Origin of the sequence: Pseudomonas tructae (genome assembly GCF_004214895.1) — a bacterium.
Classification (GTDB): domain Bacteria; phylum Pseudomonadota; class Gammaproteobacteria; order Pseudomonadales; family Pseudomonadaceae; genus Aquipseudomonas; species Aquipseudomonas tructae.
Genome location: NZ_CP035952.1, coordinates 3,546,392 through 3,654,596, shown reverse-complemented (window position 1 = coordinate 3,654,596; position 108,205 = coordinate 3,546,392). Strand labels below are relative to the sequence as shown.

124 protein-coding genes, 2 tRNA genes and 5 pseudogenes (2 of these 131 cut by a window edge) are annotated in these 108,205 nt (G+C 60.6%); 80 read left to right on the top strand and 51 right to left on the bottom strand.

From position 1 onward, the window contains the following. From EXN22_RS16560 to EXN22_RS16550, 3 genes are all read right to left on the bottom strand, one after another. Nucleotides 1-1,625: the 5' portion of a TonB-dependent siderophore receptor gene (locus EXN22_RS16560; protein WP_130265082.1), read on the bottom strand. Its footprint begins 802 nt before the window's first position; the window shows 1,625 of its 2,427 coding nt (coding positions 1-1,625); it begins with the start codon at nt 1,623-1,625; its stop codon lies off the left edge, out of view. Between the two features lie 151 nt (nt 1,626-1,776). Further along, complete coding sequence (locus EXN22_RS16555; RefSeq protein WP_233281643.1) at nt 1,777-2,802, bottom strand: FecR family protein; 1,026 nt, start codon at nt 2,800-2,802, stop codon at nt 1,777-1,779. Continuing rightward, a complete protein-coding gene (locus tag EXN22_RS16550; RefSeq protein ID WP_130265081.1) occupies nt 2,799-3,317 on the bottom strand; it encodes a sigma-70 family RNA polymerase sigma factor in 519 nt (172 codons plus the stop codon). Before EXN22_RS16550 ends, EXN22_RS16555 begins: the two co-directional genes overlap by 4 nt. A gap of 105 nt (nt 3,318-3,422) precedes the next feature. On the opposite strand from EXN22_RS16550, the pseudogene EXN22_RS26410 reads away from it, so the two are divergent. The 6 genes and pseudogenes from EXN22_RS26410 to EXN22_RS16520 form a co-directional block, all read left to right on the top strand. Further along, nucleotides 3,423-3,604 (top strand): annotated as a pseudogene (locus EXN22_RS26410) (DUF6632 domain-containing protein); the annotation flags it as partial. A gap of 197 nt (nt 3,605-3,801) precedes the next feature. Then, nucleotides 3,802-4,845 (top strand): hypothetical protein, encoded by a 1,044-nt coding sequence (locus EXN22_RS16540; RefSeq protein WP_233281642.1) that lies wholly within the window; start codon nt 3,802-3,804, stop codon nt 4,843-4,845. A gap of 2 nt (nt 4,846-4,847) precedes the next feature. Continuing rightward, nucleotides 4,848-5,480: a DUF2997 domain-containing protein gene (locus tag EXN22_RS16535; RefSeq protein ID WP_130265080.1), complete on the top strand. Its 633-nt coding sequence runs from the start codon at nt 4,848-4,850 to the stop codon at nt 5,478-5,480. Beyond that, on the top strand, nt 5,481-6,002 hold the full coding sequence (locus EXN22_RS16530) for a 4Fe-4S single cluster domain-containing protein (protein WP_130265079.1): 522 nt from the start codon (nt 5,481-5,483) through the stop codon (nt 6,000-6,002). A 27-nt stretch (nt 6,003-6,029) separates the two neighbouring features. After that, entirely contained in the window at nt 6,030-7,640 is a 1,611-nt protein-coding gene (locus tag EXN22_RS16525) for an AAA family ATPase (protein ID WP_130265078.1), read from the top strand. A gap of 493 nt (nt 7,641-8,133) precedes the next feature. Beyond that, complete coding sequence (locus tag EXN22_RS16520; protein WP_130265077.1) at nt 8,134-9,294, top strand: HPP family protein; 1,161 nt, start codon at nt 8,134-8,136, stop codon at nt 9,292-9,294. Here the strand turns inward: EXN22_RS16520 and EXN22_RS16515 are convergent. Further along, nucleotides 9,268-10,131 (bottom strand): LysR family transcriptional regulator, encoded by an 864-nt coding sequence (locus tag EXN22_RS16515; RefSeq protein WP_130265076.1) that lies wholly within the window; start codon nt 10,129-10,131, stop codon nt 9,268-9,270. The genes EXN22_RS16520 and EXN22_RS16515 overlap by 27 nt on opposite strands. 69 nt (nt 10,132-10,200) lie before the next feature. After that, nucleotides 10,201-10,302 (bottom strand): annotated as a pseudogene (locus tag EXN22_RS16510) (Lrp/AsnC family transcriptional regulator); the annotation flags it as partial. On the opposite strand from EXN22_RS16510, the pseudogene EXN22_RS16505 reads away from it, so the two are divergent. Beyond that, nucleotides 10,285-10,518 (top strand): annotated as a pseudogene (locus EXN22_RS16505) (amino acid transporter); the annotation flags it as partial. The pseudogenes EXN22_RS16510 and EXN22_RS16505 overlap by 18 nt on opposite strands. 52 nt (nt 10,519-10,570) lie before the next feature. Here EXN22_RS16505 and EXN22_RS16500 read toward each other — a convergent pair. From EXN22_RS16500 to EXN22_RS16490, 3 genes are all read right to left on the bottom strand, one after another. After that, the gene (locus EXN22_RS16500; protein WP_130265075.1) at nt 10,571-11,401 is read right to left on the bottom strand and encodes a nitrilase family protein; all 831 of its coding nucleotides are present in this window, start codon (nt 11,399-11,401) and stop codon (nt 10,571-10,573) included. Beyond that, nucleotides 11,398-12,831: a purine-cytosine permease family protein gene (locus tag EXN22_RS16495; protein ID WP_130265074.1), complete on the bottom strand. Its 1,434-nt coding sequence runs from the start codon at nt 12,829-12,831 to the stop codon at nt 11,398-11,400. The genes EXN22_RS16500 and EXN22_RS16495 overlap by 4 nt, the downstream gene beginning before the upstream one ends. A gap of 238 nt (nt 12,832-13,069) precedes the next feature. Continuing rightward, a complete protein-coding gene (locus EXN22_RS16490; protein ID WP_130265073.1) occupies nt 13,070-14,557 on the bottom strand; it encodes an aldehyde dehydrogenase family protein in 1,488 nt (495 codons plus the stop codon). Between the two features lie 158 nt (nt 14,558-14,715). Between EXN22_RS16490 and EXN22_RS16485 the strand changes: the two genes are divergently transcribed. From EXN22_RS16485 to EXN22_RS16465, 5 genes are all read left to right on the top strand, one after another. Then, entirely contained in the window at nt 14,716-15,660 is a 945-nt protein-coding gene (locus EXN22_RS16485; RefSeq protein WP_130265072.1) for a LysR family transcriptional regulator, read from the top strand. Nucleotides 15,661-15,745: 85 nt separating this feature from the next. Further along, nucleotides 15,746-17,158 carry a DOPA decarboxylase gene (locus EXN22_RS16480; protein WP_130265071.1) on the top strand — a complete coding sequence of 471 codons (1,413 nt, stop codon included), beginning with the start codon at nt 15,746-15,748 and terminating at the stop codon, nt 17,156-17,158. A 215-nt stretch (nt 17,159-17,373) separates the two neighbouring features. Continuing rightward, on the top strand, nt 17,374-18,543 hold the full coding sequence (locus EXN22_RS16475; protein WP_130265070.1) for a p-hydroxyphenylacetate 3-hydroxylase oxygenase component: 1,170 nt from the start codon (nt 17,374-17,376) through the stop codon (nt 18,541-18,543). Between the two features lie 58 nt (nt 18,544-18,601). Further along, nucleotides 18,602-19,543, top strand: a complete 942-nt coding sequence (locus EXN22_RS16470; RefSeq protein WP_130265069.1) for a p-hydroxyphenylacetate 3-hydroxylase reductase component — start codon at nt 18,602-18,604, stop codon at nt 19,541-19,543. A 97-nt stretch (nt 19,544-19,640) separates the two neighbouring features. Continuing rightward, nucleotides 19,641-21,734: a TonB-dependent siderophore receptor gene (locus tag EXN22_RS16465; protein WP_177414025.1), complete on the top strand. Its 2,094-nt coding sequence runs from the start codon at nt 19,641-19,643 to the stop codon at nt 21,732-21,734. On the opposite strand, the gene EXN22_RS16460 is transcribed toward EXN22_RS16465, so the two are convergent. Beyond that, nucleotides 21,712-22,113 (bottom strand): GFA family protein, encoded by a 402-nt coding sequence (locus EXN22_RS16460; protein ID WP_130265068.1) that lies wholly within the window; start codon nt 22,111-22,113, stop codon nt 21,712-21,714. The two genes, EXN22_RS16465 and EXN22_RS16460, sit on opposite strands and share 23 nt — an antisense overlap. Before the next feature lie 102 nt (nt 22,114-22,215). Between EXN22_RS16460 and EXN22_RS16455 the strand changes: the two genes are divergently transcribed. Continuing rightward, nucleotides 22,216-23,040 carry a class I SAM-dependent methyltransferase gene (locus EXN22_RS16455; RefSeq protein WP_130265067.1) on the top strand — a complete coding sequence of 275 codons (825 nt, stop codon included), beginning with the start codon at nt 22,216-22,218 and terminating at the stop codon, nt 23,038-23,040. Nucleotides 23,041-23,110: 70 nt separating this feature from the next. Here EXN22_RS16455 and EXN22_RS16450 read toward each other — a convergent pair whose 3' ends face one another. Continuing rightward, nucleotides 23,111-25,030 (bottom strand): DNA topoisomerase III, encoded by a 1,920-nt coding sequence (locus EXN22_RS16450; RefSeq protein WP_130265066.1) that lies wholly within the window; start codon nt 25,028-25,030, stop codon nt 23,111-23,113. A 251-nt stretch (nt 25,031-25,281) separates the two neighbouring features. Here EXN22_RS16450 and EXN22_RS16445 point away from each other — a divergent pair, with 251 nt between their 5' ends. After that, nucleotides 25,282-27,132 (top strand): polyurethane esterase, encoded by a 1,851-nt coding sequence (locus EXN22_RS16445; protein WP_130265065.1) that lies wholly within the window; start codon nt 25,282-25,284, stop codon nt 27,130-27,132. Nucleotides 27,133-27,197: 65 nt separating this feature from the next. Here EXN22_RS16445 and EXN22_RS16440 read toward each other — a convergent pair whose 3' ends face one another. Together EXN22_RS16440 and alkB are read right to left on the bottom strand one after the other, a co-directional pair. Further along, a complete protein-coding gene (locus tag EXN22_RS16440) occupies nt 27,198-28,475 on the bottom strand; it encodes a bifunctional O-acetylhomoserine aminocarboxypropyltransferase/cysteine synthase (RefSeq protein ID WP_130265064.1) in 1,278 nt (425 codons plus the stop codon). Between the two features lie 122 nt (nt 28,476-28,597). Next, nucleotides 28,598-29,254, bottom strand: a complete 657-nt coding sequence (alkB, locus tag EXN22_RS16435) for a DNA oxidative demethylase AlkB (protein WP_130265063.1) — start codon at nt 29,252-29,254, stop codon at nt 28,598-28,600. A gap of 310 nt (nt 29,255-29,564) precedes the next feature. Here alkB and EXN22_RS16430 point away from each other — a divergent pair. Beyond that, nucleotides 29,565-29,638 (top strand) — tRNA-Cys (locus tag EXN22_RS16430). Nucleotides 29,639-29,776: 138 nt separating this feature from the next. Then, nucleotides 29,777-30,754, top strand: coding sequence for a tyrosine-type recombinase/integrase (locus tag EXN22_RS16425; protein ID WP_130265062.1), 978 nt, complete (start codon nt 29,777-29,779; stop codon nt 30,752-30,754). Here EXN22_RS16425 and EXN22_RS16420 read toward each other — a convergent pair. From EXN22_RS16420 to EXN22_RS16370, 11 genes are all read right to left on the bottom strand, one after another. Next, nucleotides 30,751-30,996, bottom strand: coding sequence for a hypothetical protein (locus tag EXN22_RS16420; protein ID WP_130265061.1), 246 nt, complete (start codon nt 30,994-30,996; stop codon nt 30,751-30,753). The genes EXN22_RS16425 and EXN22_RS16420 overlap by 4 nt on opposite strands. Nucleotides 30,997-31,052: 56 nt before the next feature. Beyond that, a complete protein-coding gene (locus EXN22_RS16415; protein ID WP_130265060.1) occupies nt 31,053-31,364 on the bottom strand; it encodes a hypothetical protein in 312 nt (103 codons plus the stop codon). A 61-nt stretch (nt 31,365-31,425) separates the two neighbouring features. Continuing rightward, a complete protein-coding gene (locus tag EXN22_RS16410) occupies nt 31,426-31,809 on the bottom strand; it encodes a DUF2591 domain-containing protein (protein WP_130265059.1) in 384 nt (127 codons plus the stop codon). Continuing rightward, nucleotides 31,806-32,318, bottom strand: coding sequence for a hypothetical protein (locus EXN22_RS16405; RefSeq protein WP_130265058.1), 513 nt, complete (start codon nt 32,316-32,318; stop codon nt 31,806-31,808). The genes EXN22_RS16410 and EXN22_RS16405 overlap by 4 nt, the downstream gene beginning before the upstream one ends. Continuing rightward, entirely contained in the window at nt 32,315-32,530 is a 216-nt protein-coding gene (locus EXN22_RS16400; RefSeq protein WP_130266842.1) for a hypothetical protein, read from the bottom strand. The genes EXN22_RS16405 and EXN22_RS16400 overlap by 4 nt, the downstream gene beginning before the upstream one ends. A 155-nt stretch (nt 32,531-32,685) precedes the next feature. Further along, the gene (locus tag EXN22_RS16395) at nt 32,686-33,348 is read right to left on the bottom strand and encodes a hypothetical protein (RefSeq protein WP_130265057.1); all 663 of its coding nucleotides are present in this window, start codon (nt 33,346-33,348) and stop codon (nt 32,686-32,688) included. Continuing rightward, the gene (locus EXN22_RS16390) at nt 33,335-33,730 is read right to left on the bottom strand and encodes a hypothetical protein (RefSeq protein ID WP_130265056.1); all 396 of its coding nucleotides are present in this window, start codon (nt 33,728-33,730) and stop codon (nt 33,335-33,337) included. Before EXN22_RS16390 ends, EXN22_RS16395 begins: the two co-directional genes overlap by 14 nt. A gap of 10 nt (nt 33,731-33,740) precedes the next feature. After that, on the bottom strand, nt 33,741-34,895 hold the full coding sequence (locus EXN22_RS16385) for an RNA-directed DNA polymerase (RefSeq protein ID WP_130265055.1): 1,155 nt from the start codon (nt 34,893-34,895) through the stop codon (nt 33,741-33,743). A gap of 202 nt (nt 34,896-35,097) precedes the next feature. Continuing rightward, entirely contained in the window at nt 35,098-35,454 is a 357-nt protein-coding gene (locus EXN22_RS16380) for a four helix bundle protein (protein ID WP_130265054.1), read from the bottom strand. Nucleotides 35,455-35,508: 54 nt separating this feature from the next. Then, complete coding sequence (locus EXN22_RS16375; RefSeq protein WP_130265053.1) at nt 35,509-36,123, bottom strand: DUF1566 domain-containing protein; 615 nt, start codon at nt 36,121-36,123, stop codon at nt 35,509-35,511. Between the two features lie 65 nt (nt 36,124-36,188). Beyond that, the gene (locus EXN22_RS16370; RefSeq protein WP_130265052.1) at nt 36,189-36,794 is read right to left on the bottom strand and encodes a DUF1566 domain-containing protein; all 606 of its coding nucleotides are present in this window, start codon (nt 36,792-36,794) and stop codon (nt 36,189-36,191) included. 12 nt (nt 36,795-36,806) lie between these two features. Between EXN22_RS16370 and EXN22_RS26200 the strand changes: the two genes are divergently transcribed. Continuing rightward, on the top strand, nt 36,807-37,031 hold the full coding sequence (locus tag EXN22_RS26200) for a hypothetical protein (protein WP_165392223.1): 225 nt from the start codon (nt 36,807-36,809) through the stop codon (nt 37,029-37,031). Here the strand turns inward: EXN22_RS26200 and EXN22_RS16360 are convergent. The 9 genes from EXN22_RS16360 to EXN22_RS16320 form a co-directional block, all read right to left on the bottom strand. Next, the gene (locus EXN22_RS16360; protein WP_130265050.1) at nt 37,010-37,882 is read right to left on the bottom strand and encodes a recombinase RecT; all 873 of its coding nucleotides are present in this window, start codon (nt 37,880-37,882) and stop codon (nt 37,010-37,012) included. The genes EXN22_RS26200 and EXN22_RS16360 overlap by 22 nt on opposite strands. Next, nucleotides 37,879-38,691, bottom strand: a complete 813-nt coding sequence (locus tag EXN22_RS16355; protein ID WP_130265049.1) for a PD-(D/E)XK nuclease-like domain-containing protein — start codon at nt 38,689-38,691, stop codon at nt 37,879-37,881. The genes EXN22_RS16360 and EXN22_RS16355 overlap by 4 nt, the downstream gene beginning before the upstream one ends. Beyond that, nucleotides 38,688-39,035 carry a hypothetical protein gene (locus EXN22_RS16350; RefSeq protein WP_130265048.1) on the bottom strand — a complete coding sequence of 116 codons (348 nt, stop codon included), beginning with the start codon at nt 39,033-39,035 and terminating at the stop codon, nt 38,688-38,690. Before EXN22_RS16350 ends, EXN22_RS16355 begins: the two co-directional genes overlap by 4 nt. A gap of 118 nt (nt 39,036-39,153) precedes the next feature. Beyond that, nucleotides 39,154-39,414 (bottom strand): hypothetical protein, encoded by a 261-nt coding sequence (locus EXN22_RS16345; protein ID WP_130265047.1) that lies wholly within the window; start codon nt 39,412-39,414, stop codon nt 39,154-39,156. A 139-nt stretch (nt 39,415-39,553) separates the two neighbouring features. Continuing rightward, nucleotides 39,554-39,778: a hypothetical protein gene (locus EXN22_RS16340; RefSeq protein WP_130265046.1), complete on the bottom strand. Its 225-nt coding sequence runs from the start codon at nt 39,776-39,778 to the stop codon at nt 39,554-39,556. Then, nucleotides 39,775-40,062 carry a hypothetical protein gene (locus EXN22_RS16335; protein WP_130265045.1) on the bottom strand — a complete coding sequence of 96 codons (288 nt, stop codon included), beginning with the start codon at nt 40,060-40,062 and terminating at the stop codon, nt 39,775-39,777. The genes EXN22_RS16340 and EXN22_RS16335 overlap by 4 nt, the downstream gene beginning before the upstream one ends. Before the next feature lie 68 nt (nt 40,063-40,130). Beyond that, entirely contained in the window at nt 40,131-40,316 is a 186-nt protein-coding gene (locus EXN22_RS16330; RefSeq protein ID WP_130265044.1) for a hypothetical protein, read from the bottom strand. Nucleotides 40,317-40,630: 314 nt separating this feature from the next. Continuing rightward, nucleotides 40,631-41,068, bottom strand: coding sequence for a hypothetical protein (locus tag EXN22_RS16325; RefSeq protein WP_130265043.1), 438 nt, complete (start codon nt 41,066-41,068; stop codon nt 40,631-40,633). Between the two features lie 13 nt (nt 41,069-41,081). Beyond that, nucleotides 41,082-41,807, bottom strand: coding sequence for a helix-turn-helix domain-containing protein (locus EXN22_RS16320; RefSeq protein WP_130265042.1), 726 nt, complete (start codon nt 41,805-41,807; stop codon nt 41,082-41,084). A gap of 116 nt (nt 41,808-41,923) precedes the next feature. On the opposite strand from EXN22_RS16320, the gene EXN22_RS16315 reads away from it, so the two are divergent. The 30 genes from EXN22_RS16315 to EXN22_RS16175 all read left to right on the top strand — a co-directional run bounded on the left by EXN22_RS16315 (nt 41,924) and on the right by EXN22_RS16175 (nt 66,212). Further along, nucleotides 41,924-42,163 (top strand): helix-turn-helix domain-containing protein, encoded by a 240-nt coding sequence (locus EXN22_RS16315; protein WP_130265041.1) that lies wholly within the window; start codon nt 41,924-41,926, stop codon nt 42,161-42,163. Between the two features lie 2 nt (nt 42,164-42,165). Beyond that, complete coding sequence (locus tag EXN22_RS16310; protein WP_130265040.1) at nt 42,166-42,474, top strand: CII family transcriptional regulator; 309 nt, start codon at nt 42,166-42,168, stop codon at nt 42,472-42,474. Between the two features lie 4 nt (nt 42,475-42,478). Continuing rightward, nucleotides 42,479-43,471: a DnaT-like ssDNA-binding domain-containing protein gene (locus EXN22_RS16305; RefSeq protein WP_130265039.1), complete on the top strand. Its 993-nt coding sequence runs from the start codon at nt 42,479-42,481 to the stop codon at nt 43,469-43,471. A gap of 148 nt (nt 43,472-43,619) precedes the next feature. Then, complete coding sequence (locus tag EXN22_RS26405; protein WP_233281641.1) at nt 43,620-43,988, top strand: hypothetical protein; 369 nt, start codon at nt 43,620-43,622, stop codon at nt 43,986-43,988. Beyond that, nucleotides 43,985-44,158, top strand: a complete 174-nt coding sequence (locus EXN22_RS26195; protein ID WP_165392222.1) for a hypothetical protein — start codon at nt 43,985-43,987, stop codon at nt 44,156-44,158. The genes EXN22_RS26405 and EXN22_RS26195 overlap by 4 nt, the downstream gene beginning before the upstream one ends. Further along, nucleotides 44,151-44,594: a RusA family crossover junction endodeoxyribonuclease gene (locus EXN22_RS16295; RefSeq protein ID WP_130265037.1), complete on the top strand. Its 444-nt coding sequence runs from the start codon at nt 44,151-44,153 to the stop codon at nt 44,592-44,594. Before EXN22_RS26195 ends, EXN22_RS16295 begins: the two co-directional genes overlap by 8 nt. A gap of 596 nt (nt 44,595-45,190) precedes the next feature. After that, entirely contained in the window at nt 45,191-46,075 is an 885-nt protein-coding gene (locus tag EXN22_RS16290) for a hypothetical protein (protein WP_130265036.1), read from the top strand. 160 nt (nt 46,076-46,235) lie between these two features. Beyond that, on the top strand, nt 46,236-46,571 hold the full coding sequence (locus EXN22_RS16285; protein WP_130265035.1) for a phage holin, lambda family: 336 nt from the start codon (nt 46,236-46,238) through the stop codon (nt 46,569-46,571). Further along, nucleotides 46,568-46,990, top strand: coding sequence for a structural protein (locus EXN22_RS16280; protein ID WP_130265034.1), 423 nt, complete (start codon nt 46,568-46,570; stop codon nt 46,988-46,990). Before EXN22_RS16285 ends, EXN22_RS16280 begins: the two co-directional genes overlap by 4 nt. Beyond that, complete coding sequence (locus EXN22_RS16275) at nt 46,987-47,214, top strand: hypothetical protein (protein WP_130265033.1); 228 nt, start codon at nt 46,987-46,989, stop codon at nt 47,212-47,214. The genes EXN22_RS16280 and EXN22_RS16275 overlap by 4 nt, the downstream gene beginning before the upstream one ends. Nucleotides 47,215-47,240: 26 nt before the next feature. Continuing rightward, nucleotides 47,241-47,621, top strand: a complete 381-nt coding sequence (locus EXN22_RS16270; RefSeq protein ID WP_130265032.1) for a Gp49 family protein — start codon at nt 47,241-47,243, stop codon at nt 47,619-47,621. 4 nt (nt 47,622-47,625) lie between these two features. Next, entirely contained in the window at nt 47,626-48,102 is a 477-nt protein-coding gene (locus EXN22_RS16265) for a DUF2514 family protein (RefSeq protein WP_130265031.1), read from the top strand. Next, a complete protein-coding gene (locus EXN22_RS16260) occupies nt 48,099-48,293 on the top strand; it encodes a hypothetical protein (protein ID WP_130265030.1) in 195 nt (64 codons plus the stop codon). Before EXN22_RS16265 ends, EXN22_RS16260 begins: the two co-directional genes overlap by 4 nt. A 5-nt stretch (nt 48,294-48,298) precedes the next feature. Continuing rightward, nucleotides 48,299-48,805 (top strand): terminase small subunit, encoded by a 507-nt coding sequence (locus EXN22_RS16255; RefSeq protein ID WP_130265029.1) that lies wholly within the window; start codon nt 48,299-48,301, stop codon nt 48,803-48,805. Next, nucleotides 48,759-50,222, top strand: a complete 1,464-nt coding sequence (locus EXN22_RS16250) for a phage terminase large subunit family protein (protein ID WP_130265028.1) — start codon at nt 48,759-48,761, stop codon at nt 50,220-50,222. The genes EXN22_RS16255 and EXN22_RS16250 overlap by 47 nt, the downstream gene beginning before the upstream one ends. Nucleotides 50,223-50,233: 11 nt before the next feature. Further along, nucleotides 50,234-50,530 (top strand): hypothetical protein, encoded by a 297-nt coding sequence (locus tag EXN22_RS16245; protein ID WP_130265027.1) that lies wholly within the window; start codon nt 50,234-50,236, stop codon nt 50,528-50,530. 2 nt (nt 50,531-50,532) lie between these two features. Further along, complete coding sequence (locus tag EXN22_RS16240) at nt 50,533-52,221, top strand: portal protein (RefSeq protein ID WP_130265026.1); 1,689 nt, start codon at nt 50,533-50,535, stop codon at nt 52,219-52,221. Beyond that, nucleotides 52,222-52,527 (top strand): Bbp19 family protein, encoded by a 306-nt coding sequence (locus EXN22_RS16235; RefSeq protein WP_130265025.1) that lies wholly within the window; start codon nt 52,222-52,224, stop codon nt 52,525-52,527. After that, the gene (locus EXN22_RS16230) at nt 52,524-52,886 is read left to right on the top strand and encodes a crAss001_48 related protein (RefSeq protein ID WP_130265024.1); all 363 of its coding nucleotides are present in this window, start codon (nt 52,524-52,526) and stop codon (nt 52,884-52,886) included. Before EXN22_RS16235 ends, EXN22_RS16230 begins: the two co-directional genes overlap by 4 nt. Then, on the top strand, nt 52,883-53,614 hold the full coding sequence (locus tag EXN22_RS16225; protein WP_130265023.1) for a peptidase: 732 nt from the start codon (nt 52,883-52,885) through the stop codon (nt 53,612-53,614). Before EXN22_RS16230 ends, EXN22_RS16225 begins: the two co-directional genes overlap by 4 nt. Before the next feature lie 12 nt (nt 53,615-53,626). Continuing rightward, nucleotides 53,627-54,631: a major capsid protein gene (locus tag EXN22_RS16220; protein WP_130265022.1), complete on the top strand. Its 1,005-nt coding sequence runs from the start codon at nt 53,627-53,629 to the stop codon at nt 54,629-54,631. Nucleotides 54,632-54,641: 10 nt separating this feature from the next. Continuing rightward, a complete protein-coding gene (locus tag EXN22_RS16215; RefSeq protein ID WP_130265021.1) occupies nt 54,642-55,100 on the top strand; it encodes a Bbp16 family capsid cement protein in 459 nt (152 codons plus the stop codon). Nucleotides 55,101-55,111: 11 nt separating this feature from the next. After that, complete coding sequence (locus EXN22_RS16210; protein ID WP_130265020.1) at nt 55,112-55,492, top strand: hypothetical protein; 381 nt, start codon at nt 55,112-55,114, stop codon at nt 55,490-55,492. A 55-nt stretch (nt 55,493-55,547) separates the two neighbouring features. Next, nucleotides 55,548-56,183 carry a hypothetical protein gene (locus EXN22_RS16205; RefSeq protein ID WP_130265019.1) on the top strand — a complete coding sequence of 212 codons (636 nt, stop codon included), beginning with the start codon at nt 55,548-55,550 and terminating at the stop codon, nt 56,181-56,183. 38 nt (nt 56,184-56,221) lie between these two features. Further along, entirely contained in the window at nt 56,222-58,504 is a 2,283-nt protein-coding gene (locus tag EXN22_RS16200; protein WP_233281640.1) for a hypothetical protein, read from the top strand. After that, nucleotides 58,485-58,982: a hypothetical protein gene (locus tag EXN22_RS16195; protein ID WP_233281639.1), complete on the top strand. Its 498-nt coding sequence runs from the start codon at nt 58,485-58,487 to the stop codon at nt 58,980-58,982. The genes EXN22_RS16200 and EXN22_RS16195 overlap by 20 nt, the downstream gene beginning before the upstream one ends. Further along, a complete protein-coding gene (locus EXN22_RS16190; RefSeq protein ID WP_130265017.1) occupies nt 58,970-59,443 on the top strand; it encodes a virion core protein, T7 gp14 family in 474 nt (157 codons plus the stop codon). The genes EXN22_RS16195 and EXN22_RS16190 overlap by 13 nt, the downstream gene beginning before the upstream one ends. A 3-nt stretch (nt 59,444-59,446) precedes the next feature. Then, nucleotides 59,447-61,873, top strand: coding sequence for a hypothetical protein (locus tag EXN22_RS16185; RefSeq protein ID WP_130265016.1), 2,427 nt, complete (start codon nt 59,447-59,449; stop codon nt 61,871-61,873). After that, the gene (locus tag EXN22_RS26400) at nt 61,870-63,624 is read left to right on the top strand and encodes a hypothetical protein (RefSeq protein WP_233281638.1); all 1,755 of its coding nucleotides are present in this window, start codon (nt 61,870-61,872) and stop codon (nt 63,622-63,624) included. Before EXN22_RS16185 ends, EXN22_RS26400 begins: the two co-directional genes overlap by 4 nt. After that, nucleotides 63,624-66,212, top strand: a complete 2,589-nt coding sequence (locus EXN22_RS16175; protein WP_130265015.1) for a hypothetical protein — start codon at nt 63,624-63,626, stop codon at nt 66,210-66,212. Before EXN22_RS26400 ends, EXN22_RS16175 begins: the two co-directional genes overlap by 1 nt. Before the next feature lie 323 nt (nt 66,213-66,535). Here EXN22_RS16175 and EXN22_RS16170 read toward each other — a convergent pair whose 3' ends face one another. Then, nucleotides 66,536-66,808, bottom strand: coding sequence for an Arc family DNA-binding protein (locus EXN22_RS16170; protein ID WP_130265014.1), 273 nt, complete (start codon nt 66,806-66,808; stop codon nt 66,536-66,538). Nucleotides 66,809-66,903: 95 nt separating this feature from the next. On the opposite strand from EXN22_RS16170, the gene EXN22_RS16165 reads away from it, so the two are divergent. The 7 genes from EXN22_RS16165 (at nt 66,904) to EXN22_RS16135 (ending at nt 72,511) form a co-directional block, all read left to right on the top strand. Further along, nucleotides 66,904-67,050, top strand: a complete 147-nt coding sequence (locus EXN22_RS16165; protein WP_130265013.1) for an Arc family DNA-binding protein — start codon at nt 66,904-66,906, stop codon at nt 67,048-67,050. Nucleotides 67,051-67,121: 71 nt separating this feature from the next. Next, the gene (locus EXN22_RS16160) at nt 67,122-67,994 is read left to right on the top strand and encodes a BRO-N domain-containing protein (RefSeq protein ID WP_130265012.1); all 873 of its coding nucleotides are present in this window, start codon (nt 67,122-67,124) and stop codon (nt 67,992-67,994) included. A 65-nt stretch (nt 67,995-68,059) separates the two neighbouring features. Further along, nucleotides 68,060-68,566, top strand: a complete 507-nt coding sequence (locus EXN22_RS16155) for a KilA-N domain-containing protein (RefSeq protein ID WP_130265011.1) — start codon at nt 68,060-68,062, stop codon at nt 68,564-68,566. Nucleotides 68,567-68,648: 82 nt separating this feature from the next. Next, nucleotides 68,649-68,945 carry a hypothetical protein gene (locus tag EXN22_RS16150; RefSeq protein WP_130265010.1) on the top strand — a complete coding sequence of 99 codons (297 nt, stop codon included), beginning with the start codon at nt 68,649-68,651 and terminating at the stop codon, nt 68,943-68,945. Beyond that, on the top strand, nt 68,942-69,328 hold the full coding sequence (locus EXN22_RS16145) for a hypothetical protein (RefSeq protein ID WP_130265009.1): 387 nt from the start codon (nt 68,942-68,944) through the stop codon (nt 69,326-69,328). The genes EXN22_RS16150 and EXN22_RS16145 overlap by 4 nt, the downstream gene beginning before the upstream one ends. Further along, nucleotides 69,325-70,350, top strand: a complete 1,026-nt coding sequence (locus EXN22_RS16140; RefSeq protein ID WP_130265008.1) for a hypothetical protein — start codon at nt 69,325-69,327, stop codon at nt 70,348-70,350. The genes EXN22_RS16145 and EXN22_RS16140 overlap by 4 nt, the downstream gene beginning before the upstream one ends. A 64-nt stretch (nt 70,351-70,414) precedes the next feature. Further along, nucleotides 70,415-72,511 (top strand): SGNH/GDSL hydrolase family protein, encoded by a 2,097-nt coding sequence (locus tag EXN22_RS16135; protein ID WP_130265007.1) that lies wholly within the window; start codon nt 70,415-70,417, stop codon nt 72,509-72,511. A gap of 421 nt (nt 72,512-72,932) precedes the next feature. Here the strand turns inward: EXN22_RS16135 and EXN22_RS26800 are convergent. Further along, nucleotides 72,933-73,160 (bottom strand): annotated as a pseudogene (locus EXN22_RS26800) (integrase); the annotation flags it as partial. Nucleotides 73,161-73,393: 233 nt separating this feature from the next. On the opposite strand from EXN22_RS26800, the gene EXN22_RS26190 reads away from it, so the two are divergent. The 6 genes and pseudogenes from EXN22_RS26190 to EXN22_RS16100 all read left to right on the top strand — a co-directional run bounded on the left by EXN22_RS26190 (nt 73,394) and on the right by EXN22_RS16100 (nt 78,146). Next, nucleotides 73,394-73,546: a hypothetical protein gene (locus tag EXN22_RS26190; RefSeq protein WP_165392221.1), complete on the top strand. Its 153-nt coding sequence runs from the start codon at nt 73,394-73,396 to the stop codon at nt 73,544-73,546. A gap of 80 nt (nt 73,547-73,626) precedes the next feature. Continuing rightward, nucleotides 73,627-73,789, top strand: a pseudogene (locus EXN22_RS16120) (DUF4113 domain-containing protein); the annotation flags it as partial. Nucleotides 73,790-73,910: 121 nt separating this feature from the next. Further along, nucleotides 73,911-75,707 (top strand): hypothetical protein, encoded by a 1,797-nt coding sequence (locus EXN22_RS16115; protein WP_130265006.1) that lies wholly within the window; start codon nt 73,911-73,913, stop codon nt 75,705-75,707. Nucleotides 75,708-76,494: 787 nt separating this feature from the next. Then, nucleotides 76,495-76,692, top strand: coding sequence for a hypothetical protein (locus EXN22_RS16110; protein ID WP_130265005.1), 198 nt, complete (start codon nt 76,495-76,497; stop codon nt 76,690-76,692). A gap of 336 nt (nt 76,693-77,028) precedes the next feature. Further along, nucleotides 77,029-77,589, top strand: coding sequence for a cysteine hydrolase family protein (locus EXN22_RS16105; RefSeq protein ID WP_130265004.1), 561 nt, complete (start codon nt 77,029-77,031; stop codon nt 77,587-77,589). A 152-nt stretch (nt 77,590-77,741) separates the two neighbouring features. Further along, nucleotides 77,742-78,146: a hypothetical protein gene (locus tag EXN22_RS16100; protein WP_130265003.1), complete on the top strand. Its 405-nt coding sequence runs from the start codon at nt 77,742-77,744 to the stop codon at nt 78,144-78,146. A gap of 93 nt (nt 78,147-78,239) precedes the next feature. Here EXN22_RS16100 and EXN22_RS16095 read toward each other — a convergent pair whose 3' ends face one another. The 4 genes from EXN22_RS16095 to EXN22_RS16080 all read right to left on the bottom strand — a co-directional run bounded on the left by EXN22_RS16095 (nt 78,240) and on the right by EXN22_RS16080 (nt 82,756). Beyond that, nucleotides 78,240-80,741: a TonB-dependent siderophore receptor gene (locus EXN22_RS16095; RefSeq protein WP_130265002.1), complete on the bottom strand. Its 2,502-nt coding sequence runs from the start codon at nt 80,739-80,741 to the stop codon at nt 78,240-78,242. Between the two features lie 87 nt (nt 80,742-80,828). Continuing rightward, a complete protein-coding gene (locus tag EXN22_RS16090; RefSeq protein WP_407691975.1) occupies nt 80,829-81,776 on the bottom strand; it encodes a FecR domain-containing protein in 948 nt (315 codons plus the stop codon). Between the two features lie 2 nt (nt 81,777-81,778). Beyond that, nucleotides 81,779-82,297 (bottom strand): sigma-70 family RNA polymerase sigma factor, encoded by a 519-nt coding sequence (locus EXN22_RS16085; protein WP_130265000.1) that lies wholly within the window; start codon nt 82,295-82,297, stop codon nt 81,779-81,781. Nucleotides 82,298-82,402: 105 nt separating this feature from the next. Next, nucleotides 82,403-82,756, bottom strand: coding sequence for a hypothetical protein (locus EXN22_RS16080; protein WP_130264999.1), 354 nt, complete (start codon nt 82,754-82,756; stop codon nt 82,403-82,405). Between the two features lie 918 nt (nt 82,757-83,674). Here EXN22_RS16080 and EXN22_RS26280 point away from each other — a divergent pair. Further along, nucleotides 83,675-84,526, top strand: coding sequence for a phage tail protein (locus EXN22_RS26280; RefSeq protein ID WP_218567650.1), 852 nt, complete (start codon nt 83,675-83,677; stop codon nt 84,524-84,526). Nucleotides 84,527-84,572: 46 nt separating this feature from the next. On the opposite strand, the gene EXN22_RS16065 is transcribed toward EXN22_RS26280, so the two are convergent. Then, nucleotides 84,573-85,121 (bottom strand): GNAT family N-acetyltransferase, encoded by a 549-nt coding sequence (locus tag EXN22_RS16065; RefSeq protein ID WP_130264997.1) that lies wholly within the window; start codon nt 85,119-85,121, stop codon nt 84,573-84,575. 153 nt (nt 85,122-85,274) lie between these two features. Here EXN22_RS16065 and EXN22_RS16060 point away from each other — a divergent pair, with 153 nt between their 5' ends. The 8 genes from EXN22_RS16060 (at nt 85,275) to EXN22_RS16025 (ending at nt 90,355) form a co-directional block, all read left to right on the top strand. Beyond that, complete coding sequence (locus EXN22_RS16060) at nt 85,275-86,117, top strand: helix-turn-helix transcriptional regulator (RefSeq protein WP_130264996.1); 843 nt, start codon at nt 85,275-85,277, stop codon at nt 86,115-86,117. Between the two features lie 89 nt (nt 86,118-86,206). Beyond that, the gene (locus tag EXN22_RS16055; protein ID WP_325053291.1) at nt 86,207-86,479 is read left to right on the top strand and encodes a hypothetical protein; all 273 of its coding nucleotides are present in this window, start codon (nt 86,207-86,209) and stop codon (nt 86,477-86,479) included. Between the two features lie 36 nt (nt 86,480-86,515). Further along, entirely contained in the window at nt 86,516-86,956 is a 441-nt protein-coding gene (locus tag EXN22_RS16050; protein ID WP_130264995.1) for a GNAT family N-acetyltransferase, read from the top strand. 115 nt (nt 86,957-87,071) lie between these two features. Then, complete coding sequence (locus EXN22_RS16045; protein WP_165392220.1) at nt 87,072-87,395, top strand: I78 family peptidase inhibitor; 324 nt, start codon at nt 87,072-87,074, stop codon at nt 87,393-87,395. A 76-nt stretch (nt 87,396-87,471) separates the two neighbouring features. Beyond that, nucleotides 87,472-87,684, top strand: coding sequence for a YceK/YidQ family lipoprotein (locus EXN22_RS16040; protein ID WP_130264993.1), 213 nt, complete (start codon nt 87,472-87,474; stop codon nt 87,682-87,684). Between the two features lie 180 nt (nt 87,685-87,864). After that, nucleotides 87,865-89,445, top strand: coding sequence for a sensor domain-containing diguanylate cyclase (locus EXN22_RS16035; protein WP_130264992.1), 1,581 nt, complete (start codon nt 87,865-87,867; stop codon nt 89,443-89,445). A gap of 162 nt (nt 89,446-89,607) precedes the next feature. Then, entirely contained in the window at nt 89,608-89,895 is a 288-nt protein-coding gene (locus tag EXN22_RS16030) for a hypothetical protein (protein WP_130264991.1), read from the top strand. A gap of 199 nt (nt 89,896-90,094) precedes the next feature. Next, on the top strand, nt 90,095-90,355 hold the full coding sequence (locus tag EXN22_RS16025) for a hypothetical protein (protein ID WP_233281637.1): 261 nt from the start codon (nt 90,095-90,097) through the stop codon (nt 90,353-90,355). On the opposite strand, the gene EXN22_RS16020 is transcribed toward EXN22_RS16025, so the two are convergent. Continuing rightward, nucleotides 90,319-90,984 carry an SOS response-associated peptidase family protein gene (locus tag EXN22_RS16020; RefSeq protein WP_130264990.1) on the bottom strand — a complete coding sequence of 222 codons (666 nt, stop codon included), beginning with the start codon at nt 90,982-90,984 and terminating at the stop codon, nt 90,319-90,321. The genes EXN22_RS16025 and EXN22_RS16020 overlap by 37 nt on opposite strands. A gap of 95 nt (nt 90,985-91,079) precedes the next feature. On the opposite strand from EXN22_RS16020, the gene EXN22_RS16015 reads away from it, so the two are divergent. After that, nucleotides 91,080-91,313 (top strand): hypothetical protein, encoded by a 234-nt coding sequence (locus tag EXN22_RS16015; RefSeq protein ID WP_233281636.1) that lies wholly within the window; start codon nt 91,080-91,082, stop codon nt 91,311-91,313. Between the two features lie 40 nt (nt 91,314-91,353). Here EXN22_RS16015 and EXN22_RS16010 read toward each other — a convergent pair whose 3' ends face one another. Together EXN22_RS16010 and EXN22_RS16005 are read right to left on the bottom strand one after the other, a co-directional pair. Beyond that, on the bottom strand, nt 91,354-91,767 hold the full coding sequence (locus tag EXN22_RS16010; RefSeq protein ID WP_130264988.1) for a DoxX family protein: 414 nt from the start codon (nt 91,765-91,767) through the stop codon (nt 91,354-91,356). A gap of 145 nt (nt 91,768-91,912) precedes the next feature. Continuing rightward, nucleotides 91,913-91,997 (bottom strand) — tRNA-Leu (locus EXN22_RS16005). 186 nt (nt 91,998-92,183) lie between these two features. Here EXN22_RS16005 and EXN22_RS16000 point away from each other — a divergent pair. Genes EXN22_RS16000 through EXN22_RS15990 form a run of 3 tightly spaced genes read left to right on the top strand, consistent with a single transcriptional unit; the run spans nt 92,184 to nt 95,193 of the window. Continuing rightward, a complete protein-coding gene (locus tag EXN22_RS16000) occupies nt 92,184-93,341 on the top strand; it encodes a two-component system sensor histidine kinase NtrB (protein WP_130264987.1) in 1,158 nt (385 codons plus the stop codon). A 15-nt stretch (nt 93,342-93,356) separates the two neighbouring features. Next, complete coding sequence (locus EXN22_RS15995) at nt 93,357-94,802, top strand: ATPase domain-containing protein (protein WP_130264986.1); 1,446 nt, start codon at nt 93,357-93,359, stop codon at nt 94,800-94,802. 19 nt (nt 94,803-94,821) lie between these two features. Continuing rightward, on the top strand, nt 94,822-95,193 hold the full coding sequence (locus tag EXN22_RS15990; RefSeq protein WP_130264985.1) for a response regulator: 372 nt from the start codon (nt 94,822-94,824) through the stop codon (nt 95,191-95,193). Between the two features lie 78 nt (nt 95,194-95,271). Here the strand turns inward: EXN22_RS15990 and csrA are convergent, their stop codons facing one another. The 8 genes from csrA to EXN22_RS15955 form a co-directional block, all read right to left on the bottom strand. Continuing rightward, a complete protein-coding gene (csrA, locus tag EXN22_RS15985) occupies nt 95,272-95,469 on the bottom strand; it encodes a carbon storage regulator CsrA (RefSeq protein WP_010223936.1) in 198 nt (65 codons plus the stop codon). A 281-nt stretch (nt 95,470-95,750) separates the two neighbouring features. Beyond that, the gene (locus EXN22_RS15980; RefSeq protein WP_130264984.1) at nt 95,751-96,764 is read right to left on the bottom strand and encodes a DNA topoisomerase IB; all 1,014 of its coding nucleotides are present in this window, start codon (nt 96,762-96,764) and stop codon (nt 95,751-95,753) included. A gap of 42 nt (nt 96,765-96,806) precedes the next feature. After that, nucleotides 96,807-97,895, bottom strand: coding sequence for a molybdenum ABC transporter ATP-binding protein (gene modC / locus EXN22_RS15975; RefSeq protein ID WP_130264983.1), 1,089 nt, complete (start codon nt 97,893-97,895; stop codon nt 96,807-96,809). Nucleotides 97,896-97,897: 2 nt separating this feature from the next. Next, nucleotides 97,898-98,578 (bottom strand): molybdate ABC transporter permease subunit, encoded by a 681-nt coding sequence (modB, locus tag EXN22_RS15970; protein WP_130264982.1) that lies wholly within the window; start codon nt 98,576-98,578, stop codon nt 97,898-97,900. Further along, nucleotides 98,578-99,336 (bottom strand): molybdate ABC transporter substrate-binding protein, encoded by a 759-nt coding sequence (gene modA / locus EXN22_RS15965; protein ID WP_130264981.1) that lies wholly within the window; start codon nt 99,334-99,336, stop codon nt 98,578-98,580. The genes modB and modA overlap by 1 nt, the downstream gene beginning before the upstream one ends. An 81-nt stretch (nt 99,337-99,417) precedes the next feature. Then, nucleotides 99,418-100,491: an NAD(P)H-dependent flavin oxidoreductase gene (locus EXN22_RS15960; protein WP_130264980.1), complete on the bottom strand. Its 1,074-nt coding sequence runs from the start codon at nt 100,489-100,491 to the stop codon at nt 99,418-99,420. 26 nt (nt 100,492-100,517) lie between these two features. Beyond that, nucleotides 100,518-100,688, bottom strand: coding sequence for a hypothetical protein (locus tag EXN22_RS26185; protein ID WP_165392219.1), 171 nt, complete (start codon nt 100,686-100,688; stop codon nt 100,518-100,520). Nucleotides 100,689-100,692: 4 nt separating this feature from the next. Then, nucleotides 100,693-100,995, bottom strand: a complete 303-nt coding sequence (locus EXN22_RS15955; RefSeq protein ID WP_038995738.1) for a DUF1883 domain-containing protein — start codon at nt 100,993-100,995, stop codon at nt 100,693-100,695. 158 nt (nt 100,996-101,153) lie between these two features. Here EXN22_RS15955 and EXN22_RS15950 point away from each other — a divergent pair, with 158 nt between their 5' ends. The 7 genes from EXN22_RS15950 to ahpF all read left to right on the top strand — a co-directional run bounded on the left by EXN22_RS15950 (nt 101,154) and on the right by ahpF (nt 108,125). Beyond that, complete coding sequence (locus tag EXN22_RS15950) at nt 101,154-101,504, top strand: hypothetical protein (protein ID WP_130264979.1); 351 nt, start codon at nt 101,154-101,156, stop codon at nt 101,502-101,504. Nucleotides 101,505-101,636: 132 nt separating this feature from the next. Then, complete coding sequence (locus tag EXN22_RS15945; protein ID WP_130264978.1) at nt 101,637-102,287, top strand: c-type cytochrome; 651 nt, start codon at nt 101,637-101,639, stop codon at nt 102,285-102,287. Further along, complete coding sequence (locus tag EXN22_RS15940; protein ID WP_130264977.1) at nt 102,284-103,195, top strand: c-type cytochrome; 912 nt, start codon at nt 102,284-102,286, stop codon at nt 103,193-103,195. Before EXN22_RS15945 ends, EXN22_RS15940 begins: the two co-directional genes overlap by 4 nt. A 189-nt stretch (nt 103,196-103,384) precedes the next feature. Then, complete coding sequence (galU, locus tag EXN22_RS15935) at nt 103,385-104,224, top strand: UTP--glucose-1-phosphate uridylyltransferase GalU (RefSeq protein WP_130264976.1); 840 nt, start codon at nt 103,385-103,387, stop codon at nt 104,222-104,224. Nucleotides 104,225-104,317: 93 nt separating this feature from the next. Then, on the top strand, nt 104,318-105,673 hold the full coding sequence (gorA, locus tag EXN22_RS15930) for a glutathione-disulfide reductase (RefSeq protein ID WP_130264975.1): 1,356 nt from the start codon (nt 104,318-104,320) through the stop codon (nt 105,671-105,673). Nucleotides 105,674-105,877: 204 nt separating this feature from the next. Beyond that, nucleotides 105,878-106,441 (top strand): alkyl hydroperoxide reductase subunit C, encoded by a 564-nt coding sequence (gene ahpC, locus EXN22_RS15925; protein WP_130264974.1) that lies wholly within the window; start codon nt 105,878-105,880, stop codon nt 106,439-106,441. Nucleotides 106,442-106,562: 121 nt separating this feature from the next. Then, nucleotides 106,563-108,125, top strand: coding sequence for an alkyl hydroperoxide reductase subunit F (ahpF, locus tag EXN22_RS15920; RefSeq protein ID WP_130264973.1), 1,563 nt, complete (start codon nt 106,563-106,565; stop codon nt 108,123-108,125). 68 nt (nt 108,126-108,193) lie between these two features. Here the strand turns inward: ahpF and EXN22_RS15915 are convergent, their stop codons facing one another. Next, a protein-coding gene (locus EXN22_RS15915) for an ABC transporter ATP-binding protein (protein WP_130264972.1) crosses the window boundary here: on the bottom strand, nt 108,194-108,205 show its final stretch. 1,137 nt of this gene lie beyond the right edge of the window; the window shows 12 of its 1,149 coding nt (coding positions 1,138-1,149); its start codon lies off the right edge, out of view; its stop codon occupies nt 108,194-108,196.

Here is a 108,205-nt window from a genome sequence, read left to right as displayed (position 1 = left end):
CCAAGAATGACGTGCAAATCATCGAATGGATTGAGGCGAGTAGCGGCATAGACACCCTTGTCCTTGCGCACATGCCGACTGGGCGTCAGGCTGCCAACTATTTGCGGTTTAGGAAATTGCGAGGTATCGAAGTCCAGAATGTCGACTTTAGGGTTCACACTGGACGAGCCTGTGACGTACTGCAGCCTGTCGCGCCTCATGTTGGTCCCTATCACCAGTTCATGCTTGCGCCCCAGCAGGGTGAATGCGCCGTTGAGCGCCGCGTCGAGATTGATCTGTTCGTCATCGTAACGGGCGCTGTTCGGCCAGTACTGCATTGTCGAATCGGTGACTTTGGTGTGATACCCGACCTGAGCGAGAAAGTCTGCATTGGACCAGATCAGATTGGTGGCGACGGTGAGGTTCCAGTCCTCATTGAAACGGTGCTTGATATCGGCAAAAACGTTGCGGTTGATCTTGTCCAGATAGGCCCACTTCCCGGCGAACGACGTCGAACGCGAGAAGTTGTAAGAACTGCCATCCAGGTGGGTAGGCAAACCGCCCCAGTCGTATCCACCGCTATTGTCCTGCTGCAAGGACGCCCCCACAGCGACCGTGGTCGAGTCACTCAAGTCGGCTTCGCCTATGGCGTAGAACAGCTGATTTTCCTTGTCAGCGTAGTCCTGATAGCTATTTCGACTGTTGTACATCAGGACCGTACGGCCACGCAGGGTGCCTGCTGCGTTCAGGGGGCCGCCAACATCGAGTTGGGTGCGGTAGTTGTCCCAAGAACCTGCGCCTATTTCCGCCTTGAGCTGGTAATCATGGGTCGGTCGCTTGCGAACCATATTGATCGCCGCAGACGGATTACCTGCTCCTTGCATCAGGCCGTTTGCGCCTCGGACAATTTCCACCCGGTCATACATGGCCATGTTGTTCACTGACATGACGTCCATCGAGAAACTTTCCGTGACGCTGCTCGGCAGGCCGTCGAACTGCAGATCGTCGACCTGGAACCCTCGCGAGTAGTACAGCGGACGCTCTGTGCCGAACCCTTTGACCGTGCTGATGCCCGTCGCTGCCTTGGCAACGTCTTCCAAGGACTGCATGTTCTGGTCGTCCATCTGTTGTCGAGTGACGACACTGATGGACTGAGGCGTTTCACGCGGCGAAAGCCCCAACCGTGTTGCAGTGTTGGTAAAGCCTGTGGTGTAGGAGCCGGTGCCTTCGGTAGTCGCAGCCAGTCCCAGCTCATTCACATCGGTCGCGCCTAGCTCCAGAACTGCCGAATCAGTCGGCGCCTTGCGCAAGGTCAACGTCTTGTCATTCACGAACTCATAGCCAAAACCACTGCCCCTGAGCAGATGCTCGAGCGCCTCGTTGACCTTGTAGGGTCCGCTCAACCCAGCGCTGGTCATTCCACTGACCTCGTCGGAATTGAAAATGATGCGCAGGCCGGCTTGATCGGCGAATCGGGTGAGTGCGCTGTCCAGTGGCTGGGCAGCGATAGTGAAGACCTGAGTGGCACTGGCGGTTTCCAAAGCCCTGGTCTGAGCATTGACCGGTGCCAGGAGTCCGAGCAAGGCGGCGAGTGCCACGACGTGGCGCAACGACTGCGCGTGGGTACGTACAAAGACATGCAACATGAAAGCAACCTTTTCCCTGAAGTTGGCTGCGCGACTTTTATGTGAATGATTCGCGCTTCGTATCTACGACGAAACAACGTTCAGCACCTTGCCAAAAAATTTTCATTTTTTTTCAAAGTGCTCTCAGGGGGGGAAGGCTGCTGGCCCTGAATCAGTTCCTGGGCCGCACCAGGGTGAGTAACGGTAACCGAGTGATACGAAGTGGCTGCGTCTGCTCAAGCGCATTGAGGGCAGCTTGTGGATCATCCACTTCGAATATGCCGCTGATACGCCGTGCCGCCAGGGTTTCATCCGTCAGGTAAAGATGGCCAGGGATGTACCGGTCAAGCTCGGCAAGCACGTCGCCAAGCGGCCGCGCATTGAAGATCAGTTTGCCGCGCTGCCAGGTGGCTACGTCGTGCACATCGACCTCCACACTCGGCTGCGGTGCCATGCCTTGCCGATAGGCCGAGGATTGTCCTGCGGGCAGCCGCATGATTTTCCCGCCCGAACTGAGCTGTACTATTCCTTCGCTCACCTGCACGGTCACCTTATCGCCGCGCTGATCCACATCGAAACGTGTGCCGACCGCCTGCACATCACCTTGAGCGGCGTGAACGATGAAAGGCCGTGATGGGTCCTTGGCCACTTCGAACAGCGCCTCCCCTTGATACAGCGTAATGCCGCGCCGGTTATGGCTGTAATTCACCGATAGCACGGTGTCACCGTTCATCCACAGCAGGCTGCCATCTTGAAGGCGCAATTCTCGCCGCTCGCCAGGGTCCGTCACATGATCGGCATACAGCGCTGACCAAGGGCGCAGCAGTGCTGCACTGAGCACCAGCAATGCAACACAAGCGGCCATGCCCGCGGGCCATAACGCGCGTACCGGTTTGCGGCGCTTCACGGGGGGCGGAGCAACGAATTGTTGCGCTTTCTGTGTGAGCGGGAACGCGCCCCACAACGCCTCGGCCCTTCTCGCGGCCTGAGCATGCAGCGCAGAGCGCTGGCTCCAGTTGTCATAGGCCAGATGATCGGTTGCAGTAGCCCGACCAGAGTGCAGATGCACCAGCATCTCAATGGCCTGGTCTTCCAGCTCGGAAGGATTAACAGTATCAGTCATCGGTTCTGCAAGCTGAGCAGTATGAGGAAGTGTCAGAGTCTGGGGTTTCGTATCCGTACAAGGCAAGCGGTTCATGTCCACTGCGTCCGGTTCAAGGAGTCGCGGCAATGACGTACAGCTTGAACGATGTACTTCCCCACAGTACTTTCGGAAACGCCGAGTCTTGTGGCGATCTGCGCATGTGTCAGCCCCTCAAGACGGTTGAGCAGCAGCGCCAGACGTGCATTGGCTGGCAACTTGTCCATGGCGATATCGAGCTGCGCCAAGGCCTCATCTGTGAGCAGAGCAGTCTCTGGTGAAGGGCGTGGATCGCATACCTCCAGGGCTTGGGATTCATCGGTATGCAAGGCATTGAGTCGCCCCTCACGACGCATACGATCAATGGCCAGGTTGCCAGCTATTCGGAACAGGAACGCGCGAGGCTCCTGTATCGGTTCGCCCGCAGGCAGGTTGACCAAACGCAAGTAGGTATCTTGAGCCACATCGGCAGCGTGCTCGACGTTACCCAGCCGCCGAGCCAGGAACGCCAGCAATTCCGTGTAGTGCTCATGGAAGTGGGTTAGCAAATCAGAGGTGCCAATGCGTGACATGCTCAGCCTTAAGTCGGTGAATCGGACCCGCCGGAGAGCGGCGAATACTACATTAACTGAGAAGCATTATTAAATGGATTCAAGCATTCTCTGAGGCTAATCTGATTCACTATGTGGTCTAGCGCCGTACACGGAGAAATCATGGCCGCCCAGGCCGTCACCCAGTCTGGGCAAATGGGGCACATGGCAGGTGAGTGCCGGCGCTCTTCATCGTAGCGGTTGCCCTGGCCCTCTTGACGCCCCGCTCGCAATTCGCCGCTCGGCCCCGCACACACAATGGGGACTAAGAGCAGATAGAAACTAGAATTGCGTTTTTACGCAATTTTTTGCTCTGCTGATCAACCAACGCTGACAGATTTTACGTAGCAACGCAGCCCTCAAGAATGTGTCCGCGTTTTTTCAGCGCCTGGGACTTTTTCTGCCTGGCTACTTCAGGCGAGACTTGGCGCGTGATAAACCAAAAATCGTCATGTAGCATAGACCAATGAGTCGTTCTACAGTCACCCCCTCACTGCGCGCTTCTGCACCAACTCTAGAAGGTTTATGGATGATAAAGACTATCCCGATGTGGAAAATGGAAATGGCCGCCGAAGGTAAGATAACGGCCATTTTATTAATGGCATGCGTACCTGTTTTCGTCGTTGTCAGCGCGTTGTTGTTTCTTGATGGGTTGCAAAATGGGCAACATCGCCAGGCTGCAATTGGACTTTTGTGTGTGGTTTTTTTTGGTACGGGCATCCTGTTCTTTGCACCTTCAAAAAAATATATTCCCGGCAAAACATTTCGGGCTTATAGAAATAAAAAACTCAATTCGCAGGCGGCCATTAATTACGGTTACGGAATCATGGTTTTGATTACCGCAATTTTTGTGGCGGTTGAGCCGAAAGACGCTATAAGAGAAATAGGCTATGGAATAGCAGGGCTCTTTAGTCTTTATGCTATATCAAAAAGCTTGAAATTTCACGCCGATGTCGATTTTTCGACAAATGAATATTTGGCAACCGAGCTGGGGTTTTCTGTAGGGGAAAAAATTCAGGTCAGCTACCAGAATTTTGATGCTGATGAAGTTTATGCTGGTAGCAATGCTTTTGCCGCATCAGCGACAAAATTAATTGTAGCGTCGTTTGATGGGCATCTTTGGGGAAAGCTGTCACGGGATCTGAATCAGATTTCGCACATTGGCATCACTGGCGGTAAAAATCAAAAATACTTCGTTAAATTGCAGTTCAATGATGGCGCCGATGTGTTGTTGCGAATTGGACTTTATGACAAGCTCACATCCAGTCCCGCCCTGGTAATAAAAAAGTTGTTGGAAACGATTGATGCAAGTCTCCTGAGTGGTAGTGCCGCATCACAGATAACCCAAAGACGTCGGGTAGTTGTCAACTCTGGAGCTCCAGCCGAGCGTTCGAAAAACGTTACGCCTGCATCCATGGCGCCTGTGCGCAACATTGAGGTTGTCCCTGGCGTATTAAATGCTACCCCGGACGCAGAGGAAGTTGTTCCCGGTCGCAAGCTGGAGCTTTAACAATGTCTCATTGTACAAAGTTTGAATTTTCTTATGTTAATGAAGAGGCCATTGCCAAAGCCTTTGGCAAGTTGGGCCTTAGCCCAACAACTGGTCTGGTTTCCCTGTTTTCCAGTGATTTCAGTAAAAAGGTGTTGAGCAAAATAGGCTATATGGGTAATCAGCAGTTTAGAGCTATTTGTGGCCAAACGGCTGATGGGTTCAATCTATTTGTTTGCCAGATTGAGGAGGGCGCTTACAAGCTCCTCGTCGAACGAGAAACTATTTCGGTCGGCGATGAAGCAATAATGGCGGATTTGGCTTCAGGCTTTCAGAAAGCGTACGTCAGCGTAGCCATCGATGAAACTATTAAGCGCATAGACGCATCAGGTGTTCCTGCAAGAGTCAAAGAAACGTCTCAAGGCTTCGAGATTGAATTCGGACCTCATTACGAATACGGCATTCATGTCACCTTTACGGGCGATGAAATTACGGAAGAAGTGCATGGTGTGAAAGGCGATATTTGCACCAAGCTTACTGAAGAGCTTGAGTCTCTACTTTCTAGCCCTACTGCGGACCTTGTGACTGAATGGAAGCCGGAATATACCGTGGTCCATGAAGAGCAAACCCTTCAAATTCTCAGTGCGAACTTCTAAATGGACATCAATGTACACCATATGGAGTTGAGTAGCGTTAACGGTCCCGGGTTGCGCTTGACATTATGGGTGCAGGGTTGTGCGCTGAATTGTAAGGGGTGTTTCAATCAGAGCACCCACGCGCGCGAAGCGAGTACGCTGATGCCTATTGATGAATTGGCACAGAAGATAAATGCACTGGATATCGCTGGAGTTACCCTCTCCGGGGGGGAGCCGCTCGACCAGGCGCCAGCCTTGGAGCTATTAATAAATGCAGTCAATGGCGAGAAAAACTGGATACTTTACACCGGTTATACGCCAAAAGAGATATTCCAGAACGACGCCATGATTCGTGTTGTTAAAGCTGTAGACTTGACGCTGGCCGGTCGGTATCGGCATAACGCGAGCCATCCCTATCAGCACAAACAGATTATCAAAACCAGCGACAGAGTCGACATTGATTTTTTCCGCACTAGACGAGTTGTCGAGTTTGTAGTTTCACATGCTGGCGTTACTAAAACCGGTCTTCCGATGAGTGTATAGCTCAGTTCAAGCGCAGGGATAAAAAGCATGAACCGTACCAAGCAGATAACAGATTACCTCAAAGCGCGTTATGCCATTTTGGTCATTGAAACGTTCGAGGAAGAGCGTGCGCTCAATGAGATTTCTGAAATCGCCAAGGCACTTAGCCATCGTTTGTTTGTTTGGAACTCGACGCTAGGTGTCCAGATAAATGGCGTCGTGGCCGGGGATAAAACCTTTGATCTGAAAGTGGCCTTGGACTTCTGTGAAGAAAAGGCGAAGGATGAAGGCAGCAAAAATATATTTGTTTTTTGTGATGCTCATAACTACCTTGCCTCAAGTTCAAATCCCGTCTATCGTCGTCGACTTCGAGATTTAGCCATAAATATTCGCTCACGTGGCTATCGAAGCAATTGCATTATCGTGGCGCCCAGCTTTGAAATTGCCAATGATCTTCAAAAGGAAATAACGTTGATTGATTTTCCTTTGCCGTCAAGAGATGAAGTCAAGGGTCAGATCAATAATTTTGTTAATTCATGGCAGGGCAACAGTAGCGTCAAGATTGATCTTTCCAGCGAAACCAAAGATAAACTCATTGATGCCGCTTTGGGGCTCACGGGGTTAGAGATTGACAATAGCTTGTCTCGTTCATTGGTGTCCAGCCTGAGTGTAAACGAAAATACCGTAAAAGACCTTCTTTCCGAAAAAAGACAAATTATACGGAAAACAGGTATTTTGGAATACATCGACTCAACGTTAAATCTTGAGGATGTTGGGGGGTTGGCAACGCTTAAGAAGTGGCTTAATTTGCGTAGCCAGTGTTTTGGGCAGATGGCTCAGGAGTTCGGTGTCGGAACTCCGAAGGGTTTGCTCTTGACTGGAGTTCCTGGTTGCGGTAAGTCTCTAACGGCGAAATGTGTATCGTCGTCATGGAACATGCCGTTATTGCGTTTGGACATGGGCAAAATTTTCCAAGGGGTGGTTGGCTCTTCAGAATCCAATATTCGTTCCGCACTACGTACGGCCGAAGCTATTTCGCCCTGCATCCTATGGATCGATGAAATTGAAAAAGGACTTTCCGGCTCTTCCGGAGGCGCATCTGATGGTGGCACGGCCTCACGTGTATTTGGCACATTGTTGACTTGGATGCAAGAAAAGACGGCGCCTGTTTTTGTATTCGCTACCGCAAACAACATCAACAGCTTACCTCCGGAGTTGTTGAGGAAAGGGCGATTCGACGAAATATTTTTCGTTGACTTCCCGTCGACATCAGAAAGAAAGAAGATTATTGAAATACATCTCAAGAAGTTGAAGCGTGACCCAGGAAGGTTTGATTTGGATCGATTGGCTGCTCTAGGAGGTGAGCCGAATTTTGGTAAAGATATTGTGCTCTCGGGTGCCGAAATCGAAGCGTGGGTCGGGGACTCGCTGATTGAAGCGTTCTCACGGCGGATGAATGGCTCTGGTGATGCAAGCGACCTGACGATGGCCGATTTTGAAACTACTATTTCGCGTTTAGTACCCATGAGCAAAATGCGTAAAGACGAGTTTACAAAGCTACGTGATTGGGCGAATCAAAATGCAATTAGCGCATCGGCTATGGTTGCCGGTCAGCATGATACGGAAACTCAAATCGGCGGCAGGCAAATTGATTTTTAATCTGCGGTGATTTTCGCTGGATAAGGTTTTCAGCAGAACCGAGTGCGCCTGGGGAAGAATGGATGACTTTCGTGGTCAACATTTCTTTCCTCGGAGCAGAATTCCGAACCGCTAGATTTGGATATCGGTGAGCGGGATAGCTGTTGGCTCAAAGCGTGCGCGCGAACGGCTGCTTCGGGTCATATCCTGCCCTCGCCAAAGGCAACTTTGGGTCGATAACGGTCAGTGGTGACCGGCCGCTGATCGTGTCCCAGGAAGTGCTCATTCCCCACCATGAACGGGCATCCCACACCTCATCCCTCAAAAAAACTGCAGCCAACCCTCAATTTTTTGAATTACCACCCCCCACGCCAACCCCTGCAAAATCCCGTCCCACGCAACACTCAAAAAATTCCATCTCCAAGGACGGAGCCCATTAGGTATTGCCCCTCGCGATACTCAGCCCAGCCAGTTTGGCCGGGCTTTTTTTACTGCCCAGGTGCCCGATTTACCCATGTCTACCCGTGGTCTGAACAACTGGTTCAGCCGGCTGCTGCCGGCCCCGCTGAATATCCCTCCCAAAGAATGGCTACGCGCAGGTGTCGGTGCGTTGCTCGGTCTGTTTCTCGCAGGCTTGGCCTGCAGCCTGGCCTTTGGCCCGACGGTGGCGCTGCATTTGCTCGGGCCGTTGGCGGCCTCGGCGGTGTTGTTGTTTGCTGTGCACTCCGGAGCGCTGGCGCAGCCCTGGCCATTTATTGGCAGCTATGCCAGCGCCACTGCGGTGGGGCTGGTGCTGCACCATTGCTTTGGTTCTGCCTTGTGGGTCGCAGCCCTGGCCCTGGGTGTGGCGATCCTGGTGATGTGCCTGCTGCGCTGCCTGCACCCGCCGGGTGGCGGGGTGGCGGTGAGTGTGGTGCTGGCGGACTCGTCGCTGGCGGTGATGGGCGACCAGGTGTTCGCGCCGATCCTGCTCAATGCCCTGGTGCTGGTGGCCGTGGCGGTGATCTACAACCGCCTGACCGGGGTGCGCTACCCCAAGACCGCCGCGCCGCGCAAAGACCTGCACCACACCGCTGATGTGCTGCCCGGGGAGCGCGTCGGCGTCAGTGGCGAGGACCTTGACCAGGCGCTGGAAGAGCTCGGCGAGTTTGTCGACGTCACCCGCGATGAGCTTGAACGCATCATCATGGCCACCGAGCAGCAGGCGCTCAAGCGCAGCCTGGGCGGGATTACCGCCGCTTCGGTGATGTCGCGGGATGTGCAACTGGCCACGCCGCAAACCAGTTTGCAGCAGGCCTGGCAGTTGTTGTCGAGCCACCATCTGCACACCTTGCCGGTACTCGATGAAGAAAGGCGCCTGGTGGGGATCGTCACGTTGAGCGACCTGGTCGGGCCGGCTATGACCCAGGGACGTTTCAGCTGGCGCGGGTTGTTCGGGCGCAGGCCCGAGGTGCTGCTGGAGCAGATCATGAGCCGACCGGTGATTACCGTGCGCAGTGATGAGCCTGCGGTGGCGCTGATTCCGTTGCTCAGTGAGCAGGGCCTGCATTGCTTGCCGGTGTTGCAAGGGGACGCGCTGGTGGGGGTGGTGACCCAGACCGATCTGATAGCCGGGCTCAAGCGCCAGTTGTTGAGTCAGGCGAGCGGCTCAGATCACCGGGTCCCAGCGCTGTGACCAGTCACTCTCGCCGGCGACCACTTCGCGTAGCACCCTGAGCGCCTGCTGCAACGCCTCGCTGTCGCGTTCGCGGGCATACACCAGGTAGGTCGGGTAGGTGAACTCCGGCGCTTGCGGTACGCGTTCGAACACGCCGCTGTCCAGGTACGCCTGCACCACCCGGGTACGGAAGTAACCGCTGCCGCCGTGTTCGAGGATGTACTGCAGCGCCAGTGGCCCGAGGTTGAAACTCAGCGCCGGGCGCGCGCATTCGGGCAGGGCGGCGTCGTGGCGGCGGCGAAAGGCCTGGCCCCAGTCGATGTATACGTAGGGTTCGGGTTTGTCCTTGCGGCGGATGCGGATGAGCTTTTCTTCCATCAGCTGTTCCACCTGCAGGCCCGGGCCGTAGGTGGGCTGGTAGACCAGTACGGCATCGAGCACGCCCATTTCCACCTTGTGCAACAAGGACTCGCCGTCGCTGACTTCGCTGCGGATCGCATGGCCGGGCATTTCCCGGTGCAGGGCGCTGACCCAGCCTAGCACCATGGGGTTGCCGAGGCTGACTTCGCCACCGATGTGCAGCACCTGGTGGCAGCCTTCAGGCAAGGGCAGGTCGCGTCGCGCAGCTTCCCAGGTTTGTACCAGCTGGTTGGCGTAGACCACGAAGGCTTCGCCGTCGGCGGTGAGGCTGGCACCGCTGCGGCTGCGGATGAACAGCTGGCAGGCCAACTGCTGCTCAAGCTTCTGTACCCGGGCGGTGATGGCCGTCTGGGTGACGTGCAGGCGTTCGGCGGCGGACACCAGGCTGCCGGTGCGGACAATTTCAAGGAAAGTGCGGGCCAGTTCGATATCCATGGGGCAGCCTGGTTTTGGGGGTGGACCATTCTAGTGGCTTTGCACCGGTTTGGGGCAAAGCCTGCGCCTTCATCCGGGAATGGCCATGCGGTGGGTGGCCTTGACCTCGCGCAGGGCCAGGCTCGACTGGATCGAGGCAATGCCCAGTTGCCGGCGCAGCGCCTGTGCTATCGCCGCTCGCGACCTGACCTGCATGGACGCTCGTCGTACAAGATGCCCGGCGGGGTGCCGATGGCCTGGGTGACGTTGGGCTTCTTGCTGTTTGTACTGTCGCTGCTGGCGCTGCGCCCGGACACCCGCCTGGCGTTGTGTGTGATGCCGTTGTGGTTTATTGGCTTGGCGCTGGCGTATCGGCGGGTGCAGGGTAGGGGGGGGCTTGGCACCTAATCGCGGGGCAAGCCCGCGCCTACAGGTGTGGGAGCGGGCTTGCCCCGCGAAATCAGTCGTACAGCACCGGTTGGCGATCCCGGTGCACATCGTTCAGGGCGCTGATGCGCTTGTCTCGCGCCTCGCTCATGTCGAGCCGCGCATGGATGATCTGGGTGCCTGCTGGCGCTTCGTGCAGCGGCCCGGCCAGTGGGTAGCCATTGGCATCGACAATCACCGAACCGCCGACCCAATCCACCTCGCGCTCGTGGCCGTTACGATCGCACGCGGCGATGTACAAACGGTTGACCGAGGCATTGGCCTGTACCCGCACCACCTCTGCTGGTCGCTCGCCCACAGGCCGCGGGCCGTCCGGCCAGTTCACCGGCGCGCACAGCAACTCGGCGCCGGCGAGGGCGGGCAGGCGTACCCACTCGGGGAACTCGAGGTCGTAGCAGATCATCACGGCAATGCGCCCAAAGCGCGTATCGATCACCGGCGGCGGTTGCCCGCCGGGGCTGAAGATGCGTTTTTCGTCGTTCCACAAATGCGCCTTGCGGTACACCGCGCGCACGCCCTCGGCATCCACCAGGGCAGCGCTGTTGTACAGCTCGTCGCGCTCGGTACGCTCGCAAAAACCGCCGACGATGACGATGTCCAGTTCCGCCGCCAGGGCTGCCCATTGGCGCAGGGTTTCGCCGCTGGGGGTTTCAGCCAGGCTCAGGGCCTCGTTGCGGTCGGTGAACACGTAGCCGCTTTGTACCAGCTCCGGCAGCACCACCACCTGGGCACCTTGCCCGGCGGCGCTGCGGATCGCCTGCAGGGCGCGTTCGCGGTTGTACTTCAGCTCGCCGATCTGTGGCGCCAGTTGGCAGCAGGCGACCTGTATCAGGGTAGAACTCATGCGTGGGCTTCCTCAAGCAGGCGATCACTGGCCGCCGCCAGGCGCTGTTCGCTGTGCAGGTCGAGCGAGCGGCACAGCAGGGCATAGACGCTGCCGGTCACCAGCAGGCCAATCACAAACGCAATGTCGGCGCCGCCCAGGGCTGCGGCAGCAGGGCCGGTATAGAAACTCAAGGCCATGAACGGCACCATTGCCAGCAGGCCCAGGCCGTAGGCGATCAACCCAGGCTTGCCCCAGGCGCCGTAGATGCCCTCGGGGTTGAAAATTTCGCTGATCACGTAGTGGCCCTTGCGCACGCAATAGAAGTCCACCAGGTTGACCGCGGTCCAGGGCACCAGGAAGTACAGCATCAACAGCACGAAGGTGTTGAAGCTGCCCAGGTAGCTCTCGGGGATGGCTAGGGCCACGATGAAGACGATGCTGGCGATGACGCTGATACCGGCCACGCGAATCTTCAGCGATGGTTTGACCTTCTTGAAACAGTCGATGGCACTGATGCTGGTGAGCATGGCGCCGTAGCAGTTCACCGCCATGATGCCCACCAGCGCCGGTACCGAAATCAGCACAGTGAAGGTACCCAGGCCAGGGAAGAACTGGTTGCCCACTTCACGCACGCTGGCAATGGCGTCCGGCGCTGGCAGCGCCGAGGCAAGAAAGGCGCCCAGGGACATCAGCCACAAGGCCGAACCGGCCGCGCCCAGGTAGGTCCAGAACACCACTTTGGCGGTGGGTGTGTCGTGCGGCAGGTAGCGCGAGTAATCGGAGACATACACCGAATAGCTGATCTGGTAACCGGCGGCCGCTGACAGTTGCACCAGGAACGCGCCCCAGGAGAACTGCGGTGCCTGCAGCGCGGCATCGGCCTGCAGGGTCAGCAAGGCGCTGACGGTGAGCACGCCGAACACCAGGATCATCACGTAGGTCAGCCAGCGCTGCACGGTGTGCAGCAGGTCGTGGCCGACCACCGCCAGCAGCACAGCGATAACGATCAGCCCCAGGTACCAGGGCGTGCGCTGGCCAGGCAGGACGGTGTTGATGGCGTCGGTGGCGAGAATTACGTTGAAAACATTAAAACCAATGTACACGAAGACCACGGCAGCGAACGGCACGATGGCGCCCTTGAGGCCGAACTGCGCTCGTGACTGGATCATCTGCGGCAGGCCCATGCGCGGGCCCTGGTTGGCGTGGAAGGCCATGAAGAAGGTGCCGAAGCACACCCCGAGTACGATCGCCAGAATTGAATACAGCGCACCCAGGCCCAGGGCCGGACCGGTGAAGCCGGTGACCATGGTGGTGAGGACGAAGTTGCCGGTGAACCAGAACGGCGCCTGGTGCCAGACCTTGCCGTGGCGCTCGCTGCGCGGCACATAGTCGATTGAGCGAACCTCGATGCGCGGGCGTGCAGCCCCCGTCTTGTTGGCGTTGTCCACGGCAGTACCTCGTGTTGTTTTTATGGGGTAGCTGGCCGATGGTCCGACAGACGGTGGCGGAGGGGAATCGTTGGTATCAAAAAATTACTTCATGATTTTCATAACAATCGGGGGCATTGGTGGGAGCGGGCTTGCCCCGCGATGCGATGTGGCTGCCAAAATGCTATCGCGGGGCAAGCCCGCTCCCACAAGCTTTTTAGATTTTCATCAAGACAGTTGCTCCCACCGGTTTTTGCTGTCAGTAGCGAATCATCACCGACTTGAGCTCGGTATAGTCTTCGATAAACGCCCCGCCAAATTCGCGACCAATCCCCGAGGCCTTGACCCCGCCAAAGGGCAGCGCCGGGTCGAGCAGGGTGTGCATGTTCACCCATACCGTGCCGGCCTGTACCTGTGGCACCAGGCGCATGGCCTTGCTCAGGTCGTTGGTCCACAGGCTGGCGCTCAGGCCGTAGGGGCTGTCGTTCATCAGGGCGATCAGTTGCTCATCATCGTCATAGGGCAGGAAGGTCGCCACCGGCCCGAAGGTTTCTTCGGTGTGCAGGCTGTCGTGCACCGAGTTGGCGAGAATCACCGTCGGCTCGACGTAGCAGCCAGGGCCGTCGATCAAGCGGCCGCCATGAATGATCTGGCTGTTCTCGCTGCGGGCCTTGGCGAACAAAGCGCCCAGTTTTGCCTGGTGCTGCTTGTTGCTCACCGGGCCGAATTGGCTGGCTTCGTCCAGCGGCGAGCCGATCTTCAGTTGCGCCAGGCGCTCGCTCAAGGCGCCGGTGACGGCCTCGATCTGTGAACGGTGCACATAGAAACGCTCGGCCGCCGCGCAAATCTGCCCCGAGTGCAGAAAGCCCGCTTCGATGATGCCATCTACCGCCTTGTTCACCGGCACATCGGGCAGGAAGCCTGCGGCATTCTTGCCGCCCAGTTCCAGGGTGACGCGGGTCAGGTTGGCGGCCATGGCGCCCTGGCCAACGATGAGGCCGGTCGGTACGGAGCCGGTGAACGAGACCTTGTCGGTGCCCGGGTGTTCGATCAGTGTCTTGCCGGCCAGGCCGCCACCGGTGACCACGTTCAGTGCGCCTGCGGGCAGGCCGGCTTCGATGGCCAGTTCAGCGATGCGCAAAATGGTCAGCGGGGTGAACTCGCTGGGCTTGATGATGATGCTGCAGCCGGTGGCCAGGGCCGAGCCCAGTTTCCAGATGGCGATCATGGTCGAGAAGTTCCACGGCACGATGCCCACCACCACCCCGATCGGTTCGCGCAAGGTAAAGGCGCTGTAGCGTTCGCCATTGAACGACGGCAGCGACGGGGTGATGGTCTGGCCGCTGAGCTTGGTCGCCCAACCGGCGTAGTAACGCAGGAAGTGCGCAGCCTGGTCGACCTCGAAGTTGCGCGAGAGGCTGATCAGCTTGCCCGACTGGCAGGTCTCCAGCTGTGCCAGCTCTTCACGGTGTTGTTCGATCAGGTCGGCCAGTTTGTGCAGCACGCTGGCACGCGCGGCAGGGGCGGTTTGTGACCATTGGCTGAAACCTCGACGCGAAGAGGCGACGGCATCGTCGACAGTGTGCCCGCTGGCCTCGGCCACGCGGCTGATGACCTGGTCGCTGGCGGGGTCGATCACCTCAAGGTAGCGGGCATTGGATTCAGGCTGCTGGCGGCCATCGATGAAAGACGTGTGCTGACGCTCGAGAAACGCGCGCACCTGAGGCAAAAGGCTGATGTTGCTCATGTATTATCCTTAACGAAAAGCAAAGTCCCGACGCTAGCATAGCACCAAGGTGTCGCCTTGACTGAGCCTGCCGCCAGCCATGTGCAGGCCTGCCAGGCACTTTGTATTTCGCAGGTTTTGGCCGTAGGCTGCGCCATCCGCCGGTGCAGGAGCGCCCCTTGAACCCGATCTTCGCTTCCCTGAGCATTGCCCATTTGCGCGCGCTGCACACCCTGCTGCAGTTGCAGAACCTCAGCCATGCCGCCGAGCGCCTGGGCAGCAGCCAGTCGGTACTCAGCCGGCAGCTGGCGCACATGCGCGAGGCCTTTGACGACCCGTTGCTGGTGCGCCAGGGCCGTGGTTATGTGTTGAGCGAGCGCGCGGCAAGCCTGCTTGCCCCGCTGGAGCAGGTGCTGGCGGAGCTTGAGGCGTTGCGTCAGCCCGAGGTCTTCGACCCGGCGCGCTGCGAGCGGCGCTTCTGCCTGGCGGCCTCGGACTATATCGCCGAGCACATGCTGCCGTTGCTGGTCAGCACCCTTGAGCGTGAAGCGCCGGGCGTATCCATCGAATACCGCACCTGGCAACCGGGCCAGTACGAGCTGCTTGCCAGCGGCGCAATCGACCTGGCCACCACGCTGTTCGACGAAGCTCCGGCCAACCTGCACGGGCGCATGCTTGGCGAAGACCGTGCGGTGTGCCTGATGCAACACCAACACCCGCTGGCGAGCCAGGCCGAGTTGACCCAGGCGCACTACTGCGCCTGGAAGCATGTGCGTATTTCCGGGGGCGGCGACAAGGACAGCTTTATCGATCGTCACTTGCGTGAGCAGGGCCTGAGCCGACGTATCAGCCTGCAGGTGCCGTTCTATTCGGCAGCGGTCCAGGTGATTTGCAGCAGCCAGGCGCTGGTGACTGTGCCCGAGCACATCGCCCGCCAGCTCAGCCGCCTGCACCCATTGACCTGGCGGCCCTTGGCGTTTGTCCAGCACACCCAGCGCTATTGGGTGGTCTGGCATCAGCGCCTGCAGAACTCGGCCGATCATCGCTGGTTGCGCAACCTGGTGTTCGAGCAGTGGCAGCAGTCGCAGTTCGGCGTGCACGGCGGCCATGCACATTCGCCATAGCAGCTATGCGCCGGGCGGCGTTTTTCCCCGGCCAGCCAACGCCTAGACTCAAGCTCCCGTTACCAATGACAACAGGAGCCGTTGCATGAGCCCGGAAGAATTTCGCAAGCAGGGTCACCAACTGATCGACATGATTGCCGACTACCGCCAGGGTGTCGGTGCGTTGCCGGTCATGGCCCAGGTCGAGCCCGGCTACCTCAAGGCGGCCTTGCCGGCTTCGGCGCCGCTGCAGGGTGAGCCCTTCGCGCAAATCCTCGCAGACGTCGATCAACTGATCATGCCCGGTTTGTCCCACTGGCAGCACCCGGATTTCTTCGGCTACTTCCCCTCCAACGGCTGCTTGTCGTCGGTGCTCGGTGATTTTCTCAGCACCGGCCTTGGCGTCCTCGGCCTGTCGTGGCAATCCAGCCCGGCGCTCAGCGAGCTGGAAGAGACCACGGTGGATTGGCTGCGGCAGATGGTCGGCCTGTCGGATCAATGGAGCGGGGTGATCCAGGACACCGCCTCCACCAGCACCCTGGTGGCCTTGATCAGCGCCCGCGAGCGCAGCAGTGATTACGCCCTGGCCAAGGGCGGCCTGCAAGGGCAGGGCAAGCCGCTGATGATCTACACCAGCGCCCAGGCCCACAGCTCGGTGGACAAGGCGGCGTTGCTGGCAGGTTTTGGCAAGGACAACATCCGCTATATCGACACCGACGAAAACTTCGCCATGCGCCCCCAGGCACTGGCGGCGGCTATCGAGCAAGACCTGGCCAACGGCCTGCAACCTTGCGCGATCGTCGCGACCACCGGCACCACCGCCACCACGGCCATCGACCCGCTGCAGCCGGTCGGCGAGATTGCCCGCGAGCATGGATTGTGGCTGCACGTCGATTCGGCCATGGCCGGTTCGGCAATGATTCTGCCCGAGTGCCGCTGGATGTGGGACGGCATCGAGCAGGCCGACTCGATCGTGGTCAATGCGCACAAATGGCTGGGGGTGGCCTTTGATTGCTCGTTGTACTTCGTGCGAGATCCGCAGCACCTGATCCGGGTCATGAGCACCAACCCCAGCTACTTGCAGTCGGCGGTCGACAGCAAGGTCAAGAACCTGCGCGACTGGGGGATCCCGTTGGGGCGGCGCTTCCGTGCCTTGAAGCTGTGGTTCATGCTGCGCAGCGAAGGTATCGAGAACCTGCAGCAGCGCTTGCGCCGCGACCTGGACAATGCCCGCTGGCTGGCTGACCAGGTGCATGGCAGCAATGAGTGGGAGTTGTTGGCGCCGGTGCAGTTGCAGACCTTGTGCATTCGCCATCGGCGCGAGGGCCTTGAAGGTGACGCGCTGGATGCGCATACCCGGCGCTGGGCCGACCGCCTCAATGCTTCGGGCGTGGCCTACGTGACCCCGGCGACCTTGCATGGCCGCTGGATGGTACGGGTCTCGGTGGGGGCGTTGCCGACCGAGCGCGAGCATGTGGCTGAGCTGTGGCGCAATTTGCAGGAAATGGTTCAGCATTGAGTCTATCGCGGGGCAAGCCCGCTCCCACAGGTTAGGTGTACACAGATCCATTGTAGGAGCGGGCTTGCCCCGCGATGAGGTCTATGAAAAGTACAATCTTGCCTATGGAAGTTGCATTTTCCCCCTGAGCCAAGCCTCCCATACTGGCCCTGCATCCGCCGCTGCCTGCCACTTCGCAGGTGGCGGCGGACATCCAATAATAAGCAGGGCCCCTCATGAAAAAGCCAAACCCGCTGCTCGAAGACCTGCGTGCGATCTTGCCTGCCATCGCCGCCAATGCCGCCCGTGCCGAGCACGAGCGCAAGGTCCCGGAAGAGAACATCGCTTTGCTCAAAGGCATCGGCCTGCATCGCGCCTTCCTGCCCAAACCTTACGGCGGCCTGGAAATCCCCCTGCCACAGTTCGCAGATTGCATCGCCTTGCTCGCCGGCGCCTGTGCCAGCACCGCCTGGGCCATGAGCCTGCTGTGTACCCACAGCCATCAGTTGGCAATGTTCCCGGCCAAGCTGCAGCAAGAGATCTGGGGCGACAACCCCGACGCCACCGCCAGCAGCAGTATCGCGCCCTTGGGCAAGGTCGAGGAGGTCGAGGGCGGCTTGTTGTTCAGTGGCGAGATGGGCTGGAGCAGCGGCAGCGACCATGCCGAGTGGGCGATTGTCGGCTGCCGCCGGGCCAATGCCGAAGGCACGCAGGACTACTGCTTCGCCGTGCTGCCGCGCAGCGACTACCGGATCCGCGACGACTGGTTCGCCGCCGGCATGAAGGGCAGTGGCACCAAGACCCTGGTGATCGACCGGGTGTTCGTCCCCGAGCACCGCATCCAGAAAGCCCGGGACATGATGGAAGGCAAGTCCGCAGGCTTTGGCCTGTACCCGGACAGCAAGGTGTTCTACTCGCCGTACCGTCCGTACTTTGCCAGTGGTTTTTCGACCGTCAGCCTCGGCATTGCCGAACGCATGCTCGAAGCCTTCCGCGACAAGAGCAAAAACCGCGTGCGCGCCTACACCGGGGTCAATGTCGGCGGCGCAACACCGGCCTTGATGCGCCTGGCCGAATCGACCCACCAGGTTGCCGCCGCCCGTGCCTTCCTGGAAAAGACCTGGCAAGAGCACGCTGAGCACAGCGAGCGTCATCAATACCCCACGCGTGAGACCCTGGCGTTTTGGCGCACCAACCAGGGCTACGCGGTGAAGATGTGCATCCAGGCGGTCGATCGCCTGTTTGAAGCCGCTGGCGGCACGGCCTGGTTCGACAGCAACGAGATGCAGCGGCTGTGGCGCGACGCGCACATGACCGGTGCCCATGCCTACACCGACTACGACGTTTGTGCGCAGATTCTTGGCCGCGAGCTGATGGGCCTTGAGCCCGACCCGAGCATGGTCTGAAGCGCACCACCCCTAACAACAACGACGGCTGCCAACGATGGCCGCCGGGGAGTCTTGCATGTCTTGCGCAACCGCTTTCGACAGTCGCGCCTTTCGCCGCGCCCTGGGCAACTTCGCCACCGGCGTTACCGTGGTCACCGCCAACGACGGCCAGGGCAACCTGGTCGGGGTGACTGCCAACAGTTTCAACTCGGTATCTCTCGACCCGCCGCTGATCCTCTGGAGCCTGGACAAACGCTCCAGCAGCCTGGCGGTGTTCGAGACGGCCAGCCACTTTGCAGTGAACATCCTCGCTGCCGACCAGATCGAGCTGTCGAACAACTTCGCCAAGCCCAAGGATGATCGCTTTGCCGGCATCGGCTATCGGGCGGGCGAGGGCGGGGCGCCTATCCTTGCCGATTGCTCGGCGTGCTTTGAGTGTCAAACCCACCAGATTATCGATGGCGGCGATCACTGGATCATGCTCGGCAAGGTGGTGGCTTTCGATGATTGCGGCCGTTCACCATTGCTCTATCACCAGGGCGCCTACTCGATGGTGCTGCCGCACACGCGCATGACCCGCCGCGAAGAGGGCCAGCCGCCCAGCAGCCATTTTCAGGGGCGCCTGAGCCACAACCTCTATTACCTGATGACCCAGGCCCTGCGTGCCTACCAGGCCAGCTACCAGCCGCGCCAGTTGTCCAGCGGCCTGCGCACCAGCGAGGCACGGATGCTGATGGTGCTGGAGAACGATGCCGGGTTGAACCTTGTCGACCTGCAACGCGAGGTCGCCATGCCGGCTCGCGAGATTGACGAAGCGGTCGCCAACCTCAAGCGCAAGGGGCTGGTGTGCGACAGTGAAGCGGCCGGGCATGTGCGCCTGACGCTGGCCGGTATCGACCAGACCGAAGGCTTGTGGAGCATTGCCCGGGAACAGCAGGACAAGGTCTTCGGGCAGTTCAGCAGCGAGCAGATCGCGACCTTCAAGACTGTGTTGCAGGCGGTGATTCGCGGTTGTTGAGCAATCTATCGCGGGGCAAGCCCTATCCCACAGCCCCGCGATACTTTTACATTGCCTCCTAAATTGATATGTTATTACATAATATTAAGGAGCCCCCATGAACAATCCCGCAGGAAGGTTAACCCTGAGCCTGTCCGCCACACTGCTGGCCCTGCCAGCCGCTGCTGCCGACGCCGTGTTGCTCGATGCCCTCAACGTCAACGAGCGCCATTATGAAGAGACCGCCAGCGGCCCGGTGCAGGGTTATCGTGCCACCCGTTCCAGCACTGCGACCAAGACCGACACCGACATCCGCGACACCCCGCAAAGCATCGCCGTGGTGCCCAGCCAGGTGCTCGAGGACCTCAACAGCACACGCATCGATCGCGCCCTGGACTTTGCCGGCGGGGTCAGCCGGCAGAACAACTTCGGTGGCCTGACCTTCCTCAATTACAGCGTGCGCGGGTTCACCACCGGTGAGCTGTACAAGAACGGCTTTGCCGTCAATCGCGGCAGCTACAGCGCCCCCGATACCTCGAACATCGAGCGCATCGAGGTGCTCAAGGGACCGGCGGCCAGCCTGTACGGGCGCGGCGATCCGGGCGGGCTGGTGAACATCGTGACCAAGCGCCCGCAAGCCGAGGCCTTCAGTCACTTCAAGGCCAGCGCCGGCAGTTGGGATCGCTACCGCAGCAGCCTGGACGTCAACACGCCGCTGAGCGAAGACGCCAGGGTGTTGGCGCGGGTCAACATGGCGGTAGAGGATAACGGCAGTTTCCGCGATTACGTCGGCAGTGAGCGGCGCATCGTCAGCCCATCGTTGAGCTGGCAACTGAGCCCTGAAACCTTGCTGTCGATCGACAGCGAATTCTCGCGCACCGAGTCGGTATTCGACCGCGGTGTTCCGGCGGTGAACAACCAGTTGGGCTCGGTCAGCCGCTCGACCTTCCTCGGTGAACCCAACGATGGCCGTATTCGCAACGACAACCAGACCCTCGACCTGACCCTGGAGCACAGCCTCAACGACAGCTGGAAACTGCGCCTGGCCAACCACTACACCCAGGGCCGGCTCAAGGGCAACAGTTCCGAGCCGTCGCGGGTGGTCGGCACGACCATCAGCCGTTTCTACCGGGAGCGCGATTTCGAGTGGAACGACAACATCACCCAGGCCGAGCTGCATGGCCAGTTCCAGTTTGCCGGCTGGGAGCACCAGAGCCTGGTTGGCCTGGAGTACGAGAACTACCGTAACAGCCAGAAGTACCCGCAAAGCGCCACGTCCCTGGGCTATGGCCTGGACATCTACAACCCGGTGTACGGCCAGGCGAAGCCGCCGCTGATCAACCCCAATGACTTCTTCGAGCGCACCGAAAGCTATGCGCTCAACCTGCAGGACCAGATTGCCTTCACCGAGCGTTTGCGCGGGCTGCTGGGTGTACGCCTGGAGCATATCGAGCAGACCGCGCAGAACCGCAGCACTCGGGTCAGCAACCGCCAGGAAAAAGACGTGGCCACCCCGCGCCTGGGCCTGCTGTATCAGCTGACCCCACAGGTGGGTGTGTTCGCCAACGCCTCAACCTCATTCAAGCCCAACAGCATGGGCACCCAGGGCCAGATCTACAAACCGGAGAAGGGCCTGGGTTATGAAACCGGGCTCAAGCTCGACCTGTTCGACAGCCGCCTGGGCGCGACCCTGGCGTTGTTTCACATCGACAAGGAAAACGTCATCACCACCGATGCCTTCGGCGACAGCGTTGCTGCCGGCAAGGCCCGCAGCCAGGGGGGCGACCTGCAGTTCAGCGGCCAGGTAAGCGAGACGGTGAGGCTGATCGGCGCCTATGCCTACATCGACGCCGAAGTGACCAAGGGCGATGCTGCCTTGCCCAAAGGCAGCGACCTGCTCGGTATCCCCCGGCACAGTGGCAGCCTGATGGCGGTCTACGAGTTCCAGAGCGGGCCGCTGCTGGGTACGGACGTGGGCGCTGCCGCCAACTACGTGGGCGAGCGCTCCGGGCAGGCCGGCAGCAGTTTTCGCCTGCCCAGCTACAGCACGGTCGATCTGTTGGCGCACTACAAGGTCAGCGAACAGGCCACGCTGGGCCTGAACCTGAACAACCTGTTCGACCGCAAGTACTACGAGCGTGGCTACAACGCCGCCTGGAACCTGCCGGGAGAGCCACGCAACCTGATGCTCAGCCTGAGCCTGGCGCTGTAGGCCCCTGTACGCACCACCATCGCGGCAGTTGGTCGTTGAACGAATGAGCCGTCGGGGCCAGCGCCGGATGCTGGTTGCTGTCGAAGCAGCCCAGCAGCAACGCCACGGTCGGCTGATCATCGATGGCGCCCAGCGAGCTGCCGCAGGTGGGGCAGAATGCCCGGCTGGAATAGTCCGAGGAGCGGAAGGTTGCCGGCGCCCCGGCGGGGCCGGTCCAGCTGACCTGCTCACGGGCGAACTCTACCCAAGTGGCCGTCAGTGCGCCGGTATGGCGCTGGCACCACTTGCACGAGCAGCAGTGGGGGTTGAGGGCGGGGCCAGTGGCGGTAAAGCGGACGGCTGCGCACAGGCAACCACCGCTGTAAGTTACAACGTCCATTGTTGTCTCCCGGTTGACTGCCTACAGGTGTGCGCAAGTTATACCGCACTTGTCGGGCGCCTGGGTATGTCGCTAAGGTTGTGCCTGCAAAGGAGAGCCTTGATGACCGATCCGATCGAACTCAATCGTCGCAACTGGGATGAGCGTGCGCCATTGCACGCCGCTTCCAGTGATTATGAAGTGGACAAATTCATCGCCGACCCGGCGCATTTGTCCGAGGTGGTGCGTTTCGACTTGCCGCGCCTGGGCGATATCCGCGGCTTGCGCACCGTTCACCTGCAGTGCCATATCGGCACCGACACCTTGTCACTGGCGCGCCTAGGCGCCGAAGTCAGCGGGCTGGATTTCTCGTCGCAGTCCTTGGCCCAGGCGCGGGCGTTGGCCGAGCGCTGCGGGGCAGGCATCGACTACGTCGAGTCAGATGTATACGCCGCGGACCAGGTCCTGGCGCCGGCCACGTTCGACCTGGTGTACACCGGCATTGGCGCATTGATCTGGCTGCCGCACATCGAGCCTTGGGCGCGCACCGTTGCGTCCTTGCTCAAGCCCGGTGGGCGGCTGTTCCTGCGCGAGGGTCACCCGATGCTGCTGGCGGTGAATGAAGATCACCAGGAGCAATTAGTAATCGAGTACCCGTACTTCGAACGTGAAGCATCGACGGTGTGGGACAGTGGCCAGACCTATGTGCAGACCGACAGGTTGCTTGAGCAGACGGTCACCCACGAATGGAACCACGGCCTTGGCGAGATCATCACGGCCTTGCTCCAGCATGGCCTGCAAATCACCGCGCTGGAGGAACACGACAGCATCCCCTGGGAGGCCTTGCCAGGGCAGATGAGCAAAGACGCTACAGGGGAGTGGTCGCTGGACAAGGATCGCTGGCGCTTGCCGTTGAGCTATACCTTGCAGGCGGTGAAGCGCGGATAAAAGAGGTTGAGGGCACGGTATCTGTGGGAGCAACTGTCTTGATGAAAATCTAAAAAGCTTGCGCGATCTCCTACGCTGTTGCCTTGGGTTTACGCGTACTGCTCTTGCGCTTCTTCTTCCACGGTGTGCCCGTACGCCCAGCCGGGGTTGCCGGGCCATTGATGGTCAGGCGCATGCTGGCGCAGCGCTCGACCTGTTTGCTCATCCACGCCGACTGCTTGGCGACGAAGGTTTCCAGGCTCATCTCACCGCTCTGCACCATGTCCAGGGCCTGCTCCCAGATTGCCGTGGTGCCCGGGTCGGCAATCGCTCGCGGCACCGCATCGATAAGGCTGAACGCCGCCGGGGTGGCGCTCAGGGCTTTGCCGTTCTTGACCAGGTAACCGCGATCGAGCAAGCCCTGGATGATCCCGGCACGGGTAGCCTCGGTGCCGATGCCGGTGGTGTCCTTGAGCTTTTGCTTGAGGCGCGGGTCGTCCACCAGCTTGGCGACGTTCTTCATGGCCTTGATCAGGTCGCCTTCGGTGAACGGCTTGGGCGGCTGGGTCCACAGGTCCTTGAGGTTGACCCCGCTCACCGCGCACGCCTGGCCTTCGCGCAGCAGCGGCAATACCTGGGCCACCGGGGCTTCACGGCCTTTGGCAGGCGTCAGGGCTTCTGGCAAGGCACGGCGCCAGCCGGGTTCGACGATCTGCTTGCCCACCGCCCGCAAGGCCTGGCCTGCGCAATCGAATTCGGCCTGGGTGCGGTCGTACTCGTGGTTGGCCAGGAACTGCGCCAGGTAGCGCGCGCGGATCAGGGTGTAGACCGCCTTGTGCTTGGCTGGCAGGCGTGACGGGTCGCTTGCTGCAGCCGTGGGAATGATGCCGTGGTGGGCGCTGACCTTGGCATCGTTCCAGGCCCGGGAGCGGCGCTGGGCCTGCAGGTGCGGTTGCAAGGGCGCAAGGCTGGCATCGGCGCGTTGCAGGGCGGCGAGAATGGCCGGCGCCTCGCTGTGCTGGCTCATCGGCAGGTAACCGCAGTCGCTGCGCGGGTAGGTGATCAGCTTGTGGGTTTCGTACAAGGCCTGGGCGATATCCAGGGTCTCCTGGGCGCCCAGGCCGAGCTTCTTCGAGCACAGCTCCTGCAGGGTGCCCAGATCAAAGGGCAGCGGCGCGGCTTCGCGTACGCGCTCGGTGGCCACGTTGACCACCCGGGCACTGCTGGCTGCAGTGATTGCTGCGGCCGCCTGCTGGGCCAGGGCCTGATTCAGGCAACGGCCCTGGTCGTCGCAGGCGTCCTCTGGCGCTCGCCACTGGGCGTTGAACAGCTGGCCAGCGCTCTGCAGTTGCACCTCGATGGCCCAATAGGCCACCGGCACGAAGTCGGCAATGCTGCGATCACGGTCCACCACCAGACGCAAGGTCGGGGTTTGTACCCGGCCCACCGGCAGTACACCCTGGTAGCCGGACTGGCGGCCGAGCAGGGTGAACAGCCGGCTCATGTTCATGCCGATCAGCCAGTCGGCCCGCGAGCGCCCCAGGGCCGAATGGTAAAGGCTGAAGGTTTCGGTACCGGGCTTGAGCGCTGCCAGGGCCTTGCGGATCGAGGCGTCGTCTAGCGCCGACAACCACAAACGGCTGATTGGCCCACGGTAGCGGCAATGTTCGACCAGCTCGCGGGCAATCATCTCGCCTTCGCGATCGGCGTCGGTGGCGATCACCAGCTCACGGGCCTCGCCAAGCAGGCGCTTGACTGCCTTGAACTGGCTGGCGGTCTTGGGTTTGACCAGCATCTTCCATTTCTCGGGAATGATCGGCAGGTCGCTCAGCACCCAGCGTTTATAGCGGGCGTCGTAGCTGTCGGGCGGGGCGGTTTCGAGCAGATGACCGATGCACCAGGTGACGGTGACATCGGTGCCGACCCAGCAGCCGTCGCCGCGGCGGTTGGCACCGAGGACTTTGGCGATGTCTTTGGCCTGGGAGGGCTTTTCGCAGAGAAACAGACGCATGCCGTTCGATCTTTGGCCAGGAAAGCCCATAGGATGCGCAGGTTTGCCAGGCGTGGCAAGTTTTATCTGTATGGATATACAGCTTTGTGTTGCCGGTGCGGGCAACGAAAACTCCTCGCATTTGGCCAGCTTGCCCTCAACATCACCATGGACGGCCAATTCGTCTCTGTGGCAGCGTTTGACCTTGCCCCGAGGTGTGTCAACGGACGATTTCGCCAGGGTGTTCTGCCACCTGTACAAGGATGTTTGCCATGCCCGTTTTTGATTACCGCAACCTCGACAGCGCCAGTTCCAAAGCCCTCTACAGCGACGCCATGGCCTTGACCCTTTATTCCTACCACGGCATCGACAATGGCTTTGCCGTGGGTTACCAGCAAAATGGTTTCGGCCTAGGTTTACCCGCCACCTTGATCAAGGCGCTGATCGGTGGCACCGACAGCCAGGGGGCGATCCCCGGCATCCCCTGGAACCCCGACTCCGAAGCCCAGGCCCTGGCCGCGGTGAAGGCTGCGGGCTGGACGCCGATCAGTGCCAAGCAACTGGGCTATCAGGGCAACACGGATTTTCGCGGAACCTTCCACGGCGAAAACGCCGGTTACACCAGTGCCCAGGTGGAGATCCTCGGCAAGTATGATGCCGCCGGCCAATTGAGCGGGCTGGGCATTGCCTTTCGCGGCACCAGCGGCCCGCGGGAAAACCTGATTGGCGACACTATCAGCGACGCCATTAATGACCTGATGGCCGCCATCGGCCCGGCGGGCTATGCCAAGAACTACGCCGCCAATGCCTTTGGCCGCCTGTTCGACGATGTCGCCAAGTTTGCCAAGGCAAACGGCCTCAACGGCGCCGACATCACCGTCAGCGGTCACAGCCTTGGCGGCCTGGGTGTCAACAGCCTGGCTGAGCTCAGCGGCGAAAAGTGGGGGGGCTTCTATGAGAATTCCCGTTACGTTGCCTTTGCTTCTCCGACCCAGGCCAGCGACAGTAGCAAGGTGTTGAATATCGGCTACGAAAACGACCCGGTGTTCCGCGCCCTCAATGGCTCGAGTCTCGACTGGGCAACCCTCGGCGTGCACGACGGCGCCAAGCCTTCGGCAACCGACAATATCGTCAACTTCAATGATCATTACGCCTCCGATGCCTGGAACCTGCTGCCGTATTCGATCGGCAATATCGCCACTTGGCTGGCGCATTTGCCGACGGCCTACGGCGATGGCCTGGGCCGGGTGCTGAATTCGACTTTCTATGAATGGACGGCCAAGGATTCGACAATCCTGGTCAGCAACCTGTCCGACGTCACCCGTGGCTCGACCTGGGTCGAGGACCTCAACCGCAACGCCGAAACCCACACCGGCAGTACCTTCATCATCGGCTCCGAGGCCGGCGACCTGATTCATGGCGGGCGTGGCAACGACTACCTGGAAGGCCGCGCCGGCAATGACACCTTCCGTGACGACGGCGGCTACAACCTGATCGATGGCGGCGCCGGGCACGATACCCTGAAACTCGGCCAGGCCCTGGGCGACCTCGACATCGCCCGCGATGGCAACGGCACCCTGTACTTGCGCGACGCGGCGGGCGGCATCAGCCTGGTCAACCAGGTCGAGACGCTGGTCAGCAAGGAATCCAGCCTGGTGTTTTTCAACAAGGACGTCAGCCACCAGATCGATGCGCAAGGCTTGCTATCCAGCGGCAAGCTGCATGCCTATGCCAGCAGCCACAATGGTACGGCCGGCAACGACAGCCTCAGCGCCAGTGCCAAGGGCGACTGGCTGTTCGGCCTGGACGGCAACGACCACTTGCAGGGCGGCCGCGGCAACGACGTGTTCGTCGGCGGGGCGGGTAATGATGTGCTGGTCTCGGGCGGTGGCAGCGACACCTTCCTGTTCAGCGGGCACTTTGGCCGGGATCTGGTCCAGGGCTTTGGCGGCGATGATCGCCTGGTGTTCGTTGGCGTTGATGGCGGCACGGCGCAGCCCGATTTTCGTCAGCACCTGAGCCAGGAGGGTAACGACACGGTGCTGCGCTTTGGCGCCGACAGCGTGACCCTGGTAGGGGTATCGGCCGAGAATCTGAGCGCCGGGCAGATAGTCATCGCCTGAGTGGGCGGATGCTGGTCAGCAAGCCTTAAACGGGCTTGCCGACCAGCGCCGCAGCGGCGTACAGGTCAGCCGCGACTGGCCTCAAGCGCCTGGCTCAGATCAGCAATGATGTCATCGCTGTGTTCGATGCCGATCGACAGGCGCACCATGTCCCGCGGCACACCGGCCCGCTCCAGCTCTTCGTCGTTGAGCTGGCGGTGGGTGGTGGACGCCGGGTGGCAGGCCAGGGACTTGGCATCGCCGATGTTCACTAGACGCACCACCAGTTGCAGCGCATCGATAAAGCGCGCGCCGGCCTCCTGGCCGCCCTTGATGCCGAACGACAGGATCGAGGCCGGCTTGCCTGCGGTATAGCGTTTGGCCAGTTCATGCGCGGGGTGATCGGGCAGGCCAGCGTACTTTACCCAGGCCACTTGCTCGTGGCCTTGCAGGTAGCGGGCGACCTTGAGCGCATTCTCGGTGTGGCGCTCCATGCGCAGGGCCAGGGTCTCAAGCCCCTGCAGAATAAGGAAGGCGTTGAATGGCGACAGCGCAGCCCCGGTATTGCGCAACGGCACCACCCGGCAACGGCCGATAAAGGCAGCAGGTCCGAAGGCTTCGGTGTAGGTCACGCCGTGGTACGACGGGTCGGGGGTATTGAGCAGGGCAAAGCGCTCTTTGTTTTCGGCCCATGGGAATTTGCCCGAGTCGATGACGATGCCGCCGATGCTGGTACCGTGGCCGCCGATGTACTTGGTCAACGAGTGCACGACGATATCGGCACCATGCTCGAACGGCCGACAGAGGATCGGGGTAGCCACGGTGTTGTCGACGATCAATGGAACGCCGTGGCGATGCGCGGCGTCGGCCAGGGCCTGGAGGTCGACGATATTGCCGGCCGGGTTGCCGATCGACTCGCAGAACACCGCCTTGGTGCGGCTGTCGATCAGCGCTTCGAGGGCCGCGATATCGTCGTGGGCGGCGAAGCGGGTCTGGATGCCGAAGCGCGGCAGGGTATGGGCCAGCAGGTTGTAGGTGCCACCGTAGAGCTTGGCCACCGAGACAATATTGTCGCCGGCTTCGGCCACGGTCTGGATCGCATAGGTGATTGCCGCCATGCCCGAGGCCACCGCCAGCGCGCCGACACCGCCTTCAAGGGCCGCCATGCGCTGCTCGAGCACATCGTTGGTGGGGTTCATGATCCGGCTGTAAATATTGCCGGCGACTTTCAGGTCGAACAGGTCGGCACCGTGCTGGGTGTCGTCGAAAGCAAAAGAGGTGGTCTGGTAAATCGGTACCGCGACGGCCTTGGTGGTCGGGTCGGGGCTGAAGCCCGCGTGGATGGCCAGGGTTTCCAGCTTCATGCAATCGTTCCTTGAAAGTCGGGGGAGGGGTTAGAGCATGGAGCGGCCAGGGAGCGACGGTCAAGGCCTGTAGGAATGGGCTTGCCCGCTCCTACAGTCTCAGTGTCTCAGGGCATGTCGGCTCAACCCGCCTTGCGCAAGGTCAGGTTGATCCGCCGGCTGCCCAGCTGCGGATGGCTGCCCGGTTTGAGCGGCAGCACGCCATGAAAGCGCAGGCGATCCTCGCCACCCCAGACCATCACATCGCCGTGGCGCAGGCCAATGCGCTGGGTTGCATCGTTGCGGCGCTGGCCACCGAACTGGAACACCGCCGGCAAACCCAACGACACCGAGACGATCGGCTGGCTGTAGTCGCGCTCGTCGCGGTCCTGGTGCAGGCTCAGGCGGTTGCCCGGCTCATAACAGTTGACCAGGCAAGCGTCCGGGCAGAAATCGGCAAAACCTGCCGCCGCAGCGGCGAGGGCGGCCAGCTCGCTCAATGCGTCTGGCAAGTCCGGCCAGGGTTGCTGGCTAAGTGGATCGACCGGGCTGTAGCGATAACCGCGGCGATCGCTGATCCAGCCCAGCGCCCCGCAATTGGTCAGGCCCACGGCCATGTTCAGGCCGCCAGGGGTCAGCATATGACGCAACGGCGCGCGGGCGATGATCTGGCGCAACGCAGGCAGCAGGGTATCGACCCAGGCCAGGGCAAACCCGGGTAACACCAGCGCCTGCTTGCCGACCCAGTGCGGCTCGGCGGGGCTGGCGGGGTTGAACAGATCCAGTTCGGTTTGCATCATCGGCGGCTATTCTGGCAGCGGGTTGGGTGCAGAGCCTGTATAGTAACGCGCTTTGGCAACGCTACCGTCACCCTGTTGCTTGCACGTGAACCCCGCACTTCGGGGCGCGTGGCACCCTTCGAAAGAAAAAATAAAACTTTTTGAATTCAAGGGGTTGCCAGAGCAGGGGAATGAGTACATAATTGCGTCCATCGAAAACGAGGCACGAAAAAAGCCTAGCGTTTTCAAGGGGATAGCGGTTTTAGTCAGTTGTTTCCTTAATGAGTTGTATATGTTTGAGATCGCAATTTAACGGGTCTCGGGCATTTGAGGCCGAGTAGCAAAGTGGTTATGCTCCGGATTGCAAATCCGTCTACGCCGGTTCGATTCCGACCTCGGCCTCCATTATTGAAAGCCCCGCAATCATTGAGGTTGCGGGGCTTTTTTCATGCCTGCGGATTATCCAGGGATGCCCAGTTTGGGACAAATCTGGGACACCGAAGGAAATTGCTTGTCCCTGATGTCCCCGGCAAACTCCGCTTCATGGCTACTTATGAACAGCGCCCAGGCGGCGCATGGCGGGCAAAAATCCGCCGAAAAGGATACCCCGCACTTTCCGCGACCTTCGACACCAAGGCAGAGGCCCAGCGCTGGGCGGCCGAGATCGAGGGCGATATGTCCCGGGCACGATTCGTTGATATGCGCGAGGCCGAAAGCACGACCATGGCCGAAGCGCTCGACCGTTATGCCAACGAGGTCAGCTCGACGAAGAAGGGCGCAAAGCAGGAGCTGACGCGCATCAACAAGTGGAAGAAGAACCCGCTGGCCGGCAAGGGGCTGGCTGCACTGCGTTCAAGTGATTTTGCTGCGTATAGGGATGGTGAGCTCAAGGCGGGTAGGTCCGTGTCCACGGTCAAGCTTGACCTGGCGATCATCAGCCACATGTATACCGTGGCGATCAAGGACTGGGGTATTGAGGGGCTGAGCAACCCGGTGATGAAGTTGAGGATGCCGAAGGGGGCAAAGGAGAGGGACCGCCGCCCGATGCTGATCGAGCTGAATGGCGTGCTAAAGGCGGCAAAGGAAATTCATGCCGAAATGCCTGCAGTCATTGAGCTGGCGGTAGAGACGGCCATGCGTCGTAGTGAGCTGTGCGGCCTTCGGCGCGAGAACGTCAAGCCGAAACACGTCCTCCTTGAAGACACGAAGAACGGCACCCGCCGCCTTGTGCCACTATCGTCCAAGGCAAGGGCGGCGCTCGACAGCTTGCCGTACCGCCTTGACGGCATGGTGTTCTCGCTTGCACCGCACTCGGTAAGCCTTTATTTCGGCAGGGCGTGCAAGGCTGCATTGGTCAGGGATCTGCACTTTCATGACCTTCGCCATGAAGGGACTTCCAGGCTGTTTGAGAAAGGTTTGTCAATCATGGAGGTGGCGAGTATCACCGGGCACAAAACGATGAGCATGCTGAAACGCTATACCCATCTGTGCCCGGACGCCCTGGCTGACAAGCTCGGCTAGCGAATGCTGGCCAAGGTCGGTGGCGTGTGCCGCTTCCTGCCTGAGCGGGCAGGGTTGTGCATACCCTGCTCGCACTCCTGCAGGAATTTCCGCACCGTACTGATCCTCCAGCAGATGCGGCTGCCCTGTTTGAAGAATGGCGGCAGCCAACTGGCACCGACTTGCCGCGCACTCCTGATTGATGACTCGGACCGTCCCAGGATCTTTGCCAGCTCCGGGATGTGGATGACTTCTTGTTCCATGCAATAGATCTCCATACCCACCTACCGGCAGGCTTGAGTTGTTGTAGGGGGGTGGGTTAACGCTGTCGGTCGAAGAAGTTGCCGCCGCGGCGCTGGCAGGTCAGGTGCGCCCATTGCCGTGCAGCGTTACCGGCCTGGACGAGCGAGGTGGCTTCAGTTGAGTAGCCGACATGCAGAACCTCGTCACCTTTGGCGCTGCTCAGCACGATCATGGCGGCAAGAGGTTCTCGTTCAACCTCATTGCCCTCGATGTGCTGGGCGACTGACCGGAACCAGTCGGCCAGCTTCTTGCGCTCGACCTGATTAGCTGCCACCTGGTTGTTGTGCGCCCGGCGCGCGGACGGGAACTGGAACACTTCGGCACTCATGGCCTCGGCCCCTTCCAGATCAGGTAGGCCATGAAGAGCGGGGCGGCGATGGGTAGGATCATCATGGCTGCAGCTCCTTTGGCACCTGGACGGTATCGCCGAGTTTTGCGGTGACGATGGCGCGGCAGGCGGCAAGCAGGGCATGGTCCCCCGGCTGCACAAACTCGCCCTTGTCAGTTATTACCCAGGCAGCCCAGACATCGTCCGTTGTTTGCGGGCAGTGGAGGCTGACTTGGTGTTTCTCGATCAACGGCCCGCCAACTTGCCAATCAACGCTAGGCTTGTAGCGCACCGGGAACATCCCTTCTTGCTGGATGAACACCCGGGCAGGCACGCCGTACTGCGCTGGTGAGATGAAAGGGTTCAGGCCCACGGCAATTGCCACCGACCAGTTCAGGGGCTCACCAACCAGATCGGCTGTCTTCACTTCGATCAGGTCGGTCATCGCTGCACCGCCTGCCAGAACGGCCCCTTGTTGGTCACCAAACCTTTTCGCTTTAGGCGCTGGCATGCCTTGCTGATCTCTTCGCGAGACTCTCGGATGGCGCCGCGCATGGCGTGGGCAGTTGATCCATCGATGCCGATCAAGTGCCCCAGAACTCGCTCATCTGTCCCGCCGACGAGCATGCCTTGACCATACTTGGCAGCCACCGTTGCAACTGCCAAGCGCAGCGCGTTCATCCGGGCGCCGGGTTCGTCTGCATGCGACACCTCACTTTGCTTGAAGCCCACATACGGCACATGGGCTGTGGCCCGAGCGAGGTGGTGCAAGCAGCAGATGTCCATCCTGAGCTTTGCGATGATGAGCATCGTCTGCCGGTCATCCCGCATCGGCAGCCAAACCTCCCGGCCTGTCTGGGGATCGTCGTAGTAGAAGGCGTCACTGCCGCGCCGGTACTCCAGCTCGAAGCCCATGGCCTTGGCCGAGAGCTTCAGGATTTCTTCTTCCGTCACAGCGAATACCTCTCTTCATTCCAGCGCACTGGTGCCTTTGCAGGGGTAGGGGTGTCTTGTTCGTGCGGGGAGAGCTGGCGCTCGTTGCCGGCCTGCAGCTGGCTGTCGGGGATACAGCTGATGCCGACCCCGTTCAGCAGGTAGCAGGTGACGCCGCGCTGGCTGTCGCGCTGCACGTCGATGACGTTTTCGGTTGCGCTGGTCCCGGGCATACGCACCAACACTGGCCCTTCGTCGAACTGATCCCCTGCAGGTGGCGGCTGAGGGCGATCTTCGGCTTGTGCGCCGGCAAAGGCAGTCGCGATAACCCCGATGTAAAGGCCCAGGGCCAGGGCGGCGACCAGGCAAACGATGATTGTTCTGGTTTTCATGGCTGCTCACCCCGCGAATCCATGAAGGCGAGGATCTGGGCACCAGCGCCAACGCAAGGACTTCTGCGCAACGCCCGCTCATCGCGCTCAACCGGTGCGCTCGGCTCTGCGCTGGCGGATAGGGCGACGTCGATTTCGGCTGTGATGCACTCCTGCGAGACGACATAGCCACGCACCTTGCGCAGCAGCGCATCCCGCTCGGCCAGCTTGGCGCGCAGAGCGGTGTTTTCACCAATAACCTGCATACTCTCCATGCCCAATTCGACATGTCGCTGCGTGTTGTGCTGTCTCTGCGCTTCTAATCGATTTTCTGTCTCGACCAGGGCTGCGCGCAGCCTCTCAACCTCGCCTGGATCGGCGTGGGCGTAGAGCTTGCGCACTTCGTACTCTCCGGGGTCGGCGGCGAACACCACCAAACTTTCACCGGACGCTTCCTCCCAGCTGCAAGAACCGTGAGTGCGAACCATGTGCACCGGCTCGCCCTGGTGCTGGACGGCTGGCTGGTCGAATGCGGCGAAGATGCGTCCGGCAGCGCGGTCAATAGGCGCCTGGATAACATCGGGGATGGTTGCTCCCTTTGGCGGAATCATGCCAGTTAGGCCGCTGATCATGCCCACAAGAGAATCGGTGATTATTTCGCGCAGTTCATTTCTGTTCATTGCCATTCTCCTGCGCCCGCTGCTGGCGTATGGCGCTGCATTTGGTGTGGTTGCCCCGGTTGCGCGGTTTCTCGCAGATGTCGCACAAGGCAGGGAGGTCAAGCGGGCGCATGGGGCACCCACGGATAACGGGCTTGCGGCGGAGGGCGGTCATTGCTGGCTCTCCAGCAGGTCGATGACGGTGGCGATCCCGGCCCTCAGCCAGAGCCCGCAACTTCGCGAGGACCTTGGCCACGCCGCCGGGAAGCTTCAGTTCGTCGCGCATGCCGAAGACCAGTTCGGTGGCGTCGCGCTTGCCCTCGAGGAGCATCACGCGGTTTATGACGGGCACAGGGGTAGGGTGGCGGGCCCGGTCGAGGGCCGCCTTGGCGGTTTGGTTCATGATGTCTCCCTTATCGCTTTGGGTAGGTCTTGGTCAGGTCGCCGTTCACGGCGTGCCCGCGCTGAAGAACTAGATTGGCCAGGGCGGCCCGGTCTTTCTGGCTGTGACTGGCCTGGGTCAGTAAGCCGAAGTAGCTGTTGGCGGTCTCGCGCAGCTGCTCGGCAGGTACTGCGGCGGTACGTTTCATGGCCTGGGCAACCGAACGTTTCCGGGTTGTGCGCCGCCAGGGCTTGATCACATGCCCGACGAAGTCCACGCCACGGTCAATCGGCTGGAGGATGGTCTTTGTCGGGTTGAGCCGAGCGCCGAGGGTTGACAGGAAAGCTTCAATATCTTCCTTCCAGGCGTTCAACTGCTGTGGCGAGCCATGTAGCAGCACGAAGTCGTCAACGTAACGCACGTAGTGCTTGGCCTTGAGCCGGTGCTTGCAAAACTGGTCCAGGGCATCGAGGTAGACGTTGGCGAAGAACTGCGACGACAGGTTGCCGATCGGTAGGCCCAGGTGCGACGGCTGCGCGGTCAAGCGCTTGTGCTGCGGCACCCGGTTGAACAGGTGCGCCGGGCTTCGGACTTGGTAGTCTTCGCGCGGGTCGTGCATCAGTACCTGCAGGGCCAGGGCCCGCCACCACGGGTCAGTAATTCTCTGCTCCAGCTGGCGTGCCAGTACACGCTTGTCGATAGCCACGAAGAAGTTGGCGAGATCGCACTTCAAGTAGAAGCCTGGCTTCGACCAGTTCTGCGTCTGGCTGCGGATCTTCGCCTCAAGTCGTCGAGCGGCGTACAGCGTGCCGCGCCCTGGGATACAGGCGCAGCTGTCCGCTATAAAGCTGCGCTCGATAGCCGGGCCAATGTGGTTGTACAACAGGTGGTGCACGATGCGGTCGCGAAAGTCGGCGGCCCACACTTCGCGGGCTTTTGGTCGAGTAACCACAAAACAGATAGAGCGGCCTGGCCGGTAGTGGCCAGACACCAGGTCGCCGTGAAGCGCCGTCAGGTTCCGCTCCAGATCCATTTCGAAAGCCAGCGCGCTGGCGCTGTTGCGCTTCGAGCGCCGGCAGTCGTAATAGGCCTGGACCAGGTCGCTGAACGGGTAGGGCGTTGAAGCTGCGGACGGCGCGGACGCGGAGCTCGTTGTTCTTGTCGTTGTTGTTCTGATTGCCATCATCGAAGTTCATGTTGAATGCGTTGTTGGCGGAGCGCTGCGACCTGTCGTGCTATCTACGTCGGCCTGCCGAATCTTCAGCGGGCAAACTGCGCTGGACCTACACGGACGCTTTAGACCGGCGGTGTCCAGGATGCGCATGGCGGTGATCACAGATCAGCGGCACGACCAGGTTCAATTCGCACAGACCAGAAAGCCGTAACTCTCAGGTAGCGGGCGCGGTTGGGGTGGAACGTTTCCAGGCGTTGGCCTGTTTGCCGATTGAGGTGGTGACCTCCATCGTCTTGGCATGCTGCGGCACGCTGATGAATCGACTTTCCTTGAATATCCGCATCAGGAACTCAATCACCTGCACCTTTTCAACCAACAGCGTCAGGTGAGGACGCTTGTCTTGTGCTGAATTGGCCCGGGCGATGAGCACCAAAACATCGATGCACTCATCGATCACCCGCTTGCTGACTGACTGCTTGAGCTCTCGGGGGATGTTCCGGGTCAGATTCATGGCCATCTGCAGCAGGCCAATTGATGATTTGTAGATCGATAAATCAGTGTGCATTGCCATGACGTTGCTCCTCCTTGAGCAACCGGCCGCGAACGGCCGGAATGAATAAGCAAATTAATCGATAAGCGACCTGCGGACGGCGCGGACGCGGAGCTCGTTGAACTTGCCGTCGCTGTACTGATAGCCAACATCGAAGTCCATGCAGAATGCGTAGTAGGCGGAGCGCTGCGAGGATGACCAGTACCGGCGGTCTTGGAAGGCTTCAGGTTCGCCCTCAGCAAAGCCCGGTACCTGGGTCTTGCGTGGCGACTCTTCGGTGTACATCAGGCCAACAGGTAGGCTGTTGGGGTTGTCGCCATCTCGGCTCCAGCAGTAGTTCTCACGGCTGGTCGGCTTGAAGTGGCGATATTGCAGCTCCTGCACGTCACGCGCCGGGATCGCCCAGTCGGTGAAGCCACCGATGTCCAGGGACAGGACCTTCTGCGCCAGCTCGCTGCCGCTGGCAGCCATGGCCTCGGTATTACTGCGGCTGTCGGTGAAGCTGTCGGCGCCTTCGATCTTCTCGCCGTACTCGCCCCATTCGCCTACCAGTTCATGCGCAGCACCGGCAGTGATGTTGGCGAAGCGCTGGCCGTTCTCGATGGTGATGCCGGAGAAGAAGCCGCCGCCGAATGGCTGGCCAATCTCGGGAAGTTGTACTGCAGGTGCCGCTTTCTCTACTGCGCTCATGTGCTGCTCCTTTTTGAAGGCAACAAAAAAGGCGCTATTGCGCCTCTGCTCGAATGAATGAAGGATTAAATGAACAACCTGCGGACGGCGCGGACGCGGAGCTCGAGGTTCTTGCCGCCGTAGTACTGATTGCCACCACCGAAGTCCATGAAGAATGCGTAGTCGGCGGAGCGCTGCGAGGATGACCAGTAGTAGCGGTCCTGGGCGAACACCTCGGGGCAATTCACCCAGCAGTGATAGAGCTCAGCTGCGGCAGGTAGGTAGAAGTCGTGATGGCCGTCCGCCTGGTGCTCGGCACAGGAATTGGCTGCGGGATGCTCGGTTTCTTCGTTGCACAGCCACTCGGTATTGGCCTTGCCATCGGTCTTACTGGTCGCCTTCGATTCTTCCCGGTAGCCGCCCCATGCGTGGTCGCCGATATCTTTGGCGGCAATGATCAGATAGTGCTCCGGTACATCACCGCGAGCAGCGACCAGGCCGCCGTTGATCCCTCCTTGGCCTGGCCATGGTTGGCCGACAGTAGGAATGTCAACCGAGGAAATCGGAGTCACATTAGCCGCTGGCGGTAGAACCTGGGCGAACACGCTGGCGACTGCCAGTTTTGCCAGGGAAGACGCCGGCATCTTGATCGTGGTGTCGCCGTGTTTCAGGGTGATCATTTCTGGTTTCATAGTGAATTCTCAGTGTTTTCCGATTTGTTCCAGCCTCTGCTGCTGGTGTGGGCTGAGCATGGTGCGCGGGCCGTGACGCCGGAAGTGGCCCTGCAGGTTTTCGACGAATTCCTCTTCCCAGGCATTCGCGGCATGGAGAGCCGCAGCAGCCAGCAGGGCCTGGAACTCTTCGATTCGGTCGTACAGTTCTTCCACGGTTTGGCTTGCCATGGCGGTTACTCGCGCTGGGAGCCGTAGTCGGTGGAGGCTGCCTGGCTGATTTCGCCGGTTCCGGTATCAACAACCTCGACATCAGTTGCCACGGGCTCCGGCTGCTGATCCGGCAGGTCGTCGCCGTCGATCACGATGCCGCCCTCGATGGTGACGCCGCGACCTTGCTCTGCTGCATGGCTGACCGCGATGGCGTTGGAGACCTCCACCGAGCACGGCATGTACTTGAGGACCTGCAGGAGCGGGATCTTGCGGCAGTACATTTCCCAGTCGCGGAAGCTGTAGTGCTTCTTGCCGACCTTGTTGTATTTGTCGCGATGCTTCGTGATCTTCCCAGCCGTCCACAGTTCGATGATCGGCATGCTTGCGCCCTGGACCCAGCCGATGGCGAAGGCGTGCGTGATGTCAGTCGCTTCGTCCATGTCGGTTTCGTTGTGGATCACCAAGTCGCGGCGCGCGCCGTCGGTGAACGTGTACTGCTGGTCCTTGAAGATCACGCCGGTGTAGACGGTGCCGCGACCACTTCGGGCAACCAGGTCCACCAAGCCCTTCCAGCCAGGCACGAAGGTGCAGGTCTGGCCGTATGGGATCAGGAAGCCGGCGCCGTTCACGCCAGGCTCCAGGCCGAGCTGGGCGGCGGTCATGATCGAGGCGGCAATGCTCTGGTGGCTGCAACGCTGCAGCTGCTGCGACGTACTGAAAGCGGTCAGGGCGAGGCGGGTCATGCGGTCTGCGGTAAGGTGCTTCGGGAGAGCCAAGGCCATCTGGCCCTTGAGCTTGTCCATGAAGTTGCCGAGCTGAGCCACCGGGGAAAGCTGTCGGGCTCCGCCGGTCTGCTGCATGTCGGTCTGGGAAAATGGAGCGTTGGCGGTGCTCATTGGCGATCCTTGGCCCAGTAGGGCAGAGAGAGGGTTTCGATGCCGGACCACTCCCCGGATCGGAGGCAGTCGGCGTAGGTGGAGAGGTTCCGCTTGTAGGCTTCGCGGCCTACGGCCTTGGCCTCGGCATCCAGCACGAACAGGCGCACTGGGTACTTGCCGCACTCGATGCTGGTGCTGACGACAAGGAACACGAAGGCCTGTGGCTGCTCGCCGAAGTGCGCGGCGTAGCCGTCGCTGTAGAACGGGTCCTGCACGTGATAGCGGTAGTCGTAGATCGAGCGCTCGAACTTCTTCATGTCGGCGGTCGTCTTCACGTCCAGGACCCAACCGAACTCAGGTATCAGCTTGTCTGGCCGGCAGCGGCACAGCACGTCTTGCTCGGGGTCCTGCCAGTAGATGCTGGCCTCAACGTCACCAGCAGCCTCCAGCAACCACCGGGCATGCGGGTGGGCCATCGCGCTTTCGCGCATCAGGGCGATCTTCCGGCCTTCGTCGGGCATCAGCACGCGCTGGTCGGTGAGCCCGGCTTCGAAGTCGGCCCAGTTCTTCTTGCCTGCCGTGGTGTTGCGCGGGCTGTTGGCTGGACCCACCGCGAACTCCCGGGCGTAGCGCTCGGGCTCCAACAGGAATGCGTGGGTGGCATCACCAACCGTCAGTGAAGCCTGGTTCTCGGGGTCTTCCGGTGCCGCCTTGGCCCACTGGAACAGGGCCGGGCATTTCTCGATCATGTCGAGCTGGGTCTTCGAAATGCCGTCGCCGCCGTGGTAGTCGGCGTTCGGCAGTCCGGTGTAGTAGCCGGGCTTCATGACTCACCCCGCGCCTTGGCGATGGCTGCGCGGGCTCGGGTGGTCCTGCAATCTGCCTCGCCGCATTCGCAAAGAATTCCTTGCTCGGCAAGCGCTTCAAGAAACTCTTGTGCGACAACCAACAGTTCCGGCGCGGCGGCGATCAGGCGGGCGTTAGCGAGAAGCACGCCCGGCCCAAGCTCAACCGGTCCAATTTCGCTATTGGTCTCGCAGCCACCGCAGTCCGCAATCATCCAACCATCGGAAGTTGTCGCCTTGACACCGTCGCCGCTATCTGCGCCAAGCGCGCTGAACACCAGTAAACCGTTCAGGACCTCCCAAGGCCCCGGAGTGTGCTTGCTCATGTTGTTCACCGTGTAATGAGGTCAGCCAGAGCGATCAGCAGCAGCCAACCGGACCAGCCAAGAAGAGAAGTTGAGGCGCCGCGCCAGATCAGGTGGCGGCGCCGGCGTTGGAGGGTGGTCACGACTTGGCTCGCCGTAGCGCTCCGGTCAGCATTCGGTGGTAGCGCTTGAATCGCTCGGGCTGGTCATGCTCAAGGCTCCAGCCTGGATCCTGGCACCAGCCGCAGGCTTCCTCGCTGCAGTCGTGCCCCGGCTCGTCTGGGAAATGCTTCTTGATGATGGCCCGGGCTTCTTTGTTGATCGCAGCCGACCTGGTGAAGAACCGGCGACCCGCTGTTGGCGCGTAGTAAACCGTCGCCTGTTGAGCCTTGATGCTCATGGAAACCTCACAACGATCATTCCGCGTCGAATCTGGATGCGGATGGCGGGTAGGTCCGCGACCAAAGAAAAGCCCTGCGATTGCAGGGCTCTGATCAGTCCGGGAATGGTTGGGGCGATGACCGCCCGGAGATTACTGGTCATGGCAACAGGCCCTCACGCAGCAAGAATTCGTCGACGTCGCGCTGCTTGATTCGGTCGCGGCGAAGTTGGAAGTGGGAACGCTCGGAAAAGCTGATGAAGCCGAGCAGGCCGCACATCTCAATCGCCATGTCGACCTCGCCGTAAAGCTGATCACTGGGACCTGACGCCAGCTTTGTGAATCGGTCTTCGAGGATTTCCAGGGCATCGGCCTTGACGTTCATGCTGCCCTCCTGCGTCCGGCGCCCCGGTTGTCGATCTCGAACCAGATCTCGCGCTCGATTGCGACTGTGTTGGCTTGCGCGATCGCCGCCAGATGCTCGGCCTCCACATCCATCGGCACGCCGTCATCGTCGTAGGTGACGCCGGAAACCGCATGCCATTCCAGCTCTCGGGTGCCGTAGAGGTCCCAGTCGCTGTTCCACGTGTTCCAGCTCGGGTTGATGTTCACGCAAGAAGTCACCTCCACCCGGAGGACGACCCCTTCCACTGCAATTTCGTAGTTCATGAGTCGCCTCCAGTGGCGATGGTTGATTCCCCGTCAGCCCCTCGCGGGAAGGGCTGCCAGTGGAAGCGTCATGCTGCGAACAGATCCTGTTGCTGTGGTGCAGGCATCAGGTAGGCCATCAACTGCTCGGTTGGCCACTCCGTTACGTCGGTCCAGTCGGCGTGCAGAACTCTGAGCTCAGTCGGGTGCAGCCATCGGCCTTGCTGCTTATCCGGGCTGATGCAGAACTTGAAGCCTTGGTCTTTCAGGTGCATGGCACTTCTCCGGTTGATTTCCGAAAGCGCCCGATACAGGCGCTGACGTGAAATCTTCTGGTGGTTCCTTCTCTCCAGCCGCGACCCTGTCCGCTGGAAAACTGCTTCTGGCGCTTTACGCTGCACGCCCGGGACAGTTGCCATCCCTCTGGACCATGAGGCCGGTCCATCGCTGCCACAAATCTGCGTTGTGCGCAGACTTGTGATTTGCATTATGCGCAGAATTTAATCTGCGTCAAGCGCAGAAAATTTCTTTCGGGCGAAAAAAAAATCCCGCTCAGCGGCGGGATTCGTTTAGAGGGGTGGCGGATTCGTCACGGACAATCGTCCTTACTAACCCTGAACCGGTACACCTCAGTACCGTCTTCCTTTAGGTATACGTACCCAAATTTCGCCCCCATTCGCATTGTTTTCACGGTTCGAGGATTCTCACACAATGATTTGACCACGGCGGACTTTCCTGCTGTCAGGTCGGCAGATGCCCCCCAGCTGTCATAGTTCGCCAGCTCAAAGAATGTCGTCATCTCATGGCTGCCGCCCAATTCGGCCCGAAGCATGGTGGTCAGCTCATCAACTTTTTTCGGAGTCTGGTCGTTAATCTGCTTGATTGCCTGTGCAGTTGCGCTGCGTAGCAGCTCATCATTACTTGGCTTACCGAGCTGGGCTCCGATTTCCTTACCGATCGCACTTGCCAAACCAGCGATGACCAAAATGGTCACCCAGTAAACGGGCTTTTTTAATTTCCCTATCATTTCTTTACTCGCCTCAAAGTCCGGTCATTTTCGTATCTATCACAATTCCAATGATTTTGTATCTATCATCAATCTCTATTGAGCGATACCCGGCGTTAAGAGATCGGAGGTACCGAACACCAGCATCTTCCACATACTGTTTGAATGTGATTTCGTCACTATCAGGAAGCTTGACCAAACAGAAGCTTCCACTTTTTGCCGCCTCAATTGGCCGAACAAGTATCATCGAGCCACTGGGGAAGCTTGGAGCAGTATAGCTGGCCATGGCGTCACCCTTGACCTTTACCCAGAAAGCGTAATCCCCTGCTGGCTGCACCGTAAGCAGCCAGTCGTCGATGTCATCAAGGTCAATAGAGCTAGGATCACTGAACCACTTGTAAATTAATGACCACTCCAGGACTGGATATGGTCGAGGTGTTGCGATTTTTGGTTGTTTAACTCCAGGGGTGGAGTTGGCTTTATCAATTAATGCACCAACTATTCCACCAATCGCAGGCACCATAAAGCCGACGGCGCCACCAAGTAATGATCCTACTGCAGAGCCTTCCGATGGATTAATTGTGGATATTCTTAAATCAAGAACATCCATAATTCTTTTCAATAGTTCTTGGCTAGCACCTTGCTTGCCTCGTTCAAGTCGCGACAAGTTTCCAGTGTCGGTGTCGACCTGGTTGGCGAGCGCCTCCAGCGTCAGGCCTTTGGCCTTTCGCGCAATTCTGATTTCTTTTCCGATGTCCATTTGTTGATTTTCTGTCCTTGCTGCGCACCGCGCAAAGCGCTCTGCGCAGATTTTTGTTGCGTGTAATCTGCGTTGTGCGCAGAATTGAGCTGAACCCACCCACGAAGGCACATTCCATGTCCCCTCTGAAACGAGCACGACTGTCCCGCAAGTGGACGCTGGCCGATGTCACGGCCCGTGTTGCTTCGCTGGGCGACCGCCTCGATTCGGGAAACCTATCCCGGGTTGAGCGCGGCGAACAGAAGGCATCCACCGCACTGGCTGAAAAGCTGGTTCAGGTTTTCGAAGGCGAACTGACTGAGATCCACATCCTTTACCCCGAGCGGTTTGCCGGGGCCGATGAAGTGGCGGCCTGATCATGTCGACGACCCAATTAAACCCGGAGCAGACCGCAAGGGCCCGCAAGAACCTGCACTTCATCTTGTCGCGCCTTGCATCGGTTGGCGGGAAGCCGGTGGCCGTTGCAATGGGTTGCGACGAATCGACGATCTGCCGGATGAAGCCGGACAAGTTCCGCGAGCTTGCAGAGATCCTGGCGGTTCTCGATTTGAAGATCGTGCCCAGCGAAATGCGCTGCTTCAACGAGCGCGACATCGAAATGTTCATCCATGGTTCAAAGCGCTGGATGGAACACGTCCAGGGCCTGGACCAGCTGGAAGAGGGCTGAACCGATGGCTGCCTTCCAGATCAATGACGACGAGTGGGGCGCGCTGGCCGAAGAGCCTGCCGAGCTCTTGAAGCTGTACTGCGCCATTCGCAAGGTCATGGATTACCGGACTGGCATCGCTGGAAAATCACGTAGAATCAGCGAGCAGATGTTGCGCGAGGTTCTCTACGTCGCCCCTCTGCCTGGTCGCCACGCGCCGCCAGAAGTCACCCGCCAGAAGGTTCGATCCCTTCTCAAGCGCCTGGAAACCCTGGGCCTAACGGTCTCACTGGGTCCTCTGGTGCTCCAGCTCCCGCTAGCAACCAGTGATGGTCCGTCCAAAACAGGAGCAACCAAGGAGCAACCAGAGCAGAAACCAGATGAACAACCACAGCAAAACAGTGAAATACCCAATGAATACGGTGACTTGCCTTCTAACGCAGAGGAAGCAGCAACCGTAGGAGAATCATCCGAAGCCGAGAGGAACAACCTACCTCCGGTATCCGGTAAAAGCCCTACTACTCTCTCCGCGCGCGGCTACTTCGCGATGCATGACGGCTGGCAGTCCGAGGCTAAGACCTGGAACGCCACCGCACTGCGCAACGCCATCCCCAAGCGCGTCCCCGACGAAACCCTCAACGAATTCCGCTCGTACTGGATTGCACGCCCCGAGAAGGAGCAGTCGCAGGCCCAGTGGGAGCACCAGCTTGCCCAATCCCTGAAACACAAACTTCGCCAGGCTCAGGCCGGGGGGTACCCGTATGGACCAGAAAATTCCAGACCACTTCAAGCAAAAGCCCATCAGAAACGCCCCGGGGGTCAAGTCCCTGGCAGCCAAGGCGGTGGACGCCAGCGGCAAGATAATTCCGCTGTCGGTCAGGTCCGAGCTTCAATCGCAGCACGAGAAGAGCGAGAGCAGCGGGAACAAGCTGCCCCAGCCGCTGCTGGACAAGCTCTGGCTGAAGATGGCGGAGATGTACGGGCACCGCTGGACGTCGAATTTCGGCGCATCAGCTGACCAGGACCACGCCTGGGCGAAGATCCTCGGCGGTCTCACCGGCCAACAGCTCGCCAATGGCCTACAGGTACTGATCGACCGCGCCATCGAGTTCGAATGGCCCCCGGTGGCGAACGTCTTCCGGGGTCTATGCCTGCACGTGCCAGGCATGCCACCTCCAGACCAGGCCTGGATCGAGGCGCTGACCGGCAAGTACAGCCACGAAGCCGTGCGCGTCGCTGCAGAAGCCACCGGCACGTACGAGCTGAGGTCGGCTAAGACCACTAGCAAGGTCCTGCGCCAGCAGTTCGAGCGTAACTACGCAATCGTCATGCGCCGGGCACAGAACGCCCAGCCGCTCGACGGCAAGATCCCGACCGGCATCGGCCATGACTCACAGAAACCTGCGCTTGAACTGGCCATGGAGTACGCCGAATGGCGCCAAGGCCAGGTCATGACCGCCCAGAACATCCCAACAGACCCAAAGGCCGCACGCGCTCTGCTGCTGGCCAAGATGGGCATCCGGAGGCCCGCATGAACTACGAACCCCAGGTACGCCCCGCCAAGGGCTTCCAGCCGCTGAATCGGCAGTCGATGTCGATCTTCTGCGACGTGTGCAACAAGCCACGGAACAAGGGCGACCACGACAAGTGCGCAAAGACCCGTCAGGCCGCAGGGTTCGTGATCAGGGAGGTGAGCCGTGGGTGAGGTCGAGAGCTTGAAGTTTTTCGTCCCGGGCGAAGCCGTAGGGAAGGGCAGGCCGAGGCTTAGCACAATGCACGGCGTCACTCGCATGCACTCGACCAAGCGCTCGATCAGCTACGAAGGCTTGATCGCAATGGTTGGCACCGAGGCCATGGCCGGACGCGCATTGCTGGAAGGTCCAGTTATGGTCGAGATGCGCATCGTGCTGGGCATCCCGAAGTCCATGCCGAAGAAGCGTCAGGCCCAGGCGCTGGCCGGCGAGATCTTCCCGACCAAGAAGCCCGACATGGATAACGTCATCAAGGCCATTTACGACGGGCTCAACGGCGTGGTCTGGAAGGATGACGTCCAGGTCGTCGATGCAATCGTCCGCAAGCGCTACGGCGAAGTGCCAGGCGTTCACGTCAACGTCGTTCCACGCCTGCAGGAGGTCGCATGAAGCCTGGATTTGAAAGTCCAATCAACGCGACCGCCGCTAGGGTCGTCTGCCGTGGCGAATCCTTTGAGTACCGGGCGCTGGAAAGTGAAGTGTGCTCAAGCACTCCGCTGTCTGTCGGGCTGCTGCCTGAGAACTTGCAGGATCTGGCCGGGACCTCATTCGGTCGCCTCACTGTTCTCGGCTGGAGCGCCGACAAGCGCGGTCGCTGGGTATGCCGCTGTTCCTGCGGCAACTATGTGCTGCGTCGCACCAGGGCTATTGGCCAGGCAGCCCCTGACTCTGCATGCCCACAGTGCTACCTGACGGCTGTATCAAGGCGGAATGAGTTCACCCGGCGCACCGGAAAACAACGCCAGACCAGGGAGTTTATGTGATGAGTAAACCGGTGTGGTACGTCCAGCGGAGCACCCAAGGCCGCGTCGCTGTATGCGTGGATCACGTGGTGAGCTACAGGCGCTTCCTGAGCCGCTCTGAGGCATCAGGCGGCCCAGAGGCGTTGCTCTACGTCCTGCGCGACATGAGCGACGTTGTGGAGCGTTTGGCGATGGTGGGTCGATAGGCATGGGGCAATACGCAGAACTACGCAAGGGGGTTGTATGAAGCTGATCAGCGCACGGCAAGCATGGCGCGAAGCCTTGCATGAGAATCGTGATTCCGTCCTGGCCGTGGCTGCTGAGCGCGTGAAGCTCGGCAAGCGAGGCCGCGTCCTTGGTGAGACCACGGCGTCAGGTCGCGACAGTAACGGGCGGTGCGCACACATGCTCGCCGCCGGCCTGGTGCAGAAGGCAATAGGCACGCTACCCAAGCCCCTGCAGCACTTCGGGCACGCGCTGTATTCGCCCATCGCTGGTGGGCAGGACCTGAACATCGCCCACGCGCTGGTTTGGTTCACGGCGGACATTGAGAAGATCCCGGTCAGGCGCCGGGAGGCTGCATACTGGATGGCTCTGGCGGCGATCCGCAGTCATCAGGCCTCGGTGTCTGGTCGCGAGGCCTGGGGGCCTGGCCGCATTTCCGAATTCGTCTACGACTGGTACGGCGCGACGATCACTGTCAGCCAATGGGCCAGGGACTGGTCAGCCGTTTGGGAGGTTTTGGCGAAGACCTGTGACAGCCTCGATGCCCAGGCGCTCAGGCCGGTGGCTGCGGTGGTTGCCAGGCTGAAAGAGCGCCGCCATGTTCCAGGTGATTGCCGCTGGGATGTGCTCGATAGGGAGGAAGTGGCTGATGCGCGTGGCCAGGCCTACGCCGAGCGACGTGAGCCCTGCATACTGCGGTTGCGCGCGCGCCTGAATGCCATGCATGAACAGGCGCTACGCCATTGGTTCGCCCGTATGCGTGATTACACCAGGGCATACCGGGAAGAGTGGGGCAGTGACATCATCGAGAACCAGGCGCGGCACGCCCAGTTCTCCGACCGGGTGGCCGAGTACTGGAACCAGCGGCACCGCATCGGCGACGTGCAAAAGCGGGTCGCTTGACGATTTGTCGAGTGTTTTGATACCTTTTAACCACTGTCCAGAGCTACGGACAAAGCACAGAAACCCGCCATTGAGCGGGTTTTTTGTTGCTCATCTAATCACCCAGACCCCGCCCTCGAGCGGGGTTTGTTGTTTCTGCCCCGGAGAGGGGATATCGAGAATGCCAAACATGCCAGATAAACCAGACACCTGGGCGATAGCCCTTGCGTGGTTGAGCCAGCATGCGCCGCTGATCTACGCCGGCTGCCTTTCGTTCGTGATGGCCGCACTGCGGATCATCTACGGCGGCGGCACGCGCAGGCAGGCAGCCCTGGAGGCTTCCCTCTGCACGTTACTTACTGCCGGGGCATTCCCGCTGCTGGAGTACTTTGGGTTTCCACAGAATCTGGCTGCCGGCCTCGGTGGCGGCATTGGCTTCATTGGTGTGAAGAAGATCGCCGACCTGGCCGACCGGTTCGCGGCATTCAAGCTGCCAACCAAGGGAGCCGATCAATGAGCACCCCGCGCGGCATCCGGAACAACAACCCGGGCAACATCGACTACAGCCCGTCCAACAAGTGGTCAGGGCAACTCGGCATCGAGCAGGGCGTCGACAAGCCGCGATTCGCTCGCTTCGACACTCCAGAGAATGGCATCCGCGCCCTGGGCAAACTGCTCCAGACCTACCAGCGGGTTTATGGCCTGAACACGGTTGCCAAGATCATCGCCCGCTGGGCGCCGAGCAATGAGAACGACACCGCCGCCTACGTTCGCTCCGTTGAATCCCGGATCGGCAGTAAGCCTGGCGCCACGATCAAACTCACCGACCCGGCAGTGCTGAAGGGCTTCGTGGTCGCAATCATTGCCCATGAGAACGGCGGCAATCCCTACAGTGATGCCGTGATCTCTGAAGGTGTCCGAAGGGCGCTGGCATGAGCCGCAGACAGCCATACACGCCATGCAAGCTCTACGTCGACGGCGCCGAAGGCATCCAGGTCGGTGACTACATCACCACCGCCGCCGGGTCTGCATACCTGGTCCAGACGCTCCGGGTGAGCAGTACCAGGCCGGAGCGCAAGCACATGGACTGCCTGCGCTGGCCCATGTCCAAGATCCCCGCTGACGCACGCTGCTACCAGATGACCTGGTATGCGCGATGAGTTCCACCACCACCGAGGCAATCCCCGTGACTGACCAAGCAATCGAACTGGAAATCCAGGCCAAGGGCCTGACCGCGCCGCGCGTCACCCCCGCCGACCTCCAAGCCAATATCGCCAGTGAGCATTACTTCACCGCCACCGAGGCTTTGGTTGGTATCACTCGTGGTCCTGAGTGGCAGGCAACCCCAGCTGCCCTGGACCTGCTGACCTTCTGTGTTCTGGTGCTGCGCAACGGTTTCACCGTCACCGGGGAAAGTGCCTGCGCCAGTCCGGAGAACTTCGACGCCGAGATTGGCCGCAAGATCGCCCGCGACAACGCCGTCGCCAAGCTCTGGCCGCTCATGGGCTACGAACTGAAGGAGCGCCTGCACCAGCGGCAGCTGCCTGCTCAGGCTCCGGTCGAGTAAGTGCATGAACCGCTACCTGCTCGCCGCCCTGGCCGTGGCGCTGGTCCTGCTGGGCGCGCAGACGATTCGAATGGCCGGCGCCCGTGCCGATCATGCCGGGTACGTCGCCGGCGTCGAGCGGGAAGCGGCCCAGGCGAGCGAGCAGGCCCGCCAGATCGAACAGCAACGCCAACGAGACATTGACCAGGTGCGTACCGATGCAGCCAACCAGAAAGCGAATGACGATGCTCGCGCTGCTGAGCTGCGTGCTGTGGGTGACAGCCTGCGCAAGCAACAAGCCCAGCTGCTCGCCGACCGCGCCGCCCTCCGCGCCCGCCTTGCCGCCAGAGGCAAGACAATCGACGACCTTGTCGATCTGCTCGCCCAGCTGCGCACAGAGGCTGACAACCATGCGGGAGAACTGGCAGCAGCGCTTGACGCAAGTCGCCGGGCCGGATTCGCCTGCGAACGTTCCTACGATTCCCTGAGGGCTTCGAAATGACCATGACCTCCTACGAAGTCAGCACCCCAGACGGCGTGCTGCACCTGATCGAGGCAGTGACCCATGTCCGTGACTCCAACGGGCTGACCCTGCTGGTCGATGGCGGCAAGGCTGTGGCCATGTTCCCGGTGTTCAGCTGGATGCGCATGTCTGCGCAGGTTGCAGCCTCGCCAGAAGCTGGTAGCGAGTAATCCCCATGGCCCTGACAGCAAAGCAGCAGCGTTTCGTTGTCGAGTACCTCGTCGACCTGAACGCCACTCAGGCCGCTATCAGGGCCGGTTATGCCCCGGCGCGCGCAAGGGAGCAGGCGTATCAGCTCATGAAGAAGCCAGAGATCAAGGCGGCCATTGAACGGGCCCTGGCTGAGCGAGCAGAGCGGCTGAAGGCTGATGCGGACTACGTGCTGCAGCGGCTCCTGCAGATCGATCAGTTGGATCTGGCCGACATCCACGACGACGACGGCAAGATCATGCCGATCAAGCAGTGGCCGCCGATCTGGCGCCAGATGGTGAAGGAAGTGGACATGAAGACCGGCAAGGTCAAGTTCCACGACAAGCTCCGGGCTCTGGAGTTGATCGGTAAGCACGTCAGCGTGAACGCGTTCAGGGAGCGCGTCGAGCACTCCGGCAATATCAACCTGACGGATCTGACGGACGATGAACTTGATCGCCAAATCGCCAAGCTTTCACGGGAGCAGGGCTGACAAGCTCGCGCTCCTGGAACTGCTTGAAGAGAAGGCGCGTCGGGAGGCTCAGCGTAGACACCTGATTCAGTTCGAATCGCTGTACGCGTGGCAGCGGAAGTTCATCAAGGCCACCGCCGATCATTCGGCATGCATGCTCATGGCGGCGAACCGGGTCGGCAAGACCATGACCGGCCTCACCATCGATGCCATGCACCTGCTGGGCGACTACCCGGACGACTGGGAGGGGCATCGGTTCGATCATGCACCGCTGTGCTGGCTCCTGGGCTACTCGATGGAGAAGACCCGGGACCTGCTCCAGAAGCCATTGTTCGGCAATTTCGAGCAGGGGAAGTGGGCCGGTGGCCTGGTCCCGGCTGATCGCATTGTTGGGCACCTATCGGCAACCGGCACCTCCGGCGCAATGCGCGAGGTCCGCGTCAGCCATGCCAATGGCAGTACCTCCACGGTGCAGTTCTGGTCCTACAGCCAGGGCCAGCACGCAATCATGGGCGACAGCGTCGATTGGTATCACATCGACGAAGAGCCCCGGGATCCGAAGATCTACCCGCAGGTCATCACGCGGACCGCCACAGGCGACCGTGGACGAGGCGGGCGCGGGATCCTCACCTTCACCCCGGAGAACGGACGCACCGAACTGGTCGTCAAGTTCATGGACGACCCGGGCGAAGGCCAATACATGCAGCGCGCCACCTGGGCTGATGCGCCGCACCTCACCGAGAAAATCAAGGCCGAGTTGCTCAGTGCATACCCGGCCTGGCAGCGCGACATGCGCACAAGGGGCGAACCATTGCTTGGTACCGGACTGATCTTCGACTTCGGCGACGACGAGATCAAATGCGCGCCGTTCCCGTGTCCCGACCACTTCTGGGTCATCAACGCGATCGACTTCGGGTGGGATCACCCGCAAGCGCACGTGCAGCTCTGGATCGACATGGAGGCTGACGTGATCTACGTGGCCCAGGCCTGGAAGAAGTCGCGCACCACCCCGGTGACGGCATGGGGCACGGTGAAGACCTGGGCGCAGCATGTGCCAACGGCGTGGCCGAGCGATGGCTTGCAGTCGGAGAAGTCATCCGGCGAGCAGCAGAAGGCCGCGTATGTCGATGCTGGCTGGGCAATGTTGCCCGAGCATGCGACCTGGCCTGACGGTGGCGTCGGCGTCGAGGCCGGCCTGGTCGAGATGTACGAGCGCATGACCACCGGGCGCTGGAAGGTCTTCAGCCACCTGAGCGATTTCTTCGAAGAGAAGATGAGTTACCACCGCGACGAGAGCGGTCGGATCGTCAAGCTGAACGACGACGTCCTGTCGGCCTCTCGGTACGCGTACATGATGCGGCGCTTCGCCCGCCAGCGGTTCCAGTGCAAGCCATCGCAGGGCGGCTCGCACCAATCCCATTACGACCCCTTCAACTGAGGAATTCCACCATGTGCGGCGGCGGACTCGCGAACATCATCAAGCCACTCCACAAGATCAGTGACCCACTGGACTTGTTCAAGAAGGCCGGGCTCCCGACATCGCTCGATCTGCTGCCTCAGGAGGCGCAGACAGCAGAGACGACCACGGCTGCGAGCACTCAGGCCACGAACATCGCCAGCGACGTGCAGTCCGCCCGCGACGACGAGAAGCGCCGCCGTGCAGCCGCTGCCGGGCTGTCGAGCACCATCCTCGGTGGCAGTATGGCCGGCACAACCACCGGCAACAAAGTACTGCTGGGGCAATGACCATGAATGACACCCCGCGCCAACGCGCCGAGAAGCGACTGGGCATGCTCAAGAACGAGCGCACATCGTGGGAAGCCAGCTGGCGCGAGCTGTCGGACTTCATCCAACCAATGCGGTCGCGCCTGCTGTGCGACAAACAGGTCAACAAGGGCGATCGCCGGAACAACAAGATCATCAACAACGAGGCGACCGAGGATGCATTGGCGCTCGCTGCTGGCATGATGAGCGGACTCACCTCGCGATCGCGGCCGTGGTTCAACCTTGAACTGAAGTCGCATGCGTCGATGGAGTTCGGCCCAGTCAAGGATTGGCTGTACGAGGCTACAGAGCGCGAGCGTTCAGCCCTGTTGCGCTCCAACTTCTACAACTGCATGCACGTCGCCTACTTGGAGATGGGTGTGTTCGGCACTGGCGCGGTTTGGATCGATGAGGACCCAGAGAACGTCATCCGTTGCGAGGTCTTTACCGCAGGTGAGTACTACGTCGCCAATGGCGTCGACGGCCGTGCCAACACCTTCTACCGCGAGTTCAAGATGACCGCCGCGCAGATGGCTGAGCGGTTTGGTCGTGGAGCGCTGAGCATCCAGGCGCACAATGCCCTGCATGAGAACCGGCCGGACCAGTGGTTCGACTGCGTACAGATCGTTCAGCCAAACGATGCGCATGATCCTGAGCGCCGCGGTAGTAAGTTCCTGCCCTTCGCGGGCCTGGTCTGGGAGTGCTCAGCACCCCCTGCCCAGACATTGGAAGAGAAGGGGTATCACGAGTTCCCAGTAATGGTCATGCGCTGGGATGCGCTGCCAGGCGACTGCTACGGAACTGGTCCTGGCCGCAACTGCCTTGGTGACATCAAGGCGCTGCAGCTGTACGAGCGATCATCCGCACGCCTTGCTGAGACAGGGTCGAATCCAGCAGTTCAGGTTCCCGCCAGCCTACGAGGTCAGCCGTCTTCGATGCTTCCAGGGGGCATCACCTACGTCGATCAGATCGGCGTACAGAACACCATTCAGCCGATCTATCAGCCCAACTTCGGGTGGCTGTCGGCCATCGAGAGCAAGATCGACAAGATCTCGGCACGCATCCGTCGCTCGTTCTTCACCGACCTGTTCCTGATGATCAGCCAGATGGATGACGTCAGAACTGCTACCGAGATCGTGGCACGCAAGGAGGAGAAAATGGCCATGCTCGGCCCCGTGGTCGAGCGCATCGACTTCGAGGGGCTGGACGTAGGCGTAGAGCGCGTCACGGGGATCATGCTGCGGCAGTCCGCACCCATCTGGGCGGGCATCGTCGATGGCGACCCATGGTTGCCTCAGCCGCCAGAGGAGCTTGGCGAATCCGATATCGAGGCCGACTACATCTCGATTCTTGCTCAGGCGCAGAAGGCGCAGGCAGTGCAGGGCCTGGAGCGCTTCGCCAGCACCATCGGCAACCTGGCCGGCGCCTTCCCCGAGGTCAAAGACAAATTTAACGCTGACCAATGGGTCGACGAGTACGCGGATGCTGCCGGCGTCGTGCCCACGGTCGTCCGCGGCGACCAGGAAGTCGACACCATCCGCCAGCAGCGCGCACAGCAAGCCCAGGCCCAGGCCCTGCAGGAGCAGATCAATCAGGGTATCCAGGGCGCCGAGCTTCTTTCCAAGACCGAGATCACCCCGGACAACGTCCTGGGTCGCCTGATGGGGGCATAAGTGGAAGACAACGACGAGATCTCGCAAGCGCGGGAGGAGTTGGCGCGCCTGGCAGAGAGGCAGGCCGAAGACGACTTGAAGTGGTTGATGGCTTCTGCGATCGGCCGCCGGATCGTTTGGCGCCTGCTCGGCAGGGCGGGGGTGTTTAGGTCCTCTTTCGATCAGCACGCCGGCGTCATGAGCTTCAACGAAGGGCTGCGCAGCCAGGGCCTGCAACTGCTGGCTGACATCAACCGCCTGTGCCCGCACCAGTACCCGGTGATGGCGCAGGAAAACATCCAGAAACCCGACGAGGCATCTCAATGAGCCAGCAATACATCGGCACCAAGCAGTTGACGGCTTGGCCTGAATCGAAAGACGGCGTCCAGGGCTACGGCGTGCGCTACGCCGATGGCTATACCAGCTGGAGCCCCAAGGGTCCGTTCGAAGCCGCCTACCGCCCAATGGGTGACGTCAAGCACCTGACTGCCGAGCAGCAAGCTGTCGTCGGCGAGCACGTCCAGCTCAATGACCAGCTGATCAAGCTGGGGTTGCTGATCGACTCCCCTGCGTACAAGCAGCTTTCTCTGGCAGAGCAGATGCGCTTGGCCAGCCAGCGTGTCGCGGCCGGCGAACTGCTGCGCATCATCGCAACCCGCATCGCCGAGTTCGGGGGTGACGCATGAACCTGTTCGTGCATGGCCGCCTGGGCCACTTCCTCATGAACGAGGCGCCAGCCGATGGCGCGCCGGGCGACGGTGCCGCTCCTGCCACCGAGCCCGCGCCGCCCGCTGCTCCAGCAGATCCAGCCGCCCCGGCAAGTCCTCCAGCGCAGCAGCCTGCACCGGCGACCGGGCACGAATCCCTGCTGACTGATCCAGCCGATGATCCCGCTGTAGATCCAGCGAAGCCGGATGATCAGCCGGCCGCTCCCCAGGCGCCCGAAGCCTACAAGTTCGAGAGCCTGCCCGAGGGCTACACCCTCGACGAGGCTGCCGCTGCTGAATGGTCCACCACCTTCAAGGAGCTGGGCCTGAGCCAGGAGTCCGTCGACAAGCTGGTCGCCGCCGACGCCAAGCGTCAGCAGGGCGTAGTCGATGCGATGCAGGCCCAGTTCGCCGAAGCCCACAAGCAGCAGGTGGGCGAGTGGATCGCCCAGGTCAAGGCTGATCCAGAGATCGGCGGCGCCAAGTTCGCCGAGAACGTCGAGATCGCCCGCAGCGCCATCAAGGCCTACGGCTCCCCCGAACTTTCCAAGCTGCTGAAGGAGACAGGCCTCGGCTCCCACCCAGCGCTCCTCAAAGCATTCCACAAGGCCGGCCTGGAGCTGGGCGAAGGAAGGCTGCACCGCACCACCACCGAAGTACCTGGCGACAAACCCATCGCCAACCGCATGTATCCCAACCTCGCATAAGGAGCAGCCCACATGGCCACGCTTGCAACCAACGCCGTCACGCTTCTGGATGTGGCGAAACGCATGAACCCTGATGGCGGCGGCATCATGCCGATTGCCGAACTGTTGTCTCAGGACAACGAAATGCTAATCGACATGCCCTGGTACGAAGGTAACCTGCCGACCGGCTCGCGCATCACCACCCGCACCGGCCTGCCGGATGTGGTGTTCCGCAAGCTCAACGGTGGCGTGCCGAAGAGCAAGTCGACCACTGCGCAGGTCGATGAGTCCTGCGGCATCCTGGAGGGCCGTGGCGAGGTCGACAAGGACCTGGCGCTGCTGAACGGCAACACCGCATCCTTCCGCCTCTCCGAATCGAAGGCATTCATCGAATCGATGAATCAGCGCATGCAACGCGAAGTAATCTACGGCAACGCCGATGCCACCCCCGAAAGCTTCATGGGCATGGCGCCGCGCTTCAATACCGTGAACGCTGCGACCGCGCAAACCGCCAACAACGTCATCGATGCCGGTGGCACTGGCTCCACCAACACCTCGATCTGGCTGTTCGGCTGGGGCGAGAACACCGTGCACGGGATCTATCCGAAGGGCTCGCAGGCCGGCCTGGTGCACAACGACCTGGGTGAGGGCGACGCCTTCGACAGCAACCAGAACCGCTTCCGTGCATTCATGGATCAGTATCAGTGGAAGTGCGGCATCGCGGTCAAGGACTGGCGCTATGTAGTCCGCATCGCAAACATCGACGTGAGCGCGCTCACCAAGAATGCGAGCGCCGGCGCCGACATCATCGACCTGATGACCCAGGGCCTGGAGCTGATCCAGAGCCTGACCGGCGTTACCCCGGCGTTCTATGTGGATCGCCGCATTCGCTCGTTCCTGCGCCGCCAGACTGTCAACAAAGTCGCGTCGGGCACCCTCATGTACGACAACGTCGCTGGTAAACCTGCGCTGATGTTCGGCGAGGTTCCGGTGCGCCGCGTCGACGCCATCCTCAACACTGAAGCCCGCGTGGTTTAAGGAGCCCATCATGTATGTCGACAAGCAACTGGAGTTCTCGGACAGTCAGGCGGTCACCGCCACCGCGATCTCCACCAATGTGGTGGACCTGTACCCGCGAGGGAACGCCGTCAACACTAACGTCACCCGCGACATCGGCGTGGGCGAGGACGTTTACCTGGTCGTCCAGACAGACACCACGGCGACCGCCGCCGGTGCCGCGACGGTAACAGTAACCCTGGAGTCGTCCAGTACCGCCGACCTGGCCACCACTCCTACTGTGCACTATTCCTCGGCGGCAAACGCCCTGGCCGCCTTGGTCGGCAGCACCACCCTCCTGGCGATCAAGCTGCCTGCCGGGCAGTACAACCGCTACGTGGGTGTTCGCTACACCGTGGCTACTGGTCCGCTGACGGCTGGCGCGTTCTCGGCCTTCATCACCAAGGACGTCCAGGCTTTCCGCGCGTACGCCAAGGGCTACCAGTTCTAAGGAGGTGATCCATGGCTGCAATCAAGTGTGTTGTGCTCGAGCACAGCTTCATCAACAACAGGTTGCATGAGCCGGGCGAGGTTGTGGATTACGACCCGGGCCCGGACGGAAAGATTGGTCGCAATCTCCAGTCGATGGAGGAGCAGCCGGAGCAATCCGGCGGCGAGGGTGGAGCGGTTGTCGGCTATACCGCGAAGTTCAACGGTGGTACCCGCTGGCGGGTTGTGGATGCGGCCGGCGCCTGGTTCAGCGACTTCATCGGCGCCAGCAAGGAAGAGGCGCAGGCTGAGGCCGATCGGCTCAACGCTGGCGGCCAGCCGTTCGTGAAGTCGGCGGAGCAATCCGGCGGCGAGGGTGGCAACACCGACGACGACGGTCACCCCGACGCCTGATCCACGGCAAAACCCTCGAGGGCCCTTCGGGGCCCTTTTTCTTTGGAGTCCACCCATGTCATCCGTGGTTGAGATCTGCAACATGGCCCTGTCGAACCTCGGCCAGAGCGCCCGCATCGACGATCTTTCGGAAGCCAGCGTGCCGGCAGAGCAGTGCAGCCTGTGGTTCGTGCATTGCCGCGACTACGTATTGCGTGCTGACTGCGACTGGCCGTTCGCGACGAAGTTCGAGCAACTGGCCGGAGTCGCTTCCAACCCGGACCCCGAATTCCCCTATGCCTTCGCGGTGCCGATCGACTGCATGCGCATCCGCCGCATCGTCAATCCGGCATTCCCGCAGGGCTATTTCCCCCATTGCCACGGCGGCTACGCGCTGCCAGCCATCCCGCCGATTCGCTTCCGGGTCATCAACGGTTCGAGTCAGCGCCTGATCGCGACCAGCGTGGACGAGGCCAAGCTCGAATACACGATGAAGGTCGAGTCTCCCGAGATGTTCGACCCGATGTTCGTTGATGCGCTGTCCTGGTACCTGGCGTCGAAGATCGCCCCGAGCCTCGGCAAGGACACCTCGATTGCCGGCAACTGTTTCGCGCAGTACCAGGCCGTGACCCTGCAGGCCGCCGCCGCCGCGCTCAACGAGGGCACGCCACCGCCGCCCCATGAGTCGGCATTCATCGCGGTGCGCAACTGATGACCGAGATCCTGCAGCCCTCGTTCAGCGCTGGAGAAATGGCGCCGTCCACATCGGCCCGTGTCGACCTGAATCGCTACTTTACCGGCCTGCGCACCTGCCGCAACTTCATGATCATGCCGGAGGGCGGGGCTAGGAACCGTGCGGGATACCGCTTCCTGGCCGAGACCAAGCTCAGCGCCCGCGCCTCGCGCTTGATCCCGTTCCAGTTCAGTACTGAGCAGACCTATGCGCTGGAGCTCGGGCATGAATACATCCGCTTCTACACGAACGGCGGACAGCTGCTGAGCGGCCTGGCGGCCTACGAGGTCTCCACCCCATACCAGGAAGAACACCTGTTCGAGCTGAATTTCACCCAGTCGGCGGATGTGCTTACCATCGCCCACCCGAGCTATGCGCCGGCCGAGCTGAAGCGCCTGGGGGCGACGAACTGGACCATCGGCGATATCAGCTTCATGCCTAGCATCGTGGCGCCCACGGGGCTCACTGCCACGCCGTTGGCAGGCGGTACCGGCGACACAACCCAGTTCCGCTACGTCGTCACCTCGGTGGCCGCCGGCGAGGCCGCCGAGGAATCCGTAGCTTCGGCGCCGGCCACGGTAGCGTCCTGGAACACCAAGTCCGGCGCTGACCTGTCCTGGACGGCCGTCGCTGACGTCGACCATTACAACGTCTACAAGGAAAACAACGGCTCCGGCCTGTTCGGCTTTATCGGCCAGGCTACGAACATCACGTTCACCGACCTGAACATCAGCCCGGACAAGAACGACACGCCGCCGAGCTACCAGAACCCTTTCGCCGACGACAACAACCCCGGGGTGGTGGGCTATTACCAGCAGCGCCTGGTCTTCGCCGCGAGCGCAAAGCAGCCACAGACGGTCTGGATGAGTCGGGTTGGCGCCTTTCACAACTTCGGCTACTCGCAGCCGAACAAGGACGACGACGCGATCACGCTGACCATTGCGTCGAACCAGGTGAACCGGGTGCGCGCGATTGTGCCGCTGAAGGAAATGCTGGTGCTGACCTCTGGCGCCGAGATCACCATTTCCGGCGACGCCACCGGCATCAAGCCCAGCAACGTTCAGGCAATCTTCCAGAGCTACATCGGCTCCAGCACCGTCGCGCCGGCGGTCTACGGCAACACCGCGCTGTACGTGCAGGCCCGGGGCCAGAAGCTGGCGGACCTGGCCTACAGCTACACCAGCGACGGATTCCAGGGCCAGGACCTGACCGTGCTGTCGTCGCACCTGGTGCGCGGCTACGAGATCAAGGCCATGACCCTGGCCCAGGTGCCGAACAGCGTGCTGTGGTGCATCCGTAATGACGGCGTGAAGCTGGGCTTCACCTACCTACCGACCCAGGAGGTCTACAGCTGGCACCGGCACGATACCGACGGCGCGTTCGAATCCATCGTCTCGATCCCGGAAGGCGACGAGGACGCGGTTTATGCGATCGTGCGTCGCACCATCGCCGGCACCACCAAGCGTTACGTTGAGCGCCTGGCGTCTCGCGAGCTGCGCAGTTCCGGCTCCGGCGACTACTGGTTCGACCGGGCGTTCTTCGTCGACTCCGGCCTGACCTATGACGGTCGCCGCACCGGTACCGCAGTACTCACCGGCGGCACTGACTGGAAATACCCGAACCCGCTCACCCTCGCCGTTGGCACGACCACCTTCGATGCCGGCATGGTCGGGCGTAGCGTCGTGATGTACGGCGGAGGTACCGCGACCGACCCCGGGCAGATCCTGGTGGTGGAGATCGATGCGTTCACGTCCGCGAACGTGGTCACCGTGACCCCGCAGACAATCGTCCCGGAATCGCTACGCGGCGTATCCGCGACGCGCTGGGGGCTGGCCGCGAGCACGATCACTGGCCTGGATCACCTCAACGGCAAGACCGTCAGCCTGCTGGCCGATGGCAACGTGGCGCCGCAGCAGGTGGTCGTCGACGGCGCCGTGGCGCTCGATAGCTCGTCGCTGGTGGTGCATGCCGGACTTCCAATTCCGGCCGACTTCGAAACCCTGGACCTGGCCATACCGAACAACCCGGCGTTCCTTGGCAACAAGAAGCGGATCAATGGGGTGGTGGTGTTCTGCGAAGAGTCCCGTGGCTTCTTCGCCGGCCCGGACGCCGGCCGCCTGCGTGAGTGCAAGCAGCGCTCGACAGAGAGCTACGGCGAGCCGATCAAGCTACTGACCGGGCGCGCTGAGGTTCCGATCATTGCCGACTGGTCCGAATCTGGCCGGGTCTTCATCCGCCAGTCCGACCCACTGCCACTCACCATCCTGGGGGTCATGCTCAATGTCCAAGCCGGCGGCTGAAATGTCCAAGCCGGCGGCTGCTTTGGTAAAGGTGCGCGAGTGGCACATCAAGGCGCTGCTGGACGACCTGCGCCCAGCTGATGCGCTCGAGCTGGCGGCGATTCGCGGCTGGTCACCGGCAAAGGAAGTGCGCCATGCCGTCGCCACCGCCACGCACTGCGCGACCTGCATCGTCGACGGCAAGGTGGTGGCTATCTTCGGCGACACACGCCACGACGCCGTGCATGGCCTGCCGTGGATGATGAGCAGCACCTGGATCAACACCTCCCGGCGCCAGTTCTTGGCCGAGTGCCCGGGCGTGATCGCCGGCATGCGCAGCCGCCACCAACTCCTGATCAACATGATCGACACGCGCAACACCCTGGCCATCCGCTGGCTCAAGTGGTGCGGCTTCACCTTCCTCCCGGCGGTGCCTTACGGCATCAACGGAGAATCCTTCTACCCATTCACGATGGAGGGCACTGCATGTGCGCAGTAGCCGCGATCCCGTTCATCGCCATGGGCGCATCAGCGCTCATCCAGGGCCAGCAGGCAGCAGCCCAAGGCGAGGCCACGGCCCAGGCCAGCCTGCAGAACGCCGCGTTCGCCGACGAGGCCGCGAATGACGCCATCGCTCGCGGCGAATTCGAGTCCGACCAGCAGCGCCTGGCCACCAGATCTGCCATTGGTACTCAGCGCGCCGGCTTCGCAGCGAATGGCGTCGACGTGAACAGTGGTTCTGCTGCTGAGATCCAGGACGATACTGCTGCCCTGGGCGAGCTGGACGCCTTGACGATCCGCAACAATGCAGCCCGTGAGGCATGGGGATACCGGACACAAGCCCAGCAAGGGCGACTCACAGCCGCAAACGCCCGCAGCTCCGGTCAGTCCGGCATGTTCGGCTCATTGCTCACCGCCGGCGCCAAGGGCGCGCAGGCCTACGGCGCAATCAAGGGGTAGGGCATGGCCAGGATTCCGCAATACCAGCTTCAGGTCCGTCAACAGGGCATCCCTGGCGTGCAGGTGCGCCCTCAGTTCGTCGATAACAGCGCGCTGGCACAGGGTCTCGATGCCGTGGGGCAGGTCGCCACGGATATCGCCGCAAAGCAGCGGCAGGAGGCCGACACCACCGCCATCATCGACGCCGACAACAAGCTGACCGAGTGGCAGAACAACACCTTCTACAACCAGCAGAACGGTGTCTACACCCGCAAGGGTAAGAACGCGCTGGACGTCACCGGCCAGACCTTGGACGGCTTCGACAAGTACCAGCAGGAACTGGGGTCCACACTGTCGAACGACACCCAGCGCAAGCGCTATGCGCAGATCGTCGCCCAACGTCGGCAGTCCATGTCGAACGACCTGAACCGCTACGAGTCTGGCCAGCACCAGCAGTACATGAACGATGTGGACGATGCATCGATCAAGTTGTCTGCTGACTCCGCAGTCCTAAATTTCGGCGACCCAAACAAGATCGGCTTCTATCGGCAAAAGGTGCTCGACGTCGTCAACTCCCAGGCGCAACGCAATGGCTGGTCACCCGAAAAGACCGAGCTGGAGAAGGTCAACGCCAGTAGCCGCCTGCTGACCGGCGTGATCGCGCAGATGGTCGACAACAATCCGCAGCGCGCCCAGCAGTATTACGAAGCGTCGAAGGACGGCATGAACGCCGAAACCCAGGTTCGGGTCAGCAGCATGATCGACCAGGGTATTCGCCGGCAGCAGGCCGAGGCGAGGCAGCGCCAGATCGAGGCCAGGCAGTTGCAGGCGATCTCCAGGATGGAACTGCAGTCCCGCTTGCAGGACGCCCAAGCAGCTTGGATGCAAGGATTCGAGTTTGACAACACGCCTTCCAAAGCCGAGTTCGTCGCAGCCTACGGCAAGGACGCGGAAAGTCGGTACGAAAGTGAAGTATTGAAACCTCAGGCCATGGCACCGGCAATCCGTGAGTTTGCCACGGCGGACCCTCAAGAGCGCCAAGCCATTCTTGCGCGCTTCAACCCTGCGCCGTCGCAGCAGTCAGGCCCATTCTACGGTCGACGCGCCAGCGGCATGATCGAGAAGGGAAATATCGACCTGAATGCTAGGCCGAGGGTCAAGAATGCCGACGGGTCGATCAGCACTGTCCGATCAATGTCGGCAAACTTCGATGGGCAAGAGGTGTTGCTGCCGACCGTAAGTGATGACGGCCGCATCATGAGTGAGAAGGAGGCGATCGACACATACCTGAAGACCGGGCGCAACCTCGGCAAGTTCGACACGCCCGAGCATGCGACGGCCTATGCAGAGGTCCTGCATAACGATCAGGCGCGCCAATACGTGGATGGCGCACCGACTGTCGGCGAGGGGTTCAGGGAAGACAGCCAGCTCTACCGCCATATCGTCAGTGTCGGCGCAGGCCTGCTCAAGGAGCAGCAGCAGGACCCGGCAGGCTACGCAGCGCGCTACAGCGCTCCGGTGCGCCAGGCGCTGGCGAATGCCCAGCAGGCCGGCACGCCCGAGGCGTACAAAGCATATGCCGATGCCACCATTGCCGAACAGAGCCGGCTTGGCGTGCAGGCGCCGAAACTTCTCCCGGATGCGTCTGCCGACCAGATCGCCGCCAGCTTCAATAGCCAGGTGGCCGGGGGCGAGAATGCCGCCACCCTGATCGAGCAGCAGCAAGCGCAGTGGGGTAGCAACTTCCCGCTGATCGCTCAGCAACTCGGCAAGAAGCTGCCGCAGGAAGCCCAGGTGATCGCCACGGGCCTGCCGAAAGACCTGTCCGAGCGCATGGCCTCGGTCGCCAACCTCAGCGAAGAAGATCTGAAGAAAGGGCTCGGAAAGGGCGTTGCGACCAACGTGTCAGCAGCGGTGCAGACCGCAATGGCTCCTTTCGCTAAATCCCTTCAAGGCCAAGCCGGCGGCATCGAAACCTTCAATACCATGTACAACGCGGCCTACAAGGCCGCTCTCTCGTATGCGCGACAGGGTGGCGATCCTCAGAAAGCGGCGCAGAAGGTGGTCAATGGCATGGTCAACGACAAATACGAGTTCTTCGATACCTACCGCGTGCCGAAGGCGCTGAACACGGCAGCCGTGAAGCGTGGCGCTGAACGTGCGCTGGAGCTGATCGACGCCGACGATCTCGCCCTACTGCCGGGCCTGCGCGGCGTCCCGGCCGACGTGAATCTGGAGCAGCTGCGCGAAGCCGTTGTTGCCGGTGGCCAGTGGGTGCCGAACAACGACGAGTCCGGGCTATCGCTGACGCTCAACGGGTACCGACTGCTCGGCAAGGACGGAAAGCCGATCACCAAGACCTGGGATGAGCTGACCACCGAGGGCCTGGCCAGTCCGGCCAGCAACGCCTCCAACATCGGTCGCGTGCGCGCCCTGGGGATCAACAATTGACCATCTATGCAGGCGATGCCCCTGCGCTTGACCGGCGCACGCTACTGGACGTTCCGGCTGATAGCGGTGATGTTTTCGGTGCGGCCTTCGATGAGGCGTTCTCGACGAACCCCAGCACCTCGGCATTCCGGCTTGAAGAGCTGGCGCAGCAGCAGGAAGGCCGCGCTGCCGTTGTCGGGCCTGAGTCGTACCTTGCGCCCAATGCTGGCCGACTGGAGCCGGAAACCCCGCTGATCGGCGCCGAGCAAGCGCGCAACCAGGTTTCCGATGCGGGCCTCGATATCAAGATTCCCGATCAGGGCATTCGCCAGGGGGCGCTGGACATTCTGATTGAGCGCCACCGCGAGCAGCTGGCGCGCCAGCAGATCATGGTCCGGGCCAATGGCGTTTCGATGCCGACGCAAATCGCTGGCAGCCTGGCCGCGTCGCTGCTTGATCCGCTCAACATCGCGTCCGCGTTCGTTCCGGTGGTCGGTGAAGCGCGCTATGCGCAACTTCTGGCAGGCGCAACGACCGGCCTTGGCCGTGCAGCTTTGCGCGGCGGCGTCGGCGCGCTTGAGGGTTCAGTGGGCGCCGCCATCCTGGAGCCGCTGCCACTGCTGGCAGCCCAGCAGGACCAGACCGAATACGGCCTTTCCGATTCGCTTGCGAATATCGCCCTGGGCGGCCTGCTCGGCGGCGGTCTGCATTCTGTCGGGGGCGCCGTGAGCGATGCCCTGCGCCGGCGAATCGCTACCGAAGCGCCACGGGTGGAGACTTCGCTGGATGCCGCTGCATCCCCGCGTGCAGTTGACCTTGGCCGCGACGTCGACCTGGGCCGTCTTCTTGATGATGATCCCGATGCCGGGCTGCGTGTCGGCCTGGCGCGGCAACTGGAGGCCGACCAGGCCGCCCTGTACCGTACGGCCGAACAGCAGGCCATTGACGAGATCCGTCCGACCCTCACCGGCGAGCGCATCGGCAACATCGCCGACCTGAAGGCCGAGCGAATCGGCCTGGTGCAGCGCGACATGGCCCTGGACGAAACCTTCCGGGATCGCGCCAAGGCCTTCCAGGGCGAGCGCCTGAGTCGTAAACAGGCCGAGCGCGCTGCCCGTGACGCTATTGCCGCCGAGCGCGAGCAGATTCGCGCCCGCACCAGCGAGATCGACACCCTGATCGAGCGTAACCGCGCCGGCGAGCTGGATCGCCGCGACCTCGGCTTGATCGAACGCGGCCAGGTTCCGGAGCGGCTGCAACCGCAGATCCAGGCCCGGGCCCGGCAGATCATGCAGGGCGACCAGCAGCGCCCGCTGGGCGCCGCTATCCGCACTGCCCGCGAAACCGCAGAGGGTGCCGACTGGACGATCCGGGAGAACGCCTTGCGCACCGCCGTGGCCCAGGCCATGACCGGGCGCGATATCGACGTCGCCAAGCTGTTCGAGCTGGAGGATTCGGCCAAGGCCGGTGCCGCCCTGGAGTACCTGAAGCGTCCGCAATCGCGCCGCATCGATCCGGACGGCCAGGCCGAAAGCCGCCGCGTCGATGGCCAGATGAAAGAGGTCGACGACCTGGAAGAGGCCCGCGTCGCGCTGGCCGAGGACGAGACCCTATCCCGCGAGATGCTGGAGCAACTGCCAGAAGAGCAGCGCGCCGAAGTTCAGGCGCTGGGTCGTGACGAAATGGCCGCCGCCGATACCGAGGCGGCGAAGGCCGAACAATATGCCAAGGCCTACCGCGCCGCGGCGATCTGCGAAATCGGGAGAAGCTGATGGCAACGCTACCAACGGGCATCAGCCCTTGTGCGGATGCAGTGCGTACCGCCGCCGGCGACATGGAGTCGAGTGAGATTCAGGAGATCTTCCAACTTCTGCGCGGGCGGGCCCAGGAGATCATGGCTCGGGAGGGTGCACTGAGCCTGGAAGAGGCCTCGCTGCGTGCCGCCGATGAGTTGGCCAAGCAGGCCCAGCGTGCGGCAATCATCGAGAAGCGCAACGCCCTGCTGAACGTGCGCGCCCGGGCCAGGCTGGTGGCGTTCGTCCGCGACCAGTTCGCTGACCGCCCTGATCTCGGCATCGAGTCCTTCCTTGTCGGCACCAACCTGGTCCGCCAGGGCTCTCGACTGTCCGTGGCTGCCGAGCAGAAGGCCCTGGGGGATGCCTACATTGGCGGCATGCTGGCCGATCTTGATCGCGCCGACCTGACTGCCGTGCTCGCCAAGGGCGACTCCGACCAGGATATCGCCGACGCTCTCTGGCGCATCGGCAGGGACCTCGACACGAAGGACCTGAATCCGCAGGTGGTGGAGATCGCAAAGATCATCCAGAAGTACCAGGAGGGCGCCCGCATCGACGCGAACCGCGCCGGGGCCAGCATCGGCAAGATCCCCGGCTACATCGCACGCCAGAGCCACGACAGCGAGAAGATCGGCGCCGCCGGCTTCGATAAGTGGGCCGAAGAGATCCTTCCGCGCCTGGATGCCTCGACCTTCCGCGCCGAGGGCGACCCAATGCAGTTCCTGCGCGGGGTGTACGACGGCCTGGTCTCCGGCGATCACCTGAAGTCGCCGACCGACGCCAAGCCCAACGGCTTCCGCGGACCGGCGAACCTCGCCAAGAAGCTGAGTCAGGAGCGCGTCCTGCACTTCAAGGACGGGGTAGCCTGGCACGAATACAACCAGATGTTCGGCACCGGCAACCTGCGCGAGGCGGTGCTGCGCGGCCTGGACCTGTCCGGTCAGAACACCGCGCTGATGCGCCGTCTTGGCACCAATCCAGAGGCCAACCTGAACATGGCGCTGGACGTGATCAAGGAGGATGTGCGGAAGGGCGGCGACCCGAAGGCACTCACTCACTTCAATGATGCACGCAAAGAACGCGGGATGATCACGAATAGGTTCCGGGAGGTCAGTGGCCAGACGCGAATCCCAGGCAATGCGACTCAAGCCCGGGTGGCGGCCAACGTCCGTGCCTGGCAGTCCCTGTCCAAACTCGGCGGCGCACTGCTGTCCAGCTTCACCGACCTGCCAGTCGCTGCCAGCGAGATGCGATACCAAGGGCAGAGTTTTCTCGGGTCGCTTGCCGAGATGGGTGCCGGCCTGCTGAAGGGACGGGGCAGCGCCGAGCAACGCCAGATCCTGTCAGCTTACGGCGTCTATGCCGACTCCATGCGCGGCGAGATCATGCGTCGGTTCTCGGCTGATGACTCAGTCGGCGGAAAGATGTCGCGCGGCATGAGCCACTTCTTCCGCCTGAACGGCCTGTCATGGTGGACCGACGCGAACAAGGCCAGTGCGGGCTTGATGATGGCGCACAACCTGGCCCAGAACAAAGGCAAGGCGTGGGGTTCGCTCAACGCCGACTTCAAGCGCGCCCTGGGCCTGTACGACCTGGACGCCGGGAAATGGGACCTGCTCCGCGAGACCGAAATGCGCCATGCCGACGGCCGCGACTACATGACGCCGGAGGGTATTGCCGGGTTGACCGATGAGCGCATTGCCCAATACCTGGTTGATCTCAAGCGACCGGCATCTGCCGGCGCGATCCGCGAGACCCGGCAGGACCTGGAGCGCAGCCTGCGCGCCTACGTCAACGACCGCGTGACTTATGCGGTGCTGGAGCCGGACGCTCGCACCCGCTCGATCATGAACCAGGGCACGCAACCAGGCACCGTGCCGGGCGACCTGCTGCGCTTCCTGACCCAGTTCAAGAGCTTCCCGGCGGCGTACATGCAGAAGACCCTCGGGCGCGAACTGTACGGGCGTGGCTACACGCCGACCGCGCTGGGCAACAACCTCCGCGGCGGGCGAGACCTGGTGCAGGCGTTACGCAACGGCAACGGGGAGCGGCTGGCGCTGGCGCAGCTGATGCTCTGGACCACTGCGTTCGGCTACCTGTCGATGGCCTCGAAGGATGTGACGAAGGGGCGGGAGCCGCGACCGGCTGATGATCCAAAGACCTGGCTGGCGGCTATGGCCCAGGGCGGCGGCATGGGCATCTTCGGCGACTACCTGTTCGGGGAGGCCAACCGATTCGGCAATAGCGCCCTGGAGTCGGCCGCCGGCCCGGCCATCGGTACGGCTGCCGACGTGATCAATCTGTGGGCCCGGGCGAAGGAGGGTGACGACACTGCCGCGTCGGCCCTGCGCCTGGCCCAGAACAACACGCCGTTCCTGAACCTGTTCTATACCCGGATCGCCCTGGACCACCTGTTCCTGTTCTCGGTGCAGGAGGCGCTCAACCCGGGGTCGCTGTCGCGCACCGAGCAGCGCATCCGCGAGCAGAACGGCCAGGAATTCCTTGTAAGGCCATCGCAGCAGTACATCGACACCACTGGCGCCATCAGGGACGTCTTTCGCTAAATAATGAACCGTCCGGGATTGCGCGCTAATCTTCAAAGGTCAATTAATGGAGGCTTTATGATCGTATTCTTGGCGACACTTCTCGCATCAATGCTAGACCCGATCGCGATCCTGCTTTGCGTGGGGGGCGGGGCTCTTACGAGGTCTTTATTGAGTGCTGCTGTTACTGGAGCGCTGGTTTATCTACTGTTGATCCTGGTCTTCTCAATTCCCTTCTCGGAGGCTCCAGCATTCCTGGGGCGCATTGCCGCTGGCGCCGCATTGGCGATACTAGGACTTGGCCTTAAAAGGGTGGTTCAAGCAATGCGCGCGGTAAGCGGGCGCTAGTCTTCATCCTTCGTTTTATGAGCCTCGCCGAAGGTCACAGTTATTGACCTTCCGGAGGCTTCGCCGATCTCGGCGATCTTCTCCAGCATGTAACCGATAGTCATCGGGCCGACCGGCTTCGATTCGAAACTTTCCTCCAGTCGAGCAGTAATCTCCGCATTTATTGAGCGGTGATTGGCTTGGGCTGCCTCTTCGATCTTGGCCTTGAGGGCCGGCTGCATGCGCAGCCCGAAGGGGTTGATGTTGCGGATCAGGTCGTCTTCTTTCATGGCGACACAGTGTAGTTATTTCTGTGGTTGACACATAGACACACGATGTTATCGTTACATCGTGTTGTCACTATGAAATTACCAAGGAGAAGGCAATGAACGAGCAACTGCGCACCCAGGTGCGAATCCCCCGTGAGCTGATGGAGTGGCTGAAAGAGATGGCGAAGGACCAGAGCCGTTCTATGAACGGCCAGTTGGTCGAGGTGCTGAAACAAGCAAAGCGAGCGCAGGCAAGTGCCTGAAAAGAAGAAGCCCCGGCGAGGTGAGATTCGCCAGGGCTTCAGGGGTGTGAAAATTTCTAGAGGAAATTCACGTGACGAATCATAGCACGGCAACAACTCAGGTCATCCCGTTCCGGTTCGAGAAGCGCCAAGTGCGGACGCTTCTGATCGACGATCAGCCATGGTTTGTGGCGGGTGACGTAGCTTCGGCTCTTCTTTACAGCGAGGCATCGGCAATGACTCGCCACCTCGACGAAGATGAAAAGGGTCTGTCGATTGTGCAGACCCCCGGAGGTGGCCAGGAAATGCTGGTCATCAACGAATCCGGCCTGTACTCGGCAATCTTGCGCAGCCGGAAGGGCGAGGCGAAGCGCTTCAAGAAGTGGGTGACCGCTGAGGTCCTGCCAGCGATCCGCAGGCACGGCCGCTACGTCGACGCCGAGGGCAAGATGACAACGCTGCTGGGCCAGACCATCGGCACCGATGGCTTCCACATGCTGGGTGCGTTGGTGAAGGGCAAGGTTTCCTCCCTGCCGGTCGCAGTCCAGCGCCGGGCCACGGCCAAGATCTGGTCGCAGACGCACGCCGCTTTCGGCGTCCGCTCCGCCGAGGACATTCCCGCCGGCCAGCTCGACTCCGCCCGGAATTTCATCGCGGCGTACACGCTGGAAGGCGAGTGGCTGGGGAGGCCAGATAAGGCGTGCGGCACCGCTCTGGACGACCACCAGCTCTACAGCGTGTTTTTCCTGATCACTCACTTCAAGGCGCTGGAGGGGATCTTCAGCCGGAACCGGATGTATGAGCACCTGAGCGGGCTCGGTAGCCGGATCGGCGTCGAAATGCACGACCACTTCCAGGATGGGCGGCTTGTGGTTCATGGGCTGAACGCACTCGCTCCAGAGTTCGAGGCCGCCGAGCGCAGGCTTGAGCTCAACCGGCACCAGCCCGGTGTAGCCAACCACTGATCCGACATTCGTCAACCCATCGAGGCCCGCCACTGCGCGGGCCTCATGATTCTTGAGGAAGCGTTATGACCAAGACGAACAACGTGATTCCGTTCCGATACCAGGGCGAGGCAGTCCGGTTCAACAGTGACGGCTGGATCAACGCGACGGACGTGGCCAAGCGATTCGGCAAGCGTCCGGCTGACTGGCTGAAACAGGACGAGACCAGGCAGTACCTGGGCGCTCTGGCGGAGGCGCTTAATTGTGATCCTGAGTCACTTTTAGAAACTCGCCGCGGCCGGTACCACAGCGGCACCTGGCTGCACCCGAAAGTCGCGGTTGCCTTCGCTCGATGGCTGGACCTGAAGTTCGCCGTCTGGTGCGACCTGCACATTGATGCGCTGCTGCGTGGCGAGCTGACCGAGAAGCAACAGTTCGAGCAGGCATGCAAGCAGCTTGGCGACGGCCAGCAACTGGCGAGCCTCCATGGCAAGGGCCTGGCCGACTGGAGATCGAGGAAGCCGCTGCTGGAGCGCAACATGGAAGAGGCGCGGGACCGGTTGCAGATGGTCCTGGGGCTCGACGCCGCATAGCCAACCACCGAATTCATCGAAGCCCGCCATGTGCGGGTTTTTTCATGCCCGCAATTCGGGCGCAACCGAAGGAGCTGTTGCAATGATTCCAGACGTCAAGCCCACGGTGGGCACCTGGCAGAACCTGTACACGCTGAGCGGCTTTGTCGTGGGCACCAGGCTGCTGGTGCAGAACAAGTCGGCCGGCGGGGTGCTGCTGTGGGAGGGGGCTACGGCACCGCCAGAGGTAGGCGGTGATGATCGGCACGGCTACCTGATCCTGGGTAATGGCGAGCCGGTGAGGACCAGCGCGGCGCCGGCAGGGCTTTGGGTGTTCTGCTGGTCGTCTGGCGACTTCTCCGGCCTTGGCCGGTTGTGCGTGCAGGAGTACATCCCATGATATCGCCGGCCAATACGCCCGACCTGAGTCAGGCCAGCGTCCTGCAGATGATCCAGGACGCCATGGCAAGCGGCGCCCCGATGGTCACCATCAACCAGGCCGTCACCGAGGGTCAGGTCGTCACGCTGCCATCCACCAACAACGACATCACGCTCAACCTCGAAACCGGTGGTGCCCAGCTCAACGCCGTGACCGTGAACCTTCCCGCCAACAGCGACGGTCGTGTCGGCCAGCGCGTGTTCGTGAACTCCGACGGCCAGATTGTCCTGGCCCACTTCCAGTCCAGCATCGCCGTCAACGGTGGCGACTACATGTTCAACCCGGGCGACAACTGCGTGTTCTACCGGAACAAGCCCGCCATTCTGTCGAGGATCACAGCATGAAGCGTTTCCTTATCGCCCTGATTCTTCTGCCGGCTCTAGCCTTGGGCGCGGCCAACGATATCGTCACCAGCCAGCGCAACGCCACCGACACTAGTAGCATCCCGCGCACGGTAGCCAAGCCGCCAGGAACTCAGGACGGCGTCATGGGATTCAACGGTTCGACCGTATTGCCGGTGCACTGGACCATTGGCCAGGGACTGGCGATCAGTACCGGTGCGCTGGTCGCGCTGCCGCAGGCTTGGGCTGATATCACCGGCAAGCCGACGCTTTTCAGCGGGCTTTATGCGGACCTCTCCGGTATCCCGGCCAGCTTCACCCCGGCGGCGCACACGCATGCGGCCGGGGATATTGTGTCCGGCACGCTGGCTGCGGCCAGGATTCCCGCACTGTCGATCAGCCAGACGACCGGACTGCAGGCTGCGCTCGATGGCAAGTTCGCTACCCCGTCCGGCACCACAGTGCAGTACGTCAGGGGCGACGGCAGCCTGGCGACGTTGCCAGCCCCAGGTACTGGCACGGTAACAAGCATCACCGCCGGCGCCGGCTTGTCCGGCGGCACGATCACGGCCACCGGCACTATCAGCATGCCGAACACCGGCACGGCTGGTAGCTACGCGAACGTCACTACTGACGCGCAGGGTAGAGTGACCGCCGGCACGAACCGCAGTCAGTCGGCGGCGACCCGAGCGCTGAACACCGCATTCCAGATCAGCGCCACTCGCGACGCATGGGTCAGCTACAGCGTGCAGATCACCGTCACCGCCAGCATCGCCGGCGGACAGAACGGTGATGTTGTGCTGGAGATCGCCAGCGACAGCGGCTTCACCGCGAACGTGCAGACCCTGGCGATCAACGGCCTGGGCCAGACCTACACCCTAGCGATCGCCCTCCAGGGCGTGCAGCCCCAGACCGGTGTCGTCACCGGCTACGTGCCTGCCGGTTACTACGCCCGGCTACGCACCGTGAACAACACCGGAACCCCGACCTTCTCATACCGGGCCGGGCAAGAGGCCCTTCAGTAACTGCCTGCCACCCATGAAGAGCTTCGCTATTCGCGGGGCTTTCGCATTTCTGGAGTATTGAAAATTGACAGTCGAGACCATCGATAGTGAAGTCGTGTATGTCACCGGGGGCCCGGTATTCCCAATTCCGTTCCGGTTCCTCTCGTCAACCGACATTCAGGCGGTACTGACCAAAGTAGACGGGTCCACGGAAACACTCACGGCCAGTCAGTTCACGATCACCGGCACCGGTGACCAATCAGGCGGGGCGCTTACTTCTACTTATGCCGCATCAGCTCTATCAAGCCCAGGCGCTTCCTTGACGATTGCTCGAGCTATGAGCCCAGTGCAACCCACCGACCTGCGCAACCAAGGGAAGTACCTAGCAGAGACCCAGGAAACCGCGCTCGACCGCCTGACCATGCTGATCCAGCAGGGTTTTTCGACGTTCACTCGCGCGCTTGTCAGGCTGTTCGGCAAGGACTACTACGACGCGAAGGGATACCGCATTGCGAACGTTGCTGACCCCACCGAAGCCCAGGATGCAGCCACCTACAAATCCGTGGGCGATCTGATCTCGCAGATCCAGGGTCCAATCAACAACTCGTCGAACGTTCTCTACCAGTTCCCCGATGGCTCACCACATGTCGTTCAGGATCTGTCCGCCAGCACCGGCGCCAATGGTATCGGCTACGAGGACAGTGATGTCGGCACGACGCTCGACAACATCAGAAGCGGTCTCGGTGTGCCTATCCGAGGGAGTGCGACCAGTCAGTTTTTCGGTGGGCGTGGTTTCAGCAAGGTTCTGGAGCTCGGCGATTCGCTATCGGCAGGTAACGGCCAGCCGGATGGATTCTATGGGGGCACTATGGGGCGCACGTCGCGCTCAGTCATGAATCACTTTGATCGCGGAGTCGGAAAGCAGCGCGGCTTTGGCTATGCGACGTTAATGAACCCATATCAGGAGCTCGTCGAGTCGGCGAACGGCTGGAGCGGATCGATTCCTGCCGGTTTCGTGAGCTACCCGGACGGTAGCGGTGGTGCATGTGGAACCCTGGCTCATATGCAAGCGGGCGACTGGGTTGAGTTCACGGGGCGAGAAGTAACCACCGTTAACTTCGGGTTCGACGCGACGCTGAGTGCGGGCGCGACCTGGCGCGTTAGCGTTGATGGTGAGCAGGCCGCCACTGGAACTGCTGGAGCCTCTGGCCGTACTGGTGATATCAATCTGGCGGCGGGCGGGGACTACATTCGTACTGACTCTGTGGTGCGGTTCACTGTGCTGTCAGGCGATATCTACTATCAGCACGGGCAAACGATTCGACTAGGAAACACATGGGGCCCACTGATCTGGTGTGCTCCAGAGGGTTCACAGGGTTTCTCTGACTTCGCTACTGCGGCTCGGGTCGCCGCGATTGCACCACACATCAACGCATACCCAGGCCCAACCTTGGTGTTCAATGCCCTTGCGACAAACAACATGATTGCAACGGTCGGTAAGCAGCTCACACCGGCAGCTTTCATTGCGGCTCTCGATGCTGAGCTTTCGACGTGGGACGCGGCCCTGACTAATGGCGAAAACTTCTTTGTACAAACCGTACCGCCAAGACCAAACCTTGTCCTGCCGCTGGCAACCTATGAAGAGTATGTCAGCGTCCTTGTTGCATATGCCGCCACAAGGCCGCGAATGCTACTTGTCCGTACTGACCTGACGGTACTTGGAACTACCGATGCAGCGATCTACTACTCGCCTGATAACCTGCATATGAACACCGCCGGCCACGCCATCTGGGCGCACACGATCTGTGCGGCGCTTGGCATTCCCGTTGACGCCTACTTCCCGGTTGGGGCGCTTGCAATTGGATCGACCTATGGCCGGGGCCAGAAACCAGCTGTAGTAGCCTCGCTGTGGTCTGGAGCCGCGATCGCAGAGCGCTTGTTCGATGGCTCCGGACGATTCACGGCCGCATTGACCAAGGCCGCCGGCAGCGGGCCGGCTGCGTTCTGCCAGGTCCGGGCGAATGCCGCGCCTTCGGCTAACCGACCTGTGTTCGGGCTGGACCAAGCGGGGGCTTTGGTACCGTGCGTCATCGGCACCGACCGCAACGTCGTGATTCAGGGCAGTACCGCCTTCGTCAACGCAATCACGTCGCTCAACATCGACTGGAGGTACACCCTCTGAATTGACGGAAGACAGGGAAGTGCTGGTGATTGGTCGCCTGGCTTGACCAGGGACAATCCTGGGACAGCGGATGTCCCAAATGGTCATGAATGGCAGTGAACAGAAATTAAGGAAATACGAGTGTTTCCGGGGCGTTGCGGCTGGAGACCGCTAAAACACAGGCAATGTCAGCGGATTGCAAATCCGTCTACGCCGGTTCGATTCCGACCTCGGCCTCCATTATTGAAAGCCCCGCAGATTAACGTCTGCGGGGTTTTTCTTTTGTGGGTCGGAAAAGCCAAGAGTTCCGAAACTAAAGGCATGGAGTTCCGAAGCTTCAGCCTTTTGAGGGCTTGGCAATGGCCCCGACGCGGCGGTAAACGCGCTCGGTGATTCTCTCTTTTGAGTGGCCGAGCAGGACGCTTGCGTCGCTCAGATCGTTGATCTTAATCGCATCCTTTAGCTCTTCTGGAGCCTCCATATACACCGCCTGCCAGACGGTTTCGTTGGCGTAGAAGTCCCGCGGCTTTTCCTTGTTCTTTCTCACGCCCAGGCACGGATTGTCCCTGGGGGGAGTCCCCACTCCCTTGCTGTGTTGAAAACGTGTGAGAGATAGGGCTATCTCCCTGTTCGCCCGGGTTTTGGCTGATCGCGAATCCCGGTACTGGGCCGCCGCCGAAGCCATGGGCAGACGTTACTGGATGAGACCGAGTTGCTGGAGCAAGCAGAGTATGCGGCACAGTCGGCGGGCTAGTGGTGGAAGTCCCGCGGCCTGAACGAGCTGGCCGACGCCGGGAAGATTCAGGATATCGGCAGCATCATCAACACTGGGCAGCCGGGCCGCATCCCTGCCGGCGCAGCCGAGCGGAAAGTGTTCTACGACCTTGCGCTGCGGGTGCTGCCATGAGCGCCTGGGCGCTGTGCCTCAGCGGCGCCGGCCTGTTGATCCTGCTGGGTATGCTTGCCGGTGTCTGGATCGCCACCGGCCACTTCCGGCTTCTTCTGGATGATGAGCAGGACAAGATAGCGAGTTGCAGACCGCCCATGAGAATCTGAGCGGCCTGGCCGCCGAGCGCCGGCAGCACATCGGGTACGAAAAACGGCTTGAGGCCGCCGTCGCCGCGTGCCGGTAGAGCGACCGCCTGATCCAGGTCATGGACGATATCAATGGTAAATGGGAAGGGGACGATGCGGGCCGCCAGCGTGCCATTGGCTCCGGACTGGGGAGCGAGGTGGGACATGATGAGCCAGTCGTACACGGCCAGGCTCGATTCGTTGTGGACAGTGCGGTGCAATTAAATTACGGAAGAGAGGAGAGGCCAGTGCAATGCAAATTTAGATACCATTTAGTGTGGTTTGGTGGGCCGGACGCGGCTCGGCCCAATAAATCGACACACTAGTACAACTGGAGATCAGCTCCATGCTAGCGGAACATGCAGCGTACTCCGCAGCACCCGTACCTGGAGTGGTTTTTGTATTTCATGGAGAAGAAAAATTGACCGTCCCTACAACTGATAGTGAATACATCACCGATGACCCGAAGCTGGCAGGGCACCGGAACGGGAATCTTCTGACCTACCTTGGTCAGAGTGTCGATGCGAGCGATTTCGGCCTGGCGACGACAAACTCTGCCGAGCAGAATGCTGCGGCTCTTCAAGCTGCAATGGATTCTGCGAAACACATCTTCATCCCTCCAGGGTCTTACCTGTGCCACCCTGTGTTTCCACGGTGCAATAGCATCATCCTGTCAGGCGCGGGCCCAGTGTCCGAGCTTGTGCAAGTGCTACCCCCTTCTTGGCTACTGCCCAACGGTGACGCCACAGATCAGATTGGGTTGATTCACATTGACTCGCTATCAGTATCGAAAACGATCAATGATGTGGTCGTCACGAATCTCGCTCTCAAAGGGCAAGTGGTTGAAGAGGGGTTCTTGGAGCATGCACACCTGGTTTCAGTGAGTGGAGCACGGCGCTTCAGGCTTCTGAATTGCCACCTGATTGGATTCCGTGGCGATGCCGTGTTCTTTGGCTCCGGTAGCGAGAGCGGGGTTACCGAGCGGCACAATTACGATTGCCACGTCATTGGCAACACAATCGACGGGGTCAACAACGACAACCGTCAGGCGATGAGCGTTGTCGACGGTCGTGTCATGCACTTCGCCCGGAACACGGTGCGAAATTGTACCCGCTCGAATATGCCAGGCGCTGTCGACGTGGAGCCGATGATGCCGTTCGAGGCTACACGCGATATTTACGTGTACGAGAATGACTTCGATAACGTCGGCGGCACCTCCGGCGTCGTTTGCTACAACGCGAACCATTTGGGGATGGGAGGTTGGTTCTTCACGGTACCTAGTGGCAACATTCGGGCATGGCGAAACTCATTCAGAAACTGTGCGAATACAGGCGGACTTTTTGGTGCAAGCGTTGCCAACCTGTCGGCCGGCCCTGCAACTCCCGCACTGGACTTCGAGTTCTCGGACAATCGCGGCTATAACTGCCGACGCGTCGGCGTCATTGTTGGCGCGCACGGCGTCAAGCATAAGGGCAACGAATACACTGATATCGACTCCGGACTATTCGTTGCGCTGGCCGTCAACGGCGGCGTCTACAACTTTGAAACCGTTCACAACAATTATACGCGGGTAGGCCGAGGCAATGACGTCGGCGATGGTTACGCAATACAGATGTCGACGGCGAGTCATGTGTACATCGGACCTGGTGAGACATTCATCGACTGCGGCAAGGCTGATGGATCTTTTGGCGTGCCGATCTACTTTGTGGATGGGGCATCGGACCATGTTTCCATCCAGGGCATTACGACTCGGAATCTCACCGGACGAACGACCTCCTCTATTCGCGTGCTTGGGACGCATATTCTTGTCCCCGAAACGAACGTCTTCGAGGGCAATGATCTGGGCGTACCGGGGAACGATTTTGAATGGCGCAGCAGTGCGCTTCAGGGCTACACGTTCGCAACCGCGATCAGTGATCTTCCAGAGGGTGAATCTGCCGCTGTGGTTCAGTCAGGTACATACGGGCCTGGAGTGCTGAAGACGAGCAAGTATCGTGATCCGGTATCCCTGAGTTTTGCACAAACCACATTTCAGCTCTTTTATCCCGCGTCGACGACTGCTGATCAGTTCAATTTCCTCATGAGGAAGCCTGACCCGTTGGTGGGCGGCTGGGGAGCATGGAAGAAATTTATCGGCACATAGTCTTTGTGGGCTGGATGATCACCTATACAGATGGGCGTTCTGCTGCGCTGACCGACATGGCTATGGCTGCTCGGTTCTGCGCGGGCTCAATGAGGGTCAGTGTTGTGATCTGGTGGGTGGAGGATGCCAGCAAGGGCTGATGGCAGTTCGGCAGAACGCCGGAGGAAGGGCGAAAATCAATTCCGAAACTGAATAATAGGGGCTTGATTCCAAAGGGCTTCAGAGGGCGTGATTCACGAAGTTTGCGGAAATGCATTTTATATAAGTGGTTTATATAAAAGGAAATGCTCTTCGGATTGCAAATCCGTCTACGCCGGTTCGATTCCGACCTCGGCCTCCATTATTGAAAACCCCGCAGATTAACGTCTGCGGGGTTTTCTTTGTGGGTCGGAAAAGCCAATTGTTTCCGCATATTCGAGCGCCGTTTCCGCATTCGAGGTTGGCGAGACTCTGACCGAGTAGGGTGTTTTCTTCGATTATTAAGTTGCGGCATAGAGGGCTTTAACAGGGCTTACCGGTTCGCCGACTACTAAGCCCCATAAGGTGGTTTCTACTGCGCCAAGGGCGAGCAAAGGCTTGTTTTTCAGCGTTGGCTGACTTGACAGTGGTGCCACCTGTGATTTCAAGGCTCGAAAGTATCGGAAGCGGCGGACAGCTGCTAAATTGCCGGCGCCACCATTGTGACGCATGCGCTGATTCGTGGAGGATCAAGGCGCCGCCTCTCGCCGGGGTGGCGAGATTCGTTGACGAGGGTAATAGGCGTGCGACTTATAAGGAGTGAGCGCTGATGAGAGCCTCAGAGAGGCTGAAGTCCTGGCGCTTGAGACTGGCACTGGTTTTTCTGTTTGCAGGTGCCGGCTTGGTCAAGAGCGAGAGACTGCTGGGCAATCCCGACTACGCTCCGTTTGGGCTCGCCGCTTTTTTTATTGCAGCTGTCCTGATCGTTTGGAAGTTCTACAGTTTGCCTGATGGCCCCGAGCAATAGCTTCAGCGGGCAACGCTTAATGTGATGTCGAGCCTGAGATGCCGCCGCTCATGTCAGCCAGCATGATCACCTCGGTAGCCGAGTAAAGGCAGTCGATGCTTGCCACCACCTTTGCCCCCAGCAATTTGATCCAGCTCGAGTGTCGCGATGCCTGGGCGTCTTCGATGGTTGCGGGGCGTACTGCGGGTTTCATGCGGGTGCCTTGCTTTGGTCTGTGCTTGCATTATGACTCAGGATTTGTACGCCCCGTGCCGGGCTTTTTGCATCCAGATCATGACACCTGATCAAAAACGATGTACACGTGTTCCGTCTCCATTGATGTCGCAAGGACGTGCCATGGAACTTTTGCAAGCCAACGCTGCACTGGTGGTAATTGACATGCAGCAGGGCATGAACCATCCCAAGCTTGGGCGGCGCAACAATCCAGATGCCGAGTTGCGCATACAGCAGTTACTGCACGCTTGGCGAGCGTCACGTCGCCCCGTCATCCACGTTCGGCATATTTCTCGATCCCCGGAGTCTGTGTTTTGGCCCGGGCAGCCTGGATGCGAGTTTCAGGAGGCTTTGCACCCGCTCTCGCATGAGCATGTGGTTGAGAAAAACGTTCCTGATGCATTTACGGCTACGGGTTTGGAAAGATGGCTTCACGCTCGGTCGATTCGGCAACTGGTGATTGCCGGGGTCATCACCAACAACTCGGTTGAGGCAACGGCGCGATCTGGAGGGAATCTGGGCTTTGCCGTGATCGTTGCGTCAGATGCGTGCTACACCTTCGACCAGAAAGACTTGGCTGGCCGGCTCTGGTCCGCAGAAGATGTGCATGCGATGTCTTTAAGTAACTTGGCAATGGACTACGCGCGCATTTTCGAAGTGGCTGAGCTGATGGGCAGTATTTGAATGTGGGCAGCACCGCCGAGCTAGGTCTTTTCGCAGGCTCATCAGTAATTGAACGCCTGCGCTGTGCTTCGTCGTCTGGTGCGCACTAGTGGCAATTTGATGCCTTTTGAGGTTGAATGGCCGGATCTTCTACAGGGAAGCAGAGGCAGGGTATGCAGTTGATGCACGGTCTTCGAATGTGCGGTGTGGCGTTGCTGCTTGCTGTCGCCGCTGGATGTAAGTCCTATACGCAGAAGGGCGCAGAAGGGCTGCCGAACTCCGCAACCGCCGGCATTGAGGCCATCGAAAAAACCTTCACCATTGCCAGCGTGGATGGGGAAGATACGTTGTATGTGCTTTACACACAAAGAACAGCGTATCGATTGACCGCTGGCCCCCATCGCTTGGAAGTCAAGAAGTGGATGGGCACCCGAGCCTCCCGGCCGATGTTTCGTGACGTTAATCTGGTTGCCGGACGCGAGTACGGCATGAAGTATGTGCCGAGTGAGGACTGGTGGGACTTCAAGATTGTGGATATGCAGACCGGCGAGCGCGTCGACACGCCCGCCGCTCCATAGGTTCTGCGTGAACACCCAGAGCACATTGGCTTTTGGGTGTTCACAGCATTACTTTCGTACAGAGCTTGGCGCATCGTGCGCAGGTGACAAGCTTCAAAACTTGCTACGCACCGTCAACATGAGATTGCGCGGATCACCATAGAAGTTGTTGTACGCCGAGGTGCCCACGGTCGAGTAGTACTTCTTGTCGAAGAGGTTGTTGGCATTGAGGGTGGTCGACCAGTTCTTGTCGATCTGGTACTCAAGGCTGGCGTTCCACAGGGTGTAGCCCGACTGCAGGAACTTGTAGTCGAGCGGTTCGCCATCGAACTTGCCGCTGTCGGGGTTGTACGGCGTGACCTGGCCTTGCTTGGAGGTGGCGCTCTGGGTTGTTGCCCCCAGGCCGACCTTCCAGGCCTGCAGGTCGCCTGGCAGTTGGTACGTGCCCCAGACCTTGAGCAGGTGTTTGGGGGTGATGCCTTCAAAGGTGCTTCGGCCTTCGTTGGCGTCCTTGGCTTCGAGGCGGTTGTAGGTGTAGCCGGCCATCAGTTGCAGGCCTTGGGCAACTTCACCGCTCACTTCAGCGTCAAAACCCTTGCTGACGACTTGGCCGGCGTTGAAGTAGCAGCAGGTCGCCTCGCTACCCACCGGGCCGCTACCGAGGTCGTCGTAGACGGCAGTATCTTCTTGCTCAATGCGGTACAACGCAAACGAGGTGTTGACCCGACCATCGAACAGTTGGCCCTTGAGGCCGATCTCGTAGTTCTTCGACGTGGCCGGATCGAGTTGCGCGCCATTGGTGTCGGTATTGCCCGCTTGTGGGGTGAAGGTCTCGGCATAGCTTGCGTAGGTCGTCCAGCGTTCGCTCAGGTCGTAGGTCAGCCCGGTGTAGGGGGTGAACACGCCACGCTTGTGCTGGGTATCGGGGCGCGATGATGGCGTGACACCGTCGTAGAAGTCTTGCTTGCTCTGGTAGCTGTAGTCGGAAAGACGGCCGCCGAGAATGAGCTTCAGCTCCTCGGTCAGGGCCAGGCGGGTCATGCCGTAGGCCGAGCGGCGGATTTCGGGCAGGTCCTGTTTCTTGTTCAAGGTACTGCCCTGGTCCTGCGGCGGGTTGCGCCCGTCGAGGTCCAGGGGGATGCCCTGGATCAGCCCGGTGCGCTGAATGACGGTGCCGACGGTATGGCTGTAGTCGAGCCCCAGGAGCAGGTCGTGATGCCGGTCAAAGGCATCGAAGCCGCCTTTGACATAACTGTTGAGCGTCTTGCGTACGCTACCGCCTTTGTTCGGGTACTGGTGCCAGGCGGGACCAGTGCCGGTGAGCGGATCGACGCCGCCGAAGAAGTACAGCCCTTTGGAGTCACGATCGATATCGACATAGGTCAGGTCGGTGGTCAGCGACCAGTCGGCGTTGAAGGCGTGCTCGAGCTTGCTGTACAGCTGTGTGGTGGTTTCGCGCACGGTATTCCAGTTGGCGGTGTAGGCGGTATGCCGGGGTAGCTTCAAATCGTCGCCGTTGGTGTAGCGCGGCAGGCCGGCGTAGTACGGCACGCCGTCGTTGTCCTGGAAACTGCCGCCCAGGGTCAGGGTGGTGTCGGTGTTGAGGTCGAACTCCAGCGAACCGTAGGTGAGCGAGTTCTGCGTGTCGACGTAGTCCATGAACGACTTGCTGTCCTGGTACGCCATGCCCAGGCGACCGCGTATGTCGCCGCTGTCGAGCAACGGGCCGGTCAGGTCCAGCTCGCTGCGGTAGTTGTCCCAACTGCCGGCCGAGGCGGAGAACGACAGCTGCTTGTCCGCCAGAGCGCGCTTGCGTACCAGGTTGATGGTACCGCCCGGATCGCCGGTGCTTGAGTACAGGCCATCGACACCGCGCAGGAACTCGACACGGTCGTACTGGGCCATGTCGAGCTGGCTCAGCGAGCCGTAGCCGGCGATCGAGGAGGTCAAGGGGGCACCACCGTCGAGGGTGGTGTTGGAGACCGCGAAGCCGCGCGAGAAGAAGTTGCTTTCATTGCCCATGGCTGCCTGGGAGATCCCGCCTTTTTGCAGGGAGACACCGGTCATCTTGGCCATGACATCGGTCAGGTTGTTGAGGTTTTGATCCTCTATACGCTGACGGGTAATGACCGAGACCGAATGCGGTACCTCACGCACGGAGGTTGCCACCTTGCTGCCGACTGTCGCGGTGTTGGCGGTGTAACTGTGGGCGCCTTCTTCCAGGCCCTGGCTGCGGATGGTGGTTGCGCCCAGCTCCAGCGAATCCTGGCGCTGCGGGCTTGCTATCAGCAGGTACACGCCATTGGCCTGGCGCACCGCGTGCAGCCCGCTGCCGGCCAGGAGCACGGCAAAACCCTGGTCGACGGTGTAACTGCCGTTGAGCCCTGGCGAGCGACGCATCTGGGTGCTGGCGCCATCAAACGACAACGCCACCCTGGAGGCACTGGCGAACTGGCTCAGGGTTTCGGTCAAGCTGCCAGGGGCGATGCTGTAGACCCGGGCCTGACTGCTGCTCATCTGCTCGGCCAGCGAGACACCGGGCCAGGCGAGCGCCGTGGCCAGTGAAAGACAGAGTGTCAGGGCTGATGCCGTGTGTGTCCGCTGCAGGGTGCTCATGTTTCCCGTCCCAAAACATTCAGTTGATCAGATGGAAGGGAGAGCCGAGCGGGCCAGGGGAAAAGTGCAACGTCAGAGAAATTTTTTTCAGTGGCGTGCGGTCACCGTCACCCAGTAACGGCTGCGACGTTGCACCTTGAGTGCAAAGGCGCTTTGCAGCGCCGCCAGGGCAAGGTCGGTGTCGGTGATCGGGAAGGCGCCGGAGATTTTCATTGTTGCAACGGCCGGATCGCAATACAGCAAGCCCAGACGGTAGCGAGACAATTGGGCGACCAGCTCACCCAGGGGCTGCTCGATCGCGATCAGGCTACCGTCCTGCCAGGCGCCGACCGAGGCGTCGTTAGCGCGTACGGGACCGATGCCCGCCGGGCCGAACGTCGCCCGTTGACCGGCATCCAGGCGCAGGTGCTGGGCGGCGCCCAGTGACACCTGCACGGATTTTTCCAGCACCGCCGTTTCGCTGCCCCGCTCATCGACGCTGACGATGAAGCGGGTGCCCAGCGCACGTACCCGGCCAAAGCGGGTATCCACCACAAAGGGGCGGGCACTGGCGTCGGTCGCGGTGGTTATCAGCACCTGGCCGCGCCGCAGCAACAGCAACCGTTGTTGCGCATCGAATTGCACGTCCAGGGCGCTGTCGGTGTCGAGCAGCACTTGGCTGCCGTCCGCCAGGGTCAAGGCCCGACGCTCACCCACCGCGGTGCGATGGGTTGCGCTCAGTTCCAGACGCATATTGCTACGCCAGCCCAGCGAAACCACTGTGCCACCGCCCAGCAGCATCGCCAGGCCGTAAAGCACCTGTCGCCGGCTTCGCCCGGCGTGCAACAGGGTCGAAGCGGCCAACTCGCGCGGTAAGCCTGCAAGGGGGGTGCTGATCGCCTGCATGCGCTGCCAGGCTTGTTGATGCAAGGGGTTGCTGTCGTGCCAGGATTGCCACTGCGCCTGGTCTTCGGCGCTGACCTGGTCCGACGACAACTGCGCGTACCAACGGGCTGCGTCACGCACCGCCTTGCGCTGGGCCGGCGAGGGCGACAGGCTCATTCGCAGGATTGCCATTGCAGCAGGCAGATGTGCTCCATGGCTTTGGCCATATGGTTATTCACCGAGCGCAGGGAAATGCCCAGTTGGCCGGCAATCTGGGAGTAGGTCTTGCCGTCCAGTTGCGACAGTATGAACACCTCGCGTACCCGGGCGCCAAGCCCGGCCAGCAGGCGATCCAGCTCAACCAGGGTCTGGAACAGAACGGTTTGCGCTTCAGCACTCGGAACCTGCGCAGCGGGCAGGCTTGCCAGGGTGTCGAGGTAGGCCTGTTCCAGTGAACGACGACGAAACAGGTCAATCATCAGGCCCTTGGCCACGGTCGTCAGGTAGACCCGGGGCTCACGGATCTCCAGCGCACTGCGGGCCTTGATGATTTTGACGAAGGTATCCTGGACTAGGTCAGCTGCGTCGCTGTGATTGCCCATGCGTTTGCGTAACCAGCCTCGTAACCACGGGCTATGTTCGACGTAGAGGTTGCCGACTGCGACGCAGAGGCTGGATGGCTCAGCCGGCATGGCGAGTATCTCAAATAAGAATTGCTCGCATTATTATTGGTTTGAGAGGAGTTTGGCAACGGGGGATCCGGGAAGACATCGCATTCATTTGGGTGTGGTGCCTGTCTATCGGCGGCGTGTCACTTGGGAGGCGGCTTCCATCGCATCGATGAGGCGCGTTACCGAACGATTGTCCTCTTCTTCAAAGCGCACTCGGGCGATTCTCATCAAGTCCCTGGCCTCGGTATAGGCTTTGCGCCGGGAAGCTGGCGAGAGAAAGGTCAGTACTGCCGCCACTGCGCCAGAGACGAGCGCTAGCGTGCTGGCTGTGGGTGTACCCAGCTTTGCCGAGTGGGCGGCGAGGACCGCCAATACGCCAGCCACTATCCCAAGGCCGTAGTGAGTGATCGACCAGAACAGCTCTTTTCGCTTAAAAAACTTCTGCTGTCTAATGTATTTTTCTGGTACTTCACGGTCCATGACAGCCTCCTTGTAGTCATGCGCTCACAGGCGTGAGCCAGGTTCCTCTTAGCCTAGTAAAAGAACTGAATATTGTTAGGTGTAGGCGCGACCTGTTGGCTGACGGCTAAATAATGCTATTTTATAGCAACATAACAATCAGCTATTTATTAGCATCGTTCCATTCTAAGCCTGCTTGAGACCCGTGAATGTTCAAAAAAATACTCCTTCTCCTCGCCTCAGTATTTACATGTAACGCAGCTTTTGCCGAAGGCCTTCTTCAGGATGCAGTTGGATCCAATATTGTTGCAGTTGGACAGGTTGAAGCGTATTCCTGCCCAGGACTAGGACTGTACGATTGCTCTGGCTGGCCTGTGGGTCTTTACCGGTTCGTCGGTCAGGATGTTTGTTTCACCTCGAGTGAACCTTGCAACTTTGGTTGTGCTGCTTTGGTCGTCGAGAAGGACAGTCAGCAGTCTATCCTGCTGGTGGGTGCAAGGTACCGTGACCCGATCTCCCAAGTGTCCGGGAAGACTACGGTATGTCCAAAGAACTTCATGAAATAGGCGGTGTCGGGCGGTGATGATATCGCCTTCCTTCTTTCCAGAGTCCTCCTGGACTCACCTCATACTCAGCTCATGAAAACTGCCCCGCCACGCCTTCGCCTGGTTCGACGTCGTGGCGCTGTCGCAGTGGACGGCGCATGTCCTCACGCCTGAGCGAGGCCAGCCGCAAGCGAAATGTTTTCGCTCTCTCGTCTTTTGGCACGCACCTTCTTCGATCCACCTACTTCTCGCTTGCCTGGTGGTCGGAGGAGATTTTTCTTGTCAAGAATACTGTATATATGTACAGTATTGCGACGCGACCAAGCCTTCATGAGATGTGCTGAGCACGGCGGTCGCATACGGATTCCTCACGTCAACTAACAAGGAAAGTCAGATGACAATGATCTACACCGCTTCAAATTCTTTACCTTTCGCGGCGCTTCCCACCACCAATGGGGTGGTCCAGTATTTTCGCGCCACCATGACCAATCCGGCCGATGCTACTTATGCCCCCGACGGGCTCGCAGCGACGCCTATCTACGGCCTGGGTGGTCAGCTGTTGCAGGGTGATGAGATCGTTGCCGGCGGCAATGTAACCCTGGTTTCCCACATCGGTCCGCTGCTTAACGCCGGTAAACTGTGTTGGGTCTTGATCAGTTGTGACGGGGGCGCACAACAGGTGGCAAATGCTACACGTAGCCAGCATGCGGTGACGCTGGGGCAGATCTCCATCGCCTCCGGGGCCTCGCCAGGTGATGTGAAGTACTCAGCCTCCAACACCACTCCTGCGGGTTGGCTCAAAGCAGATGGAGCAAACGTATCGCGTTGCACCTATGCGGCCCTCTTTGCTGCAATCGGCACCACTTATGGTGTGGGGGACGGCTCGACGACATTCGGCTTGCCTGACTTGCGCGGTGAGTTTATCCGTGGATTCGACGATGGCAGGGGCGTGGACGCTGGCCGTGCGTTCGGTTCGCGGCAAAAGGGCACGCTGCAGACGTATGACACCACCGAGTACAACAAGGCCAACGGCGTCTGGAGTGCATGCACGTCACTGAAAACGGGGGCTGCATCCCAGGTAGCAATGGGCGTAGACCCGTATGAGGTCAATGACTATGCGACCGTGACAATTGGCGGGGCTGATGCAATCAATAACTTTGCATTGCCTGGCCTTGGCCAGGACCGCGGTTACTCGGGTGTGAGCCGACCCCGTAACATTGCGCTACTTGCACTGATCAAGTATTAAACACCTCGTTTTCAATCACTTTCGTCTTTCTGGCGGCGTACGAATCCTACGTCGCCTTCTCGTACATCCACTCTGCGCGTGTAATTCGGCTGATGTGTTCTGTTCGGTAGTCTTCGAGGAACGGGTTGTATTTGTTTTCCTCTGTGTGGTGATGGCGAAAGCCGCATTTGGCTTGTGCTACTTGGGACTGCCTGTTATCGGCAAAGTATCCGCACCACAATGCCTGCAGTTCAAGGGTATTGAATGCGTGCTGCATGACGGTGCAAACCGCTTCGGGAACCAGGCCCTGGCCCCAGTAGGGCACGCCGATCCAATAGGCAATTTCACCTTCCTGATCACTGATCTGAAAATTGCTGTCACTGCCAATGAGTATGCCGACACAGCCTATGACACGTTGGCTGTCCTTGAACTCCAGTGCATAAACCTCAGGGTGGTTGAAGACCGTGCTGATGATTTGCGCACTGTGCTCAACGCTCGTGTGCACAGGCCAACCAGCGATCGGGCCAACTCGTGGGTCGCGAGCGTATTCATAGAGGTCGGCGGCGTCCGTCGCATGCCAGGGGCGAAGTGTCAGCCGTTCGGTTTCAAGCTTCATCGTGTGCGCTCTGGGCAAAGAAATCATGGGGTAAAGCCTACCTCACAGTGCGCTATGTCCGATGACCAATACCCCGGCAGTTTCGGTACTTTTCGAAACTCATCAATCCACTTGTTGTAAGCTGGTCCACAGGTAATCCTTTGGTGGTGGGCTATGCGCGCAATCCCGCAGTTTTTGACAGGGGACGAGTCGGTACAAATCGGGGAGAGCACTCTGGAAGGGGGCATCGGCGCGCCGATGACGTTTACCCATGCCTACCTCACGCTGATGGTCTGCTTGTCCGGGCGCGCCCGCTTTTCGCTGAACTTCCACGAGCAGGCGATTCGGCCTGGCGATGTCCTGGTCCTGGCTGAGGACACCGTCGCTGTGCTCAGGCGTCGCTCGCGAACATTCAAGGTGTTCTTCTGCTTGATGCCCAAGGGCTTTTGCACCGCGGTGGCTTATCCGTTACCCAACTCACTGTTCAAGTTTCTCCACGACTATCCCCGCTGCAGGCCGGCTGAAGAGGACAGGGGAGCGTTAGCAATGTGGTTGACTCAGATCAGGCAACTGGCACAAGACTTCCCTGAGTACCGTCACATCATGCTCAGGAACCACCTGCAGAATTTTTTCCTGGCGATTGCCGCACGAATGCCCGGCGAGCAGCAAGAGCACCGCACCTACAGTCGCAAGGAAATGCTCAGTTGGCGATTCTGGGACTTGGTGGGCAAGCATTGCATTGAGCATCGGGAGGTTGGCTTTTATGCCCGCGCCTTGAGCATCACGCCCTACTACTTGGCGCAATTGACCAAGGACTTTTTCAACGACACACCCAAAGGCCTGATCAGCAGGCAGGTGATTCTCGAAATCAAGGCGCTGCTGGCCTGCAGTGATTTTGCCATCGGCCGGATTGCCCAGCAGATGCACTTTGACGATGCTTCCTATCTGTGCCGGTACTTCAAGCGCTACACCGGGTTCTCATTGACCGCCTATCGACGCCAGCAGCATCAACTGTGATTGCGCGACAAAAACGCCCTTGATCAGGGAAAACCGACACCGTTTTACAGTTTGACGACGGACGGTATTACGAAACATTCTCAAGGCCAATGATCTCCTGTAACCTCGCCGCCGCTTCAGGTGACGACCCGGTCGTGCACCTGTTTTCAGTACATTTGGGGGCGGGGATGGAGACGAAGAAAGGGATGGCGGCGATTCTGGAATGGCGGGTCCGCTTCCTGGGAGAGGGTGCGTTGCAGGAGGCCGATTACCACCGGGCCTTGATGGTGGCGCAGCAACTTGAGCAGTCCGGACGGATCAGCCCGATGGAGTGGGTTGCCATGGTGCGTCAGGCAAATGCGGCGTTGCTAGGCAAGCGGTAAACTGGACCTGAACACTCAGCCAGGGCAGGAAGCCAAATGAGCACAACGCAAGCGGTCACGCTGACCCGTAACGCCACGCTTGAGGATCTGAGCGCCATGCTGGCCTTCGACGCCTATGTCAGCATCAATCCCGGGCGTGGGGTTTTTCTTGCTGAGGCCGTCGACAAGCAGCAGTGCCTGGTTGCCGTGCAATCAGGCGCAGTGATTGGTTACCTGGTACTGACCTACAGTTTTTTTGATTACGGGTTGGTCGCCTTGGTGGTCACTGCTCCTGCCTATCAGCGCCAGGGCGTGGCGCTCACGCTGCTGGTCGCAGCCCAGGCGGCCTGCCAGACAGAAAAGCTGTTCATCACCACCAACCAGTCCAACCTGCCTTCGCGCGAACTGATTGCCAAGGCCGGTTTCGTGCCCAGCGGCGTCATCGAAAACCTCGATGAACAGGATCCGGAACTGATCTACTTCAAGCACGTTCGCTGATCGACAGGCGAGGGGGAGTCTTGGGTGCAGGGAACTCCCTTTAGCCGGTTGGGTCTGAGCTGGCTTTAACGGCCCTCTTTTAATGGACAGAAGTGCAACACGGAGTGTGCTTGATATGCTCCCCACCCTCATCCTCGGACTCTCCCTCGCACTGGTCGGCTGGCTGGTATTCAGTGTGGTGCTGGTTGAGCTCGCCGACACCGTTACCGATGACTCCAGTGCCTACAGCAGTGATGAGCAGCAATGCTCGTCAGAATCGGTGCAAATGCTGTTTGGTCAGCAAGTGGGCAAGGAAGTACTGCTGGTCGCCAAGTTGCTGTCGGGTGTGAGTTCGGTGCGTGTGCTGTCGATGCCTGGGCGCGACCTGAGTTATGTACCTGATCGACTCAATCTTGAAGTGAATGAGCAAAGCCGGATAGTCGCAGCCTTCTGTGGCTAACAGTTTTACGCTCAGGTGACTTATCGATGGTGGCGGCGTCTACCTGACATCACTTCAATAGCAATAAGGACATTGCGTGGCACGCCTATTCATCTTGCTGGCTGCACTTTCACAACTGAGTGGCTGCGCCTGGATGGTTGCGGTTGGCAATCGCGGGCAATCCTACGATTGCTACGACGGCCTGGAAACCGAATACCAGCTTGCTCAATTCATCGGGCCATTCGCATTGATCGACTTGCCTTTCACCCTGGTGGCGGATACGGCTTCGCTACCTTTTTGCTGGCTCTGAAAGCGCAACCTTCCTCTTGTACCATCGGCAGATCAAAGCCCATGGTCATGACGATGGGCTTTTTTGCAGCTTGGCGCTAGGTACGCGGTCTGCGCTGGTCTATGTTAAACGGCAAGTGTTTCTGGACAGCCCTGAGGTGGTTTATCGCTGCGGTGGGAGTTTTATGGAACAAAGGCCTGTATGCACCCATACGATGACCTGACCGGGCAAGAAGCCGCTGAGTCGATCGCGCCGCGCCGAGGGCGTTCGGCGTCGCTGTTCGGGCTGATCTTGAGCTTCATGCTGGTAGTCGTGCTGCTGTTCGTTGGCATTGAAGGCTGGCGGATCTGGCGCGATTACCGGCACGCATTTGCCAACGCGCAAGACGCTGTCACCAACCTTGCCAGCGCCACTGCGCAACATGCCGAGGATGCCATTCGCCAGGTCGATGTGGTGACCGCAATGCTGGGCGAGCGGCTCGAAGGCGACGGTTTGACACGGATGAACATCTCTCGCTTGCACAGACTGCTCAAGCAACAGGCTGCACTGATGCCTCAGGTGCACGGGTTGTTCGTGTACGGTTCGGATGGCCACTGGATTGTTACCGACAAAACCGACACGCCCACTAACGCCAACAATGCCGATCGTGATTATTTCGAGTATCACCGCACTCATGAAGATCGCGGTATATACATTGGTTCGGTGGTGAAAAGCCGCTCGACCGCAGATCTGATCATTCCTATCTCCAGGCGCCTTGATAACCCCGATGGGTCGTTCTTCGGGGTACTGCTGGGCACTATCAAGGTGGACTATTTCGTCGAATTCTATGGCGCATTCAAGATCGATGACCGCGGCGCCCTGGTATTGGCCAAGCGCGACGGCACCATCCTGGTCCGCAGGCCTTTCGTTGAGCGGGTGATCGGTGGCAGTCTTTCTGGTAGCGAGATTTTCCAGAAGTATTTGCCACAGTCTCCCGAAGGGGTGGTTGAAACCCAGGCGGTGGTTGACGGGACTCAGCGTCTTTATGCCTACAAGGCGCTGGACGCCTATCCGCTGGTCGTCGAAGCTGGTTTATCCCGGGCCTCGATCATCGATCCGTGGCGTGAAGACCTGATCAAGACTGCTGTGGTCCTGCTGCTGTTGCTGGTGGGGCTGAGCAGTTTTGGCGCCCTTGTGCTCAGGCAACTGCGCGAGCGCATCGTGATGGAGTCGGCCCTGCGCCGCGCCCACCAGACGGTGCGTGACCTGGCGTTGAGCGACAGCCTGACGGGCCTGGGCAATCGGCGCCGGCTGGATGCCGCACTGGCCCAGGAGATCCGCCGGGCCAAGCGTCAGGGCTACCCGCTGGCACTGGTGATGATGGACCTGGATTACTTCAAACTGTACAACGACAACTACGGTCACCCGGCCGGGGATGATTGCCTGCGTGCGGTAGGCGCCGCCATCCAGGGCAGCCTCAAGCGCCCCGGCGACCTGGCCGTGCGCTACGGTGGTGAAGAGTTCACGTTGTTGTTACCCAATACCGATGCCGCGGGTGCCAGCACCATCGTCGAGGGCATTCTCCAGGCCATTGGTGCACTGAGCATCGAGCATGTGAAGAGCCCGGCGGGCAAGGTCACGGCCAGTGCCGGCATTGCCCTGGGCTATCCGCTCAAGGAGACAGTGGCTGCCCATGCGTTGATGGGGGCGGCCGACTCAGCGCTTTATCGAGCCAAGGACAAGGGCCGTAATGGCTGGTGCCTGGTCGATGGGCTGAGTGGGAGCGGGCTTGCCCCGCGATGAGGCCAGTACAAGCAATACATTAGGTGCTGACCAGATGACGACCGCTGCGCGCACGAATCGCGGGGCAAGGTCGAGTCGTCGCACCGCCGCACACGGTGCAGTCAGCGCCCATTTATGCCAGAGCGGTTATGATGTTCGGCTCGACACATCAAGGGACTGATCATGCACGACTCCTCTTTGGCACAGCGCTTGTTTGCGATTGCGGCGATCATTGTCGCGGCAGTGGGTGGCTTTTTTTTCGTCTTTATTCTGCTCAGCCCGGAGGGTCCTTTCCCAAGCCTTGGCGCTGAGCTCGCGAAATTCACCCTGGGTGTCACCAACGCTTTGTGCCTGCCACTGGTCGGCACTTACTGGTTGCTGGCCGGCAAGCCGGCAGGCGCCGGAACGCTCCTGATTTTACAGAGCATAGGGCTGCTTGCGTTTATCGCATGGTTTGTGTCGGCACTTTGATGTTGGCAGTGCCTACATTATAGCGACTGGCACTATTGGCCAGGGTTCATCACCCAATTGGGTTCTTCTGTTTAATACTTTTTTTATATATCTTTCGTGAGCTGCCGACTCAACAAGGAAAATAATAATGAGGTACAGAGGCGCACACTACTGGGCTTGGGCAGACTGCCAACTGCACAACCAGGAGCACGAAGAGTCATTGGAGTCCGGACTTGCACTTGATGTCAAAGCGCGTGTGTCGCGCGGTGGAAGTACTCAATTGTTTCTCGGGGTTTATACCCGCGCCGGTCTGCCCATTGTCGAGGAATATCACGACCGTCTCGTCGAGATCAGCGTGGCCCGGGCAATCGTCTGGGGGGTCAAACGTTGCCGGGCGATTGCAGCTGAAGTCATCGAGCTTGATGAGCAGCCCGCCATGAGGGTTCACACCGGGTTGCGCACGATCACCCCGGCATCCTGATTACGTACGTTGCCGACCGCCAGGCTGACCGGGTACCAGTCGAACTGCCCGGCTGCCTCGCCCAGGTTCAAGGCGAGCTGCTCGGCATGTTCGCCGGCAGTGGCCGGGTCCAGCCATTGCCGAGCGCAAGCGGGCGCCAGGACGATGGGGCGGCGGTCATGCAGGTCGAGCAGGCCGCCCTCACTGTCCGCCGTAAGGATGACAAACCCTGCATGCTCCCCCTTGAACTGGCCTATGGCGGCGCACAAGGCCGGGCGCCCGTCACGGCGGTGAATCAGGTAGGGCTGTTTTTTCGGCCCGCCTTCATCGACCCATTCGAACCAGTTGTCGATCGGCACGATGGCCCGATGTGGCCAGATCGCACGAAAGAATGCGCCGTGGGCGACCTTTTCCACCCTGGCGTTGATAGCCGCGGCGCGATCCCGGGCCCAGTGCGGGCGCCAGCCCCAGGGCAGCAGGTCAGCGTGCAGGGTGTCGGTCTCGATGTGCAGCAGCGCCACGGGGCTGGTTGGCGCCACGTTGTAATGTGCCAGTGGCTGATCGCCGACGTTGTTGACCAGCGCGCCCGGCATGCTCAGGGCGTCGACGAAGTCATGAATGCCATGGTACTGGGATAACCTGCCGCACATGGCGTGACGCTCCGCAGGGGCTATCGGATGAGAATAGCCGTTATCGCCCAGGCCGAGATTGACGGCGTTAGCACTTGGGCTTATACAGGCGCCCCATGCTGGCGAGGCTACAGGACCTTGAGATGAACGACGACGATCTGGACATCCACGAACCCGAACACGATCACTTGCTTGACCATGAGTTTTTCGAGGACGATGACTCGCTGCAGGAGGAGGTTAATCCACTGTTTGATCCGCACGACGATGACGAGGAGGAGGGCACCGCTGAGCGGGCCGAAGATGACGATGCCTTCTGGGATGAAGGTGTCGACACCCTCGACGATCTCTAGGCGCCAGCCAGCTACCCGGCTGGCACCTGCAGGCCGGACCTCAGCGGCCGTCCACCGAGAAGCGTCCGGCGCCAGTGACCGATAGCAACAGCAAGCCACCGACGATGCTCATGTTCTTGAAGAACTGCACGGTGTTGGCTGCCTTGGCGGGCTCGACCATGCTCCAGAACGGATGGCCGATCAGCGCGGTACCGATCACGAACAGCGCAAACAGGAAGGCCAGTGGTCGGGTGTAGAACCCCAGGATAAGAAGGATAGCGACGAAGAACTCCATGATCACCGCCACCGCCGCAGCCACCGTTGGCGCCGGGGCGCCGAGGGAGGCCAGGTAGCCGACCGTGCCCTCGAAGCCGGTGAGCTTGCTCCAGCCGGACATGACGAACAGGATCATCAGCAGAATACGCGCCAGCAGGATTATCACGTCACGCTGGTTGTCGAACAGGGTATAGCGCATGGCGGCCTTCCTTCGTTGTTGGGCAATTTTACCTTAGCAGTTGCCGGAAGGATGTGTGGCGGGCCCGGGGTAAAAAGGGCATAAGGGCGTGGCGGGATCATCGCCAGACAGTAAAAAGGCGCCTTGAAGGCGCCTTTTCAGAAGATGGTGCGAGTGGCGGGACTCGAACCCGCAAGGCTCACGCCGGCAGATTTTAAGTCTGCTGTGTATACCAATTCCACCACACTCGCACTGTGTTGAGGAAAATGCAATTGCCCCCTCAAACAAGCGAGCTTTATAACCCATCGTTATAATCGAGTCAACCGCGTGCTGGCAGCTCCTCAACAAGCCGACTAAGTTTTAGACCAGCGCACGGAATCGCTTCCAGCGTCTGTTGTCATATCCTGACAAGTCACCTGCGGCTTCGTGGGGCAACCATGGTCTCGTCCGATTCCGAACTTCATGTCATGCATGCCAGTCGCTACGAGCAACTGGTCCAGACTGTTGTCGATTACGCCATCTACATGCTCGACCTCGAAGGTCATATAGTGTCCTGGAACGCAGGGGCCCAGCGGATCAAGGGCTACCGAGCGGACGAAGTCATCGGCAAGCACTTCTCGCTGTTTTTCACCCCTCAGGACTGCGCCGACGGCAAGCCGGCCTGGCTGCTCGAGCGGGCCTTGAGCACCGGCGGGGCCCAGGATGAAGGCTGGCGCATGCGCAAGGACGGTACGCTGTTCTGGGCGCTTGTGGCGCTGGATGTGATCAGGGCGCCCGATGGCGAAGTGGTGGGGCTGGCGAAGATCACCCGCGATATCACGGATCGGCGCGACGCCGCACTGCAGCTCGATGAAGTCCGCGCCCAGTTGTTCCAGTCGCAAAAACTTGAAGCCCTGGGGCAACTGACCGGAGGCATGGCCCATGACTTCAACAACCTGCTCACGATCATCATCGGCTCGGCCCGGCTGGCCCTCAACAGCCCAGATCAGCAGCGCACCCGACGGCTGCTCGAACATATCCTCGACGCCGGCGAGCGTGGTAGCCAGATGACCCAGCAATTGCTCAGTTTCGCCCGGCACAAGGCGTTGCGCTTCGGGCGCGTACGGGTCGCCGACCTGGTTGAGTCGACCCGCCTGCTATTGGGCCAGACCTTGCCCAAGGTCGTGGACCTGCAGGTGATCCTGGCAGACGACCTGTGGGATGTCGAAGTCGATGCCGGGCAGTTGCAGATGGTGCTGCTCAACCTGATCTTCAACGCCCGTGATGCCATCGATGGCGAAGGCTTGATCATCATGCAGGCGCACAACCATGAACTGCAGGGCATCCCCGACGGCCTGGTGGGGCGCTATGTGTGCATCAGCGTCAGTGACAGCGGTCGGGGGATCGACAATCTGGTATTGCCACGCATCTTCGAGCCGTTCTTTACCACCAAGAGCTTTGGCAAAGGGACCGGTCTGGGCCTGAGCCAGGTCTATGGTTTTGCCAAGCAGAGCAATGGCACGGTCAGTGTCAGCAGCGAAGTAGGCAAAGGCACGCGCATGAGCGTCTACCTGCCGGTCTATAGCCTTGCCGCTGATTCGCAACTCAACCCCTGACGCAAGAGGCTCAGCATCGTGGAATCACTCGAACGTCTTGTCACAGGAATTCCCGGGCTCGACGAACTGCTCAAGGGCGGTTTGGTGGTTGGCGCCTCGTACATCGTTCAAGGGCGTCCGGGTTCGGGCAAGACCATCCTCGCCAACCAGCTGGCTTTCAATCATGTGGCCCAGGGCGGACGGGTGCTGGTGGCGACGCTGCTGAGCGAATCCCATGAGCGCCTGTTCCAGTACCTCTCGACCCTGAACTTTTTCGATCCGACTAAAATTGGCGCACAGTTGCAGTTCGTCAGTGCCTTCGACACCCTTGAACAGGAAGGCCTGGATGAAGTGGTGAAGCTGCTGCGTGGCGAGATCAGCCGCCATCAGGCCAGCTTGCTGATCGTCGATGGCCTGCTCAATGCACGCTCGCGGGCGGAAACACCGCTGGATACCAAGAAATTCATCGCCGAACTGCATGGCCATGCCGCGTTTGCCGGCTGCACCGTGCTGTTTCTCACCAGCTCGCGGCTTGAGGACGGTAGCCCGGAACACACCATGGTCGATGGCGTCATCGAGCTGGGTGAGGAGTTGTACGGAAGTCGCTCGGTGCGCCGTATCCAGCTGCGCAAAACCCGTGGCAGCGCTGCGTTGTCGGGTATTCATGAATGTGAAATCACCGAGGACGGCCTTCAGGTTTACCCACGTCTGGAATCGCTGTACAGCTACCCCAGTGGCCTTGGCAGCGATGAGGTGAGCCGGGTGCCCAGCGGCATCGCCGTACTGGACAGCCTGCTGGGCGGTGGCCTGCCAGCGGCCTCGGTGACCCTGGTGATGGGGCCGTCGGGCATTGGCAAGACCTCGCTGGGCGCAAGCTTTCTGGGTGCCGCAACCGTCGCCGCACCGGCCCTGCACTTCGGTTTTTACGAAACCCCGCAACGCCTGCGCCTGAAGGCTCGTGCCCTGGGGCACGACTTTGCCGCGCTGGAGCGTAGTGGCGCCTTGCACATTGCCTGGCAGCCGACCACCGAAGGCCTGCTTGATGACGTTGGCATGCGCTTGTTGCGCCAGGTCGACCAGCACCAGATCAAGCGCGTGCTGATCGACAGCCTGGGCGCATTCACCCGGCTGGCGACTCATGCAGGTCGACTCAACGAATTCTTCCGTGCCTTGACGGGCGAGTTACGCGCGCGCGATGTCACCGTTCTGGCCACCTGGGAGATGCGCGATATCTTCGGCTCGGAAATCAATGCACCGGCACCTGACCTGTCGAGCATCGTCGATAACCTGCTGCTGATGCGCTTTGTCGAGCTTGAGTCCGAGCTCAAGCGGCTGCTGTCGATTCTGAAAGTGCGCGACAGCTACTACGATCCGGCCCTGCTGGAGCTCATTATCAGCGACCACGGTATCGACCTGCAGAAAGCCTTTAACCAGGCCACGGCGGTAATGTCGGGATCGGCGACGCCGGTACCCGAGCCATGAGGCGCAGGAAGGCAAGGCCATGAAGACCATTCTGGTCGTTGACGACGAGTACCTGATTGCCCAGATTCTTGGTTGGGCCCTGGAGGATGCAGGTTTCGACGTGGAACTGGCCGGCAATGGGCACAAAGCCCTGGAGCTGTTGAAAGGCAAGCGGGTCGAGTTGGTGATCACCGACTACATGATGCCGGGGATGAACGGCGAGGAGTTGGCCACAAGCATTCGCGCAGAGCCGCAATGGCAGGGCGTGTCGGTCATGCTGATGAGTGGCGCGCAGGCTTACAGGGGGCGGGAGGCTCCCGCGTTGTTCGCTGCAGTGTTCGACAAGCCCTTCGATATCGATCAACTGATCGCCAAGGTCAAGGAACTGGTCGGCACGCCCGAGGCACCTTGAGACCTGGTCGGCAGCCAGCAGGGGGCTGTCAGGGCAGGATCAAGCGCATCCGTGCGGCTTGAGTCAGCTGGGGGCTGTTTAGTGCTCGTCGCCTCCTTTCTCCGGCGCCGGGCTGCCGGCCTGAATGCGTTTGAAAATTTCCTCGCGGTGCACCTGTACATCTTTTGGTGCATCGATGCCAATCCTCACTTGCATCCCTTTGACGCCCAGAATGGTGACTTTGATGTCATCGTTGATGACGATGCTTTCGCCAACCTTGCGGGTGAGTATCAGCATGTATTTCTCCTTGGTAACGTAAGTTGCCTTGCAGGCGTTGCCCGCACAAGCCGGGATCACACGGAGGTGTTTCCCTCTTTCCCTTCATTAAAGACGCTTTCGGCGGATATTAATTCCCCCGAACACAGATTCTGTAGTGAGTCTTTAGTCGCAGGTGCCGATTGGCTGGACAAGCGATCCCGAACAGCGAGTGCTGCTCGTACCCGCAAGCATAGGGGTGTTGAAGGAATATGGGAAATTTCTCTGCGTGATATAGGAAGTAGGTTGCGCTGAATGCCTTTTCAAGTGGGGCTCAGGGTTTGTAGAAATTGCGCCAGGGCCACTTCTTCGGCCTCCAGTCCTTTGCGCGTGCGTGCCCGAGGCAATGTAGCCAATGCACCCTGGGTGAAGTGCTCGAACAGTGCCGGGTGAATGTAACAGCGTCGGCACACTGCCGGGGTGTTGCCCAGACGGCTGGCGACCTGTTTGACGGTTGCGACGATCTGGCGCCTGGCTTCCTGCTCCGGTTGCCACGCAAGCTGGCGCAGCAAGCTCAAAGCCAAGGCACTGGCGGCCCAGGTGCGGTAGTCCTTGGCGGTAAAGTCGCTGCCGGTGAGGGCTTGCAGGTAGGCGTTGACGTCAGCCGAGCCGATGCTGTGGCGCTGACCCTGTTCGTCCTGGTACTGGAACAGGTCCTGGCCGGGCAGGTCCATGCAGCGTTTGATCAGGTTGGCCAGGCGCCGATTGTTCAGAGTCACCCGGTGCTCGATGCCGCTCTTGCCGCGAAAGCAGAAACGTATGGCACTGCCGGCGACCTTGACGTGACGGTTGCGCAGGGTAGTCAGGCCGTAGGATTGATTGTCGCGCGCGTACTGGTGGTTGCCGATGCGGATCAGCGTGCTGTCGAGCAGACTGACCACCAGGGCCATGACCTTTTGCCGATCAAGCCCCGGACGGGCCAGGTGGCTGTCCAGTTGCTGGCGAACTTTGGGCAGCAGGCTGGCGAAGTTCAGCATGCGCGAGTACTTGTGGCTGTCGCGAAAGCTGCGCCAGTCGCCATGGTAGCGGTATTGCTTGCGCCCGCGAGCATCGCGGCCAGTGGCTTGCAGGTGGCCTTGGGCGTCGGCGCAGATCCACACATCGGTGTAGGCCGGAGGAATCGCCAGGGCCGAGATTCGCTCAAGGGTAAGCGGGTCTTTGACCCGGGTGCCCTGGGCATCCAGGTAGATGAAACGGCCGCGCAGCATCTTGCGTCGCAGGCCTGGCTGGGAGTCATCGACATAGTGCAAGGCGGCGGGCAGGGCGGGCTCGGGCATGGTACAGGTCCGGTGGCGGGGCTTGTACTATGGACCGCAGGCTCAGCCCAACAGTGCCACCGACTTGATCTGTGCCCACAGCGCCTGCCCGGCGTGCAGCTTGAGCTGGTCGGCGGAGTAGCGGGTAATGCGCGCCAGCAGGGTGGTGCCGGCGGCGTCCAGGCTGACCAGCACATGGGCGCTGTTGTCGGCCGGGCGGTGGTGGCTGACGGTGACCGGCAGGCGATTGAGGATGCTTGACTGCTGGTCGGCGCCCAGGCTCAGGCTCACATCACGCGCCTGTACCTTCAGACGCAATGGCATGCCGACGGCCAGCGGCTCGTGGGCGACGCGCAGTTGCAGGTCACTGTGCGGCAGTTGCAGGCTGAGTAGTTGATAGTCGCTGTCGTAGGCACTCACCTTGCCCTCTATGATCACCCCGGCGTCATCGCCCTGGGCCAGCGGCAGGTCGAGGCGCGCAAGGGTGGCGGCGATCGGGCCGCTGGCCTGGACCTTGCCGTGTTCGAGCAGCACCAGGTGATCGGCCAGGCGTGCGACTTCGTCCTGGGCATGGCTGACATAGATCAGCGGGATCTCCAGTTCGCTGTGCAGGCGCTCCAGGTACGGCAGGATCTCGCGCTTGCGCGGGCCATCGAGGGCCGCCAGTGGTTCGTCCATCAGCAGCAACTGCGGACTGCTCAGCAGCGCCCGGGCAATGCCCACGCGTTGAGCTTCGCCGCCGGAGAGGGTCGCGGGTTTGCGTTCGAGCAGGTGTTCGATGCCAAGCAACTCGCAGGCCTGCTCGAGGCTGACCTTGCGCTGCCGGGCGGGGATGCGCTTGTAGCCGAAGGTCAGGTTGGCGTGTACCGACAGGTGGGTAAACAGGCTGGCTTCCTGGAACACATAGCCAATCGGGCGCTGGTGCGGGGCGACGAAATGATCGCGGCGCGAGTCTTGCCAGATCTCGCCATTGACCTCGATGTACGCCTGCGGTGCGCGTTCAAGGCCGGCCAGGCAGCGCAGGCAGGTGGTCTTGCCCGAACCTGAATGGCCGAACAGGGCGCTGATGCCGCGCCCGGGCAATTGCAGGTCGACATCCAGGCTGAAGTCGGCGCGGGCCAGCTGCAAGCGGGCGTGGATCATCGCGGCCATGCTCAGCTCCAGACCGATTTGCTGCGGCGGCTGGAGTACAGCGCCAGTAGCACGATAAAGGAAAACACCAGCATGGCCCCGGCCAGCCAGTGGGCCTGCAGGTATTCCATGGCCTCGACATGATCGAAGATCTGCACCGAAACCACCCGGGTCTTGTCGGGAATATTGCCGCCGATCATCAGCACCACGCCGAACTCACCGACCGTGTGGGCAAAGCCGAGGATGCTGGCGGTGATGAAGCCGGGGCGCGCCAGCGGCAGTACCACATGGACGAACGTGTCCCAGGGGCTGGCCCGCAGGGTCGCGGCCACTTCCAGCGGACGCTCGCCGATGGCGCTGAAGGCGTTTTGCAGCGGCTGTACGACAAAGGGCATGGAATACACCACCGAACCGATCACCAGGCCGCTGAAACTGAACACCACCGTGCCCAACCCCAGCGCCTCAGTGGTCTGGCCGATCCAGCCGTTGGGCCCAAGGGCGAGCAACAGGTAGAAGCCGATCACGGTCGGTGGCAGCACCAGGGGCAGGGCCACCACTGCACCCACCGGCCCGCGTAGCCTCGAGCGCGTGCGCGCCAGCCACCAGGCGATGGGCGTACCCACCAGCAACAGAATCAGCGTGGTCAGGCTGGCCAGTTTGAAGGTCAGCCAGATGGCGCCGAGGTCGCTGGCATCCAGTGGCATCAGATTTGGTAACCGTAGGATTTGATCACGGCGGCGGCTTTCGGGCCCTTGAGGTATTCAACCAGGGCTTTGGCAGCGGCGCTGTCCTTGCCTTTGTTGAGGATTACCGCGTCCTGTCTGATCGGTTCATGCAGGCTGGACGGCACGATCCAGGCCGAACCGCTGCTGACCTTGCCATCCTTGTAGATCTGCGACAGGGCGACGAAGCCCAGTTCGGCATTGCCGGTGGATACGAACTGGAAGGCTTGGGTGATGTTCTGGCCTTCGACGATCTTGCCCTTGGTCGCCTCGCTCAGCTTCAGTTTGTCCAGCACCTGGGTGGCGGCCAGGCCGTAGGGCGCAGCTTTCGGGTTGGCGATCGACAGGTGCTTGAACTGGTTTTTCTTCAGAACATCGCCCTTGGCATCGACATAGCCTTCTTTGGCCGACCACAGTGCCAGGGTGCCGATGGCGTAGGTAAAGCGCGAACCTTTGACAGTGTCGCCTTCGTTCTCGAGTTTTGCCGGGGTGCTGTCGTCGGCGGCGAGGAATACTTGGAACGGCGCGCCGTTCTTGATCTGTGCGTAGAACTGGCCGGTGGCGCCATAGGCAGCAACCAGGGTGTGGCCGGTGTCTTTTTCGAAGTCTTTGGCGATGGCCTGGATGGGCGCGCTGAAGTTGGCGGCGACGGCGACCTGGACCTCATCGGCCCAGGCGCTGTTGAAGGTCATGAAGGTGGCCAGGGCGGCCAGGGCAAAACGCGGTGCGCACTTACTCATGAAAAACAGCTCCACAGACTGAGGGGTAGTCGTTATATAGGTGAATATATAGCGAATACCCGACCAACGGGAAGTACTGCTTCAGCGTTTGAGCTGGGCGAGGGCTTGTTCGGCCAGTTTGCGTGTCAGTTCGCCAGCCGGCAGAGCCTGGCCCAGCCGCAGCGCCTGGCCCGCCCAAAGGTTGCTGAAATCGCTGTTGCCGACCGGCTCGCTGATCGCCCGCAGCGGCATCAAGGCGCCACCGGCCAGGGGGAAGCCTGGCGTCAGCTCACTCATGGGCCCCAGTTCACGCATGATGCGCGTGCCGATACCGCGCGCCGGGCGCCCGGTAAACAGATTGGTCAGCGCCGTATCGCTTGCCTTGGCGCTGTGCAGGGCCTGGCGATGGGCCGCCGAGACCTTGGCCTCTGGGCAGAACAGGTAGGCGGTGCCCAATTGCACCGCCGAGGCGCCCAGGGCCAGGGCGGCAACGATGCCGCGGTGGTCGCCGATGCCGCCGGCGGCGATGACTGGCAGCTTCACTGCATCGACAACCTGCGGTACCAACGCCAAGGTGCCGATCTGGCTATTGAGGTCAGTGCTGAGGAACATCCCGCGATGGCCACCCGCTTCATAGCCCATGGCAATGATCGCGTCGCAGCCGTGATCCTCCAGCCACAGGGCTTCTTCCACCGTGGTGGCGCTGGACAGCACCCTGGCGCCCGTGGCCTTGACCCGTTTGAGCAGGCTGGCCTCGGGCAGGCCGAAATGGAAACTGACCACAGCGGGTTTGAACTCTTCGATCAGGCGACAGGTGGTGTCGTCGAACGGCGCGCGGTTTGACACCGGCGTTGGCGCGTCGAAGTCGGCGCCCAGTTCTTCGTAATAAGGCTTGAGCGCCAACTTCCAGGCCGCATCGCGGGCAGGGTCCGGTTGCGGTGCTTGATGGCAGAAGAAGTTGACGTTGAGCGGGCCACGGCTGGCCTCGGCAAAGGCTTGCAGCTCGGCGCGGAGCTGTTCCGGGCTCAAGGTGGCACAGGGCAAAGAACCCAGACCGCCGGCATTGCTCACGGCAATGGCCATGGCTGAGCCGGTAGAGCCGGCCATCGGTGCCTGAAGAATCGGCAGTTCGATGCCGAGCAGATCGAGCAGGCGGGTGTCCGGCCATGGGCTCATGCCTGGGATTCCTTGTGCTGAGGGGGTTACAGCGCTTTGCTCACTTTGATGTCGGTGATTTTACTGGCGTCTTCGCCGTGCAGCGCTTTCAACGCTGCTTGCACCTGCTCAGGCGCATCACTGCTCATCTGGGCGAAATCGAATCGTTGCGCGCCGTCTAGCTTGTACTTGATGACGTACTTGGTGGTCTGGCTCATGGGCTTATCTCAGCTTCGACGACGAACGGCGAATGAACTTGATGGTGTGGGTGAAGGTCGGCTTGGTCACTGCCGACAGGGCCCGTGGGCCGACGGTGTCGATGGTGATGTTCCAGAAGCCGGTGCTGGGTACGGTGATCTTGGCCGGGAAGTCGACAAAGGCGCCACCGTGGTAGGTGTGACGGCCGCCGTTCTTGAAGCTGCGGAAGTTGGCATCGTTCATCAGGCGGATGTTGCAGCGCTGGGAGCAATGGATGACCACGATGTCATCCTCGTTGAGGTGCTCGCGCTGGTGTACGAATTTCATGTTGCACTCCGCAGGGGATCTGTCAGCAAATCAAAACGATACCATGATGTCGGTTACACTGTCGGCCTTCGTGCCAGACCCAGGATAAAACTGCCAATCAAGGGAGCAAAATGGTCTGCGCGTGGTCCTATCCTTTTTCCGTGGTGGAGGTGTGCTTGATGAAGTGGGTCGTAGCAGCGTTGGCAGTGACGCTGGGTGGGTGTGTCAGTGTCTCGGAACTGGAAAGCAGCCCGGAAACCCTTAATGTGATTTCCGGCAAGAAACCCGAGGAATACGCTGTTTGCGTGCAGCAGCAATTGAGCGAGTCGCGTGGCCAACTGGCGGTTGAAGAGCGCCACGACGGTTTGCGTCTGGTCGTGCCGCAAAAGGTCGGTGCTGGCCCTGCCGCACTGGTGGACATCGACAAGCGTGGTAGCGGCAGCAGCATCAAGCTGTACGAGCGGTTGAACAACTTCCCCCTGCGCCTGGGTGATGTGAAGACTGCGGCGACGCGCTGCATCTCCGGATGACCTCACCTTGAACTAATCGATTCACCTGGCATCTCGCCATTATTCTGCGTTGTAGCTCACGGCGTATAAGCCTACTATTTATAGGCTTATATTTATTAAGCCTAAGCTTATAACAAGAAAATGGAGTCCGTGATGATCCCACTGGATCGAGTCCTGATCAGCAGCCTGCTGCTGTTTTCACTGCCTGCCGCGCATGCCGTCGATGGCCAGAAAGTTTTCACCCAGGGCGGCCAAAACCCGGCCGCCATGGCCTGCCTGGGCTGCCATGGCCCGGATGGCAAGGGTATCGCGCCTGCGGGTTTCCCGCGTCTGGCTGGCTTGCCAGCGGCTTATCTGAGCAAGCAGTTGCATGATTTTCAGAATGGTAGCCGCAAGCACCCGATCATGGAGCCCCTGGCCAAAGCCCTCAGCGTTGAGGAAATCCAGGCGGTAACCGCAGCCCTGGCCGCCATGCCCAGCGAACCGGCCAGCGACAGTCATCGCCAGCAAATGGCCACGAATCCTGCACAAAAACTGGCGCTCTATGGTGACTGGAAGCGCAATATCCCCGGTTGCGTGCAGTGCCACGGCCCAGGTGGTGCAGGTGTTGGCGAGCATTTCCCGCCCTTGGCCCATCAACCTGCGGGCTACCTGGTCGCCCAGCTCAACGCCTGGCGCGACGGCAGCCGTAGCAATGACCCCAACCAGTTGATGGTCGGTGTGGCCAAGGCCATGACCGATGACGAAATAAAGGCCGTGGCCAATTACTTCGCCAACCCCATCAGCCCGGAGGCCAAGCCATGAAGCCGTTGATATTTGCCGCCCTGGCCCTGGCCCTGAGCCTGGGCAATGTCCAGGCAGCGCCGATTGCCATGGAAGACCAGTCGCAGCTCAAGAGCCCACCTGCGGCGGCGGCTAGCTTCACGCCGCCAACGGAAAGCGAACTGCCGGACAACGCTTACGGCAAGATGGTCCGCGATGGCTACGCTTTGTTCGTCGACACCCGTAGGTTGATGCCCGAAAACGTTGGCAACGGCCTTAACTGCAGTAATTGCCATCTGGATCAGGGTCGCCTGGCCAATTCGGCGCCGCTGTGGGGCGCGTACCCCATGTATCCGGCCTATCGCAAGAAAAACGACAAGGTCAACACCTTCGCCGAGCGTATCCAGGGTTGCTTCCAGTTCAGCATGAACGGCAAGCCCCCGGCGGCGGACAGCCCGCAGATGACCGCTTTGTCGGTGTATGCCTACTGGCTGGCGAGCAAGGCGCCCATTGGTGTTGAAAGCGCCGGGCGCGGCTACCCGGAAGTACCGCAATCGGCGCAAGGTTATGACTTCAAACGTGGTGAGCAGGTGTACCAGGCCCAGTGCTCGATTTGCCATGGCGCCAATGGCGAGGGTCAGAAGGTGGCCAAGGACTACGTCATGCCGCCGCTGTGGGGCAAGGATTCCTACAATTGGGGCGCTGGCATGCACAGGATCAACACGGCGGCTTCATTCATCGAGCACAACATGCCCCTGGGCAAGCCTGGCAGCCTGACGGACCAGCAGGCCTGGGATGTAGCGGCCTACATCAATCGGCACGAGCGGCCACAGGACCCACGCTTGGTAGAAGGCTCGATCGAGAAAACCCGGCTGAAGTTTCACGCCAATGATGGTGTGAACTTGTACGGCCAGAAGGTCGATGGGGTGTTGATTGGGCAGGGTATATAGGCTGCCCGATAGCCGAATGCAGGTGCCGGTGGTCACTCACCGGCGCTATATTTAGGGTCCGGGGGAACTATATCCCTGTGGATTTCTCTATCATGGACTCGGCTGCCCGGTGGTGGGGCATTGTAAGGTGACCGCCGCCTGATTAGACTGCGCCGAATTTCGTACGCAAAGCCCTTGTTAAGGACGTATATGATCAAGAAATGCTTGTTCCCGGCAGCCGGTTACGGCACTCGCTTCCTGCCTGCTACCAAAGCCATGCCCAAGGAAATGCTGCCGGTGGTGAACAAGCCACTGATCCAGTACGGCGTTGAAGAAGCGCTGGACGCTGGATTGAACGAGATTTCCATCGTTACCGGTCGCGGCAAGCGGGCTCTGGAAGACCACTTCGACATCAGCTATGAGCTGGAAAACCAGATCAAGGGCACCGACAAAGAAAAGTACCTGGTCGGCATCCGTCGTCTGCTCGATGAGTGTTCGTTCTCCTACACCCGCCAGACCGAAATGAAAGGCCTGGGCCACGCGATCCTCACCGGTCGCCCGCTGATCGGCGACGAGCCGTTCGCAGTGGTGCTGGCTGACGACCTGTGCGTCAACCTCGACGGTGACGGCGTACTCAAGCAAATGGTCAAGCTGTACAAGCAGTATCGCTGCACCATCGTTGCCATCATGGAAGTCGACCCGCAGGAAACCAGCAAGTACGGTGTGATTGCCGGTGACCTGATCGGTGACGATCTGTACCGTGTACGCAACATGGTCGAGAAGCCAAAGCCTGAAGATGCGCCGTCGAACCTGGCGATCATCGGCCGCTATATCATGACCCCGGACATCTTCAAACTGATCGAAGAAACCGAGCCGGGCAAGGGTGGTGAGATCCAGATCACCGACGCCCTGATGAAGCAGGCTCAGGATGGCTGCGTGATTGCCTACAAGTTCAAGGGCAAGCGTTTCGACTGCGGTGGCGCCGAAGGCTACATCGAAGCGACCAATTTCTGCTTCGAGAACTTCTACAAGACCGGCAAGGCTTACTGAGCCGCTGGTTGTCTGAGAAAGCCACCTTCGGGTGGCTTTTTTGTTCCCGGCGCGTGAGTCGGGGTATGCTGACGGCCTGGCAAGGAGACTGAAATGGCCTACGATTTTGATCTGTTCGTGATTGGTGCCGGGTCTGGTGGTGTGCGCGCTGCGCGCTTTGCCGCAGGCTTTGGTGCAAAAGTGGCGGTAGCCGAAAGCCGCTACCTGGGTGGCACCTGTGTCAACGTCGGCTGTGTGCCGAAAAAACTGCTGGTCTATGGCGCGCACTTTGCCGACGACTTCGAGCAGGCTGCAGGTTTTGGCTGGTCGCTGGAAGACGCCCAGTTCGACTGGGGCCAGTTGATCGCCAACAAGAACCGTGAAATCGAGCGGCTCAACGGTATCTACCGCAACCTGCTGGTCAACAGCGGGGTGACACTGCTCGAAAGCCACGCCAAGCTGACCGGCGCCCATGAAGTGGAAGTCGATGGTCAGCGCTACAGCGCCGAACACATCCTCATTGCCACTGGTGGCTGGCCGCAGATCCCGGACATCCCGGGCAAGGAGCTGGCGATCAGCTCCAATGAGGCGTTCTACCTGAAGGATCTGCCCAAGCGCGTGCTGGTGGTCGGCGGCGGTTACATCGCCGTGGAGTTTGCCGGGATCTTCCAGGGGCTGGGCGCCAGCACCTCACTGCTGTACCGCGGCGACCTGTTCCTGCGCGGCTTTGATGGCAGTGTGCGTGAGCACCTCAAGGAGGAGCTGGAAAAGCGTGGCATGGACCTGCAGTTCAACAGCGATATCCAGCGTATCGATCGCCAGGACGACGGCAGCCTCAAGGCCACCCTCAAGGATGGCCGCGAACTGTTCACCGACTGCGTGTTCTACGCTACCGGCCGACGGCCGATGCTCGACAACCTTGGCCTGGAAAACACCGGTGTCGAGCTCGACCCGCGTGGCTTCATCCGCGTTGATGACCTGTACCAGACCACTGCGCCGTCGATCCTGGCCATTGGTGATGTGATCGGCCGCGTGCAACTGACCCCGGTAGCCCTGGCCGAAGGCATGGCCGTGGCCCGGCGCCTGTTCAAGCCTGAACAGTACCGCCCGGTGGATTACCAGAACATACCTACCGCCGTGTTCAGCCAGCCGCCAATCGGTACCGTCGGCCTGAGCGAAGAGCAGGCGCTGGAGCAGGGCTACAAGGTGCAGATCTTCGAAAGCCGTTTCCGGCCGATGAAGCTGACCCTGACCCAAGTGCAGGAAAAGACCCTGATGAAGCTGGTGGTCGATGCCGATACTGATCGCGTGCTGGGTTGCCACATGGTCGGCCCCGACGCCGGCGAAATCATCCAGTGCCTGGGCATCGCTCTCAAGGCCGGGGCAACCAAGCAGCAGTTCGACGAGACCATTGGCGTGCATCCTACGGCGGCGGAAGAGTTCGTAACCCTGCGTACGCCTTCGCGTTAAGCGTCGCTCCAATCGCGGGGCAAGCCCGCTCCTACAGTACGTGTAGGAGCGGGCTTGCCCCGCGATAGCTTCAAACCTTCTATTAATAATCCAGCCTTATAGCCAAAACCAATCAACAACATGAGCTTTGCCAATGAGCATTAATCCAATCCATTGGCTACGATTCTCCCATCAGTTTTTTCAACCCCTGAAGGAGCGTCACTCATGCCTATCATCAACAGCCAGGTCAAACCGTTCAAAGCTACCGCTTACCACCAGGGCAAGTTCGTCGAAGTTTCGGATGCCGATCTCAAAGGCAAATGGTCCGTGGTGTTCTTCTACCCGGCCGACTTCACCTTCGTCTGCCCGACCGAGCTGGGCGACCTGGCTGACAACTACGCGCAGTTCAAAGACCTGGGCGTGGAAATCTACGGCGTGTCCACCGACACCCACTTCACCCACAAAGCCTGGCACGACACTTCGGACACCATCGGCAAGATCCAGTACCCGCTGATCGGTGACCCGACCCACGTCATCTCGCGCAACTTCGACGTGCTGATCGAAGAAGCCGGTATCGCTGACCGTGGCACCTTCGTGATCAACCCGCAAGGCCAGATCAAGATCGTCGAACTCAACGACGGTGGCGTAGGCCGTGACGCCAGCGAGCTGCTGCGCAAGGTCAAGGCTGCCCAGTACGTTGCCGCTCACCCAGGCGAAGTCTGCCCGGCCAAGTGGAAAGAAGGTGAAGCCACCCTGGCGCCATCGCTGGACCTGGTCGGCAAGATCTAAGACCGTGAGCCAGCCGAGGGCGGTGGTCTACCGCACCTGACGTTGTCACCGCCCCGCAAAACGCCCGGGCGCTTTCGCCCGGGCGTTGTTATTTCTACCGTTTGAAAAAGGAATCGCCCGTATGTTGGACGCCACGCTTAAAACTCAGTTGAAAGCCTACCTGGAGCGGGTCACTCAGCCGATCGAGATCGTTGCTTCCCTCGATGACGGCGCGAAATCCCGCGAATTGCGCGACCTGCTGGTGGAAATCGCCGGCCTGTCGAACCTGATTACCCTGCGTGAAGATGGCAGTGACGCCCGTCGCCCGTCGTTCTCGCTCAATCGCCCGGGCGCTGACATTAGCTTGCGTTTTGCCGGCATCCCCATGGGCCACGAATTCACCTCGCTGGTGCTCGCCCTGCTGCAGGTCGGCGGACACCCGTCCAAGGCCAGCGTGGAGGTTATCGAGCAGATCAGCGCGCTCAAGGGTGAATTCAACTTTGAAACCTATTTCTCGCTGTCGTGCCAGAACTGTCCGGACGTGGTCCAGGCGCTGAACCTGATGGCGGTGCTCAACCCCAACATTCGCCACGTCGCCATCGACGGTGCGCTGTTCCAGGCCGAAGTCGAAAGCCGCAAGGTCATGGCCGTTCCCAGCGTTTACCTCAACGGCGAAGTGTTCGGCCAGGGCCGCATGGGCCTGGAAGAGATCCTCGCCAAGCTCGACAGCAGCGCCGGCGAGCGTCAGGCCGAGAAGATCAACGCCAAGGAGGCCTTCGACGTGCTAGTGGTCGGTGGTGGCCCGGCCGGCGCTGCAGCGGCGATCTATGCCGCGCGTAAAGGCATCCGCACCGGTGTTGCAGCCGAGCGTTTCGGCGGCCAGGTGCTCGACACCATGGCCATCGAGAACTTCATCTCGGTGCAGGAAACCGAAGGGCCGAAACTGGCCATGGCCCTTGAGGAACACGTCAAGCAGTACGACGTCGACATCATGAACCTGCAGCGCGGTGAAGCGCTGATCCCGGCCACCGACGGCGGCCTGCACGAAGTGCGCCTGGCCAGCGGCGCCTCGCTCAAGGCCAAGACCGTGATCCTTGCCACCGGTGCACGCTGGCGCGAAATGAACGTACCGGGCGAGCAGCAGTACCGCAGCCGTGGCGTGGCCTACTGCCCGCACTGTGATGGGCCGCTGTTCAAGGGCAAGCGCGTGGCAGTGATCGGTGGCGGCAACTCGGGGGTGGAAGCGGCGATCGATTTGGCCGGTATCGTCGCCCAGGTGACCCTGATCGAATTCGACGGTCAACTGCGTGCTGATGCAGTGCTGCAACGCAAACTGCACAGCTTGCCGAACGTGAAGGTGATCACCAGTGCGCAGACCACCGAAGTGCTCGGCGATGGCGAGAAGGTCAACGGCCTGCGCTACAAGGACCGCAACAGCGATGAGCTGCATGACCTCGCGCTGGAAGGGATCTTCGTGCAGATCGGTCTGCTGCCCAATACCGACTGGCTCAAAGGTACGCTCGAGCTGACCCCGCGTGGCGAGATCATTGTCGATGCCCGCGGCCAGACCAACCTGCCGGGGGTGTTCGCTGCCGGTGACGTGACCACGGTGCCGTACAAGCAGATCGTGATTGCGCTGGGTGAGGGGGCCAAGGCTTCGCTGGCGGCCTTTGACCACCTGATTCGGACCTCGGCGCCGGCCTGACCGGCCTTATCGCGGGGCAAGTCCGCTCCTACAGTGTTATGTGGGAGCGGGCTTGCCCCGCGATCGCGTCAATGCGCCCC

What these genes read in the sequence shown, in the direction of transcription:
- EXN22_RS16030 (WP_130264991.1), top strand. Translation starts at nt 89,608, where the DNA reads ATGCACGACTCCTCTTTGGCACAGCGCTTGTTTGCGATTGCGGCGATC.
- EXN22_RS16045 (WP_165392220.1), top strand. Translation starts at nt 87,072, where the DNA reads ATGCTCCCCACCCTCATCCTCGGACTCTCCCTCGCACTGGTCGGCTGG.
- EXN22_RS16500 (WP_130265075.1), bottom strand. Translation starts at nt 11,401, where the DNA reads ATGAGTTCTACCCTGATACAGGTCGCCTGCTGCCAACTGGCGCCACAG.
- EXN22_RS16325 (WP_130265043.1), bottom strand. Translation starts at nt 41,068, where the DNA reads ATGATAGGGAAATTAAAAAAGCCCGTTTACTGGGTGACCATTTTGGTC.
- EXN22_RS16450 (WP_130265066.1), bottom strand. Translation starts at nt 25,030, where the DNA reads ATGCGTCTGTTTCTCTGCGAAAAGCCCTCCCAGGCCAAAGACATCGCC.
- EXN22_RS16195 (WP_233281639.1), top strand. Translation starts at nt 58,485, where the DNA reads ATGTCCAAGCCGGCGGCTGAAATGTCCAAGCCGGCGGCTGCTTTGGTA.
- EXN22_RS16190 (WP_130265017.1), top strand. Translation starts at nt 58,970, where the DNA reads ATGTGCGCAGTAGCCGCGATCCCGTTCATCGCCATGGGCGCATCAGCG.
- EXN22_RS16550 (WP_130265081.1), bottom strand. Translation starts at nt 3,317, where the DNA reads ATGTCACGCATTGGCACCTCTGATTTGCTAACCCACTTCCATGAGCAC.
- EXN22_RS26405 (WP_233281641.1), top strand. Translation starts at nt 43,620, where the DNA reads ATGCCACCTCCAGACCAGGCCTGGATCGAGGCGCTGACCGGCAAGTAC.
- galU (WP_130264976.1), top strand. Translation starts at nt 103,385, where the DNA reads ATGATCAAGAAATGCTTGTTCCCGGCAGCCGGTTACGGCACTCGCTTC.
- EXN22_RS26190 (WP_165392221.1), top strand. Translation starts at nt 73,394, where the DNA reads ATGAGCGCCTGGGCGCTGTGCCTCAGCGGCGCCGGCCTGTTGATCCTG.
- EXN22_RS16110 (WP_130265005.1), top strand. Translation starts at nt 76,495, where the DNA reads ATGAGAGCCTCAGAGAGGCTGAAGTCCTGGCGCTTGAGACTGGCACTG.
- EXN22_RS16250 (WP_130265028.1), top strand. Translation starts at nt 48,759, where the DNA reads ATGAACTTGATCGCCAAATCGCCAAGCTTTCACGGGAGCAGGGCTGAC.
- EXN22_RS16440 (WP_130265064.1), bottom strand. Translation starts at nt 28,475, where the DNA reads ATGAAGCTGGAAACCCTGGCCATCCACGCGGGCTTCAGCCCCGACCCG.
- EXN22_RS16360 (WP_130265050.1), bottom strand. Translation starts at nt 37,882, where the DNA reads ATGAGCACCGCCAACGCTCCATTTTCCCAGACCGACATGCAGCAGACC.
- EXN22_RS16475 (WP_130265070.1), top strand. Translation starts at nt 17,374, where the DNA reads ATGAAAAAGCCAAACCCGCTGCTCGAAGACCTGCGTGCGATCTTGCCT.
- EXN22_RS16220 (WP_130265022.1), top strand. Translation starts at nt 53,627, where the DNA reads ATGGCCACGCTTGCAACCAACGCCGTCACGCTTCTGGATGTGGCGAAA.
- EXN22_RS16285 (WP_130265035.1), top strand. Translation starts at nt 46,236, where the DNA reads ATGCCAAACATGCCAGATAAACCAGACACCTGGGCGATAGCCCTTGCG.
- csrA (WP_010223936.1), bottom strand. Translation starts at nt 95,469, where the DNA reads ATGCTGATACTCACCCGCAAGGTTGGCGAAAGCATCGTCATCAACGAT.
- EXN22_RS16080 (WP_130264999.1), bottom strand. Translation starts at nt 82,756, where the DNA reads ATGGACCGTGAAGTACCAGAAAAATACATTAGACAGCAGAAGTTTTTT.
- EXN22_RS15955 (WP_038995738.1), bottom strand. Translation starts at nt 100,995, where the DNA reads ATGAAATTCGTACACCAGCGCGAGCACCTCAACGAGGATGACATCGTG.
- EXN22_RS16520 (WP_130265077.1), top strand. Translation starts at nt 8,134, where the DNA reads ATGTCTACCCGTGGTCTGAACAACTGGTTCAGCCGGCTGCTGCCGGCC.
- EXN22_RS16385 (WP_130265055.1), bottom strand. Translation starts at nt 34,895, where the DNA reads ATGATGGCAATCAGAACAACAACGACAAGAACAACGAGCTCCGCGTCC.
- EXN22_RS16555 (WP_233281643.1), bottom strand. Translation starts at nt 2,802, where the DNA reads ATGAACCGCTTGCCTTGTACGGATACGAAACCCCAGACTCTGACACTT.
- EXN22_RS16225 (WP_130265023.1), top strand. Translation starts at nt 52,883, where the DNA reads ATGAACCTGTTCGTGCATGGCCGCCTGGGCCACTTCCTCATGAACGAG.
- EXN22_RS16155 (WP_130265011.1), top strand. Translation starts at nt 68,060, where the DNA reads ATGACCAAGACGAACAACGTGATTCCGTTCCGATACCAGGGCGAGGCA.
- EXN22_RS16105 (WP_130265004.1), top strand. Translation starts at nt 77,029, where the DNA reads ATGGAACTTTTGCAAGCCAACGCTGCACTGGTGGTAATTGACATGCAG.
- EXN22_RS16340 (WP_130265046.1), bottom strand. Translation starts at nt 39,778, where the DNA reads ATGAACGTCAAGGCCGATGCCCTGGAAATCCTCGAAGACCGATTCACA.
- EXN22_RS16445 (WP_130265065.1), top strand. Translation starts at nt 25,282, where the DNA reads ATGCCCGTTTTTGATTACCGCAACCTCGACAGCGCCAGTTCCAAAGCC.
- EXN22_RS16345 (WP_130265047.1), bottom strand. Translation starts at nt 39,414, where the DNA reads ATGAGCATCAAGGCTCAACAGGCGACGGTTTACTACGCGCCAACAGCG.
- gorA (WP_130264975.1), top strand. Translation starts at nt 104,318, where the DNA reads ATGGCCTACGATTTTGATCTGTTCGTGATTGGTGCCGGGTCTGGTGGT.
- EXN22_RS16035 (WP_130264992.1), top strand. Translation starts at nt 87,865, where the DNA reads ATGCACCCATACGATGACCTGACCGGGCAAGAAGCCGCTGAGTCGATC.
- EXN22_RS16305 (WP_130265039.1), top strand. Translation starts at nt 42,479, where the DNA reads ATGGCTGCCTTCCAGATCAATGACGACGAGTGGGGCGCGCTGGCCGAA.
- EXN22_RS16460 (WP_130265068.1), bottom strand. Translation starts at nt 22,113, where the DNA reads ATGGACGTTGTAACTTACAGCGGTGGTTGCCTGTGCGCAGCCGTCCGC.
- EXN22_RS16240 (WP_130265026.1), top strand. Translation starts at nt 50,533, where the DNA reads ATGAATGACACCCCGCGCCAACGCGCCGAGAAGCGACTGGGCATGCTC.
- EXN22_RS26195 (WP_165392222.1), top strand. Translation starts at nt 43,985, where the DNA reads ATGAACTACGAACCCCAGGTACGCCCCGCCAAGGGCTTCCAGCCGCTG.
- EXN22_RS16490 (WP_130265073.1), bottom strand. Translation starts at nt 14,557, where the DNA reads ATGAGCAACATCAGCCTTTTGCCTCAGGTGCGCGCGTTTCTCGAGCGT.
- EXN22_RS26185 (WP_165392219.1), bottom strand. Translation starts at nt 100,688, where the DNA reads ATGAGCCAGACCACCAAGTACGTCATCAAGTACAAGCTAGACGGCGCG.
- EXN22_RS16290 (WP_130265036.1), top strand. Translation starts at nt 45,191, where the DNA reads ATGAAGCTGATCAGCGCACGGCAAGCATGGCGCGAAGCCTTGCATGAG.
- ahpF (WP_130264973.1), top strand. Translation starts at nt 106,563, where the DNA reads ATGTTGGACGCCACGCTTAAAACTCAGTTGAAAGCCTACCTGGAGCGG.
- EXN22_RS15950 (WP_130264979.1), top strand. Translation starts at nt 101,154, where the DNA reads ATGAAGTGGGTCGTAGCAGCGTTGGCAGTGACGCTGGGTGGGTGTGTC.
- EXN22_RS16050 (WP_130264995.1), top strand. Translation starts at nt 86,516, where the DNA reads ATGAGCACAACGCAAGCGGTCACGCTGACCCGTAACGCCACGCTTGAG.
- EXN22_RS15945 (WP_130264978.1), top strand. Translation starts at nt 101,637, where the DNA reads ATGATCCCACTGGATCGAGTCCTGATCAGCAGCCTGCTGCTGTTTTCA.
- EXN22_RS16095 (WP_130265002.1), bottom strand. Translation starts at nt 80,741, where the DNA reads ATGAGCACCCTGCAGCGGACACACACGGCATCAGCCCTGACACTCTGT.
- EXN22_RS16065 (WP_130264997.1), bottom strand. Translation starts at nt 85,121, where the DNA reads ATGAAGCTTGAAACCGAACGGCTGACACTTCGCCCCTGGCATGCGACG.
- EXN22_RS16335 (WP_130265045.1), bottom strand. Translation starts at nt 40,062, where the DNA reads ATGAACTACGAAATTGCAGTGGAAGGGGTCGTCCTCCGGGTGGAGGTG.
- EXN22_RS16115 (WP_130265006.1), top strand. Translation starts at nt 73,911, where the DNA reads ATGCTAGCGGAACATGCAGCGTACTCCGCAGCACCCGTACCTGGAGTG.
- EXN22_RS16410 (WP_130265059.1), bottom strand. Translation starts at nt 31,809, where the DNA reads ATGACCGACCTGATCGAAGTGAAGACAGCCGATCTGGTTGGTGAGCCC.
- EXN22_RS16470 (WP_130265069.1), top strand. Translation starts at nt 18,602, where the DNA reads ATGTCTTGCGCAACCGCTTTCGACAGTCGCGCCTTTCGCCGCGCCCTG.
- EXN22_RS16515 (WP_130265076.1), bottom strand. Translation starts at nt 10,131, where the DNA reads ATGGATATCGAACTGGCCCGCACTTTCCTTGAAATTGTCCGCACCGGC.
- EXN22_RS16230 (WP_130265024.1), top strand. Translation starts at nt 52,524, where the DNA reads ATGAGCCAGCAATACATCGGCACCAAGCAGTTGACGGCTTGGCCTGAA.
- EXN22_RS16055 (WP_325053291.1), top strand. Translation starts at nt 86,207, where the DNA reads ATGATCTCCTGTAACCTCGCCGCCGCTTCAGGTGACGACCCGGTCGTG.
- EXN22_RS16455 (WP_130265067.1), top strand. Translation starts at nt 22,216, where the DNA reads ATGACCGATCCGATCGAACTCAATCGTCGCAACTGGGATGAGCGTGCG.
- EXN22_RS15980 (WP_130264984.1), bottom strand. Translation starts at nt 96,764, where the DNA reads ATGCCCGAGCCCGCCCTGCCCGCCGCCTTGCACTATGTCGATGACTCC.
- EXN22_RS16150 (WP_130265010.1), top strand. Translation starts at nt 68,649, where the DNA reads ATGATTCCAGACGTCAAGCCCACGGTGGGCACCTGGCAGAACCTGTAC.
- EXN22_RS15990 (WP_130264985.1), top strand. Translation starts at nt 94,822, where the DNA reads ATGAAGACCATTCTGGTCGTTGACGACGAGTACCTGATTGCCCAGATT.
- modA (WP_130264981.1), bottom strand. Translation starts at nt 99,336, where the DNA reads ATGAGTAAGTGCGCACCGCGTTTTGCCCTGGCCGCCCTGGCCACCTTC.
- EXN22_RS16390 (WP_130265056.1), bottom strand. Translation starts at nt 33,730, where the DNA reads ATGAACCAAACCGCCAAGGCGGCCCTCGACCGGGCCCGCCACCCTACC.
- EXN22_RS16350 (WP_130265048.1), bottom strand. Translation starts at nt 39,035, where the DNA reads ATGAGCAAGCACACTCCGGGGCCTTGGGAGGTCCTGAACGGTTTACTG.
- EXN22_RS16330 (WP_130265044.1), bottom strand. Translation starts at nt 40,316, where the DNA reads ATGCACCTGAAAGACCAAGGCTTCAAGTTCTGCATCAGCCCGGATAAG.
- EXN22_RS16255 (WP_130265029.1), top strand. Translation starts at nt 48,299, where the DNA reads ATGGCCCTGACAGCAAAGCAGCAGCGTTTCGTTGTCGAGTACCTCGTC.
- EXN22_RS16085 (WP_130265000.1), bottom strand. Translation starts at nt 82,297, where the DNA reads ATGCCGGCTGAGCCATCCAGCCTCTGCGTCGCAGTCGGCAACCTCTAC.
- EXN22_RS16265 (WP_130265031.1), top strand. Translation starts at nt 47,626, where the DNA reads ATGAACCGCTACCTGCTCGCCGCCCTGGCCGTGGCGCTGGTCCTGCTG.
- EXN22_RS16245 (WP_130265027.1), top strand. Translation starts at nt 50,234, where the DNA reads ATGTGCGGCGGCGGACTCGCGAACATCATCAAGCCACTCCACAAGATC.
- EXN22_RS16355 (WP_130265049.1), bottom strand. Translation starts at nt 38,691, where the DNA reads ATGAAGCCCGGCTACTACACCGGACTGCCGAACGCCGACTACCACGGC.
- EXN22_RS16020 (WP_130264990.1), bottom strand. Translation starts at nt 90,984, where the DNA reads ATGTGCGGCAGGTTATCCCAGTACCATGGCATTCATGACTTCGTCGAC.
- alkB (WP_130265063.1), bottom strand. Translation starts at nt 29,254, where the DNA reads ATGATGCAAACCGAACTGGATCTGTTCAACCCCGCCAGCCCCGCCGAG.
- EXN22_RS15940 (WP_130264977.1), top strand. Translation starts at nt 102,284, where the DNA reads ATGAAGCCGTTGATATTTGCCGCCCTGGCCCTGGCCCTGAGCCTGGGC.
- EXN22_RS16260 (WP_130265030.1), top strand. Translation starts at nt 48,099, where the DNA reads ATGACCATGACCTCCTACGAAGTCAGCACCCCAGACGGCGTGCTGCAC.
- modC (WP_130264983.1), bottom strand. Translation starts at nt 97,895, where the DNA reads ATGGCCGCGATGATCCACGCCCGCTTGCAGCTGGCCCGCGCCGACTTC.
- EXN22_RS16525 (WP_130265078.1), top strand. Translation starts at nt 6,030, where the DNA reads ATGAACCGTACCAAGCAGATAACAGATTACCTCAAAGCGCGTTATGCC.
- EXN22_RS16145 (WP_130265009.1), top strand. Translation starts at nt 68,942, where the DNA reads ATGATATCGCCGGCCAATACGCCCGACCTGAGTCAGGCCAGCGTCCTG.
- EXN22_RS16185 (WP_130265016.1), top strand. Translation starts at nt 59,447, where the DNA reads ATGGCCAGGATTCCGCAATACCAGCTTCAGGTCCGTCAACAGGGCATC.
- EXN22_RS16530 (WP_130265079.1), top strand. Translation starts at nt 5,481, where the DNA reads ATGGACATCAATGTACACCATATGGAGTTGAGTAGCGTTAACGGTCCC.
- EXN22_RS16320 (WP_130265042.1), bottom strand. Translation starts at nt 41,807, where the DNA reads ATGGACATCGGAAAAGAAATCAGAATTGCGCGAAAGGCCAAAGGCCTG.
- EXN22_RS16465 (WP_177414025.1), top strand. Translation starts at nt 19,641, where the DNA reads ATGAACAATCCCGCAGGAAGGTTAACCCTGAGCCTGTCCGCCACACTG.
- EXN22_RS16380 (WP_130265054.1), bottom strand. Translation starts at nt 35,454, where the DNA reads ATGGCAATGCACACTGATTTATCGATCTACAAATCATCAATTGGCCTG.
- EXN22_RS16375 (WP_130265053.1), bottom strand. Translation starts at nt 36,123, where the DNA reads ATGAGCGCAGTAGAGAAAGCGGCACCTGCAGTACAACTTCCCGAGATT.
- EXN22_RS16215 (WP_130265021.1), top strand. Translation starts at nt 54,642, where the DNA reads ATGTATGTCGACAAGCAACTGGAGTTCTCGGACAGTCAGGCGGTCACC.
- EXN22_RS15960 (WP_130264980.1), bottom strand. Translation starts at nt 100,491, where the DNA reads ATGAGCCCATGGCCGGACACCCGCCTGCTCGATCTGCTCGGCATCGAA.
- EXN22_RS16540 (WP_233281642.1), top strand. Translation starts at nt 3,802, where the DNA reads ATGAGTCGTTCTACAGTCACCCCCTCACTGCGCGCTTCTGCACCAACT.
- EXN22_RS16395 (WP_130265057.1), bottom strand. Translation starts at nt 33,348, where the DNA reads ATGAACAGAAATGAACTGCGCGAAATAATCACCGATTCTCTTGTGGGC.
- EXN22_RS16200 (WP_233281640.1), top strand. Translation starts at nt 56,222, where the DNA reads ATGGCGCCGTCCACATCGGCCCGTGTCGACCTGAATCGCTACTTTACC.
- EXN22_RS16425 (WP_130265062.1), top strand. Translation starts at nt 29,777, where the DNA reads ATGGCTACTTATGAACAGCGCCCAGGCGGCGCATGGCGGGCAAAAATC.
- EXN22_RS16060 (WP_130264996.1), top strand. Translation starts at nt 85,275, where the DNA reads ATGCGCGCAATCCCGCAGTTTTTGACAGGGGACGAGTCGGTACAAATC.
- EXN22_RS16140 (WP_130265008.1), top strand. Translation starts at nt 69,325, where the DNA reads ATGAAGCGTTTCCTTATCGCCCTGATTCTTCTGCCGGCTCTAGCCTTG.
- EXN22_RS16000 (WP_130264987.1), top strand. Translation starts at nt 92,184, where the DNA reads ATGGTCTCGTCCGATTCCGAACTTCATGTCATGCATGCCAGTCGCTAC.
- EXN22_RS16010 (WP_130264988.1), bottom strand. Translation starts at nt 91,767, where the DNA reads ATGCGCTATACCCTGTTCGACAACCAGCGTGACGTGATAATCCTGCTG.
- EXN22_RS16205 (WP_130265019.1), top strand. Translation starts at nt 55,548, where the DNA reads ATGTCATCCGTGGTTGAGATCTGCAACATGGCCCTGTCGAACCTCGGC.
- EXN22_RS16280 (WP_130265034.1), top strand. Translation starts at nt 46,568, where the DNA reads ATGAGCACCCCGCGCGGCATCCGGAACAACAACCCGGGCAACATCGAC.
- EXN22_RS16100 (WP_130265003.1), top strand. Translation starts at nt 77,742, where the DNA reads ATGCAGTTGATGCACGGTCTTCGAATGTGCGGTGTGGCGTTGCTGCTT.
- EXN22_RS16275 (WP_130265033.1), top strand. Translation starts at nt 46,987, where the DNA reads ATGAGCCGCAGACAGCCATACACGCCATGCAAGCTCTACGTCGACGGC.
- EXN22_RS16015 (WP_233281636.1), top strand. Translation starts at nt 91,080, where the DNA reads ATGCTGGCGAGGCTACAGGACCTTGAGATGAACGACGACGATCTGGAC.
- EXN22_RS16400 (WP_130266842.1), bottom strand. Translation starts at nt 32,530, where the DNA reads ATGCCCGGGACCAGCGCAACCGAAAACGTCATCGACGTGCAGCGCGAC.
- modB (WP_130264982.1), bottom strand. Translation starts at nt 98,578, where the DNA reads ATGCCACTGGATGCCAGCGACCTCGGCGCCATCTGGCTGACCTTCAAA.
- EXN22_RS16420 (WP_130265061.1), bottom strand. Translation starts at nt 30,996, where the DNA reads ATGGAACAAGAAGTCATCCACATCCCGGAGCTGGCAAAGATCCTGGGA.
- EXN22_RS16170 (WP_130265014.1), bottom strand. Translation starts at nt 66,808, where the DNA reads ATGAAAGAAGACGACCTGATCCGCAACATCAACCCCTTCGGGCTGCGC.
- EXN22_RS26280 (WP_218567650.1), top strand. Translation starts at nt 83,675, where the DNA reads ATGACAATGATCTACACCGCTTCAAATTCTTTACCTTTCGCGGCGCTT.
- EXN22_RS16480 (WP_130265071.1), top strand. Translation starts at nt 15,746, where the DNA reads ATGAGCCCGGAAGAATTTCGCAAGCAGGGTCACCAACTGATCGACATG.
- ahpC (WP_130264974.1), top strand. Translation starts at nt 105,878, where the DNA reads ATGCCTATCATCAACAGCCAGGTCAAACCGTTCAAAGCTACCGCTTAC.
- EXN22_RS16535 (WP_130265080.1), top strand. Translation starts at nt 4,848, where the DNA reads ATGTCTCATTGTACAAAGTTTGAATTTTCTTATGTTAATGAAGAGGCC.
- EXN22_RS16315 (WP_130265041.1), top strand. Translation starts at nt 41,924, where the DNA reads ATGTCCCCTCTGAAACGAGCACGACTGTCCCGCAAGTGGACGCTGGCC.
- EXN22_RS16175 (WP_130265015.1), top strand. Translation starts at nt 63,624, where the DNA reads ATGGCAACGCTACCAACGGGCATCAGCCCTTGTGCGGATGCAGTGCGT.
- EXN22_RS16415 (WP_130265060.1), bottom strand. Translation starts at nt 31,364, where the DNA reads ATGAGTGCCGAAGTGTTCCAGTTCCCGTCCGCGCGCCGGGCGCACAAC.
- EXN22_RS16370 (WP_130265052.1), bottom strand. Translation starts at nt 36,794, where the DNA reads ATGAAACCAGAAATGATCACCCTGAAACACGGCGACACCACGATCAAG.
- EXN22_RS16165 (WP_130265013.1), top strand. Translation starts at nt 66,904, where the DNA reads ATGAACGAGCAACTGCGCACCCAGGTGCGAATCCCCCGTGAGCTGATG.
- EXN22_RS16310 (WP_130265040.1), top strand. Translation starts at nt 42,166, where the DNA reads ATGTCGACGACCCAATTAAACCCGGAGCAGACCGCAAGGGCCCGCAAG.
- EXN22_RS16210 (WP_130265020.1), top strand. Translation starts at nt 55,112, where the DNA reads ATGGCTGCAATCAAGTGTGTTGTGCTCGAGCACAGCTTCATCAACAAC.